At 70.2% G+C, this 81,267-nt stretch carries 69 protein-coding genes and 1 pseudogene; 35 read left to right on the forward strand and 35 right to left on the reverse strand.

What is annotated here, in order from left to right; translation table 11 throughout:
• The 4 genes from AB0I53_RS27845 to AB0I53_RS27860 form a co-directional block, all read right to left on the reverse strand.
• On the reverse strand, positions 1–221 hold a 221-nt coding region (locus AB0I53_RS27845; protein ID WP_358608991.1), incomplete at its 3' end, for a hypothetical protein.
• Positions 222–481: 260 nt separating this feature from the next.
• Positions 482–1,828, reverse strand: coding sequence for an MFS transporter (locus AB0I53_RS27850; protein ID WP_358608994.1), 1,347 nt, complete (start codon positions 1,826–1,828; stop codon positions 482–484).
• A gap of 187 nt (positions 1,829–2,015) precedes the next feature.
• Complete coding sequence (locus tag AB0I53_RS27855) at positions 2,016–2,639, reverse strand: TetR/AcrR family transcriptional regulator C-terminal domain-containing protein (protein WP_358608996.1); 624 nt, start codon at positions 2,637–2,639, stop codon at positions 2,016–2,018.
• Positions 2,636–3,538 carry an alpha/beta hydrolase gene (locus tag AB0I53_RS27860; RefSeq protein WP_358608999.1) on the reverse strand — a complete coding sequence of 301 codons (903 nt, stop codon included), beginning with the start codon at positions 3,536–3,538 and terminating at the stop codon, positions 2,636–2,638. Before AB0I53_RS27860 ends, AB0I53_RS27855 begins: the two co-directional genes overlap by 4 nt.
• A gap of 48 nt (positions 3,539–3,586) precedes the next feature.
• Here AB0I53_RS27860 and AB0I53_RS27865 point away from each other — a divergent pair, with 48 nt between their 5' ends.
• Together AB0I53_RS27865 and AB0I53_RS27870 are read left to right on the forward strand one after the other, a co-directional pair.
• Positions 3,587–3,961 carry a hypothetical protein gene (locus AB0I53_RS27865; RefSeq protein WP_358609001.1) on the forward strand — a complete coding sequence of 125 codons (375 nt, stop codon included), beginning with the start codon at positions 3,587–3,589 and terminating at the stop codon, positions 3,959–3,961.
• Complete coding sequence (locus tag AB0I53_RS27870) at positions 3,958–5,505, forward strand: multicopper oxidase family protein (RefSeq protein ID WP_358609004.1); 1,548 nt, start codon at positions 3,958–3,960, stop codon at positions 5,503–5,505. The genes AB0I53_RS27865 and AB0I53_RS27870 overlap by 4 nt, the downstream gene beginning before the upstream one ends.
• Here the strand turns inward: AB0I53_RS27870 and AB0I53_RS27875 are convergent, their stop codons facing one another.
• Positions 5,506–6,156 carry a TetR/AcrR family transcriptional regulator gene (locus tag AB0I53_RS27875; protein WP_358609007.1) on the reverse strand — a complete coding sequence of 217 codons (651 nt, stop codon included), beginning with the start codon at positions 6,154–6,156 and terminating at the stop codon, positions 5,506–5,508.
• Positions 6,157–6,267: 111 nt separating this feature from the next.
• Between AB0I53_RS27875 and AB0I53_RS27880 the strand changes: the two genes are divergently transcribed.
• Both AB0I53_RS27880 and AB0I53_RS27885 read left to right on the forward strand, forming a co-directional pair.
• Positions 6,268–7,146: a shikimate dehydrogenase gene (locus AB0I53_RS27880; RefSeq protein ID WP_358609010.1), complete on the forward strand. Its 879-nt coding sequence runs from the start codon at positions 6,268–6,270 to the stop codon at positions 7,144–7,146.
• Positions 7,133–8,953 carry a TIM barrel protein gene (locus AB0I53_RS27885; RefSeq protein WP_358609013.1) on the forward strand — a complete coding sequence of 607 codons (1,821 nt, stop codon included), beginning with the start codon at positions 7,133–7,135 and terminating at the stop codon, positions 8,951–8,953. Before AB0I53_RS27880 ends, AB0I53_RS27885 begins: the two co-directional genes overlap by 14 nt.
• Before the next feature lie 84 nt (positions 8,954–9,037).
• Here AB0I53_RS27885 and AB0I53_RS27890 read toward each other — a convergent pair whose 3' ends face one another.
• Positions 9,038–9,265: a DUF397 domain-containing protein gene (locus AB0I53_RS27890; RefSeq protein ID WP_358609016.1), complete on the reverse strand. Its 228-nt coding sequence runs from the start codon at positions 9,263–9,265 to the stop codon at positions 9,038–9,040.
• 22 nt (positions 9,266–9,287) lie between these two features.
• Positions 9,288–10,172 (reverse strand): helix-turn-helix transcriptional regulator, encoded by an 885-nt coding sequence (locus tag AB0I53_RS27895; RefSeq protein WP_358609019.1) that lies wholly within the window; start codon positions 10,170–10,172, stop codon positions 9,288–9,290.
• A 113-nt stretch (positions 10,173–10,285) separates the two neighbouring features.
• Here AB0I53_RS27895 and AB0I53_RS27900 point away from each other — a divergent pair, with 113 nt between their 5' ends.
• The 3 genes from AB0I53_RS27900 (at position 10,286) to lysX (ending at position 16,505) form a co-directional block, all read left to right on the forward strand.
• Positions 10,286–10,612, forward strand: coding sequence for a hypothetical protein (locus tag AB0I53_RS27900; protein ID WP_358609022.1), 327 nt, complete (start codon positions 10,286–10,288; stop codon positions 10,610–10,612).
• Positions 10,613–10,714: 102 nt separating this feature from the next.
• A complete protein-coding gene (locus AB0I53_RS27905) occupies positions 10,715–12,871 on the forward strand; it encodes a glycoside hydrolase family 3 C-terminal domain-containing protein (protein ID WP_358609185.1) in 2,157 nt (718 codons plus the stop codon).
• Between the two features lie 337 nt (positions 12,872–13,208).
• On the forward strand, positions 13,209–16,505 hold the full coding sequence (gene lysX, locus AB0I53_RS27910) for a bifunctional lysylphosphatidylglycerol synthetase/lysine--tRNA ligase LysX (protein WP_358609024.1): 3,297 nt from the start codon (positions 13,209–13,211) through the stop codon (positions 16,503–16,505).
• A gap of 91 nt (positions 16,506–16,596) precedes the next feature.
• On the opposite strand, the gene AB0I53_RS27915 is transcribed toward lysX, so the two are convergent.
• Positions 16,597–17,724 carry an alpha/beta hydrolase-fold protein gene (locus AB0I53_RS27915; RefSeq protein ID WP_358609027.1) on the reverse strand — a complete coding sequence of 376 codons (1,128 nt, stop codon included), beginning with the start codon at positions 17,722–17,724 and terminating at the stop codon, positions 16,597–16,599.
• A gap of 157 nt (positions 17,725–17,881) precedes the next feature.
• Between AB0I53_RS27915 and AB0I53_RS27920 the strand changes: the two genes are divergently transcribed.
• Positions 17,882–18,970, forward strand: a complete 1,089-nt coding sequence (locus AB0I53_RS27920; protein ID WP_358609030.1) for an alpha/beta hydrolase-fold protein — start codon at positions 17,882–17,884, stop codon at positions 18,968–18,970.
• A 285-nt stretch (positions 18,971–19,255) separates the two neighbouring features.
• On the opposite strand, the gene AB0I53_RS27925 is transcribed toward AB0I53_RS27920, so the two are convergent.
• The 6 genes from AB0I53_RS27925 to AB0I53_RS27950 are packed head-to-tail and all read right to left on the reverse strand — an operon-like array spanning position 19,256 to position 26,316.
• Positions 19,256–20,242, reverse strand: a complete 987-nt coding sequence (locus AB0I53_RS27925) for a GTP-binding protein (protein ID WP_358609033.1) — start codon at positions 20,240–20,242, stop codon at positions 19,256–19,258.
• The gene (locus AB0I53_RS27930) at positions 20,239–21,615 is read right to left on the reverse strand and encodes a UbiD family decarboxylase (RefSeq protein WP_358609036.1); all 1,377 of its coding nucleotides are present in this window, start codon (positions 21,613–21,615) and stop codon (positions 20,239–20,241) included. Before AB0I53_RS27930 ends, AB0I53_RS27925 begins: the two co-directional genes overlap by 4 nt.
• Positions 21,612–22,202 (reverse strand): UbiX family flavin prenyltransferase, encoded by a 591-nt coding sequence (locus tag AB0I53_RS27935; RefSeq protein WP_358609039.1) that lies wholly within the window; start codon positions 22,200–22,202, stop codon positions 21,612–21,614. The genes AB0I53_RS27930 and AB0I53_RS27935 overlap by 4 nt, the downstream gene beginning before the upstream one ends.
• Positions 22,195–23,520, reverse strand: a complete 1,326-nt coding sequence (locus AB0I53_RS27940) for a nucleobase:cation symporter-2 family protein (protein ID WP_358609042.1) — start codon at positions 23,518–23,520, stop codon at positions 22,195–22,197. Before AB0I53_RS27940 ends, AB0I53_RS27935 begins: the two co-directional genes overlap by 8 nt.
• Positions 23,521–23,532: 12 nt before the next feature.
• Positions 23,533–24,876: a nucleobase:cation symporter-2 family protein gene (locus AB0I53_RS27945; protein ID WP_358609045.1), complete on the reverse strand. Its 1,344-nt coding sequence runs from the start codon at positions 24,874–24,876 to the stop codon at positions 23,533–23,535.
• Between the two features lie 45 nt (positions 24,877–24,921).
• The gene (locus tag AB0I53_RS27950) at positions 24,922–26,316 is read right to left on the reverse strand and encodes an amidohydrolase (RefSeq protein ID WP_358609048.1); all 1,395 of its coding nucleotides are present in this window, start codon (positions 26,314–26,316) and stop codon (positions 24,922–24,924) included.
• Positions 26,317–26,682: 366 nt separating this feature from the next.
• On the opposite strand from AB0I53_RS27950, the gene AB0I53_RS27955 reads away from it, so the two are divergent.
• Positions 26,683–27,681, forward strand: coding sequence for an amidohydrolase family protein (locus tag AB0I53_RS27955; protein ID WP_358609051.1), 999 nt, complete (start codon positions 26,683–26,685; stop codon positions 27,679–27,681).
• A gap of 166 nt (positions 27,682–27,847) precedes the next feature.
• Here the strand turns inward: AB0I53_RS27955 and AB0I53_RS27960 are convergent, their stop codons facing one another.
• On the reverse strand, positions 27,848–28,555 hold the full coding sequence (locus AB0I53_RS27960; RefSeq protein WP_358609053.1) for a GntR family transcriptional regulator: 708 nt from the start codon (positions 28,553–28,555) through the stop codon (positions 27,848–27,850).
• A gap of 272 nt (positions 28,556–28,827) precedes the next feature.
• Between AB0I53_RS27960 and pucD the strand changes: the two genes are divergently transcribed.
• Positions 28,828–31,179 carry a xanthine dehydrogenase subunit D gene (gene pucD, locus AB0I53_RS27965; RefSeq protein ID WP_358609056.1) on the forward strand — a complete coding sequence of 784 codons (2,352 nt, stop codon included), beginning with the start codon at positions 28,828–28,830 and terminating at the stop codon, positions 31,177–31,179.
• An 89-nt stretch (positions 31,180–31,268) separates the two neighbouring features.
• Here pucD and AB0I53_RS27970 read toward each other — a convergent pair whose 3' ends face one another.
• From AB0I53_RS27970 to AB0I53_RS27985, 4 genes are all read right to left on the reverse strand, one after another.
• A complete protein-coding gene (locus AB0I53_RS27970; protein ID WP_358609059.1) occupies positions 31,269–32,030 on the reverse strand; it encodes a TIGR03084 family metal-binding protein in 762 nt (253 codons plus the stop codon).
• Positions 32,031–32,039: 9 nt separating this feature from the next.
• Positions 32,040–32,411, reverse strand: a complete 372-nt coding sequence (locus AB0I53_RS27975; RefSeq protein ID WP_358609062.1) for an OB-fold domain-containing protein — start codon at positions 32,409–32,411, stop codon at positions 32,040–32,042.
• Positions 32,412–32,443: 32 nt separating this feature from the next.
• Positions 32,444–33,838 (reverse strand): transposase, encoded by a 1,395-nt coding sequence (locus tag AB0I53_RS27980; RefSeq protein WP_358609065.1) that lies wholly within the window; start codon positions 33,836–33,838, stop codon positions 32,444–32,446.
• 268 nt (positions 33,839–34,106) lie between these two features.
• Positions 34,107–35,282 carry a thiolase family protein gene (locus AB0I53_RS27985; protein WP_358609068.1) on the reverse strand — a complete coding sequence of 392 codons (1,176 nt, stop codon included), beginning with the start codon at positions 35,280–35,282 and terminating at the stop codon, positions 34,107–34,109.
• Positions 35,283–35,468: 186 nt separating this feature from the next.
• Here AB0I53_RS27985 and AB0I53_RS27990 point away from each other — a divergent pair, with 186 nt between their 5' ends.
• The gene (locus AB0I53_RS27990) at positions 35,469–38,282 is read left to right on the forward strand and encodes a hypothetical protein (protein ID WP_358609071.1); all 2,814 of its coding nucleotides are present in this window, start codon (positions 35,469–35,471) and stop codon (positions 38,280–38,282) included.
• A gap of 13 nt (positions 38,283–38,295) precedes the next feature.
• Here AB0I53_RS27990 and AB0I53_RS27995 read toward each other — a convergent pair whose 3' ends face one another.
• The 3 genes from AB0I53_RS27995 to AB0I53_RS28005 form a co-directional block, all read right to left on the reverse strand.
• On the reverse strand, positions 38,296–39,438 hold the full coding sequence (locus AB0I53_RS27995) for an LLM class flavin-dependent oxidoreductase (RefSeq protein WP_358609074.1): 1,143 nt from the start codon (positions 39,436–39,438) through the stop codon (positions 38,296–38,298).
• A gap of 245 nt (positions 39,439–39,683) precedes the next feature.
• Positions 39,684–40,694 (reverse strand): ABC transporter substrate-binding protein, encoded by a 1,011-nt coding sequence (locus AB0I53_RS28000; RefSeq protein ID WP_358609077.1) that lies wholly within the window; start codon positions 40,692–40,694, stop codon positions 39,684–39,686.
• Positions 40,695–40,952: 258 nt separating this feature from the next.
• Entirely contained in the window at positions 40,953–41,219 is a 267-nt protein-coding gene (locus tag AB0I53_RS28005) for a DUF3040 domain-containing protein (RefSeq protein ID WP_358609080.1), read from the reverse strand.
• 136 nt (positions 41,220–41,355) lie between these two features.
• Here AB0I53_RS28005 and AB0I53_RS28010 point away from each other — a divergent pair, with 136 nt between their 5' ends.
• Complete coding sequence (locus AB0I53_RS28010; RefSeq protein WP_358609082.1) at positions 41,356–41,721, forward strand: arsenate reductase family protein; 366 nt, start codon at positions 41,356–41,358, stop codon at positions 41,719–41,721.
• Positions 41,722–41,817: 96 nt separating this feature from the next.
• On the opposite strand, the gene AB0I53_RS28015 is transcribed toward AB0I53_RS28010, so the two are convergent.
• On the reverse strand, positions 41,818–44,304 hold the full coding sequence (locus AB0I53_RS28015) for an ATP-dependent Clp protease ATP-binding subunit (protein WP_358609085.1): 2,487 nt from the start codon (positions 44,302–44,304) through the stop codon (positions 41,818–41,820).
• Between the two features lie 199 nt (positions 44,305–44,503).
• Between AB0I53_RS28015 and AB0I53_RS28020 the strand changes: the two genes are divergently transcribed.
• Entirely contained in the window at positions 44,504–44,950 is a 447-nt protein-coding gene (locus AB0I53_RS28020; RefSeq protein WP_358609088.1) for an SRPBCC domain-containing protein, read from the forward strand.
• On the opposite strand, the gene AB0I53_RS28025 is transcribed toward AB0I53_RS28020, so the two are convergent.
• Positions 44,947–45,390 carry a MerR family transcriptional regulator gene (locus AB0I53_RS28025; RefSeq protein ID WP_358609091.1) on the reverse strand — a complete coding sequence of 148 codons (444 nt, stop codon included), beginning with the start codon at positions 45,388–45,390 and terminating at the stop codon, positions 44,947–44,949. The genes AB0I53_RS28020 and AB0I53_RS28025 overlap by 4 nt on opposite strands.
• Positions 45,391–45,476: 86 nt before the next feature.
• Between AB0I53_RS28025 and AB0I53_RS28030 the strand changes: the two genes are divergently transcribed.
• A complete protein-coding gene (locus AB0I53_RS28030; protein ID WP_358609094.1) occupies positions 45,477–46,928 on the forward strand; it encodes a DHA2 family efflux MFS transporter permease subunit in 1,452 nt (483 codons plus the stop codon).
• On the opposite strand, the gene AB0I53_RS28035 is transcribed toward AB0I53_RS28030, so the two are convergent.
• A complete protein-coding gene (locus tag AB0I53_RS28035) occupies positions 46,925–47,566 on the reverse strand; it encodes a GntR family transcriptional regulator (protein ID WP_358609097.1) in 642 nt (213 codons plus the stop codon). The genes AB0I53_RS28030 and AB0I53_RS28035 overlap by 4 nt on opposite strands.
• A gap of 127 nt (positions 47,567–47,693) precedes the next feature.
• On the opposite strand from AB0I53_RS28035, the gene AB0I53_RS28040 reads away from it, so the two are divergent.
• The 8 genes and pseudogenes from AB0I53_RS28040 to AB0I53_RS28075 all read left to right on the forward strand — a co-directional run.
• Positions 47,694–48,881: a CoA transferase gene (locus AB0I53_RS28040; RefSeq protein ID WP_358609100.1), complete on the forward strand. Its 1,188-nt coding sequence runs from the start codon at positions 47,694–47,696 to the stop codon at positions 48,879–48,881.
• Positions 48,878–49,708 (forward strand): CoA ester lyase, encoded by an 831-nt coding sequence (locus AB0I53_RS28045; protein ID WP_358609103.1) that lies wholly within the window; start codon positions 48,878–48,880, stop codon positions 49,706–49,708. Before AB0I53_RS28040 ends, AB0I53_RS28045 begins: the two co-directional genes overlap by 4 nt.
• A 39-nt stretch (positions 49,709–49,747) precedes the next feature.
• Positions 49,748–51,091, forward strand: a complete 1,344-nt coding sequence (locus AB0I53_RS28050) for a TRAP transporter large permease subunit (RefSeq protein WP_358609106.1) — start codon at positions 49,748–49,750, stop codon at positions 51,089–51,091.
• A gap of 12 nt (positions 51,092–51,103) precedes the next feature.
• Positions 51,104–51,367, forward strand: a complete 264-nt coding sequence (locus AB0I53_RS28055; RefSeq protein WP_358609109.1) for a hypothetical protein — start codon at positions 51,104–51,106, stop codon at positions 51,365–51,367.
• Positions 51,368–51,459: 92 nt separating this feature from the next.
• On the forward strand, positions 51,460–52,077 hold the full coding sequence (locus AB0I53_RS28060) for a class I SAM-dependent methyltransferase (protein ID WP_358609112.1): 618 nt from the start codon (positions 51,460–51,462) through the stop codon (positions 52,075–52,077).
• Between the two features lie 61 nt (positions 52,078–52,138).
• Positions 52,139–52,636, forward strand: a complete 498-nt coding sequence (locus tag AB0I53_RS28065; RefSeq protein WP_358609115.1) for an XdhC family protein — start codon at positions 52,139–52,141, stop codon at positions 52,634–52,636.
• Between the two features lie 136 nt (positions 52,637–52,772).
• Positions 52,773–54,308 (forward strand): acyl--CoA ligase family protein, encoded by a 1,536-nt coding sequence (locus AB0I53_RS28070; protein ID WP_358609118.1) that lies wholly within the window; start codon positions 52,773–52,775, stop codon positions 54,306–54,308.
• 35 nt (positions 54,309–54,343) lie between these two features.
• Positions 54,344–54,499: pseudogene (locus tag AB0I53_RS28075) on the forward strand (DUF445 domain-containing protein); the annotation flags it as partial.
• Here AB0I53_RS28075 and recQ read toward each other — a convergent pair.
• Positions 54,473–56,353, reverse strand: a complete 1,881-nt coding sequence (gene recQ, locus AB0I53_RS28080) for a DNA helicase RecQ (RefSeq protein ID WP_358609121.1) — start codon at positions 56,351–56,353, stop codon at positions 54,473–54,475. The pseudogene AB0I53_RS28075 and the gene recQ sit on opposite strands and share 27 nt — an antisense overlap.
• A 397-nt stretch (positions 56,354–56,750) precedes the next feature.
• Here recQ and AB0I53_RS28085 point away from each other — a divergent pair, with 397 nt between their 5' ends.
• Positions 56,751–57,848, forward strand: coding sequence for an LLM class flavin-dependent oxidoreductase (locus AB0I53_RS28085; protein WP_358609124.1), 1,098 nt, complete (start codon positions 56,751–56,753; stop codon positions 57,846–57,848).
• Entirely contained in the window at positions 57,845–58,456 is a 612-nt protein-coding gene (locus AB0I53_RS28090) for an FMN reductase (RefSeq protein ID WP_358609128.1), read from the forward strand. Before AB0I53_RS28085 ends, AB0I53_RS28090 begins: the two co-directional genes overlap by 4 nt.
• On the opposite strand, the gene AB0I53_RS28095 is transcribed toward AB0I53_RS28090, so the two are convergent.
• Positions 58,457–59,185, reverse strand: coding sequence for a DUF899 family protein (locus AB0I53_RS28095; RefSeq protein ID WP_358609131.1), 729 nt, complete (start codon positions 59,183–59,185; stop codon positions 58,457–58,459). It lies immediately after the preceding gene.
• A gap of 142 nt (positions 59,186–59,327) precedes the next feature.
• On the opposite strand from AB0I53_RS28095, the gene AB0I53_RS28100 reads away from it, so the two are divergent.
• The 7 genes from AB0I53_RS28100 (at position 59,328) to AB0I53_RS28130 (ending at position 68,739) form a co-directional block, all read left to right on the forward strand.
• A complete protein-coding gene (locus AB0I53_RS28100; protein WP_358609134.1) occupies positions 59,328–60,704 on the forward strand; it encodes a glutamine synthetase family protein in 1,377 nt (458 codons plus the stop codon).
• Positions 60,705–60,762: 58 nt separating this feature from the next.
• Positions 60,763–61,617: a methyltransferase domain-containing protein gene (locus AB0I53_RS28105; RefSeq protein WP_358609137.1), complete on the forward strand. Its 855-nt coding sequence runs from the start codon at positions 60,763–60,765 to the stop codon at positions 61,615–61,617.
• Positions 61,618–61,726: 109 nt separating this feature from the next.
• Positions 61,727–62,920: a TetR/AcrR family transcriptional regulator gene (locus tag AB0I53_RS28110; protein ID WP_358609140.1), complete on the forward strand. Its 1,194-nt coding sequence runs from the start codon at positions 61,727–61,729 to the stop codon at positions 62,918–62,920.
• Between the two features lie 300 nt (positions 62,921–63,220).
• A complete protein-coding gene (locus AB0I53_RS28115; RefSeq protein WP_358609143.1) occupies positions 63,221–64,861 on the forward strand; it encodes an acyl-CoA carboxylase subunit beta in 1,641 nt (546 codons plus the stop codon).
• Between the two features lie 28 nt (positions 64,862–64,889).
• Complete coding sequence (locus AB0I53_RS28120; RefSeq protein ID WP_358609146.1) at positions 64,890–65,141, forward strand: acyl-CoA carboxylase subunit epsilon; 252 nt, start codon at positions 64,890–64,892, stop codon at positions 65,139–65,141.
• Positions 65,142–65,211: 70 nt separating this feature from the next.
• Positions 65,212–66,975 (forward strand): acetyl/propionyl/methylcrotonyl-CoA carboxylase subunit alpha, encoded by a 1,764-nt coding sequence (locus AB0I53_RS28125; protein ID WP_358609188.1) that lies wholly within the window; start codon positions 65,212–65,214, stop codon positions 66,973–66,975.
• A gap of 117 nt (positions 66,976–67,092) precedes the next feature.
• A complete protein-coding gene (locus AB0I53_RS28130; RefSeq protein WP_358609149.1) occupies positions 67,093–68,739 on the forward strand; it encodes a DUF885 domain-containing protein in 1,647 nt (548 codons plus the stop codon).
• Between the two features lie 68 nt (positions 68,740–68,807).
• Here the strand turns inward: AB0I53_RS28130 and AB0I53_RS28135 are convergent, their stop codons facing one another.
• Complete coding sequence (locus AB0I53_RS28135) at positions 68,808–70,655, reverse strand: CocE/NonD family hydrolase (RefSeq protein WP_358609152.1); 1,848 nt, start codon at positions 70,653–70,655, stop codon at positions 68,808–68,810.
• A gap of 427 nt (positions 70,656–71,082) precedes the next feature.
• Here AB0I53_RS28135 and AB0I53_RS28140 point away from each other — a divergent pair, with 427 nt between their 5' ends.
• Positions 71,083–71,496, forward strand: a complete 414-nt coding sequence (locus AB0I53_RS28140; protein ID WP_358609155.1) for a hypothetical protein — start codon at positions 71,083–71,085, stop codon at positions 71,494–71,496.
• Here AB0I53_RS28140 and AB0I53_RS28145 read toward each other — a convergent pair.
• The 4 genes from AB0I53_RS28145 to AB0I53_RS28160 all read right to left on the reverse strand — a co-directional run bounded on the left by AB0I53_RS28145 (position 71,482) and on the right by AB0I53_RS28160 (position 74,519).
• Positions 71,482–71,946 (reverse strand): DinB family protein, encoded by a 465-nt coding sequence (locus AB0I53_RS28145; protein ID WP_358609158.1) that lies wholly within the window; start codon positions 71,944–71,946, stop codon positions 71,482–71,484. The genes AB0I53_RS28140 and AB0I53_RS28145 overlap by 15 nt on opposite strands.
• Before the next feature lie 129 nt (positions 71,947–72,075).
• On the reverse strand, positions 72,076–72,333 hold the full coding sequence (locus AB0I53_RS28150; protein WP_358609161.1) for a hypothetical protein: 258 nt from the start codon (positions 72,331–72,333) through the stop codon (positions 72,076–72,078).
• Between the two features lie 504 nt (positions 72,334–72,837).
• Positions 72,838–73,677 (reverse strand): methyltransferase domain-containing protein, encoded by an 840-nt coding sequence (locus AB0I53_RS28155; protein ID WP_358609164.1) that lies wholly within the window; start codon positions 73,675–73,677, stop codon positions 72,838–72,840.
• Between the two features lie 14 nt (positions 73,678–73,691).
• Positions 73,692–74,519 (reverse strand): class I SAM-dependent methyltransferase, encoded by an 828-nt coding sequence (locus AB0I53_RS28160; protein ID WP_358609167.1) that lies wholly within the window; start codon positions 74,517–74,519, stop codon positions 73,692–73,694.
• A 67-nt stretch (positions 74,520–74,586) separates the two neighbouring features.
• Here AB0I53_RS28160 and AB0I53_RS28165 point away from each other — a divergent pair, with 67 nt between their 5' ends.
• Positions 74,587–75,222: a helix-turn-helix domain-containing protein gene (locus AB0I53_RS28165; protein WP_358609170.1), complete on the forward strand. Its 636-nt coding sequence runs from the start codon at positions 74,587–74,589 to the stop codon at positions 75,220–75,222.
• A gap of 186 nt (positions 75,223–75,408) precedes the next feature.
• On the opposite strand, the gene AB0I53_RS28170 is transcribed toward AB0I53_RS28165, so the two are convergent.
• Positions 75,409–76,665 (reverse strand): amidohydrolase, encoded by a 1,257-nt coding sequence (locus tag AB0I53_RS28170; RefSeq protein WP_358609173.1) that lies wholly within the window; start codon positions 76,663–76,665, stop codon positions 75,409–75,411.
• 17 nt (positions 76,666–76,682) lie between these two features.
• Positions 76,683–78,206, reverse strand: coding sequence for an AbgT family transporter (locus AB0I53_RS28175; RefSeq protein ID WP_358609175.1), 1,524 nt, complete (start codon positions 78,204–78,206; stop codon positions 76,683–76,685).
• Between the two features lie 117 nt (positions 78,207–78,323).
• Between AB0I53_RS28175 and AB0I53_RS28180 the strand changes: the two genes are divergently transcribed.
• A complete protein-coding gene (locus AB0I53_RS28180) occupies positions 78,324–79,376 on the forward strand; it encodes an Lrp/AsnC family transcriptional regulator (RefSeq protein WP_358609178.1) in 1,053 nt (350 codons plus the stop codon).
• Positions 79,377–79,399: 23 nt separating this feature from the next.
• Here AB0I53_RS28180 and AB0I53_RS28185 read toward each other — a convergent pair whose 3' ends face one another.
• Positions 79,400–80,098: a FadR/GntR family transcriptional regulator gene (locus AB0I53_RS28185; RefSeq protein WP_358609181.1), complete on the reverse strand. Its 699-nt coding sequence runs from the start codon at positions 80,096–80,098 to the stop codon at positions 79,400–79,402.
• 157 nt (positions 80,099–80,255) lie between these two features.
• On the opposite strand from AB0I53_RS28185, the gene AB0I53_RS28190 reads away from it, so the two are divergent.
• A complete protein-coding gene (locus AB0I53_RS28190; RefSeq protein ID WP_358609183.1) occupies positions 80,256–81,107 on the forward strand; it encodes a MurR/RpiR family transcriptional regulator in 852 nt (283 codons plus the stop codon).
• Positions 81,108–81,267: the final 160 nt, after the last annotated feature.

Consider the following 81,267-nt stretch of genomic DNA (forward strand, 5'->3'; position numbering starts at 1 on the left):
CCCACCACCACCAACAACAACACCTCCCCATTCACTCTTATTCTTCTTTTATTTTTCGGTTTTTGTTTTTTTTTTCTTTTTTCTTGTTTCAAAAAAAAAAAAAAAAAAAAAACCCCCCCCCCCCCCCACCCCGGGCCCGACGCGATCACCGCTAGCCGAAGTGCCCCGATGAATGGCTGCCCCACGACGACTCCGGCAACCTGCCGCAGAAAGCCGACCACGAACCTGACCCTGCGACGGATCAACCCGAAACCGAACCCCATCAGTCCCAGCGAAGCCGGAAACCGCCGCCCCGCAACGCAAGACGCCGATGTGCCAGCCCCCACCCTCCACCCATCGCGGGGATGGCCCACCCGAGACGGAACCTCCAAAGGTCCCAACCCTGAGCAAAACCCAAACCAAACAACGAAAACCCAACCACGAAAAAAGCCAAAAAAGACAGGCCCCCGGGTAAGAACCCGAGAGCCTGTCCAACCGAACGTCAAGCGGCCCCAACCCCAACGGCAGGCCGCCCACCGTTCGAAGCCGGTAACCCGAGATCCTCGGTAGGAACCCGATAGGTCTCCCTCCCGGTCGCCACGGCAACGGCGTTCAGCACGCAAAGCGCGGCGGTGAACAACGCGACGTTCACCCACCCATCCCGGCCGCCACCAATGGCTTCAGCAATGCTCGGAGAGAACCCGGCCAACGCGAACCCGATCTGAGTGCCGATCGCCATGCCGGACAACCGCACCCGAGCCGGGAACATCTCGCCGTAAAAAGCGGGCCAAATCCCGTTGGTGGCGCTGTAAACCACGCCGAACATCAGGATCCCGGTGGCGAAGATCAGCCCGTAGTTGCCGAGCGACAGCGACCACAGGTACGCCGCCATCAGCACGGCGCATCCAAGGGAGCCACCGATGAACACCGGCTTGCGCCCGACCCGGTCCGCCAGCTTCGCCCACAGCGGGATGGCGAACAGCGCCGCGATGTTGGCCAGCACTCCGACCCACAGGATCGGCGTTTTCGCCAGGCCGACGGTGTTAACCGCGTAGCTGAGCGCGTAGACGGTGAAGATGGTGCTGACCGCCGCGATCACCGAGGCGATCACGACGCGCAGCACGCTGGCCCAGTGATCGCGGAACAGCGGGACGAGCGGTGTCTTGGCCCGCTTCGTCTCGCCCACGGCCACTTCTTGTTCGAAGACCGGTGTTTCGTCGAGCTTCCGGCGGATCAGCAGGCCGGCGACCACCACCACCGCGCTGAGCCAGAACGGCACTCGCCAGCCCCAGGTCAGCAGGTGTTCTTCGGGCAGCGCGGCCACGGGCAGGAAGACCGCGGTCGCCAGGATCTGCCCGGCTTGGGTGCCGCTGAGCGTGAAGCTGGTGTAGTACGCGCGCCGGTCCGGCGGCGCGTGCTCCAGCGACATCGAGTTCGCGCCGGCCTGTTCGCCGGCCGCCGAGAAGCCCTGCATCAGGCGCAGCGTCACCAGCAGGGCCGGCGCGGCCACGCCGATCTGGTGGTACGTCGGCAGGCAGCCGACCAGCACGGTCGACACGCCCATCAGCAGCACCGTGTAGACCAGCACCCGCTTGCGGCCGAAGACGTCGCCGATGTGGCCCAGGACGAAGGCGCCCACCGGCCTGGCGAGGTAGCCGACGCCGAAGGTGGCGAGCGCGAGCAGCGTGCCGGTCGCGGGGGAGGAGGCCGGGAAGAAGATCTTGTTGAAGACCAGCGCGGCGGCGGTGCCGTAGATGAAGAAGTCGTAGTACTCCAGGGCGCTGCCGATCCACGCGGCGACGGCGGCCTTGCGCGGTTTGCCCTGCGTGGCGGTGGAGTGGTCCGTCACTTGTAGCTCCAAGGAGTCCGTGCACCGTTGCTCAGACCGGCGACTTATGAACCATCTAGTTAGTCCCAAAGGGTGAGGGTGTGGCGAGTCACCTGTCAAGGGTGTGTTTCGGGCGGATGTCCTCACGGGCCTGCGGCGACATCCCAGTCAGGGTATCTGACCAGCGAAAATAACGTCCCCGGCGGCGTCAGCGGCGGGCGAAGCCGTCGAGCAGCGCGGCCACGCCGAGGTCGAAGTGCGCGTCGATCCGCGCGCCGTCCGCGCTGCTGGCGAGGAGGTTGTAATCCGGCGAATCGGGTGCCGGTTTGCGGCTGCGCCGGGCTCCGCCGAGCTTGACCACGGCGATGCTGAGCGCGTGGCCCACGGTGAATTCGCGCAGGCAGCGCATCAGCTGCAGGGCGAGCTCGGGCGCGAAACCCGCGTCGCGCAGGGTGGTGATCATCCGCTCGCCGGTGTCGATCGAGGCCGGGGAGCGGACCGGGCGGGTGGCGAAGATCGAAACGGCATGCGGGTGCTCCAGCAGCACGTCCCGCATGCGCCGCGAGAACCGCTCGCACAGCTCGCGCCACGGGCCCTGCCACGGCAGCGCATCCGTGTCGAACTCGGCGAACAGCGCCTCGGCGATGCCGTCGAAGAGCTCTTCCTGGTCGGCGAAGTACCGGTAGACCGCCATCGGGTCCACGTCGAGCTCGGCGCCGAGCTTGCGCATCGAGAACTTGTCCAGCCCGTTGCGGTCGATCAGCGCCAGTGCCACGTCGGCGATGTATTCCCGGCTCAGGGTCGGCCTCGTCGGCCGGGCGCTCTTGCTCACCTGCGGCGTCCTCCTCGTGCTGCGAACCCGTCCAGGATTGCAGTCAGCCGCGCGCTGAACTCGGTCGGCTCCTGCTGGTACGAGGCGTGACCGCCCGGGAATTCCGCGCACGCGATCCCGAGTTCCGCGCCGAGCAGGCGAGCCGGGCGTTCGTAGAACTCGCCGGCGCTGCCGGTGCCGACCGCGAAGCACCACGGTGCGCTCGTGGCGCGCAACGCGTCGACATCGGGCCGGTAGTCGACCAGCACCGGCATCTCGTGCTTCAGCAGCCACTCGGCGTTGCCGATGATCCGTTGCATGCCGCCCGGCTCGCGGCCGCGAACGCGCTGAGCCGCGGAGGCGAGGCGCAGCAGGGCCGCTCCGGCTGCTCGGCCGAATCGTGAGGTGAACAGCCGGGCCCCGGTCCCGGGCATGATCATCGAGGCGAAGCGCAGCCAGCCCGGCAATGCGCCCTCCTCATCGGTGATCCGGCCGACCTCCCGGATGCTCGCGGCCTGCTCGGCCCGGTCGGGGAGCACTCGGATGATCGGCGGCTCGTGCACAACGGCACCGAGCAGTCGATCGTCGTGGTGTGCAAGGAGTTCCAGCGCGATGATGCCGCTGGCGCTGGTGCCGAAGACGTAGGCGCGGTCGATGCCGTGGTGGTCGAGCACGGTGATCACGTCGGCCGCCTGCTGCGCGAGCGAGAAGAGCGTCTCGGACTTGCTGCGCGAGTTGCCGCGCCGGTCGAGCGTGATCACGGTGTACCGGTCGGCGAGCAGCGGGACGACCGCCTCGAACATCTCGGCGTCTCCGCCGCCGCCGGGGACGAGCACCACCGCGGGACCGTGTCCGCTGCGCTCGGTGTGCAGCACGGCATCGGCTGCGGGAACCGGGATGATTTGCGGCTTTTGCGTCATTCCAGAGCCTGTCTGTCTACGTTGTAGATTATGTCTACACTGTAGAACATGCTGAACAGAACGCGGCGCTGGTGGGGCTTCCGGGGCCTGATCACCGCGGCGAGCGGGGCTTACCTGTTGCAGGCGGTGCTGGCGGGCCAGTTCCTCTCCGGCACTTACGCATCGCTGGGCTGGCACCAGATCACCGCGACGTGCACCGACGTACTGCTGGTCTGCGCGATCGCGGTGGCGGCGTCCCTTCGCTGGCCGGACAGCGGGAGGTGGTGGCCGCTGCTGACTTCCGCCGGGTTGTTCCTGGCCTCGCAGGTGCAGACGGCATCCGGCGCGGCGCGACTGCTGGCGGTGCACGTCCCGCTGGCGGTGCTGATCACCATCGCGGCCGTCGTCCTGACGGTGCTCGCCTGGCGGGAGCCGGTCGCGTGAGCGGGCGCATCTCCAGGCGGTCGGTGCTGCTGGGAGCCGGGGCCGCTGCGCTCGCCGGCGGCATCGGGGTGTCGTGGGGCCTGGGCATCGGCGGTTCGTCCTCGACCGGGTCGCTGCTGCGCAGTGCGCTTCCGCTCCCGCGGCCGTTCCAGCTTCCACTTGCCGTTCCGCCGGTGCTGCAACCGGTCCGCTCGACGGCGGGTGAGGACTTCTACGAGATCACGCAGCGCGTCGCGGACGTCGAGATCCTCCCGGGCGTTCGCACGCAGATCTGGGGCTACGAAGGGATTTTCCCCGGTCCCACCATCGTCTCCCGGTGTGGCCGGCGGACGATCGTGCGGCATCGCAACGAACTGCCGGTGCCGACCGTGGCTCACCTCCACGGCGGGCGGACCTCGCCCGAGCACGACGGGTACCCGACCGACCTGGTGCTGCCGCGAGGCTGGCACCACGGCGGTCACCACAGCGGTCACCACGGCGGCGACCTGTCGATCGGCGAGCGCACCTACGAGTACGACATGGACCAGCGCGCGGCGACGCTGTGGTACCACGACCACCGCATGGACTTCACCGGCCCGAGCGTCTGGCGCGGCCTGGTCGGGCTGCACCTGGTGACCGATGACGAGGAGCGTGCCCTGGAACTCCCCGACGGCGACCGCGACCTGCCGCTGGTGATCTGCGACCGGTCCTTCGCCGCGGACGGCTCGTTCGCGTATCCCAGCGTGGACCCGGCCCTGGTCGCGACTCCCGGAGTGCACTCGCCGTATGAGGCAGGCGTGCTCGGCGACGTGCTATTGGTGAACGGAATCCCTTGGCCCACAACGGAAGTCGACGCCACCCGTTACCGCCTTCGGCTGCTGAACGCGTCCAACGCCCGGCGCTACCGGCTCCGCCTGGACCCGCCCGCGCCGCTGGTGCAGATCGGTTCCGACGGCGGGCTGCTCGAACGGCCCATGACGCACCGGCACCTCGACGTGGCTCCGGCCGAGCGCTTCGAGGTGGTCGTGGACTTCGGCACCCATCCGGTCGGTCAGCGGGTGCGGCTGCTCAACGACTTCGGTCACGGGAGCACCGCCCAGGTCATGGAGTTCCGGGTCGCGCGCACCGCGCCCGACCACAGCCGGGTGCCGGAGCGGCTCAGCGAGATCCCGCCGCTGGATCCGGCGGCCGCCGCTACCGTGCGCGACGTGGTGTTCCAGTCGAAGGCGATCGGGCAGGTGCACGGCTGGACCATCAACGGCGAACCGTTCGCCCCGGACCGGAACCACGCCGAGCCGCGGTTCGGGGACGTGGAGATCTGGAACCTCCACGGCGACTTCCACCATCCCGTGCACCTGCACCTGGTCCACTTCCAGGTGCTGGGGCGCGGGAACGGGGGGCCCGGGCCGTGCGACGGCGGCTGGAAGGACACCCTCGACCTGCGGCCGGCCGAAGCGGCCCGGATCATCACCAGGTTCGACGGCTACCGCGGTCGGTACGTCTTCCACTGCCACAACCTGGAGCACGAGGACATGATGATGATGGGGAACTTCGCGGTGTGGTGATCAGGTCGCGGTGAGGTAGTCGAGCACCAGGTCGCCGAGCATCTTGCGGTAGTGGTCGCGGCGGGCCGGGTCGAGCATGTCGCGCTTGAAGATCGCCTGGAACGTGTAGCGGTTCGCGGTGCGGAAGACGCAGAACGAGCTGATCACCATGTGCACGTCCAGGGCGTCGGCGTCGGTGCGGAACTGCCCGGCCGCCCGGCCGCGCTCCAGGATGCGGCCGAGCACGTCCAGCGCCGGGGTGGCCAGGCCGGGCAGCAGCTCGGATTTGGCCAGGTGTTCGGCGCGGTGGATGTTCTCGATGCTGACCAGGCGGAGGAAGTCCGGGTGCGACTCGTGGTGGTCGAAGGTCAGCTCGGCGAGCCGCCGGATCGCCTCGACGGGATCCAGGTCGTCGACGTCGACCTCGCGCTCGATGCCGCGGATCACCGAGTACGCGTTCTCCAGCGCGGCGAGGTAGAGCTGCTCCTTGCCGCCGAAGTAGTAGTAGATCATCCGCTTGGTGGTGCTGGTGCGGGCGGCGATCTCGTCCACGCGGGCGCCGGCGTAGCCCTTGTCGGCGAATTCCTCGGTGGCCACCTCGAGGATCTCCGCGCGCGTCCGCTCGGCATCGCGGTGCCGGACTTCCCTGGTGTCGGACGTCGGTGCTGCCACGGCGCTCCCTCGAGGTTTGGGCTCGGGCCCACTGTAGTGCAGCGGCCCTTCCCGGATCGGAGCTTCCGGCCTACTATTAACTAGCTGGTTCGTTAATTAGAAGGAGCTCAGGTGCGCAACCAGGACGGCTACCTCGTCGGGCTCATCGGTTCGGGCATCGGCCCGTCGCTGAGCCCGCCGCTGCACGAGCGCGAGGCCGACGAGCTCGGGCTCCGGTACCTCTACCGCCGGTGGGATCTGGACGTGCTGGGCAAGCCGGCGTCGGCGATAGGTGAGCTGCTGGCCGCCGCCCGAACCGCCGACTACGACGGGCTCAATATCACGCATCCGTGCAAGCAGGCGGTCATCGAGCACCTCGACGAGCTCTCGCCGGACGCCGTCGAGCTGGGTGCCGTCAACACGGTCGTCTTCGCCGACGGCCGCGCCATCGGCCACAACACCGACTGCTCCGGTTTCGCCCGCAGCTTCAGCCGCGGCCTGCCGGACGCCCCGGTGGATCGGGTCGTGCTCCTCGGCGCGGGCGGTGCCGGTGCCGCGGTGGCGCACGCGATGCTGACCTTGGGCACCGGAGTGCTCCGCGTGCTCGACGTCGACCCGCGCCGCAGCGAGGCGCTGGCCGAGTCGCTACGCACGCGCTTTGGCGCCGACCGCGCCGAAGCCGCCCGGCTGGATTCCGCGGCGGAGGCGCTGGCCTGGGCGGACGGCTTCGTGCACGCCACGCCGACCGGGATGGCCGCGCACCCCGGCCTGCCGGTGCCCGCCGAGCTGCTGCGCCCCGAGCTGTGGGTGGCCGATGTCGTCTACCGGCCGCTGGAGACCGAACTCGTCGCCACCGCGCGGGCGAACGGCTGCCGGGTTCTCGACGGCGGCGGCATGGCGGTGTTCCAGGCCGTCGACTCGTTCCGGTTGTTCACCGGCGTCGAGCCGGACGCCGGGCGGATGCTCCGCCACTTCGCCGAGCTCGCCGGAGGTGTGCATGTCCACGGCTGACGCCCGAAGAGTGATCGCCACCGTCTGCCTGTCCGGCACCTTGGAGGACAAGCTGGCCGCCGCCGCGGCGGCCGGGTTCGACGGCGTCGAGATCTTCGAGAACGACCTGATCGCCTCCGCCGCAACGCCGGCCGAGATCCGGCGGCGCTGCGCCGATCTCGGGCTGACCATCGATCTCTACCAGCCGTTCCGGAACTTCGAGGCGGTCCCGCCGGACGTGCTGCGGGCCAACCTCCGGCGGGCCGAGCGCAAGTTCGACGTGATGGAGCAGCTCGGCGCCGATCTGGTGCTGGTGTGCTCGACGGTCTCGCCGGACGCGGTGGACGACGACGAGCTGGCCGCCGAGCAGCTGCGCCTGCTCGCCGAGCGCGCCGCCGCGCGCGGCATGCGCATCGCCTACGAGGCGCTGGCGTGGGGCCGGTTCGTCAACACCTACGACCACTCCTGGCGGATCGTGCGCCGCGCCGACCATCCGGCGCTCGGGCTGTGCCTGGACAGCTTCCACGTGCTGTCGCGGGGCAGCGATCCGACGCTGATCCGCACCATCCCCGGCGAGAAGCTGTTCTTCCTGCAGCTGGCCGACGCGCCGCGGCTGGACATGGACGTGCTGCAGTGGAGCCGGCACCACCGGCTGTTCCCTGGGCAGGGCTCGTTCGACCTGCCGACCTTCGTCGGCAACGTGCTGTCCACCGGCTACCCCGGGCCGCTGTCGCTGGAGGTGTTCAACGACGTCTTCCGGCAGGCCGACCCGAAACCGGCGGCGGTGGACGCGATGCGGTCGCTGCGGCTGCTGGAGGAGCAGCTCGGGATGCCGGTCGCCGCACCGGCACCGGAGCTCGCCGGCTGCGCCTTCGCGGAACTGGCCGTCGACGAGATCGCCTCGGCCCGGCTCGCCGACGCGCTCACGGCGCTCGGCTTCTCGCTCACCGGAAAGCACCGGAGCAAGCCGGTGCAGCTGTGGGAGCAGGGCGGCGCGCGGGTGCTGCTGAACGCCTCGTCATCCACATCGGACTCCGCGGCGATCGGTGCGCTGGCGGTGGAAAGCGCCGACCCGGGACGATCTGCGCAGCGGGCGGATGCGATGGAGGCGCCGATCCTGCCGCGCTCGCGCGGGCCGGAGGAAGCCAACCTGGCGTCTGTGGCGGCGCCGGACGGCACGGAGGTGTTCTTCTGCGACGCCGAGAGCTGGCTCTCGGACTTCCCCAGCGCGGAGGCCTCGGCGGAACGAGGGCTGGGCATCACTGGCATCGACCACGTCGCGCTGACACAGCCGTTCGACCACTTCGATGAGGCGACGCTGTTCTACCGCTCGGTCCTCGGGCTGGAGCCGGAGCCGATCGTGGAGTACGCGGCGCCGTTCGGAATGGTGCGCAGCCGGGCGGTGCTCAACTCGTCCGGCACGGTGCGAATCGCGTTGAACGGCACCCTGGTGCGCCGTGGCGAATGGGCGCCGGCGGTCCGCGACCCGCAGCACATCGCGTTCACCTGCGAAGACGTGCTGGCCGCGGCGCGCACCCTGCGCGAGCGAGGAGCACCGGTGCTGCGGATCCCGGACAACTACTACGACGACCTCGACGCACAGCTGAACCTGGACGCGGATCTCCTGGCCGAGCTGCGGGCGAATTCGGTGCTCTACGACCGGGACGAGCACGGCGAGTACCTGCATCTGTTCACGGAACTGTTCGGCGCGCGGATCTTCTTCGAGCTCGTCCAGCGCATCGGCGCCTACGCCGGATATGGCGTGGCGAACGCGTCGGTCCGGATGGCCGCCCACCGCAGGCAGCGCCTGGCCGGCGCCGAGGGCTGACACCGGCAGGGCGGAGGTGGAGTGAACGGCCCGTTCGCCTCGCTAGACGAGGCGAACAGGCCGTTCACTCCAACACGATCGGGATCAGGTGAGGTCGTCGAACTCGCCGGCCTTGACGCCCTTGATCCAGGCGGAGATTTCCGCGCGGGTGAAGAGGATGGTGCCTGCGTCGGGTGCGTTGCTGTTGCGGATCGCGACACGTCCGTCGGGTAGTGCAGCGGCTTCGACGCAGTTCCCGCTTCCGTTGCCGCCGGTTCCTGAGAAGCTGCTCTTGCGCCATTCGACCTGGTGTAAGAGTCGGTCTGTAGCCACCGGGGCCTCCTAGCGACGGCGCTCAACTGTACTTTCGGGCAGCCTGTGCAAGTCGTTCGGCTGATTTCGCAGGCGAAAGAGCTCGCTCCGTGAGAATACCGAAGCGAAGCGTGTACTCCCTTACTGCATCTCGATCCTCGATGTAGACCATGCGTCCTGGTGCTTCAGCTAGTCCGAAGTCTGGAACCGGGTCGGGTAGCGACAGGATGGCGAACGGTCCGTCGATGGCTGGGCTTGCTCCTGCGGTCATGGGCAGGACTTGGATGGTGATGTGCTCCTTTTCGCCCTCTTCGAGGAGTCTTTCGAGCTGGCGGCGCATGACCGGGTTCGTGCCGATGGGGCGTTCGAGGACCGCCTCTTCGATGATGGCGTGCAGCTTCATCGGGTTCTGCTTGGTGAGGACCTGTTGGCGGGCCATTCGGGCGAGCACTCGTCGCTCGATGACGTCGGCCGCGACACCTGGGCTTCCGCCGGTCATGACGGCTCGGGCCCACTCCTGGGTTTGCAGCAGGCCGGGTACGACCATCGTCTCGAACTGCCGTTGCGCGACGAGTTCGGCTTCGACGTTGAGCACGGCGTGGAAGTCCTGCGGCAGTTCCCGTTGAAAGGCGAGCCAGTAGCCGCGCTCGCTCGCGGTTGACGCCAGCCCCAGCAGCCAGTTCCGCAGATCTTCGTCGGCAACCCGGTAGAGGTCGAGGAGTTGTTCGACCTCACGGGCTTTCACGCCCTGGTCACGTGTTTCGATGCGTTGGAGCTTGGAGCGCGACCATTTTCCCGGTTGGCCCTTGAGCTCCTCGGCGGCCTCGGTCATCGTCAGGCCCGCCTGCTCGCGGAGCTGGCGCAGGCTTTCGGTCAGCTGCCAGCGCCGAACCGTAGCGCTGGCGACTTCACCCGTGTCCTGGCTCATGCCTCTCCTTCGTGGACTCGATCAGGCGAAATCCGTGGGTACCCACTTGAAAAAGTGGGTACCCAGATCGATTCTAACTACTGTCAGTGCACGATCAAGTGCGGGAGGTAGCGATGGTAGTCGGCGCTGGTCAGGGGTCTTCGTTCGAGTCCGGGCTGGTGGGCTCGTTGCCGGAGGCGGAGTTCGCCGCGTTGGTGCAGGAAGAGGCCGACGGCTCGCCGCCTCGGGTGTTCGCGTTGGTGGAGGAGCACGGGGAGCGCGTGGACTGCGAGATCTTCGCCTGGGGCTTGGAGTTCGAGCAGCGCGCTTCGGTCTTCGACCTCGACGGCATGCTCTGGGCGAGGTGCGCTTCGGCCGATGGCGCGCATGCGCTGTTCTCCCGGATCCGCAACGTGCGGCTCGCTTGGCCTTCCGAGACGGTGCCGCGCCCGCGGGGTTGATCCGGCGGCCGGTCGGTTGCCTGCGGTTGGGCGATGATTGCCGGGCTTCTCTCGCGCAGACTGGGACGAATCCCGCAATGGCGCGAGAGGAGCCCGGCTTTGGTGTCTCGCGATATCTCCCGTCGGACCTTCTTAACAGCATCCGTGCTGGCTGTGGGCGTGGGCGCGGCTTCACCTGCCGGTGCCTCGCCGGGCCGCTGCGGGGACCATCCCTGGTGCGCGCCGGGACTCTCGCCCGACGAGCGTGCGAACCTGCTGCTGCGCGAGCTGACCCTGCCGGAGAAGATCTCCCTGCTCGGCGGCGACGAGCTGGGCGGCGGGGCTGGTTTTCCTGGCACCCACACCGGGACCGGGCACGGCGTCGAGCGGGTTGGGATGCCCACCGTGCGCTACGGCGACGGGCCGATCGGGGCCCGGCAGGGCAACGGTACCGCCATGCCCGCCACCATCGCGCTGGCCGCCACCTTCGATCCCGACGCCGCATTCCACTATGGAGCGACCGTCGCCAACGAGATCAAGTGCAAGGGCAACGACGTCGTCTTCGGGCCAACCGTGGACATCGTGCGCACGCCGTTGGCCGGGCGCATGTTCGAAGGTTTCGGTGAAGATCCATACCTGACGAGCCGGTTGGGCGTCGCGTGGATCAACGGCGCGCACGGCGAGGGCTTGATCGTCTGCGTCAAGCACTTCGCCGCGTACAACCAGGAAGGCGTGCTCGGTGTCGTCGGTTCGCGGATGACCTACAACGCCGTCGTCGACCAGCGCACCCTTCGCGAGATCCACCTGCCGCCGTTCGAAGCCGCGGTCCGCGAGGCCGGTGCCGGGGCCGTGATGGGTTCCTACAACCGGCTCAACGGGCAGTACGCCTGCGAGAACCAGTGGCTGCTCAACGATCTGCTGAAGCACGAGTGGGGGTTCCCCGGCTACACGATCGCCGACTACGCCGCCACCCGGAACACCGCGAACTCGCTGACCAACGGCCTGGACTTCGAGCCGTGGCCGGCGTTGGTGTACTCACCTCCGGCGATCTCCGCCGCGTTGGCGACGAGCCAGGCGAGTACCGCGGACGTCGATGACCACGTGCGGCGCATCCTGCGGACGATGTTCGCCCACGGCCTCTTCGGCCGGCCGCCGTTCCCGGACGACGACGCGCTGATCGACCAGGACGGGCATCTGGCGACGGCCACGCGCATCGCGGAGCAGGGGATAACGCTGCTGGCCAACGACGGGCTACTGCCGTTGGACGCGAATTCGTTGCAGGGAAAGAAGATCGCGTTGATCGGTGACGCGGCCGACCGGTTCGTGCAGGGCGGTGGATCGTCATCGGTCACGCCGTTCACCTTCGTCACGCCCCGGCACGGCATCGAGCAGCGCGCAGGCTCGGAGATCACCGTCGCCTACCATCCCGGCCGGGTGCCGGAGGCCGCGGCAGCCGCAGTGCGCGACGCCGACATCGCCGTCGTGTTCGCGGCCGATCTTCAGTCGGAGTTCGTGGACAAGACCGGGCTCGACATCGACGCCGGGTTGCTGTCGTTCCCGCCGCCGGGCACGGGGAATCCGTTCGTCGACCAGGACGCGGTGATCGCGGCGGTGCTGGCCGCGAATCCGAACACCGTGGTGGTGCTGGAAACCGGGGGACCGGTGCTGACGCCGTGGCGGCATCGCGCCCGCGCATTGGTGCAGGCGTGGTATCCAGGCGCGGGTGGCGGCGCGGCGCTGGCTCGGGTGCTGTTCGGCGACGTCGATCCGGGTGGGCGGCTGCCGGTGACCTTCCCGGAGCGGGAAGCCGACCTGCCGACCGCCGGAGACCCGGAGATGTATCCGGGAGTCGGCGAGGACGTGCACTACAAGGAAGGCGTGTTCGTCGGCTACCGGCATTACGACGCGGCTGGGATCGAGCCCGCATTCCCGTTCGGGCACGGCCTGTCCTACACCACGTTCGACTATCGCGACCTGCGCGTGGACGGCATGTCGGTGAGCTTCAGCGTGACCAACACCGGCCGTCGGCGGGGCTTCGCCGTCCCGCAGCTGTACCTCGGCCTGCTGTCGCCCGGTCCCGGCGTCCGCCAGCCGCCGAAGCAGCTCAAGGGCTTCCGCAAGATCTCCTTGGCGGCGGGCGAAACGACGCGGGTGACCTTCGCTCTGACCGAGCGAGATCTGTCGTATTGGGACGAAACCAGGGGTACCTGGCGGATCTCGCCCGGCCGCTACACCGTCATGGTCGGCGATTCCTCCCGGGACATCCGCCTGAGCACCTGAGTCACGCCGGTTCTCCGCTTTGCGGGCATTGCCGGATGACGCTGCCGGGGTTCGGCGCCGCCGCGCGGAAGTTGCCCGTGGTGCTGCTGAGCAATGGTGCGCCGGATGAGGTCCGGGGCTACCTGGACCGGCCGAAGCCGGGAATTGACCGGCGGATCCGAATCGGCCGTTTGGTCCTCTGTGGGCGGACATCGCCAAAATGGGTAGCAAGATCGCCGAAATTCCACCGACGTGCGGTCGGGGCGGCGGCGCGCGGCGCACGTCCGGTCGTAGATTGGATGTCGGCGAGCGGACCCCGACGGGTCGCACCGCCGATCCACGGCCGGGGAGGAACACGGTGGTCCAGCAGGAGGAGACCGCGCGCCGGTGGCGCAGCAGAATGCCGAGCATCACCGCCGGCACAGTGCTCGTAGTGGCGCTGCTGTGCGTGGGCTCGGCGGTCGGCCTGGCGCTTTTCGGGAATGTGCAACCGGTGCGCAGGTTCGTCGACAACGTGCTGTTCCCGGCGCCGCCGAACATCGCGTACGCCGCGTTCCTGGCGGTGCTGGCGGCCGCGCTGAAGCGCCGCAAGCGGCTCGCGCTGTGGATCCTGGTGGGCATCCTGGCGCTGCAGGTGATCGGCGACATCGTGGTGCTCGTGGTGCTGGGCGATCACATCGAGGCGCTGTGGATGGACGAGCTGGGCGCCCGCTACCACGTGCCGATCGACCACGTGTGGATCTTCAGCACCAACATCGTCGTCTCGGCGCTGGCGTTCGTGCCGCTGTGGCTGGCGCGCGGCGAGTTCTACGGCCGCGCCAAACGCGGCAGCGGCTACCAGGCGGCGGTGGTGTTCGCGCTGCTCATCGCCACGTTCGTGGGCCTCGGCTACGCCCTGGTCTCGCTGTTCCCGGGTTCGCTGCGGGGCGCGCAGGCGCGGCTGACGTGGACCGTCGAGCGGGTGCTCGGCGGCGCGATCGACTTCACCGTCACCGGCGTCGGGCACGCGCCCGGCTGGGTCAACTTCGTCCTCGGCCTGTTCGGCACGGCCGCCCTGTTCACCGCCCTGTTCCTGCTGCTGCGCGCGCAGCGGCTGGCCGCCGCCCTGCGCCCGGACGAGGAGCAGCAGGTCCGGCGGCTGCTCGCCGAGCACGGCGAACGCGACTCGCTGGGCTACTTCGCCACCCGCCGCGACAAGGCGGTGCTGTTCTCCGACAGCGGCAAGGCCGCGATCACCTACCGGGTCGTCGCCGGGGCCTGCCTGGCCAGCGGCGACCCGCTGGGCGACGCGGAGGCCTGGCGGCCGGCGATCGACAAGTGGCTGGCGATGTGCCGGGAGTACACCTGGACGCCGGCGGTGATGGGCGTCAGCGAACCCGGCGCCACGGCGTACGCCCGCGCCGGGATGAAGGTGCTGCAGCTCGGCGACGAAGCCGTGGTGCACGTCGCGGAGTTCGGCCTGGACGGCCGGGACATGCGGCCGGTGCGGCAGGCGGTGAACCGGGTCGAGAGGGCCGGGCACACCGCCCGCATCCGGCGGCACCGGGAGGTGCCGGAGGCGGAAATGGCCGAGATCGCGCGGCTGGCGGAGGCTTGGCGCGACACCGAGAGCGAACGCGGCTTCTCGATGGCGCTCGGGCGGCTCGGCGATCCGCAGGACGGTGACTGCGTGCTGGTCGAGGCGGTGAGCGATCGCGGCGAGCCGGTGGCGCTGCTGTCGCTGGTGCCGTGGGGCCGCAACGGGCTGTCGCTGGACGTCATGCGCCGCGACCGCGACGCGGACAACGGCGTCGTCGAGTTCATGGTCAGCTCGCTGGCGCAGGCGGCGCCGCGGCTCGGAGTGGAGCGGATCTCGCTGAACTTCGCGATGTTCCGCGCCGCGTTCGAGGAGGGCGCGCGCATCGGCGCCGGGCCGGTGCTGCGGGCCTGGCGAGGGCTGCTGCTGTTCTTCTCCCGGTGGTGGCAGCTGGAGTCGCTGTACCGGTCGAACGTCAAGTACCGGCCGCACTGGTTCCCGCGCTACGTGGCGTTCGCCGAACGGCGCGACCTCGCGCGGGTCGGCATCGCCTCGGCGATCGCGGAAGGTTTCCTGCCCGCGTCGCGACATAAGTCCACATCGGACGAATCGGTGGAAGTTCCGGTGCCGCAGCCGAAAGGTGCGGAGCAGCAGCGCGCCGGAACGCAACAGCAGCAGGTTCGGCGGGACAAGCTGGACGCCCTGCACGCCGCCGGTGTCGAGCCCTACCCGGTGGCGGTGCCGCGCACCGAGCACTGCCGGGCAGTCACCACCCGCCATCGGGATCTCCTGCCGGATGCCAGGACCGACGAGCGCGTCTCGGTGGCCGGGCGCGTGGTGCTGCTGCGCGATCACGGCGGCGTGTGCTTCGCGACGCTGCGGGACTTCTCCGGCGACCTGCAGGTCATGCTCACCACCAAGGACTCCGGGGCCGAGCTGCAGCAGGCGTGGCGGCAGCAGGTGGACATCGGCGACCAGGTGTCGGTGACCGGTGAAGTCGTTGCGTCGCGGCGCGGCGAGGTGTCGGTACTGGCGGCCGACTGGCGGCTGGCGGCGAAGTGCCTGCACCCGCTGCCGGACAAGCACCGCGGCCTGGTCGATCCCGAGGCCCGGGTCCGGCAGCGCCACGTGGACCTGATCATGCGCCCGGGTGCCCGCGACGCCCTGCGCGCCCGCGGCGCCGCGGTGCACGCGTTGCGGGAAACGCTGGTGCGATCGGATTTCCTCGAGGTCGAGACGCCGATGCTGCAGCCGGTGCACGGCGGCGCCAACGCGCGGCCGTTTACCACCCACAGCAACGCCTACGACATGCGCCTGTACCTGCGGATCGCGCCCGAGCTGTACCTGAAGCGGCTGTGCGTGGGCGGCGTGGAGCGGCTGTTCGAGATCGGCCGCAACTTCCGCAACGAAGGCGTGTCGCACAAGCACAACCCCGAGTTCACGATGCTGGAGGCGTACCAGGCCTTCGGCGACTACACGACGATGCGGGAGCTGTGCCGGAACCTGGTGCTGGCCGCCGCCACCGCCGCGCGCGGCGCGCCCACGGCGATCGGCCCGGACGGCGAGTTCGGGCTCGACGGCGACTGGCCGGTAGTGCCGGTCAACGACGCGGTCTCGGCGGCGCTCGGCGAGGAGATCACCGCCGACACCGAGCTGCCGCGCCTGCGGAAGCTGTGCGACGCCGCGTCCGTGCCGTACGAGGCGCACTGGGAGCGCGGCGCGGTGCTGCTGGAGATGTACGAGCGGCTGGTGGAGTCCAGCACCGCCGAACCCACCTTCTACACCGACTTCCCGGCCGACGTGTCGCCGCTGACCCGGCCGCACCGGGCCGATCCGCGGCTGGCGGAGCGCTGGGACCTGGTCGCGTTCGGCACCGAGCTGGGCACCGGCTACTCCGAGCTGGTCGACCCGATCGAGCAGCGCCGCCGGCTCACGGAGCAGTCCCTGCACGCCGCCGGCGGCGACCCGGAGGCGATGGAACTCGACGAGGACTTCCTCGCCGCCCTCGAATACGCGATGCCGCCCACCGGCGGCCTGGGGCTGGGCGTGGACCGGCTGATCATGCTGCTCACCGGCGGGTCGATCCGGGAAACCCTGGCCTTCCCGCTGGTCAGGACGGATCTCGCCGGTCGGCGATGAGCCGCTTTCGTTTCTGCTGCTCAGGACCCGTGCGCGTTTTTGGTTGCTATGGCGACACAAAACGCGCACGGGCTTTGACCTGCGGGTCCTGTCAGGGGCGCGCCGGTGGTTGGCCCGAGGTGAAGTTCTCGGCGGCGAAGGCCAGCAGGTAGGGCAGGCCGATGCGGGCCGTGCGCCAGGTGTGCCATTCGCCCGGTTCGGCGCGTACCGCGACCGTCGCGCCGCGCGCGGCGAGCTGGTCGCCGAGCCGGTTGGCGAGGTCGACGTCGGAGTGCGCGACGACGCCGGCGTGCAGCATCACCGCGAGCGGCCGCGTCACCGGCAGCGTCGGCAGGTACTCGCGCGGCGTGTTCGCCCGCAGCAGGTCGGGATGGCCGTCGAGCAGCGTCGTGCCGGGATCGTCGTAGGGTTCCGTCGCGAGGATCACCGAGTAGGTGTTCTGGTTGCGCAGTCCCAGGTTCAGCGCGCAGAACGCGCCGCCGCTCATGCCGCCGATCGCCCGGTCGCCCCGGTCCGGCAGGGTGCGGAACCTGGCGTCGATCTCCCGCGGCACGGTCGTCGTGAGGTAGGACTCCAGCTGCGGGCCGCCCGGCACGTTCAGGCATTCCCAGTCGGTGCCGGTGCCCGCGGTGGCGTCCACCGCCACGACGATCATGGGCCGCGCGGCGTGCGCGTCGGCCAGCGCCTGCATGGTCTGCGCCGCGCCACCCGGGCCCAGCCAGTCGTCCGGGCCGCCGCTGGGATAGCCGTGCACGAGGTACACCACCGGATACCGCTCGGCGGAGCGAGCCGGATCGTCGTAGCCCGGCGGCAGCAGCACCCGGGTTCGGCCGGTCGGGACGCCGAGCCGAGGATCGGGCAGCGAGACGTCGGTCACCCGCACGCCGCCCGGCACCGGATCCGGCTCCGCAGCGGCCGGTTCGGCGTCGCCGTTGCCGCCGCTGGCGAGCATCAGCAACCGGCCGAAGTCGTCGAACGACCGGACGTAACCGACATAGCTGTTGACGCCCGCCGCGCACGTCAGCACCGCGAGCAGAACCGGGACGACTACGGAGATCCGGCGCATTCGCCGCCGTTTCACGACCACGATCGCGCCGACGGTCAGCAGCGCGAGCACCGCCACCAGCACCACGGATTCCAGCGGGCTTCGCCCGCCCGCCTGTTCGGTGACCGAAGCGGGCAGCTGCGGTCCCGGGCCTATGCCACTCGTCAATGCCACGCGCACGAGTTCGATTATCACCCACCGGGCGAAATCGCCGTGCTGATAGGTGTTTTCGACGGTATGGTCCGGTTTTTGCGTTTCGTGCTGGGAAAATCCCGGTACGCTGTCGAGCGTCCACTTCGGTCGGTGTCGGAATTCTGGGAGGTTGCCGGAAATGCGGTGGATCGCCGATTTCTGCGCGGATCTCTCACTCGTCGACTGGTGCCCGCTGCGCGCGCTGTTGCTCGCCGTGGCGCTGCTGTCGCTCGTGGTCCTGGTGTGGCGGTTCCGGGACCGGGCGATGCGCGTGGTGCTCATCCCGCTCGTGGTGGCGTTGTTCGCGGTGAACGCCCTGGTTGGGGTGAACGCGTATTTCGGGTATTACCTCACGCTCTCCCAAGCGCTCGGAGTGGCCGGGGAGAGTAGGGGCTCGCTGGCGATGCTCAACGCCCAGGTGACACCGCCGGAGTCCGGCATGGTGGTCACCGTCGACATCCCCGGGCGCGCCTCGGGATTCCAGGCGCGCCCGGCGAACGTGTACCTGCCGCCGGCGTGGTTCGCCAAGCCCCGCCCGAAGCTGCCGGTGATCGTCCTGCTGCACGGCACTCCCGGCGGCCCGCCGGACTGGCTGGACGGCGGCGAAGCGCAGCAGACCGCCGACCGGTGGGCGGAGCAGCATGGCGGTGTGGTGCCGATCGTGGTGATACCGGACGTCAACGGCGGCGTCTTCGACGACACCGAATGCGTCGACGGCGTCCGCGGCAACGCCGAGACCTACCTGACCACCGATGTGCCCCGCTTCGTGCGCAACCGGTTCCTCGCCCGGGATCCCGGCCCGGACTGGGCGGTGGCCGGGCTCAGCGAAGGCGGCAGCTGCGCGATCATGCTCGCGTTGCGCCATCCCCGGCTGTTCGGGACGTTCGCGGACTTCGGCGGGCTGCTCGGCCCGCGCGATGGCGACACCAACGACCCGGCCGGGACCGCGGCCGCGCTGTTCGGCGGCTCGCAGCCGGAATTCGACGCCCACGAACCGTCCTGGCTGCTGACCCACGGCAGGTTCCCCGGACTGCACGGCTTCTTCGCGGTCGGCGCCAACGATCCGGAACCGCGAGCGGCCGTGCAGAGGCTCGCCGAGCTGTCCCGCCTGGCCGGGATCGACACCGAACTGGTGGTGATTCCCGGCGGCGAGCACACCTTCGACGTCTGGCGCACGGCCTTCGCCGACGCCCTGCCCTGGATCTCCGGTCGCCTGGCCCCAGGATGAACCGCTCATGAGCACTTTGGACCGCTATAGCGGCTGTTTGGGATGTGGTGACGTGCGGATGTGGTAACGCGGGGTTTTGTCTTTGAAGCGGCGCAGCCGCTTAGCCCACCTACCAACCGGCACCGCCGCGGGTTCTCAGAGGTCTTCTCGCGAGGACAACCCCGACGTGGTGAATTGGCATTCATGATGTCGGGGATCCCACAGCGAGAAGGCCTCTGAGGTTCCGCCACCCGCACCGCTATGCAGGACGAGTTTGGAAACAGCCTCTATAACAATCCAAAACGCTCACGAGAGTTGCGCGGCCGGAACGGAGCGAGTGCAGGCTCGGAGCCCATCGGTGAGCAGCTCGCGGTCGAGGTTTCGGCCGATGAACACGACCTTGCTGCCTCGCGCGTCCCGGCCCCAGGGATCGGCCGGGCGGAGCTCGAAGATCCGGTGGATGCCTTGCAGGACGTGGCGCCGCGCGTCGCCGCGGACCGCGACGACGCCCTTGAGCCGGTACAGGTCGTCGCCGTGCTCGGCCGTCAGCTCGGACAGCCAGGAGCGCAGGGCGGCCTCGTCGAAGTCGTCCGCCAGCTCGACGCCGACGGAGGTCACCGCCGGGTCGTGGAAGTGCTCCTGCTCGTCCAGCCAGGCCGGGTGCACGATGCGGTTGAACGCGCCGACGCCGAGGATGTCGGCCAGGTCGACCTGCGAGTAGCTGGACGTGATGATCTCGGCGGTCGCGTTGATGCCACGCAGCCGCTGGCGCACCGCCGCCACGCCGGCGTCGTCGACGAGGTCGACCTTGTTGAGCACCAGCCGGTCGGCGAAGGCGATCTGGTCGACCGCCTGGTGGCCGACGCCGTCCGGCCCGGCCTCGTCGAGGTGCTGATCGATGTGCTTGGCGTCGACGAGCGTCACGATGGCGTCCAGCGCGAAGTGCTCGGTGACCTCGTCGTCGACGTAGAAGGTCTGCGCCACCGGGTTCGGGTCGGCCAGGCCGGTCGTCTCGATCAGCACCCGGTCGATCTTGTCTTTGCGTTCCACCAGTTTCCGCAGCGTGTCGACGAGATCGGTGCGGGCCGTGCAGCAGATGCAGCAGCCGTTGCTGAGCTCGAAGAACTGCTCGTCGGAGCGCAGCACCAGCGCGTCGTCGATCGGGATCTCGCCGAACTCGTTCTCGATGACCGCGATGCGGTGCCCGTGCTCGGCGGTGAGGATGTGGTTGACCAGCGTCGTCTTCCCGGCGCCGAGGAAGCCGGTCAGCACGGTCACGGGAATCTTGCTCATTGTTCTCCTCCTGTGGTGCCCAGCAGTCGGCGGGCGTTGGTGCGGGCGGATTCGGAGACCACGATGCGGTCGCCGGCGAAGTCGGGGCCGCGGGTCGCGTCCAGCCCCATCCGGGAGGTGGTGCCGCCGGGATCCGACGAGGGATCCAGCGGCGATCCCGGAAGTCCGTCCACCACGAACAGGTCGCGGTGCGGTTGGAAGTGCGTGGCCAGCGCCCAGAGCACCTCGGCGTCGGAGGTGACGTCCACGTCGGTGTCCACGGCGACGGCCGTCTTCACGTACGGGTCCCAGCCGAGCAGGCCGAGCAGCACCTGCCGGGCCTGGCCGGGGCGCGATGGGCGCAGGGCGACGTAGCAGTGGAAGTGCGTGCCCGAAGTGGGGTAGTGCACGGCGGTGACGTCTGGGAAGCGGTCCTTGAGCTTCTCGGCGAGTTCGGATTCGCGCGGGACGCGCGCCAGGTTCAGGTGATCCGCGGTGTTCCCGCCCTCGACGTCGATGAGCATCGCGTCGCGGCGGCGCAGCACGGTCTCCACGCGCAGCACGTTGTTGGTGGAGCGGTGCGACGAGTAGCCGGAGAACTCGCCGAACGGGCCTTCTTCGGCGTGCAGTTTCGGATCGATGGTGCCTTCCAGCACGAAATCCGCCCACGCCGGGACGCCGATGCCGTGCCGAGGCGTGCGCACCACCTCCAGCGGCTCGCCGAACAGCCCGCCCGCCACGGCTCGTTCATCCACATCGGACGGAACGCGGGCCGAGGCGGCGAGCATGAACAGCGGGTGCCCGCCGATGACCATCGCGACCGGCATCGGCCTGCCGAGCTCGGCGTACTTGGCCAGCAGCCGCCACAGGTCGCCGCGGGAGTGCAAGCTGGTGGCGAGCTCGGTGGGGGAGTGCACCATCGACCGGTGGTAGCTCATGTTCCCCACCCCGGTGTCCGGATCCTCGGCGATCACGATCCCGCTGGTGATGTAGGGCGCGCGGTCGGAGGCGAAGTGCCGGAGCATCGGCACCGCCGAGAGGTCCACATCGGACGATGCGATCTCGGTGACCGGCCCGGCGTCCACGACGCGCGGCGCCAGCGGCCGGGAGGCGCGCGACTGGTACGCCTCGTGCAGCCCCGAAGGCTCGACGCCGAGGATGCGGGATATCCGCCGCCGCGAGGCGAAGACGTTGCTCACCACCGGCGTCTCCACGCCATCGACCTTGTTGCACACCAGCATCTCGTCGCGGCCGCGCGCGATGAGCTCGTAGATCAGCCCGGTGACGCCTTCCTCGGCGGGCACCGGCTCGTCGATCACGAGGACGTCGTCGGGATGCTCGCGGCGGTAGTCCGTGAGGAAGGCGTGCGCATCCTGGCGCGGGGAGAGGTTCACCGGAGGGCTCCTAGCTCTTGACGGGGTCCTTGCCAACGCGGGAACAGGTCGTGGTCGATGCCGAACTGGTCGAGGATCTTGCCGCTGATGTGCGCCAGCAGGTCGTCGACCGAGTCGGGCCGGTGGTAGAACGCGGGCATCGGCGGCAGCACCACCGCGCCGGCTTCGGTGACCGCGACCATGTTGCGCAGGTGCACCAGGCTCAGCGGGGTCTCGCGGGTGACCAGCACCAGCCGGCGGCGCTCCTTCAGGCACACGTCCGCGGCGCGGGTCAGCAGGTCGTCGCTGTAGCCGTGCGCGATGCCGGCCAGCGTCTTCATCGAACACGGCACCACGACCATGCCCATGGTGGGGAAGGAGCCGGAGGCGATGCTGTCGGCGATGTCGCCGCGCTGGTGGCACACGTCGGCCAGCGCGGCGACATCGGCGGGCCGCAGCCCGGTTTCCAGCTCGATGGTGCGGTGCGCGGCGCGCGAGACGACCAGGTGCGTCTCGACCGCGCCGAGCTGCCGCAGGCTGGTCAGCAGGTGGATCGCCAGCTGCGGCGCGCTGGCGCCGGTCACGCCCACGACGAGTCGGTCACGCATGCTTGCCTTCCCGGAGGTGGAACAGGGCGTTGAGCACCACCGCGAGCACCGTTCCGGTGGCCACGCCGCTGTGCAGGAAGACCTGCGCGACGAACGGCAGCTGGTGGTAGAACTCCGGCGCGCCGGAGGGCACGAGGCCGATGCCCAGCGACACCATCACGATGATCAGGTTGCCCGACGCTTTGAAGTCCACTTTGGACAGGAGTTCGATGCCGGACACGGTGAGGGCGGCGAAGGTGACCACCGCGACGGCGCCGATCACCGGCTGCGGGATCGCCGCTACCAGCCGGCCGATCGGCTGGATCACGCCCAGCAGCACCAGGATCACGCCGCCGACGGCGACCGGGTACCGGCTGCGCACCTTCGTGAGGGCGATCAGGCCGATGTTCTGGCCGAAGGTGGTGTAGGCGAAGCCGCTGAAGACGCCGCTGAGCGCGGTCAGCAGCCCGTCCACCCGCAGCAGCCTGCTGATCTCGGCGGGCCCGACCTCGCGGCCGACCACCTGGCCGACGGCCAGCCCCTGCCCGGACGCCTCCACGGTCAGCACCAGCACGACGATGAAGAACAGCAGGATCGACGGGATGTCGAACTGCAGCGGGCCGTAGTGGAACGGCTGCGGCACGCCGATCACCGGCCCGGCGCCGACCTCGGACAGGTTCCCGGCGCCGAACAGCCAGCCGACGGCCGCGGCCACGATCAGCGCCAGCAGCAGCGAGATCTGCCCCAGCAAACCCTTCAGGAACCGGGAGAACAGCACCACCAGCAGCACGGTGAACCCGGCGAGCAGGAGGTTGCCCGGCGCGCCGTAGCCGGGCGCGTCGGGATCCTTGCCGGCGATCAGCCGCAGCCCGACCGGGATCAGCGTCAGGCCGATCAAGGTGATGACGGTGCCGGTGACCACGGCGGGGAACAGCCGCAGCAGGCTGCCGAAGAACGGCGCCAGCAGCACCCACAGGATCCCGGCCACCAGCAGCGAACCGTAGACCGTCGGCAGGCCCTTGGTCTGGCCGATCAGGATCATCGGCACGATGCCGTTGGAGGCGGCGCCGACCACCAGCGGCATCCGGATGCCGAACTTCCACAGGCCCAGCGACTGCAGGATGGTGCCGATCCCGGCCAGCACCAGGTCGATGCACACCAGCGTGGCGATCTCGTCCTGGTCGAGGCCGAGCGCGGCGCCGACGACCATCGGCACCACGACCACCCCGGCGTACATCACCAGCACGTGCTGCAGGCCCAGCAGGATCGTGTGCCCCCACGGCGGCCGGTCGTCGACTCCCATGTCCGATGTGGACTGCTCCGGTTCGTTGCGCACCATGTCCGACCGTCCTCACCGCGGCCCGGCGGTGGCGGCCGCCGGTGCGTTCCGATTCAGCACCAGGTTGAGCAGGAACGCGGCGATGCCACCGGCCGCGATGCCGCTGGAGAGCACCGGCTGCAACACGCCGGGCAGGTTCGCGTAGAACTCGGGCGCGCCCACCGGCAGCAGCCCGAAGCCGAAGGAGACGGCGACGATCAGGATGTTGCGCGCCTGGCCGAGATCGGCCTGCGCCATGATCTTCACCCCGATCGCGCCGACGGTGCCGAACATGACGACCCCGACGCCGCCGAGCACCGGGCCGGGCAGCGACGCCACGGCGGCGCCGAGCTTCGGCAGCAGGCCGATCAGCACCAGCAGCGCGCCCGCGGTGGCGACCACGAACCGGCTGAGCACGCGGGTCATGCTGACCAGCCCGACGTTCTCGCCGAAGGTGACGATTGTGAAGGAGTTGAAGAATCCGGCGAACGCGGTGCCCACGCCGTCGGCGCGCAGCGCGCGGGCCAGCTCGTCGCGCCCGATGTCGCGGCCGGCGATCTGCCCGATGGCGATGGTGTCCCCGGTGGACTCGACCATGTTGACCAGCTGGATGATGATCATCGGCAGGATCGCCGCGATGGTGAACTCGGGCAGCCCGAACGCGAACGGCTGCACCGCGCCGAACCAGGACGCCTCGCCCACCGCGGAGAAGTCAGCCAGGCCCAGCGGCAGCGCCACCAGCGTGCCGGCGACCAGGGCGACCAGGATCGCGAACCGGGCCACGGCCGCCGGCGCGAACGCCTCGACCAGCACCACCAGGGCGATCGTGCCCAGGGCCATCAGCAGCCGCGTCGACGAGGCGAAGTCGGCGGCGGCCGGGTCGGTGCCCGCGATCAGCTTCGAGGTGGCGGGCAGCAGCGAGAAGCCGATGATCGCGATGATCGTGCCGGTCACGATCGGCGGGAAGAACCGCATCAGGCGGCTGAACCAGGGCGCGACCAGCCAGGTCAGCAGCCCGGCGAGGATGGTCGCGCCGAACACCGCGGGCAGCCCGCCGTCCTTGCCGACCAGGATCGCCGGTGTGATCCCGGTGAACGTCGAGCCCATCACGATCGGCAGGCGCACGCCGATGTTGAACACGCCGAGCGCCTGCAGCAGCGTGGCGAGGCCGCTGACCAGCACGTTGGCGGACACCAGTACGGCGATCTGCTCGGTGGACATGCCGATGCCGAGCCCGATCAGCAGCGGGACGGTGGCCATCCCGGAGTAAGCGACCAGCACGTGCTGCAGGCCCAGCGGCAGCAGTTGGCGCAGCGGGGGAACGGTGTCGACGGCATCGGGCGGGGCGGTGGCGCGAGGTCTGGGGCGGAAGCGCATCGTTCCTCCGTGTTCCTTCAGCGCGTTTCGTGGGGGCGCGGGAGCTCAGCGCAGCAAGCCGGTCATCCCGGCGCGGTGCAGCAGGCGTTCGGCCCGTTCCTGGGCCTGCCGGATGGCGGACTGCTCGTCGACGCGCAGGCAATGCCCGTGCCGCTGGACGATTTCGCCGTCGACGACGGTGGCCACGACGTCGGTGCCGCGGGCCGCGTAGACCAGCGAGCTCACCACGTCGTGCAGCGGTTGCAGGTGCGGCCGGTCGAGATCGACCACGATCAGATCGGCCAGGCGGCCGGGTTCGAGCACTCCGGCGTCGATCCCGGCGTAGCGGGCGCCGTCGCGGGTCGCCAGGTCGAGCGCGTCCTGCGCGCGCATCGCGGCCGGATCGAGCGTGGCCAGCCGCTGGGCGAAGATGGACTGCTTCATGCCCTCGAACAGGTCTTGCCGGTGCCCGCAGCTCGGCCCGTCGGTGCCCAGCGCGACTGCGACCCCGCGGGCCCGCAGTTCGTTCAGCGGCAGGGTGCCGGACGCCAGGTAGGCGTTGGAGGTGGGATTGTGCGCGATGCGCGCTCCGGCGGTGGCGATCGCGTCGATTTCGGCTTCGTCGAGCCAGATCGCGTGCGCCATCGTGGCGCGCTCGTCGAGCAGCCCGGCCTTCGCCAGCCACTGCACCGGGCGCGCCTGGTAGGCGTTCAGGTAGCTCTGCGGATCGGTTCTGCCTTCGCAGCAGTGCGTGTGCCAGCTGGTGCCGAGCTCGCCGGCGAGCTCGACGCTGCGCCGGACGAGGTCCTGGTCGACGTAGGTGAGGTTGAGCGGCGCGGGCCAGATCTCGACCCGCGATCCCGCCGGCCGGTGCTGCATCGCCTCGCGGGTGATGGCTATTTCGTCCGCCGCTGAGTACCGGAACAGGGCCGCGGGCTGGCCGCGCCGCGCGGCGATCTCGGTGCGGGGCCCGACGATTCCGCGCGCCACCGCGCCGCGCAGCCCGGCCTGCTCGATGACGTCGGCGATGGCGAGGGTGGTCGGCAGGTCGGTGGGCGCGTAGTGGTTGTCCACCACCGTCGTCGTGCCGTGCCGCAGTGCTTCGGCCGCCGCGAGGCGGGCCGCGGTCACCGCGTCGTCGCCGTCGACCGCGATCGAGTACGGCCACATGAAGTCGCACAGCCACGGCACGATCGACATGCCCTCGCCCAAACTCCTTGCCAGCGCTTGGTAAAGGTGGTTGTGCCCGTCGACGAGGCCGGGCAGCACGGCCTGACCGGTGCAGTCGAGCACCGTTTCGGCCCGCCAGGACACCATTTCGGACTGCGGCCCGACCGCCGCGATCCGGTTGCCGGTCACGGCGACGGCGCCGGGGCGGTGGATGGTGCGGTGGTCGTCGACGGTGAGCACCGTTGCCCCGGTGAGCAGCAGGTCGCAGTGCTTCTCGTTGGTCGGAGGCATGCCGCCTCACTTCCTGGGCGGTGCGCGACCGCCCCCATCCTGAGGAGGGATTCGCCGAACGGTTGGCCCACGATGGGAGGTCACCGGCGCTGGAGCGAACGGCGGTGCCGTCAGGCGGGAGGCCCGTTCGCGGATAACATGTAAAACAAGGTGCATGTGTCGTGTCAACCCCGTCGAGCGACCTTGTTGGTTAGCCTAGTTGGCCTTTACCTGCTCGAAACTCGGATTTCGGGGAAATTACATGCAACTTGTTGACATCGTGCCGAGGCCGGTGTTGCACTCGAACGCGCCGCTGTCGAAGTGCGGCGACCCGTAGGTGCGGTGAATCGCGGCCGGGGTGCGACCGATCATTACAGGAGAGATCCGTTGATCATCGACACGCACGTGCACCCGACGAACCTGGTAGACGAGGCCTGGCGGCACACCGGTGAGCCGTTCACCGGCGAGCGGACCCTGAAGATGATGGACGGTCCGATGTGGATCAACGGCAAGCCGCGCCGGGTCGACATCAGCTGCATCATGCCGCCGCCGGGCAACACCTCCTGGCGGGAGGGCAACCGCGGCGGCCGCGACGGCATCCGGGACTACCAGGCCTATGTGACCGAGCTGGTGCAGCGCTATCCGGACCGGTTCATCGGCAACTTCATCTACAACCCTCGGTTCGGCCCGGAGAACGGCGCGAAGGAGCTGGAGTTCCACGTCAAGGAGCACGGCTACCGGATGCTCAAACTGCACGCCAACATGCACGCCTACCGGCCGGACCGGGCGCTGGACTGGCTGCGGCCGGTGATGCGGGTCTGCGACCGGCTCGGCATCATCGTGCTGATCCACACCGGCGACGGCCCGTACTCCATCCCGACGCAGTTCTACCCGATCATCCGGGAGTTCCCGGGCGTCACCTTCATCCTCGGCCACTTCGGCATCCAGACCGGCGGCGTGTACTGCTTCGAGGCGTTCTGGATGATCCAGGACTCGCACAACGTCATCGGCGAGTCCGGCTGGCTGCTGCAGTCGCGGATCGTGGAGTTCGCCAAGGAGATGAAGAAGACCAAGATGGTCTACGGCACCGACTCGCCGCCGAACGAGCCCGGCATGTGGGCGCGCGAGCTGGAGGTGCTGTGCCACGAGCCGCCGCAGGGCCTGAACCTCTCCGAGGACGACCTGGAGGGCTACCTCGGCAACAACATGGCGAAGCTGCTCGGCCTGCAGCCGACGCCGCCGCCGAAGGACAAGGCGCAGGCCGAGGCGTACCTGGGAGGCGAGGTGACGCAGGCGTCGGCGACGAACTCCCACGCCGAGACCTACGCGGGCTACACCCCGGATTCCTGGCTCGAAGAGGATGAACTCGACCCGGCTGCCAGCTGATCACGGGCGCCGGAGCGGTGTCGCGAAGCGAACGGCCTGCTCGCCTCTTCTAGCGAGGTGAACGGTCCGTTCGCTGCGTTGCTCGGAGCGGGCACCGGTGTCGGTGGGTTGGAGTGAACGGCCCGTTCGTCTCGTCTAGCGAGGTGGACAGGCCGTTCACTTCAGCTCACGAGCTGGGGCGGAGGCGTCGCGGGGCGGCGTCGCGGGCCGTGGCCTGGCCGAGTCGGATCCGCAGCCGGGAGATGTGGCGGCGGGCGGCGGCCTCGGCCATCTCCGGGTCGCCGGTGGCCATCGCGTCCACCACCGCGCGGTGCTCGTCCAGTGCGAGCCGCGGGGCTTCCGCGCCGCGCCACAGCGAGTGCAGCGCGAAGTGCGAGCGGCCGGCGATCGGCTCCAGCGCCGCCAGCAGGTGCGGGTTCTCGGCGAGTTCCCGCACCGCCCGGTGGAAGCGCATGTCCAGCTCGATCTGCGCGGCGTTGTCGGCGTCGGCGGCCAGCGCCTCCTCGTGCTCGGCGAGGATCCCGCGGAGCTGCGCCAGCCCGTCGCCGTCGAGGTGTTCCGTGGCCAGCCGCGCGGCGAGGCCTTCCAGCTGCTCGCGCACCACGTAGAGCTGGCGCAGGTCGTCGATGTCCACCCGGCTGACCTCGGCGCCCCGGTGCGGGGCGTGGGTGGCCAGGCCGTCGTGGATCAGCCGCTGCACGGCCTCGCGGACCGGGCTGCGGCTCACGTCGAGCTGGCGGGCCAGCTCCGGGACGCTCAGCCCGGTGCCGGGCGGCAGCGTGTTGTCCAGGATGGCTTTCTTCAGCGCGGCGTACGTGCGGTCGGCCAGCAGGCCTTCGCCGGTCAGCGGCGCGAGACGGGGTGCCGAGGGCATCGCGGGAACCTCACTCGATAAGCGGTACGACCTAGATATTACATGCAATCTTCCGGACTGCTCGCACCGGACACCCGGTCGCGGTGGCGCGGCGGGCCGGACGGGCCGCTCTTGACAGCGTGCGATCCGCTGGGTTCACTCTGTGCGGCCAAGGGTTTTCGGCCGCGCGAGCCCGAAAACCCTTGCGGAACAAGGCCGGGTACGAGTCCCGACATGCCGTGGCGGCACACGAGCTGTGCGATGCCGGTGTCACCTGAGCCCCTGGAGGCGGCATGCGCGACAAGTCACTTCACCGCCCGGACATCCGAGCCGCGGCCGGCGACGTGCGAACCCCGCACCCCAGCGCCGAGACGGAGCGCGCCGCCGGGGTCGGCCGGAGCACGCCACGCCCGGACGGCGCGCTGAAGGTGACCGGCCAGTTCGCCTACTCCTCGGACCTGTGGGTTTCGGGCATGGTGTGGGCGACGACGCTGCGCAGTCCGCACGCCTCGGCCCGCATCCGGTCCATCGACGCGCGGAAGGCCCTGGCGCTGGACGGGGTGCACGCGGTGCTCACCCACGAGGACGTGCCTGGCGCGAAGACCTACGGGATGAAGGTGGCCGACCAGCCGGTGCTGGCCATCGACGAGGTCCGCTACCAGGGCGAGCCGGTCGCGTTGATCGCCGCCGACGATCCGGAGACGGCGCGGCGGGCGGCGAAGCTGGTGCAGGTCGACTACGAACTCCTGGAGCCGGTGACCGATCCGGAGCGCGCGCTGGACGGCTCCGCGCGCCGCGTGCACCCGGACGGCAACCTGGTCAGGCACGTCAAGATCCGCCACGGCGACCTCGCGGCCGCGCGCGAGCGGGCCGACATCGTGGTGACCGGCGAGTACGAGGTCGGGATGCAGGACCAGGCGTTCCTCGGCCCGGAGTCCGGCCTGGCGCTGCCCGCCGAGGACGGCGGCGTCGAGCTGTACGTGTCGTCGCAGTGGCTGCACAAGGACCTGGAGCAGATCGCGCCGTGCCTGGGGCTGCCCACCGACAAGGTCCGCCTCACGCTGGCCGGGGTCGGTGGCGCGTTCGGCGGCCGCGAGGATCTGTCCGTTCATGTGCACGCCTGCATGCTCGCGCTGCGGTTGGGCAGGCCGGTGAAGATGGTCTACAACCGCGAGGAGTCGTTCTTCGGCCACGTGCACCGCCATCCGGCGAAGATGCACTACGAGCACGGAGCCACGCGGGACGGGAAACTGGTCTACGTCAAGGCGAAGCTCGTCATGGACGGCGGCGCGTACACCTCCACCTCGCCGGTCGTGATCGCCAACGCCTGCTACTTCGTCACCGGCGCCTACGAAGTCCCGCACGCCGAGATCGACGGCTTCGCGGTGTTCAGCAACAACCCGCCGTGCGGCGCGATGCGCGGTTTCGGCGCGGTCCAGTCCGCCTACGGCTGCGAGTCCAACATGGACAAGCTCGCCCGCGAGCTCGGCATGGATCCGCTGGAACTCCGGCTGCGCAACGCGATGACGACCGGAACCGTGCTGCCGACCGGGCAGGCCGTGGACGGCCCGGCGCCCGTCGCCGAACTGCTCGCGGACCTGCGGAACCGGCCGCTACCGCCCGCCGGAGCGGACCTGCTGCCGGGCGGGCTGTCCAACACGACCCGCGGCGAGGGCATCCGCCGGGGCGTCGGCTACGCGATCGGCGTCAAGGCGATCGGCTATTCCGGCGGCGTGGACGACATCTCGACGGCGCGGGTGACGGTGTCGGTCACGGCGGGCCGGCCCGCGGTGTCGGTGCACACCGCGGCGGCCGAATGCGGGCAGGGCATCACCACGGTGCAGTCCCAGATCGCCGCGACCGAGCTGGGCGTCTCGCGCGTGGTGGTGCTGCCCGCGGACACCATGATCGGCGATGCGGGTTCGGCCTCGGCATCCCGGTTGACGTGGATGTCCAGCGGCGCCGTGCAGGGCGCGTGCCGTGAGCTCGCGCGGGAGCTGCTGCGCCGAGCGGCCGACCGCACCGGCAGGCAGGCGGAATCCTTGGCGCTGCAGGACGACCACGTGGTGGACTCCGGCGGATCTCCGCTCGTGTCCATTTCGGACATCGTCGGGGACGACGTGCTGGAGCGGGTTTTCGAGTACCACCACCGCAAGACCGAGACCATCGACCCCGAGACCGGCCAGGGCGACGCCCACATCGCCTTCGCGTTCGCCGCGCACCGCGCCGTGGTGGACGTCGACGTCGACCTCGGCCTGGTCAAGGTGGTGGAGCTGGCCACCGCGCAGGACGTCGGCAAGGCGATGAACCCGCTGTCGGTCGAGGGGCAGATCGAGGGCGGCAGCGCGCAGGGCCTCGGCCTGGCGCTGATGGAGGAGATCCTGCTCGACGAGCACGGCCGGGTGCGCAACCCGTCGTTCACCGACTACCTGATCCCGACCATCCTGGACGTGCCGCCGATGCCGATCTCGGTGTTCGAGTTCCCGCACCCGGATTCGCCGTACGGCCTCAACGGGGTCGGCGAGCCGCCCACCCTGTCGTCCACCCCGGCGATCGTCAACGCCCTGCGCGACGCGACCGGCCTGGCCCTAGGCCGGGTGCCGGTGCGCCCGGACGACATCGCGCTGGCGTCCCAACCCTCGTGAGCGATGGTTCCGGTTCTTACCGGAACGAGCACTCACGAGGCAACCCACGGGTCGTGAGTGATGATGCCGGTTCTTACCGGAGTCAGCACTCACGAAGCGGTCGGGGCCCGGCCGGTGCCAGGAGTGCCCGCGAAGGCCTGCGCGATTGTGAGCCACCGGCGCGCGTCTTCGCCGACGGCGGTGATCGCCAGGTCGTCGCGGTGCCTGCGCTGCGTGACCAGCAGGCAGAAGTCGAGCGCCGGGCCGCTGACCCGGTCGGCCGCGGTTTCCGGTCCCCAGGTCCATTCGTCGCCGTCCGGGGCGCGGAGCTCGACGCGCAGCGCAACGTCCGGGACGGGCAGATCGTTGAGGGCGAAGGAGAAACCGAAGGTGCGCACGCCGAGGTGCGCGATGTGGCGCAGCCGGGCAGTGGGTTCGCGCTCGACGCCGAGGGCGTCGGCCACGTCCTGCCCGTGCGCCCAGGTCTCCATGATCCGCGCCGTCGCCATCGACGCGGGCTTCATCGGCGGCCCGTACCAGACCAGCCGGCCTTCGGCCGGCGCCGCGGTCAGCGCGGCCTGCAGCCGCTCGCGCCCCGCGCGCCAGCGCGCGAGCAGCTCGCCGGGCTCGGCGCGCGCGCCTTCGGCGGCTCCGGCGTCCACGCCGCCGTCGACGGTCCGGCGGAACTCGTCGGGATCGTCGATGGCCAGGTTGGATCGGTCGTCGGTCCAGGCCAGGTGCGCGATCTGGTGGGCGATGGTCCAGCCCGGCGCGGGGGTGGGCGTCGCCCAACCGGCCGGGTCCAGGCCCGCGACCAGCGAATCCAGGTCGGCGCTCTCGGCCCGCAGATCGGCCAGCAGTTCGGTGAGCATGTTCGTCCTTCAGGCGTGGAACACCGGCACGGCTTCGCCGTCGTCGTGCCGCTCGAAGCCGACTTCCAGGGCGATGCTTTCGGCGAGGTCCTCGGGCGCGACACCGAGGATCCGCGCGTGCAGCCATGGGCCCTCGGCGAGTTCGACGATACCGGCGACGACGTGGCCGCCACCGGGCAAGGGGACCACGGTCCAGGTCACCAGCGTCGCGCGGCCGCTCGCGGGCTCCCAGGTGAGTTCGGTGCAGCCGCAGGCCGGGCACTGAGGCACGTTCGGCGCGATGACCGGCGAACACCGCGGGCAGCGCCGGACGAGCAGTTCGCCGCGGGCGGTGCCGTCGAAGAACTCGGCGGACGCCTCGTTGCGGGCAACGGAGATCATGGTTTCTGCTTCCTTTTTTTGATCAAGGTTGATCAGGAGTTGGATGTTTCGCTCTCCGCCCACAAGGTGAGCTGGAGTCCGGGATCGGCAGTCTGATCCGCTCGGCGATCGGCCCGTTGCTGCACGATGCTTCTCACCCGCTGGTATGGGGTGTGCGGGGTGATGTCGGGGTCACCCACTCTGTGCAGGACGTTGATCGCTGCCGCGTGGTCTGCCTGCCACACCACCCCGCACCGTGTGCAGTGAAGCCGGTCCCCGCTACGACGCCCGAGGGCATCGCAGCAGGGAACGACTTGTGAGGTGTAGGCCGCGTTGACCAGCGTGAGCGCAGAACCTCTGCGCTCCGACACGCTCGCGAGCGCCTCAGCGGTGACCCCCTTGGTCCACGCCGCCAAGCGCCGGTTGACGTTCCGACCGCGTTTGTTCCGCGCGGTGAACGTTTTGGTGAGGTCTTCAGCCGCGATCAACGCGGCTTTGTCGACAACAGCATGCACCGCGCGAAACGTCGTGGTGCGCACTGTCTGCTGCCAGCGGGACGAACGCCGATACCGCTTAACCGTCCCGAGATTGTTGCTGACGATCCGGTTGGCTTTGGCGTGATCACCGGCTTCGCGGGCTTTCTCCGCCACCGACCGGATCTTCGCCCGACGAGCGTTCTTCACCTTCCGATAGTCCGACTCGCAGGTCAGCAGCTCACCCAGTTCGGTGCCGTGGTGCTGCCCATCGGAATCAGTGAGGACTTCGGTGTAGCCCTTGTCCACGCCGATCTCACGATCACCGGCAGGATTCGCCGAGGACGGCATCGCGGAAGCGTCGATCTGGTAATGCACTTCCACCTGGCCGCCACGCAGGATCAGCCGTAGCGTCCCGGACGGTGCCACCGTCGTGGTCAGTGGAATTCGCACCAACTGGCGACGCTGCAAACCCGGCACAGCAAGCCAAACGTCACCGTCTTCGCCCAGAGTGAACGTGCGGTACTGATCGGATCGAACCACGATCTGGTTGTGAGTGCGGTTGCGGCCACGCTTCCAGTGCTTGCGCATCTGCCGCGCTAGGAACGGGTCCTCAGTCCACGTGTCGCGTTTGAGCGCGGTGTACATCCGCTTCTGTTCTGCCTGGTCCGAGGTTCGCCGGTGGATCGCTTTGCGGACGGCTGCTTTCGCAGCGGCCCGGTTCGCGGTGATGTCGGCGACCGCGTCCCGAACCGTTTCCTTCCACGCATTCGCCAGCACACCGAACATCTCGGCCGTACCGTCAGCCATCCACTGGTCACGGACCTTGCGGTCGGACAGTCCTGCGCCGTTGACCGAGCCATAGCGCTGCCAGACCTCACTGCGGACAAGGCCCAACCGAAGAGCCTGCTCCGCCAGCTGCGTGTACTTACCAATGTTGAGATTCTGTGAGTACGCGATCCTGGTGACCTTCACGAGGTCACCCAGCCGCAAACAATGCTCTTTCGTTCCACAGCACCGAAACCTATTTGCAGAAATTTCCGCACACCGGCTTCGGTGAAATACCTGTGCCCGGCTGGACCGCGCCGGATGATGGTACGTCCATTTCCTTCCTCCCGGTGCACAGCACCGGTCGAACAATCCGCCTTCTGCGCGAACCCGCCGATACGGCACATCCCGGCCATCACAGCCAACAGTAGCCAACAACGAAGAACAACCGCGCACCAGATCGCACCTCCCGGAGTCAGTTGGGGGAGTTGGGGCTGAGCACGGTCGTGGAGTGGTGCGCCAGGATGCCGCCGTTGCCGCTCACCAGGACCACGTCGTTGCGCGGCGCCTGCCGCTCGCCGCCGTGGCCGCGGGCCTGGATCACCGCCTCGGACAGCGGCGTCATGCCCCACATGTAGTAGGAGGACAGCTGGCCGCCGCCGGTGTTGACCGGCAGCGTCCCGCCGGGCGCCAGCGCGCCGGAGGCGACGAACTCGCCGCCCTCGCCCTTGGCGCAGAAACCGTAGTCCTCCAACGTGATCAGCACGGTGAAGGTGTAGCAGTCGTACAGCTGGACGACGTCGACGTCGGCGATGGACACGCCCGCCATCTTCAGCGCGGCCGGACCGGCCTGCGCCGCGCCGCTGCGCAGGCCGAACTCGCTGCCGCGCGCGGCCGGGTAGTTGGGGTGCGACTGCGCGAAACCGAGCACGTGCACGGGCGGCTGCCGCAGGTCGGCGGCGCGGTCGGCGGAGGTAACGAGGACCGCGATACCGCCGTTGCTGACCAGGCAGCAGTCCAGCAGCCGCAGCGGATCGGCGATCATCCGCGATTCCTGGTGGTCGGCGAGCGTGATCGGCTCCCGCAGCTGCGCCAGCGGGTTCCGCGCGGCCCACGCCCGGTGCGCCACGGCGATCGCGCCGAGCTGCTCGGAAGTGGTGCCGTAGGCGTTCATGTGTCGCCGGGTCGCCTGCGCGTACATGGCGTTCACGCTGGTCAGTCCGCTGGCGCCGAGCAGGCCCTCGAAGCCGGTGGGTTTGCGCCGCCCGGTGTAGGCCGCCGCGCTGCCCTTGTCGGGCTGGCGGGGCGCGTCGGCGAACACGCACACCACGTTGTCGGCCATGCCGGACTGCACGGCCATCGAGGCGTAGGCGAGCATCGACCCGGCCGAGGAGCCGAACGCCTGCATCTCGGTCAGCAGCCGCAGGTCCCGGATCTGGAGTTCCTGCTGCATCGTCCAGATGTCGACGCCGCCGGATACTCCGGAGTTGGTGAGGATCCCGTCCACATCGGACAGTTCGAGGCCGGCGTCGGCGACCGCGAGGCGCACGGCGTCGGCGGCGAATTGCCCCGCGGTGCGGCCGTAGACCTTCCCCAGTTCGGTCATGCCCAGGCCGGCGATCACCGGCCGGCGTCCTGCGGAGCCCGTCAACGCTGCCTCCTCTGCGCGGCGCCCGGATCATTTCGGACCGGTTCGGTCCAAAATTACCCGGCCATGATTACCCGCCCGGCCCCGGCCGCGCAAGGCACCGGCGGCCGGTGAGCGGCAATGCGTCGTTCGGCGGTGCTGGTCGCGGCGCCGCGACCCTACGATCTCTCCGGCTGGGGCGGGGGGAACATGGCCGAAGAACCGCAGTACGACGCGTTCCTGTCCTACAGCCACGCGCTGAACCAGCGGCTGGCGCCTGCGGTGCAGAACGAGCTGCAGAGCTTCGCCAAGCCCTGGTACCGGCGGCGCTCACTGCGGATCTTCCGCGACCGGACGTCCCTGTCGGCGGATCCGGGCCTGTGGTCGACCATCGAGCGGGGCCTGCGCGCCAGCCGCTGGTTCATCCTGCTCGCCTCGCCCGAGGCGGCGCGGTCGCAGTGGGTGGCCAAGGAAGTCGACTTCTGGCTGCGCGAGAAGTCCGCCGACACGATGCTGATCGTGCTCGCCGGCGGCGAACTGGCGTGGCGCGGCGACGATATCGACTGGTCGCGCACCGACGCGCTCCCCGAGGTGCTGCGCAGCGCGTTCCGCGAGGAGCCGCACTGGGTGGATCTGAGCTGGCTCAGCGACGCCGAACAGGTCGACCGGGCCAATCCCAGGTTTCGCGAGTGCATCGCCGATCTCGCCGCCCCGCTGCGCGGCATGTCCAAGGACGAGCTCGTCGGCGAGCACATCCAGCACCACCGCCGGAACCTCCGCACGGCCTGGGGCGCGGTGTCGGCGCTGGCGGTGCTGCTGGTCGTCGCGCTGGTCGCCACCGCAGTCGCCGTGCACCAGGGAAACGTCGCCGCGCAGCAAGCGGATCTCGCGCAGGAGCGCGCCAACATCGCGACGGCCCGGTTGCTGGCCTCCGCGTCGAGCCAGCGCATCGACACGCAGCTCGACCTCAGCCAGCTGCTGGCGGTGGAAGCCCACCGGATGCGGCCCGGAACCGATTCGAGCGCCGCGTTGTTGCAGGCGGTGACGGCGAATCCGCAGCTGGTCGGCTACCTGCCGGCGGGCGGCCGGGCCACGGATCTGGCGACCCGCGGTGGATTCCTGGCCGCCAGCACGGAAGACGGGCGAATCCGGCGCTGGACCGTCGCGAACGTGCGCGAGAGCCGACCGGCCGAAGTCGCCACCGAACTGCGAAATCCCGTGCAGTTCGCGATCAGCGAAGACGGCGAACGGGCCGCGGTGACCGACGGCAACGCCGTGGTGGTCGCCGATTTCGGCACCAAGAAGACCGTGCGCCTCGGTTCGGGGCAGGCCGTCCACCGGATCGCTTTGTCGCCGGACGGCCGTTTGCTGGCCGTGCACGAAGCCGGCCCGCTGGACGCCTCCGGTGGTTTCACCGGGGAGCTGGTGCTCCACGACGCGGTGACCGGGGCCGAGCTGAAGCGCGTCCGGAGCCCCCTGTCGGCCGCGAGCATGCTGGAGATTCCTGACGCGGCAACCGTTCTGGTGGGACTGGACACCGGTCAAAGCGCGGCCCTGTCACTGCCCGATCTCGCGGTCGGCTCGACGGTCGAGGGGTACGCGCCGTTCAACAACTACACGGCCACTTTCTCGCCGGGCGGCAAATACTACGGATTCGTGAAGTTCAGCAGCTGGAACCTCTTCGCGGCAGGGCCGTGGACCGAGCGGGAGCCGGTGACCTTGCCCGAGCCGTCGGTGCCGACGCGCATGGCGCCGGCGGCGCTGGCCGTCGCGGCTGATGGGCAGCGGGCGGCGGTCGCCTCCTCGGGGCGGGTGTACGTCACCCAAGACGGGGCCGCCGCGAGGCTGGAACTGCCGGGCAACAGCCAGGTCGACGTGCTGGAGTTCGCCGAGGACGATCGATGGCTCGCGGCGGTCGTCGGCGACTCGGTCGTGGTCTGGGACCTCGATCAGACCGACCGGTTCGCCCACCACACCGGCGTGGTCCTCGAAGACCTCTCGCTCTTCCCCAGCCGACCGGGCCTGGACGTCGCCTCCGGTCGGCTGGTGACCGGGTTGCCCGAAGACGGCCCGCTGTCCGTCGTGGATCTGCGGGACGACAACTTCGCGCAGCTCCCCAACGGCTGGGAAACGGGATTCAGCGCGGTGCGCCCGATTTGGCTGCGGGACGAGCTGCTGCTGGTCGATGATCTCGGCGCCGCGCGGCTGGTGTCCGGTGCGGAGCCGTTCACGACGCGCGCGGAGTGGGCCGCGCCGGCCAGCGGGATGACGGGTTCGCCGAGCCCCGCGCTGACCGTCGCCGAGATCCCCGGCGACCGGGTGGTCATGGTCGACCGGGAAGGCCGGATCGTCGTGCGTGCGGTGCGAGACGGCGCGGTCCTCCAGGACATCGGCCGCCAGGGCTGGCCGCAGTGGCCCGCGGACGACGCGCGCCAGGCCACCGCCGCGGTGCGCCCGGACGGCGCTTCCGTCGCGCTGGCCGACGAAAATGCCGGGGTGCTGATCGTCGACCTCGCCACCGAGCGAGCCACCGCGCTGCCCGGCGCCGGCGCCGAGGACGTGGAATTCGCCCCGGACGGCCGGCTGATCGTGCAGCGGACCACCGGCCCGGTCGAGGTGTGGGATGCGGGCCGGTTGCAGCTCGAACGCATCCTGGCGGCATCCGACCTCGCCGGGGACGACCTGGCGGTCTCGCCGGACGGCCGGTACGTGGCGGGGATTCGCTCCGACGGCGGCGTCGTCGTGCTGGAACTCGCCTCGGGTCAGCGATTCGGCGTCCTGCCGCTGCCCGCACCGGGGTTCTCTTGGAGCGGCGAGATCGGCGACACCAGCGGAATCGCCTTCGGCGCGGACTCCAGGGAGCTGTTCAGCGTCACGGCCGGTGGCGAACTCCTGCGGTGGCCGCTGGACCCGCAGGAGTGGATCCGCCGCGCCTGCGCGACGGCCGGCCGCGACCTGACGCCGCAGGAGTGGCGCCAGGTCGTGGGCACCGAGCCGCCCGCCGATCTCCGCTGCATGCGCTGACCGGCGCGGCCGCTCACCGGCCTGCGGCCACCAGCTCGGGCGCCGGGGCCTCGACAGGTGCGAGCAGGCCGCGGCGGGCCAGCTCCGGGTGCACGCCCTCACCGAACCAGTAGGCCTCTTCCAGGTGCGGGTAGCCGGAGAGCACGAACTCCTCGATGCCCACCGCGTGGTACTCCTCGATCAGGTCCGCGACCTCGGTGTGGCTGCCGACGAACGCGGTGCCCGCGCCGCCGCGCAGCAGCCCCACGCCGGCCCACAGCCCCGGGTGGATCTCCAGGTCCCGCGCGTCGCTGCGCAGCACGCCGCCGTGCAGGGCGGCCATGTTGCGCTGGCCGGTGGATTCGGTGGCCGCGAACTTCGCCTGGGAGGCGGCCACGTCGGCGGGATCCATCTGGTCGACGAACTTCTGCGCGGTTGCCCAGGCCTCGGCGCTGGTGTCCCGGGTGATGATGTGCGCGCGGATGCCGAACCGCAGGGTGCGGCCCTCCTCGGCGGCGAGTTCGCGCAACCGCTGCACCTTCTGCGCCACCGTGCCCGGCGGCTCGCCCCAGGTCAAGTGCACGTCCGCGCGGCGCGCGGCCACCGGCAGGGCGGCGTCGGAGGAGCCGCCGAAGTACAGCGGCGGCTGCGGGTCCGGCGCCTCGAACGCGGTCGCGCCGCGGATCTGGTAGTGCTCGCCGTCGAAGTCGAACGGCTCGCCGGCGAAGATGCCGCGCAGCACGGCGAGGAACTCGTCGGTGCGCGCGTAGCGCTGGTCGTGGTCCAGCCAGTCGCCGAAGCGCTGCTGCTCGACGGATTCGCCACCGGTGACGATGTTCAGCAGCAGCCGCCCACCCGAGACTCGCTGGTAGGTGGCGGCGAGCTGGGCGGCCAGGGTCGGGGTCAGCGAACCGGGCCGGAACGCCACCAGGAACTTGATGCGCCGGGTGCGGGCCAGCAGCGCCGCGGTGGTGACCCAGGCGTCCTGGCACCAGCTGCCGGTTGGGGTGAGCATCCCGGTGAAGCCGAGGTGCTCGGCGGCCTGCGCGACCTGCGCCAGGTAGTCGATGTCCGGGCGGCGCGGCGTGTCGGCGCCGGACGGCGTGACGTGCGGACGGTCCACGATGGACCGGCCGTCGCCGTGGGCGGGCAGGAACCAGTGCGTGGTGACACTCATGCGTTGTTCTCCCGGGGGTTTCTTCTTTGTTCTTGAAGCGGCGCAGCCGCTTAGCTCACCTACGCCGCTTGCACCGCTGCGGGTTCTCAGACAGTGCCCACCCCGCCGGGGTTCTTGGCGAGGACAGTCCCGATGCCGCGTATTGGACATACGTAAGTCGGGGCTCCCACAGTCCAGGCGGCGGCCGTAACTCCCGCAGGGGGGCCGCCACCCGCACCGCCACGCAAGATGAGTTCGGAGACAGGTCAGGCGGTGGCGAGTTGGGCGGCGAACCTGGTGTCGACGAACTCGGCGAACTCGAACCGGCGCGGGATCTCCTTTGCCGCCACGAACGCGTCCGCGAGTTCCTGCTCCGAGCGGATCACCGCGTCGTCCAGCGCGACCGGCAGGTCCGGCCCCAGCCCGGTGGCGCGCCGGGTCACCTCGATCGGCAGCCCGGTGTCATCGGACCAGGCCTGCGCGCGCCGTTCGCGGTTTCCGTCGGCGAAGCGCTGCGCCTTGGCCAGCCGCACCAGGTAGTCGGCGATGGCGGTGTTGCGGCCCGCATCGGCCAGCGCGGCCGTTCCCGCGACCTGGAAGCTCAGGCCGTTGGCGGTGCCCTGCCCGTCGGCGATCGCCCTGGCGCCCGATTCCAGCTGGATCTGCGAGAAGTACGGGTCCCAGATCGCCCACGCGTCCACGGAGCCCTGCTTGAACGCGCCGAGCGCGTCGGAGGGCTGCAGGAACACCAGCTCGACGTCGTCGGGCGTGAGCCCGGCGGTGCGCAGCGTCAGGAGGATCTGGCCGTGCGCCGAACTTCCCTTGGCGACCGCGATCTTGCGGCCCCGGAGCTGATCGCGGCCGCGCAGCGGCGAGTCCGGCAGCACCACCAGCGCGTCGCTGGCGACGTTGCCCTTGGACGCGGCGATGATCTTGAGCTTCGCCCCGGCCGCGGCGGCGAACAGCGGCGGCGTGTTGCCGACGGCGCCGAGGTCGATCGCGTCCGCCGACGCGGCTTCCAGCAGCGGCGGGCCGGACGGGAAGGTCGCCCACTGCACCGTGTACGGGAAGTCGTCCAAGCCGGCCGACCGCAGCAGGGAACGCGAATTTCCCTTCTGGTCGCCGACGCGCAGGGTCACCCGCGACAGCTGCGCGGCGTCGACCGGCGCGGGCACCGGCGCCTGAGCCGGGTCGCCGCGGCCGCTCGCGCAGGCGCTGAGCAGCCCGGCAGAGGTGGCGGAAAGAGCAAGGGCAGCAAGGAATTCACGACGACGCACGGTCGATTGCTCCATCGTTGCGGGGAAAGTGGCACGCCATCGGCGGGCAGCACGAAGCGGCCCGGGAAGGGCGAGGATCAGCGCGAAGTGGTCAGCAGGAACGACATGCGGAACTGGCCTGCCGTCGCAGATCGACGTGCAGGCGCCAGGTCAACGCGATGCGTCCGGGCATGGGCACGATGCTTTCAGCCGCCCGGCGGAGCGTCAACGACGAGCGGGAGGCTCCCACAGATCGAGAACGCCCGGCCTGATCCGCGGTCAGTCGAGGCGGATCTCCCAGTTGCGGGAGATGAACACGATCGCGGCGAGTGCGCCGGCGGACAGCACGCCACCGCCCTCGCCGAGGAAGAGGCACAGCACCGCGACAACGGCGGCGAAGAACGCCAGCGCCGTCTGCGGCGACGTGACCGCCCAGATCCGCCGCCACGTGCTGGTTTCGGTCAACCGGCGGGCCAACTTGGGGTCCTCGCCGCTGAGCTGTTGCTCGATCTCCCTCAGGCGGCGCCGTTCATCCCTCGGCAGCATGGCCACCTCCAACGGTTCATCCGCCTCGTTGAACAAGTATTGCAACGATGTCTCCCGCTGTGAAGGGTCCATCGGCACGTGTGCTCGGCCGTGCGGTTAGCCTGTGTCCGCAGTCGTCGCGGCAGGGAGTTTTCCGATGGAGATCTGGGTCAATCCGGCGTGTTCGAAATGCCGTTCGGCGGTGTCGCTGCTGGACGAGGCGGGCGCGGATTACACCGTGCGCCGCTACCTGGAGGACCCGCCGACGGCCGCGGAACTGGCCGAGGTGCTGGATCGGCTCGGGCTGGAGCCGTGGGACATCGCCAGGACGGCCGAGCCGGTGGCGAAGGAGCTCGGCCTGAAGACCTGGGACCGGGAGCCGTCGACCCGGGATCGGTGGATCGAAGCGCTGGTGGCGAACCCGAAGCTCATCCAGCGCCCGATCATCACGGCCGACGACGGCACCACGGTCGTCGCCCGGACGCCGGAAGCCGTGCGGTCGGTGCTGCCGGAAACTGACTGACCGGCGAGGAAAACGGTCGGTTCTTCCCGCCGGATGCGTTCAGCGCGCACGAGAACGGGGGCGGACGCTCATCGCGCCCGCCCCCGTTTCGGTTGATCAGGCCGCCGCCGCGGCCGGCTCGCCGATCTGGAAGGCCAGCTCGCCGTCGGCCGCGGACACCCGCAGCCGGGCTCCCTCGGCCAGTTCGCCGTCCAGGATCAGGTCGCTGATCCGGTCGTCGACCTCCCGCTCGATCGCCCGCCGCAACGGCCGGGCCCCGAACTCGGGCCGGTAGCCGCGCTCGGCGATCCAGGACACCGCCGCCGCGTCGAACTCGACGCCGATGCCCATCGCCCGCAGCCGGCGCACGGTCTGCTCCAGCAGCATCCGGGTGATCGTGTGCAGCTGCTCGCCGTCGAGCCGCTTGAAGACCACGATCTCGTTGATGCGGTTGAGGAATTCCGGTCGGAACGCCTCGCGCAGCCGCGGCATGATCCGCTCGTCCAGCGCCGGGTCGGCGTCCGAGGCGGTGAAGCCGATCTTGCCGCCCGCGCTGGAGACGACCTCCGAGCCGAGGTTGCTCGTCATGATCAACACCGTGTTGGTGAAGTCGACGGTGCGGCCCTGACCATCGGTCAACCGGCCGTCGTCGAGCACCTGCAGCAGCGTGTTGAACACGTCCGGGTGCGCCTTCTCGACCTCGTCCAGCAGGATCACCGAGTACGGGTGCCGCCGCACCGCCTCGGTCAGCTCACCGGCCTCGCCGTGCCCGACATAGCCGGGCGGTGCGCCGACGAGCCGGCTGGCGGTGTGCCGCTCCTGGAACTCGCTCATGTCCAGCCGCACCATCCGCTGCTCGTCGCCGAACAGCGACTCGGCCAGCGCCTTGGCCAGCTCGGTCTTGCCGACGCCGGTCGGGCCGAGGAACAGGAAGCTGCCGACCGGCCGGTCGGGGTCGCCCAGCCCGCTGCGCGACCGCCGCACCGCGCGGGCCAGCGCCCGCACCGCGTCGTCCTGGCCGACCACGCGCTGGTGCAGCTCCTGCTCCAGCCCTTGCAGCCGGACCTTCTCGGCGGCGGTCAGGCGGCTGACCGGCACACCGGTCGCCCGCGCGACGACCTCGGCGATGTCCTCGGCCGTGACCTCCAGGACACCGGTTTCGCCGGCGTCGCCGAGCTCGCCCTGCGCCTTGCCGATCTCGTCGCGCAACGCCGACGCCCGCTCGTAGTCCTCCGCGGCGACCGCCGCGTCCTTCTCCTGCTCCAGCCGCTCGATGCGGCTGCGCAGCTCGGCGCCGTCCGGCGCCGCCGACAGCCGCTTGCGCGCGCCGGCCTGGTCGATCAGGTCGATCGCCTTGTCCGGCAGGAACCGGTCGTTGATGTACTGGTCGGACAGCCGGGCCGCGGCCTCCACCGCGTCTTCGGTGTAGCGGACCTGGTGGTGCGCCTCGTAGTGCTCGCGCAGGCCCTGCAGGATCGAGACGGTGTCCGGCACGCTCGGTTCCGGCACCTGGACCGGCTGGAAGCGGCGTTCCAGGGCCGGGTCCTTCTCGATGTGCTTGCGGTACTCGTCCAGCGTCGTCGCGCCGACCACGTGCAGTTCGCCGCGGGCCAGTCGGGGCTTGAGCATGTTGCCGGCGTCCATCGCGCCCTCGGCACCACCGGCGCCGACAACGGTGTGCAGCTCGTCGATGAACACGATCAGCTCGCCGCGGTGCTGCGAGATCTCGTCGATGACCTTGGTCATCCGCTCCTCGAAGTCGCCGCGGTACCGGGTGCCGGCCAGCATCCCGGACAGGTCCAGCTGGATCACCCGCTTGCCGGTCAGCACCCGCGGCACGTTCCCGGCGGCGATGCGCTGGGCCAGGCCCTCGACGATCGCGGTCTTGCCGACGCCCGCCTCGCCGATGAGCACCGGGTTGTTCTTGGTGCGCCGGGACAGGATCTCGACGGTCTGCTCGATCTCGTCGGCGCGGCCGATCACCGGGTCCAGCTCGCCGTCGCGGGCGCGGGCGGTGAGGTCCCGGCCGTACTGGTCGAGCGTGGGCGTGTCGCTGTCCTTGCGCGGCGCCTCCTGCTCGGCGCGGGGGCGCTGGCTCGCGGCGCGCAACTCCTCGGGCCCGGCGCCGGCGGAGCCGAGCAGCCGCCCGGTTTCCGAATCCGGGCTCGCCGACATGGCGAGCAGGACGTGGTGCGGGCCGATGTAGGTGGAGCCGAGCGCGCGGGCCACCCGGTGCGCGTCGGCGAGCACCGTCCGGGCCGCCAGCGTCAGCGTCACCGGCCGGTCGCCGGTGGCCTCACCGGCAGCCGGGAGGTGCTCCTCGATCTGCGCGGCGAGGGCGTCGGCGTCCACGCCGACCTGCGTCAACTGTTCGCGCGTCGGGGTCTCGTGCGCGGCCGACCACAGCAGGTGCAGCGCGTCCAGGTCGGTCTGCCCGCGGTCGCGGGCGAAGCGCGCGGCCCCGCCCAGCAGCTGTTGCGCCTGCTCGGTCATCAGCTCGGTGATGTCGATCCGGCGCGAGCCGGGCGCGGCGTCGTCGGCACCGAAGAAGCGCGCGAAGTACTCGTCGAACGGGCCGCCTGACGGTCCGAAGAACGTCGCCATTCCTAACCTCCTCGCGACGGTGTTGCTGGCTTCCGCCGCCATCTACTTGAGTCCGTTGCTATCAACCAACGTCAGTCTGGTCCGGGTAATTCCAACCAGTCCCACAAGTGGCGCGCGTCACCACTTGCCGCAGCGGTCCGCGGCCAATATGGTTCGATGGGAATATTTATCCGACGGAATATGCACTGATGGGGGACGGATGAACGACGAATTGCGGCAGCTCGACGACGGCCGGTACGAGCTGCGCTTCGAGCGCCGGCTCGCGCATCCGCGGGAGAAGGTGTGGCGGGCGATCACTGATCCGGCGCAGCTGCGGGCATGGTTCGTGGAGATCCTCGACTACGACCGGAGCCGCTTGGACTTCGCCGCCGGCACGGCGCTGGCCTTCGTGCCGAAGGAGGAGCACGACCTGCCGGAGGGGAAGGGGCGGACCACCCGGTTCGATCCGCCGAACCTGCTGGAGCACACCTGGGATGCGGAGGTCCTGCGCTGGGAGCTGGCGGCGGACGGCCCGGACGGCTGCCGGTTGATCTTCACCAACATCGTCGCCGACCGCGACTTCGCCACCGCGGTCGAACCGGGCTGGCGAGCGGGCCTGGACCAGTTGATCGCATTCCTCGCCGGGACGAGCGGGAACTCCGCCTAGGCGATATCGGTCCACAGTGGATCGGACGTCCAGGCGCCCTCGTCGAGCTGCCGGTCGATCTCGTCGCGCAGGCACGGGCATTCCTCGGCCGGATGATCCCGGGTGCAGGTCAGGAACGGCCCCAGGCACCGTTCGGCCTTGGCCAGCCGCTCCTGCTCGGCGCGGATCGCGGCCATCCGCTGCTCCACGACCTCCTGCCAGCGCCGTTCGGGCGCATTGCCGTGCAGGATCACCGCGATCTCGTCGAGCCGGAGCATGCAGGTGTCCCGCAGGATCCGGACCAGCGCGATGCGGCGCAGCTGGCCCGCGTCGTAGCAGCGGTGCCCGGAACCGTTGCGCACCGAACGGATCAGGCCGCGTTCCTCCCAATAGCGCAGTGCCGACACCGCCAGCCCGCACCGCTCGGCGGCCACTCCGATGGGAGTCAGGTCCTCGCTCACCCGACCATTTGACCTCAAGCCGACTTGAGCACGCATCGTGATCTTCCCGGCGGGCGCACGCCCGCCGATCAACGGGAGGTTCCAGGTTGCTCACGTCGGTTTTTCTCGCGACGTTCATGGCATTGCTCGACATGAGCATCGTCAACGTCGCGCTGCCCGCGATCCAGGCGGGACTGGGTGCGACGGCGACCGGCGCCCAGTGGGTCGTCGACGGCTACACGTTGTGCCTGTCGGCGTTCATGCTCACCGGCGGCGCGCTGGGGGACAGGTTCGGCCGCAAGAAGGTCTTCCTCGTCGGCTTGGGCATCTTCACCGCCGGGTCGGCCTGGTGCGCGTTCGCCCCGACGATCGAACTGCTGATCGTGGGCAGGTTGGTGCAGGGCGCGGGAGCGTCCGTGCTGACACCGGGTGCGCTGTCGCTGCTGACCCACGCCTACCCGGACCCGGCCGCTCGGGCGCGCATGATCGGGATCTGGGGCGGTTTCAGCGGTTTGGCGTCGGTGCTGGGCCCGCTGGTGGGCGGGCTGCTCACCGACCGCTTCGGCTGGCCCGCGCTGTTCCTGATCAACCTGCCGCTGGCCGTGGTCGCGCTGGTGCTGGGGTTGCGCGGCATCCGGGAATCGGCCAGCCCCGAGCACGCGGCCACCGACCCGCTCGGCCAGGTGCTGGCCGTGTTCGGCCTCGCGGGCCTGACCTACGCGGTGATCGAGAGCGCGCAGGCGTCCTGGGCTTCCGCCGAAGTCCTGCTGCCGCTGCTGCTGGGGCTCGGCTGCCTCGCGGCGTTCATCGTCGTGGAGGTCCGCGGCCCGAATCCGATGCTGCCGGTCGGGCTGTTCCGGCAGCGGCAGTTCGCCGTCACCGCCGCGGCCTCGTTCGTCCTGGGCTTCGGGTCCTACGGCTGCTTCTACCTCTTCTCCCTCTTCCTGCAGCAGGTGCAGGGCGCCGACGCCACCGCGGCCGGGTTGCAGTTCGTGCCGTACTCGCTGGCGATCGCGCTGGGCACGGTCGTGTCCGGCAGGTGGGTGGGCCGCCGCGGGCACCGGGTTCCCATGGTCGTCGGCTACACCGTCATCGGTGCCGCGCTGCTGGCCATGCTCGTCTTCCGCCCGGACACGTCGTACCTGGTCATCGGCGTGCTGTTCGCGGTGTTGGGCAGTGGGATGGGGCTGGCGATCGCCGCCACCAACGCGGCCGCCATGTCGGCCGTCGCCCGGCACCGCTCGGGCATCGCGGCAGCGGTGGTCAACGCGCTGCGCCAGGCGGGCGCCGCCCTGGGCATCGCTGTCCTCGGCATGCTCGTCACCGCCCGAGGCGTCGCGGTGCTGGCCGATGACATCGGCGTGCCGACCGCGCAGCGGGCCATGGCCAGCGGTGGCGCCGACGGCCTGTTCGGCGCCGGTTTCACCGCCGGCCTGCATCTGAGCCTGGTGGTCGCGGGCGTGGCGACGCTGCTGGTCGCGGCGCTCGTCGCGGCCCCGCCGGGCACGAAGTCACCGGAGACCGCGCCGGAGACCACGGTCCCGGCGGGGCGGGACTAGTGCTCGGCGTTGCGCTGGCCGACGCGGTAGGTGCCGGCGGATCGGACGTGGTCGATCATGATCCGCTCCGCCGTCGCGCCGTCTCCGGCTTCCAGGGCGTCGAGGAGCTCGGCGTGGGCGTTCAGGTGGCGTTGGGTGTGCTCCGCGTCGAGCCAGAGCGACGCGTCGGTCGGCACCGGATAGCTGTTGCGGACCGCGCGGGCGTGCTTGCCGAGGAAGGCAGGCCCGCCGATGTCGGCGATCGCCAGGTGCAGTTCCTGGCTCCGCTCGCCGAGCCGGTCCCGGTCGCCCTCGGCCGCATCGCGGACCATCGCCTCGTGCCGTTCCCGGAGCCGGGCGAGCTGTTCCGGGGTGATCCGGTCGGCGGCCAGCCGGGCGCCAAGACCCTCGACCACGGCCCGGACGTTGTAGTACTCGAACAGGGCGTCGTCGCTGAGGTCGATCACGGTCGCGCCGTGGTGGCTCTGGTAGCTGACCAGGCGATCGTTCTCCAGGCGCCGCAGGGCCTCCCGGACCGGGGTGATCGACACGCCCAGCCGCTGGGCGAGCGGAGCGGCCTTCAGCTGGGTGCCGCCGGGGATCTGCGCGCTGCGGATCTCTTGCAGCAGCACGCTGTAGACGTAGTCCGCCTTGCTCATAGGCGGCCGGTTCGGCCCTGACATCCCCAGTCCTTCGGCTAGTCGATCTGCGTCGAGTATCCCGCATCGCCAACGCGGCCGAAGATCGCTATTGACTTACAAGTTACATCTTATAAGTTATCTCGCCATGACCAGTCTTACCGGGCTTCGGGTGATCGACGCCGCCACGCTCTTCGCCGGACCGTCCGCGGCGATGCTGCTCGGCGACTTCGGCGCCGACGTGATCAAGATCGAGCACCCGCGGCGGGGCGACCCCTCGCGCGGTCACGGAGCGTCGAAGGACGGCGTCGGGCTGTGGTGGAAGACGCTCTCGCGGAACAAGCGCGCCGCCGCCCTCGACCTGTCCCAGGCCGAGGGGCAAGACGTGCTGCGGCGGCTGGTGGCGTCCTCGGACGTGCTGATCGAGAACTTCCGCCCCGGCACGCTGGAGCGCTGGAACCTGGCGCCTGCCGACCTGCTGGAGATCAACCCGCGGCTGATCGTGGCCCGGATGACGGGCTTCGGGCAGTTCGGCCCGATGGCCGCGCAGCCCGGCTTCGGCACCCTCGCCGAGGCGATGAGCGGGTTCGCCGCCAGCACCGGCGAACCCGACGGCCCGCCGGTGCTGCCGCCGTTGGCGCTGGCCGACGGCATCGCCGGGCTGGCGATGGCGTACGCGATCATGGTCGCCGTCCGGGCCCGGGAGGACAGCGGGCGCGGTCAGGTCATCGACATGGCGATCATCGAGCCCATCCTGGGGCTGCTCGGCCCGCAGATGACCGCCTACCGGGCGCTCGGCGTGATCCCGCAGCGCACCGGGAACCGTTCGAACAGCAACGCCCCGCGCAACACCTACCGCACCCGGGACGGCCGCTGGCTCGCGATCTCCACCAGCGCCCAGTCGATCGCGGAACGGGTCATGACGCTGGTGGGGCGGCCCGAACTGGCCGCCGAACCGTGGTTCGCCACCGGCGCCGGGCGGGTGGCGCACGTCGACGAACTGGACGAGGCGGTCGCGAGCTGGATCGCCGAGCGCGACGCCGACGAGGTGATGGCGGCCTTCGCCGAGGCGCAGGCCGCGATCGCGCCGATCTACGACGTGGCCGACATCGCGAAGGACCCGCAGTACGCCGCGCTGGGCACCTTCGTCGACGTGCCGGACGAGGAACTCGGCAGCGTGACCGTGCAGAACGTGCTGTTCCGGCTCTCCGATACGCCGGGCGAGGTGCGCTGGCCCGGCCCGCCGATGGGCCGGCACACCGACGAGGTGCTCACCGAATTCGGTTGCACCGCGGAAGAGATCGATGAGCTGCGCCGGGCGGGAGTCGTCGCATGACCGTCCCGATCAGCTGGCTGTACGTGCCAGGAGACCGCCCCGACCGCTTCGACAAGGCCGCGACCAGCGGCGCGGACGTGGTGATCATCGACCTCGAAGACGCCGTCGACGCCAGCCGGAAGGACCGCGCGCGGGCCGACGCCGCGGCCTACCTGTCCGAGGCCCGCGGCGGCCCGGCGGTGCACGTGCGGATCAACGACCTCGCGACCCGGCGCGGCCAGGACGACCTGGCGGCGTTCGCAGAGGCGCCGGGGCTGGCCGCGGTGCGGCTGCCGAAGATGGAGTCGCCGGCCGATCTCGACGCGCTCGACGAGGTCTTCGCCGACCGGCCGATGCCCGCGTTCGCGCTGCTGGAATCGGCGCGCGGCATGGCGAACGTGCACGCCATCGCCGCGCATCCGCGCGCCGCCGGGATCGCGCTGGGGGAGCAGGACCTCGCCGCCGAGCTGTCCGTCGGCGAGGCCGCCCTGGACCACCTGCGGCTGCAAGCGGTGGTCGCCGCGGCCGCGGCGGGCATCGGGCCGGTGCCGATGTCGGTGTTCGCCAACGTCCGCGACGAGGCGGGGCTGCTCGACTCGTGCCGGCGCGGGCGGAACCTCGGCATGTTCGGCCGAACGGCCATCCACCCGCGGCAGATCCCGTTGATCCGCGAGGCTTTCCGGCCCACCGAGGCGGAGGTGTCCCGGGCCCGTGCGGTGGTCGAGGCCGCCGACCGGGCCGAACTCGACGGCGTCGGCGCGCTCGTCCTGCCGGACGGCCGCTTCGTCGACGCGCCGATCGTCGCCAAGGCCCGCCGAGTCCTCGCGCTGGCCGCGGAAATCGCATAACACAAACCGAAACGCTCCACGATCAAAGGAGATCTCGTTGTGGGCGTAGCAATTTGGGCACTCGTCTGCTACATCGGCGTGATCGTCGTCTGGAACGCCGTGCTGAAGCGCAACATCGGCGAGGCGATGCTCATCGGATTCGCGGTGGTCTGCCTCTTCGGCGGCGGTGACGCGCTGGAGCTGGCCCGGGCCGGGCTCGACGAGGCGATGTCCGAGGAAGTGGTCTTCGCCGCGCTCGCGTTCGTCCTGATGGGCTACCTGATGACGCGGCTCGGCCTCATCGACCGCCAGGTCGCCCTGCTGAACTCGGTGTTCGGCAGGCTGCGCGGCGGCTCGGCGTACGTGTCGACCTCGACCGCCGCGCTGCTCGGCGGCCCGGCCGGGTCGGGTTCCGGCATCGCCGCCTCGGTCGGCTCGGTCACCATTCCCTGGATGATCCGCTCCAACTGGCGACCGGACCTGGCCGCCTCCCTGGTCGCCGGGAATGCGGGGCTGGGCATCTCGATCCCGCCGAGCTCGTCGATGTTCCTGCTGCTGGGCTCGGCCGCCGTGGCGCCGGTCCTCACCGCCGACCAGCTGATCGTGGCGGCCTTCGTCGGCGGCTTGTGGACGGTGCTGCACCGCTTCGTCGTGGTGTTCATCTGGGTGCGCCGCTACCAGGTTCAGGCCATGGACGCGGCGGACATCGCGCCGTTCCGCGTCGCGCTGCGCCAGGGCGCCGGGTCGCTGCTGGTCTACCTCGGCATCGCGATCCCGGTGCTGATGACGCTGGACATCGGCGCGAAGTTCCTGGAGGCGCGGCTCGGCGAGGCGGCCGACGACATCAGCATCGTGGTCTGGATCCCGGTGCTGACCATCGTCGCGACGCTGCTGGTCGGCTGGAAGCGGCTGCCGCGCACGGCGCGCGGCTGGAACGAGGTGCTCGGCGACATGGCGCCGCGCTACGCGGTCATCGGCGCGACGCTGTTCTTCGCCTTCGCCGCCGCGGGCAGCCTCGGCGAGCTCGGCCTGGTGGACCAGCTCACCGCGATCATGAACGGCATCGACGCGCCGGTGTGGGTGATCGCTTCGCTGGTCGGCGTGCTGATCGTGATCATCGCCGCGCCGCTGACCGGCAGCGCCACGATCGCCGCGATCGGCGGCGTCGCGTTCAGCGCGCTGACCAACGCCGGCGTCGCGCCTGCCGTGGCGGCGACGGTGATCCTGATCTTCGCCTCGACCGAGGGCGCCTCGCCGCCCGGCGCGGCCCCGATCTACATCGCCAGCGGCATCGCCGGCGTCGACCCGGCGCGCACGTTCGTCCGGCTGATCCTCTGGTTCGTGATCCCGACGTTGGTCATCGGCGTCCTCATCGCCACCGGCGTGCTGCCGCTGTTCGTCTAGAAAGGTGCCTCCATGCCCTCCGACACCTCGTCCGCCGGGAATCTGATCCGCCGGATCGCCATGACGCTGTTCAAGCTCGGCCTCGCGGTCTTCCTGCTGCTCGGCATCATCGTCGTCGGTGCGCAGGCCATCGGCGTGGTCACCGCGAACGCCGGACTCGTCTCCGGCGTCGTGGACGGCCTCGGAAAGGCGATGACCGTCGCCGCCGGAGTCACCGGCCTGCTCGGCTTCGCCATGTCCTACCTCTTCGAGTGGCAGAGCGCGGGGGAGGACTGAACGGGCGAGGGGATTGACTTCCAGCGTGGTCGAAGTTCGAAGCTGTGGTCGGCAGATCGACGGCTTTGGAGGGGTGTGGCATGGAGGCTTCGGTGGATCGTTCGGTGTTCGACTCCGCTTACGAGGAGAACAGCGCTCCGTGGGTGATCGGCGAGCCGCAGCCGGCCATCGTCGAGCTGGAGGCGGCCGGTGGCATCCGCGGCGCGGTGCTCGATCCCGGCTGCGGCGCGGGTGAGCACACGATCCTGCTCGCCAAGCTGGGCTACGACGTCCGCGGCGTGGACTTCTCGCGTCCGGCGATCGAGCAGGCCCGGGCCAACGCCGCCGCGCAGCACGTCACCGCCCGCTTCGACGTCGCCGATGCGCTGCAGCTGACCGGCGGACCGTACGACACCGTCGTGGACAGCGCGCTGTTCCACGTGTTCGGGCCGGAGGACCGGGCGAAGTACGTGCGCAGCCTGCACGGCGTGTGCCGGCCGGGTGCGACCGTGCATGTCCTGGCGCTGGCCGACGTCGAACCCGGCTTCGGCCCGCGCATCCCCGAGTCCGTGATCCGCGAGGCCTTCGCCGGCGAGGGCTGGCGGTTGGCGGAGGTCCGGCTGACCCGCTACCGGGGCGTCGCGCGGGACGAGCGGGCCGAGGCGCTCGGCGTCGAGGAAGGCGCGCACGTCGACGTGCCGGCCTGGCTGGCCACCGCCACCCGGCTCTGAACTCCACAGTGGACTAACTGGGGGTGTGGTCCCGGCCGGGCGCGGCTGGCACACTGGGTGGATGACCGAGGATGCTGCGTGCGCGGTGGCGCACGGCGAAGTCTCGTCGGAGTCGTCCGGTGGCCGCGTGCTGGTGGCGGTTTTCGCCTCGCCGGTGGCGGAATTCCTGCTGCGCTACGGCCGGGACCTCGGTTTCCGGACGATCCTGGTCGAACCGGACACCGAGCGGGCCGGGGCGGATGCGCTCCCGGCGGTGCCGGAGCTGGGGCCCGAGGCGGACGTCGTGGTGACCGACCACCACCGCCCGGAACTCGGCCCGCTGCTGCGGGACGTGCTGAAGCACGAAGCCCGCTGGGTGGGCATCATGGGCAACCCGCGCCACGCGGGGCCGCACGTGGCCGCACTCCGGGAGCTCGGCGTCCCGGATGCCGAGATCGAGCGCGTGCACCGGCCGATCGGCCTGAACATCGGCTCCCGCACACCGCCGGAGATCGCCATCGCGACCCTCGCGGGCCTGCTGGCCGACCGCAACGGCAAGCCCGGCGGCTTCGCCTTCTGAGCCCGCCGGGCGCCTCCGGTCGGGTGCGGTGCACGGACTCTCGCTTTTGCCGGGCCGATGTGGTTATGCTCCGATCACCCAGCGCCGGTTCATGGCCCGGCGTCGAGTGTTCCGGAGGTGGCCGGGAGGGGGCGTGGTGAGCGGTATCGCGTTTCGGGAACTGTCGCCGGTGTCCTTTTTGGAGCGTGCGGCGGCGGTGTTCGCGGATCGACCGGCGGTCGTCGACGGAACGCAGACCTACACCTACGCGCAGTTCTGGGAACGTGCCCAGCGGCTCGCGGGAATGCTTGCCGCGCAAGGTGTTCGGCCCGGCGACCGAGTCGCCGTACTGTCGCCCAACACGCACGTGCTGCTGGAGGCGCACTACGGGGTGCCGCTGGCCGGTGCGGTGCTGGTCGCGCTGAACACCCGCCTGGCAGCGCCCGAGATCGGCTACATCCTGGAGCACAGCGGCGCGCGGCTGGCCATTGTGGACTCCGAGTACCGGCGAGTGCTCGACGAATCCGGCGCGGACCTCGTGGTGATCGACTCCGACCGGTACGACGAGCTCCGCGACGCGGCGGAACCGCGCCGGGTCGAGGTCGCCGACGAGCGGTCGCTGCTGTCGATCAACTACACCAGCGGGACCACCGGCCGCCCGAAGGGCGTGATGTACCACCACCGCGGCGCCTACCTGCAGGCCTTGGCGATGGCCTACCACGCGCAGCTCGACACGGCCTCGCGCTACCTGTGGACGCTGCCGATGTTCCACACCAACGGCTGGTGCTTCCCGTGGGCGGTGACGGCGGCCGGCGCGGTGCACCACTGCCTGCGCAAGGTCGATGCCGCCGAGATCTGGCGCGCGATCCGCGCCGACGGCGTCACGCACTTCTGCGCCGCGCCGACCGTGCTGGCGATGCTGGCCGAACATCCCGAGGCCGCGCGCCCGGCGCCCCGGCCGGTGCGGGTGTTCGCCGGCGGCGCGCCGCCGTGGCCCGCGCTGCTGGAGCGGATGGCCGAGCTCGGCATCGACATCCGGCACCTCTACGGCCTGACCGAGACCTTCGGCCCGGCGGTGGTGTGCGAGTGGCAGCCGGAGTGGGACGAGCTGGCCGGCGACGAGCGGGCCAGGCTGGTCGCGCGGCAGGGCATCGCGAACGTGATCGCCGAGCCGCTGCGGGTGGTCGACCCGGAGGGCCGCGACGTGCCCGCCGACGGTCGGACGACCGGCGAGATCCTGCTGCGCGGCAACGATGTCATGCTCGGCTACTACCGCGACGAGGCGGCGACCGCCGCGGCCACCCTGGACGGCTGGTTCCGCAGCGGCGACCTCGGCGTCCGGCATCCGGACGGCTACGTCGAGCTGCGCGACCGGATCAAGGACGTGATCATCTCCGGCGGCGAGAACATCACGTCGATCGAGGTGGAGAACGCGCTCACCGCGCATCCGGACGTCTTCGAGGCGGCCGTCGTCGGCGCCCCGGATCCGAAGTGGGGCGAGGTTCCCGTCGCCTACGTGACGCTGCGCGAAGCGGCGACCGCCGCCGAGGCCGACCTGATCGACTTCGTCCGCGCCCGCATCGCGCACTTCAAGGCGCCGAAGCGGATCATCTTCGGCGACCTCCCCAAGACGTCCACCGGCAAGCTGCAGAAGAACGTCCTCCGCGATCGGGCCAGGACGGGGCGGCCGTGACGCGGCATCGGCCCGGCCCTGGGGTGACCACGCGGATCGCCAAGATGAAGGAGCTCGACGCCGAGGGGTTCGAGGAACTGCTGCGCCCCGCCTTCCGCGAGGAGGAGTGGATCCTCATCGCCACCGGAGCAGCCCTGGGCTTCGTAGTCGGCGAAGCCCAGGTCCTAGTCCTGGAACAGCTCGCCTCCTGAGGATGGCTCGCCGGCCAGGGCCTCCAGGACGGCCTGGCCGTACTTGGCGAGCTTCTGCTCGCCGACTCCGCTGATCCCCGCCAGTTCGTCCAGAGTGGACGGTTGGGCCGCCGCGATCTGGCGGAGCGTCGAGTCGTGGAAGATGATGAACGGCGCCTTGTTCTCCTCGCGGGCGGTGGCCGCGCGCCAGGCCCGGAGCTGCTGGAAGACCGGCTCCGCCTCCGGTGGCATGTCCTGCGCGGCCTGCTTGGACGTCTTGGACTTGGCGGTCGACGCGGCGGCGCGCTTGGGTTCGGTGCGAAGCAGCACCTGCCGCGGGTCTTCGCGGCGCAGGACCTCGCTGCTGGACTCGGTGAGCACCAGCGTGCCGTAGTCGCCTTCCACGGAGAGCAGGCGCTGGGCCAGCAGCTGGCGGATCACGCCGCGCCACTCGTTGTCGCTCAGGTCGACGCCGATGCCGAACACGCTCAGCGAGTCGTGCCGGAACTGCTCGACCTTCGTGGTCTTCTTGCCGCGCAGGATGTCGATGATCTGGCCCGCGCCGAACTTCTGGTTGCGCTCGCGATCCAACCGCACCACGGTCGACAGCAACTTCTGCGCGGCGACCGTGCCGTCCCACGATTCCGGCGGCGCCAGGCAGGTGTCGCAGTTCTGGCAGGCGTTCGGGGCGTCCTGGCCGAAGTAGGCGAGCAGCTGCGTGCGGCGGCACTCGACGGTCTCGCACAGCGCCAGCATCGCGTCCAGGTGCCGGGACAGCGTGCGGCGGTGCGCGTCGTCGCCCTCGGAGAGCTCGATCAGCTTGCGCTGCTGCACCACGTCCTGCAGGCCGTAGGCCATCCAGGCCGTGGACGGCTGCCCGTCGCGGCCCGCGCGGCCGGTCTCCTGGTAGTAGCCCTCGACCGACTTGGGCAGGTCGAGGTGCGCGACGAAGCGCACGTCGGGCTTGTCGATGCCCATGCCGAAGGCGATGGTGGCGACCATGACCAGGCCGTCCTCGCGCAGGAACCGGGCCTGGTGCGTGGCGCGGACGTCCTTGTCCAGGCCGGCGTGGTAGGGCAGCGCGTCGATCCCGTTGGCCACCAGGAACTCCGCGGTCCGCTCCACCTCGGCGCGGGAGAGCCGGTAGACGATGCCCGCCTCGCCGGCGTGCTCGGTGCGCAGCAGCTGCAGCAGCTGCTTCTTCGGATCGTTCTTCGGCGCGATCCGGTACTGGATGTTCGGGCGGTCGAAGTCGGCGACGAAGTGCCGGGCCGCGGTCAGCTCCAGGCGGGTGGCGATCTCGCGGCGGGTCGCCTGGGTGGCGGTGGCGGTCAGCGCGATGCGCGGCACCGCGGGCCAGCGCTCGTGCAGCACCGAAAGCGCCAGGTAGTCGGGGCGGAAGTCGTGGCCCCACTGCGCCACGCAGTGCGCCTCGTCGATGGCGAACACCGAGACGTCGCCGCGGTCGAGCAGGTCCAGCGTCGAATCCAGCCGCAGCCGCTCCGGAGCCAGGTAGAGCAGGTCGAGCTCGCCGGAGGCGAACGCGGCCTCGGTCTGGCGACGCTGCTCGTAGTTCTGCGTCGAGTTGAGGAAGCCCGCCCGCACGCCGAGCTCGTTGAGCGCGTCCACCTGGTCCTGCATCAGGGCGATCAGCGGCGAGACGACGACGCCCACACCGGGCCGCACCAGCGACGGGATCTGATAGCACAGCGACTTGCCACCACCGGTGGGCATCAGCACGAGCGCATCGCCACCGCCGATCACGTGGTCGACGATCTCCTGCTGAGAGCCGCGGAAGGAGTCGTAGCCGAACACGCGCTGCAGAACTTGCTGGGCGTCGGACACCTCAAGACCGGGGGAAGCCACGGCGCGCATCTTAGATCCTGTCTCCGACTCGTTTTGCGTGGCGGTGCGGGTGGCGGAATCTCAGGCGTCTTCTCGCTGTGGGATCCCCGACATCATGAATGCCAATTCACCACGTCGGGGCTGTCCTCGCGAGAAGCCCCCTGAGAACCCGCGGCGGTGCCGGTTGCGGGGGTGGGCTAAGCGGCTGCGCCGCTTCAAAGACAAAGCCGAGCCAGTTCTAGCAGCACCCACGACCGAGCCCGGGCCCCTGCGTTCCGACATGCGGCGGTGTGTCGGCCTGGCTGTGATGTGCGTCCCGTCGGGTCGGCCGGGCCTTCGGCGGGAACAACTCGCAGGGCAGAATCGTTCGTGGAAATAGTTGAATCTCGTACTAAATGATCGGGATCTGGCCAGCGAGGGAGTTCACATGCAGTTCGGGATCTTCACGGTCGGTGACGTCACCACCGACCCGACCAACGGCCGCACGCCCTCCGAGGCCGAGCGGATCAAGGCCATGGTGCGGATCGCGCTCAAGGCGGAGGAGATCGGACTCGACGTCTTCGCCACCGGCGAGCACCACAACCCGCCGTTCGTGCCGTCCTCGCCGACGACCATGCTCGGCTACGTCGCGGCCCGGACCGAGCGGCTGATCCTGTCCACCTCGACCACGCTGATCACCACGAACGACCCGGTGAAGATCGCCGAGGACTTCGCGATGCTGCAGCACCTGGCCGACGGCCGCGTCGACCTGATGATGGGCCGCGGCAACACCGGGCCGGTGTACCCGTGGTTCGGCCAGGACATCCGCCAGGGCATCCCGCTGGCCATCGAGAACTACCACCTGCTGCACCGGCTGTGGCGGGAGGACGTGGTCGACTGGGAGGGCAAGTTCCGCACGCCGCTGCAGTCGTTCACCTCGACCCCGCGACCGCTGGACGACGTGCCGCCGTTCGTCTGGCACGGCTCCATCCGCAGCCCGGAGATCGCCGAGCAGGCCGCCTACTACGGCGACGGCTTCTTCCACAACCACATCTTCTGGCCCAAGGAGCACACCCAGCGGATGGTCGACCTGTACCGGCGGCGGTTCGAGCACTACGGGCACGGCGCGGCGGACCAGGCGATCGTCGGCCTCGGCGGCCAGGTGTTCATGCGCAAGAACTCCCAGGACGCGGTCCGCGAGTTCCGGCCGTACTTCGACCACGCGCCGGTGTACGGCGGCGGCCCGTCGCTGGAGGAGTTCACCGAGCAGACGCCGCTGACGGTCGGCAGCCCGCAGGAGGTCATCGACCGGACGCTGGGCTTCCGCGAGTACATCGGCGACTACCAGCGCCAGCTGTTCCTGATGGACCACGCCGGGCTGCCGCTGAAGACCGTCCTGGAGCAGCTCGACCTGCTCGGCGAGGAGGTCGTCCCGGTGCTGCGCAAGGAATTCGAGCGGAAGCGGCCGGCGCACGTGCCGGACGCCCCGACGCACGCGTCGCTGCTGGCGGCGAAGGAAGCGAAGAAGGCGGAGGTGGCGAAGTGAGCGAGCGGAACCTGGTCGTGATCTCGGCGGGCCTGAGCCAGCCGTCGTCCACCCGGCTGCTGGCCGACCAGCTCGCCGCGGCGACCGGCCGCGCGTTGGCGGAGTCGCCGAGCGTCGAGGTCGTCGAGCTGCGCGACCACGCCAAGGACGTGGCGAACAACCTGGTGACCGGCTTTCCCGGCGCGGAGCTGCGGAAGGTGCTCGACCGGGTGGCCGCGGCCGACGGCCTGATCGCGGTGACGCCGATCTTCCAGGCGTCTTACAGCGGGCTGTTCAAGTCGTTCTTCGACGTGGTGGAAACCGATTCGCTGGCCGGCAAGCCGGTGCTGATCGGTGCCACCGGCGGATCGCCGCGCCACTCGCTGGCGCTGGAACACGCGATCCGCCCGATGTTCAGCTACTTGCGGGCGGTGGTGGTGCCGACCGCGGTGTACGCGGCGTCGGAGGATTGGGGTTCGGCGGGCGACGGAGCGGCGCTGGCCGACCGCGTCGACCGCGCGGCGGGCGAGTTCGCGGCCCTCGTCGACCACCGCCCGGCACCCGCCCGCGCCGACGCGTTCGAAGAACCGGTCCCCTTCGAACAACTCCTGTCCCAGAACCGGAACTGATCAGCCGGAGAGGTCGTCGGACCGGCCCGCGGCGAGCCGGGACCACTGCGCCGTGGGCCGACCGTCGGTCCGGAACTGCTCGCCGGCGGTGGCGTAGGGCTGCGGCCAGCCCTCCGGCGAGTCCTCCCAGGTCTCCTGCCTGCCGTAGGTGGTGAGATCGAGCAGGTGGTAGCTGGTGGCACCGGCTTCGACGCCGCGGCTGGTCGTCCAGTAAGTCTCGAACACCCGGTCACCGTCGCGCAGGTAGCAGAGATAGCCGCCGAAATCGCGCCCGGAGAGCAACGCGTCTCCCGAGTCCCGCGCCGAGTACCAGGGCATCTCCCAGCCCATGAAGTCCCGGTACCGGGCGCTTTCGGCGTACGGGCCCTGGCAGAACGTCGCGTAGGTGACGTCGCGGCTGTGCAGGTAGGACAGTTCTCGTGCGTGCCCGGTGAAGAACGTGCAGCCCTCGCACTGCTCGGCGGCGGGCTTGCCGTCGTGCCACATGTGCAGGTAGGCGATCAGTTGCCGGCGTCCCTCGAACACGTCGATCAGGGGCACCGTGCCCTGCGCCCCGACCAGCGGGACCTGCGCGTCAACCTCGACCATCGGCAGCCGCCGCCGGGCGGCCGCGATCGCGTCACCCTCGCGGGTGTGCGCCTTCTCCCGCACCACCAGCCGGTCGATCTCAGCCTGCCAGGTGGCCCGGTCGACGATCTGGGGCAACGGGTGCGTGCTGTTGGCTTCCATTGGTTCACCATCCCTCTGCGGGCGCATCGGCGCCTTCGCAAGGTATGACCGGCCGGACGGCCGAAACTCATCGCGCAACGATGGGGGCGAGATGGCCGTCGACGGTGCGTTTCCGCTTGCGCCGCCGGATAGCGTGGCGGGTATGAGCGAGCGGATTCCGCGGGACGATCCGGCCGGGCTGGCCGATGCCATCGCGCGGCTGCGCGGCGGGGGCGTCGAGCTGGTCGAGATGTCCTTTGTGGACAATGCCGGGATCGTGCGGGTGAAATCGGTTCCGCTGGACCGGTTGTCCGCCGCTGCGCGGTTCGGCGTCGGGGCCTCGCCGTGCTTCGAGACGTTCACCTTCGACGATGTGATGGTGCCGGGTCGCTACCTCGGCGGGCCGGACGGCGACCTGCGGCTGGTGCCCGACCTGGACCGGTTGGTGCGCCTGGCGGCGTTGCCGGGCTGGGCGTGGGCGCCCGCCGACAAGTTCGGCCAGGACGGGCAGCGATTCGTCGCCTGCCAGCGGGCGTTCGCCGCTCGCCAGGCTCAGGCCGCGGCCGACGCGGGGCTGACCGTTCTCACCGCCTTCGAACACGAATGGGCATTGAGCGAGCCCGGTGCCGACGAGTTCGTCCCGGCTTTCACCGGCCCGGCCTACGGCCAGGTGCGCCTGGAGGCGACGGCGGATTACGCGCTCGAACTCGTCGCCGCGCTGCGCGAGCAGGGGCTCGAAGTACAGCAGTTCCATCCCGAATACGCGCTCGGGCAGGTCGAATTGTCGGTGGCCGCGAAGGATCCGCTCGGCGCGGCCGACGACGCACTGCTGGTGCGGCACACCGTGCGCGCGGTCTCGCGCCGCCACGGCTGGCGCGCCAGCTTCGCGCCCTGCCTGGTGCCCGGTGGTGCGGGCTCCGGCGGGCACCTGCACCTGTCCGTGCACGGCTCGGACGGCAACCTGTTCGCGGACGGCCCGGGCCGGTACGGGCTGCGGCCTCCCGGCGAGGCGTTCCTGGCCGGAGTGCTGCGGGAACTTCCCGCGCTGCAAGCGATCGGCGGCGGCAACCCGGCGAGCTTCCTGCGGCTGGAGCCGTCCCGCTGGGCCGGGGTGTGGCAGGTGTGGGGCCGGGAGGCGCGGGAGGCCGCGATGCGGCTGATCACCGGCACGACCGGCACCGAGCAGTGGGCCGCCAACGCCGAGGTGAAGTGCTTCGACGCCACCGCGAACCCGTACCTGGCGGTCGGCGCGGTGCTGGCGGCGGGCCTCGCGGGCGTGCGCGAGGAGCTGCGGCTGCCCGCGGAGATCACCGGCGACCCGGCGGCGCTGACCGACGACGAGCGCGCGGCGGCGGGAATCCGCCGACTGCCCACGAACGCGGCCGAGGCGGCTGATGCTCTGGAGACGTCTGAAGTGCTGGCCGACGCCCTGGGCAAGGAACTGCACGACGCGATGCTCACGGTTCGCCGAGCCGAAGCGCAGCGATGCGCCGACACCACGCCCGAGCAGCTCGCCGCCCGCACCCGCTGGTGCTGGTGACGAGCGCTGTGTGCGTTCTGTGTGAGAGCTGCGAGCGCGCCGCGGCAGCCTCGGCTGCATGAAGATCGTCAACTCTCATCAGGCAGAAGCCTGGAACGGCTACGAAGGCACTCACTGGGCGGAGAACCAGGAGCGGTACGAAGCGATGGTCGGCGGGCGCGGCGGCCGCAACGACGTCGAGTTGTTCGATGCGGCGGGCATCGCGAGCGATCACCGCGTGCTCGACATCGGGTGCGGCAACGGGCAGACGACCAGAACCGCCGCGCGCAAGGCGGCCGACGGGAACGTCCTCGGCGTCGACCTGTCCGGGCCGATGCTCGAACGCGCCCGGCGCACCGCCGCCGACGAAGGCATCGGCAACGTGACCTTCGAACAGGGCGATGCGCAGGTTCACGACTTTCCCGCCGCCCGGTTCGACGTGGCCATCAGCCGCGGCGGGATCATGTACTTCGCCGATCCGGTGGCCGCGTTCGCCAACATCGGCGCGGCGCTGAAGCCCGCCGGGCGGCTCGCCTTCGGGTGCGGCCGGGACGCCTCCGACACCGACTTCGACGCGGTGTGGGCGGCGATCGCCACGCACGTCGCCCTGCCCGATCCGGCCGAGGACACCGCGCCGGGACCGGCCACGTTCACCGATCCCGCGCGCATCCGCGAGGTCCTGACCGAAGCCGGTTTCGCGGACGTCGCCCTGCGGCAGGTCGAGTCCGAGATGGTGCTGGGCGAGGACGCGGCCGACGCCGCCGAGTTCGTCTTCGGCTGGGGCCCGATGCGGTTCTGGCTCGCCGACGCCGACGACGAAGCCATCGGCCGGGCGCGCGAGGAGGCCACGGCCGCGCTGCGGACGCTGGAGCGCTCCGGCTCCGTGGTGGCGACGACGCATGGTTGGTTGGTCACGGCCACCTGGCGCGGGTAGCACCTGGCCAGTGGTGTCGCCGGCGATCTCATGTGGAGGGTCCTCGGCCACGTCGCCCGGTGCGGCGCGCAAGTATGCTCGCTGTGCCGGGCGAGCAGGGGAGGCGGCGATGGCTGAGGTGACCAATCCACCTGCCCGCAACACGCGTCCCCGCAACCGCCGGGCGCTGATCACCGCCGCCGCCGCGGACCTGTTCTACCGGCTCGGCTACGCGCGGGTGGGCATGAGCGACATCGCCGAGGCGGTCGGTGTCGGGTCGTCGGCGCTGTACCGGCACTTCGCGGGCAAGCAGCAACTGCTGACCAGGGTCGTGCTCGACGAGCTCCACCCGTTCAACGCGATCGCCGCGCAGGTGGCCGACCGGGACCTGGACGACGTGGTCGCGCAGCTCGCCGCAGCAGCGCTGGAGCACCGCCAGCTCGGCGTGCTCTGGCAGCGCGAAGCCCGGCACCTGCCGGCGGAGCAGCGCGACGTGCTGCGCGAGGAGCTGCGCGGTGTCGCCAGCGGGCTCGCCGAGGTGGCGCGCGCCTTCCGGCCCGAGCTGACCGGCGAGGACGCCCGGTTCCGCGCCTGGTGCATGTTCAGCGTCCTGACCAGCCCGTCCTACCACCAGGTGGATCTGTCGCGGCGCCATTTCGAGCAGCTGCTGCGGGCCATGGTGGTCGTCATCGGGACCCAGCCGCCGCAGCGGTTCGCCGACCGCCACGAGCCCGACGCCGACCAGCGGTCCGCGCTGTTCGCCGGGCGCGCCTCCCGGCGGCGGCTGCTGCTGGCCGCGGCGATGCGGCTGTTCTCCGACGCCGGCTACACCGAGGTGACCACCGAGGACGTCGGCGCGGCGGCCGGCATCGCCGGGCCCAGCCTGTACAACTACTTCGCCAGCAAGCAGGAACTGCTCGGCGCCGTGATCACCCGCGGCAACGCGTGGCTGGAGGTCGAGCTCGAACGGACCCTGGCCAGCACGCCGGCCGCCGATGACGCGCTGCGCGAGCTGCTGCGCTCCTACATCGGCTTCGCCGTCGACCACGGCCGGTTCATCGACATCCTGGTCAGCGAGGTCAACCACCTGCCGGATGCGGAACGGCACCGGGCGCGGCAGACCCAGCACGCCTACGTGGCCGAGTGGGTCGGGCTGCTGTGCGAGGCGCGGCCGGGGCTCGACCCGGTGCGCGCCCGGATCCTGGTGCAGGCGGCGTTGACGGTCGCAAACGACATGGCGCGCACCGGCGCGGTGCGCGACGTCGACGTGCTGTTGCGGATCGGGTCGGCGCTGATGCTGGACACGCCGGTCGAGGCCGTGTGATCGGCCACAAGCAGATCGCGACTGACTACTACTAGATATTCACTTAAGCGTCATCCCCGCAGGAGAATGGTCGAATGCCTGGCCTGGGGGAACTAGGGGCAGCTCACTTCGAAATTGACTTCGATCGCCGCGCCGCATTAGGCTCCGTGATGACCAGGTCTGCCAGCACGCGCGCCGCGCCCGGCATTAGAGTGACGAACCGGCTCCACGCGCCGAGGCGCTCACCAGCTCCGGGCCTGGAACGCCGCGGGTGCGCGGCAGACACTGGAGCCGAGCAGGTAACGAGGACAGGTTGGTTGCATGAGCAGCGCGACGGAGCCGGTCGGTCAGCCGCCGGTGGACGTGCCGGACATCCACACGACCGCCGGCAAGCTGGCGGATCTGTACCGGCGGAATGACGAGGCGGTGCACGCCGGCTCGGCGCGCGCGGTGGCCAAGCAGCACGCGAAGGGCAAGAACACCGCCCGCGAGCGCATCGACATGCTGCTGGACCCGGGTTCGTTCGTGGAGCTCGACGAGCACGCGCGGCACCGCTCCACGAACTTCGGCATGGACGCGAACCGCCCCTACGGCGACGGCGTGGTGACCGGCTACGGCACCGTCGACGGCCGCAAGGTGTGCGTGTTCTCCCAGGACTTCACCGTCTTCGGCGGGTCGCTGGGCGAGGTGTTCGGCGAGAAGATCGTCAAGGTCATGGACCTGGCGCTGAAGACCGGCTGCCCGCTGATCGGCATCAACGACTCCGGCGGCGCGCGCATCCAGGAAGGCGTCGCGGCGCTGGGCCTGTACGCCGAGATCTTCAAGCGCAACACCCACGCCTCCGGCGTGATCCCGCAGATCTCGCTGATCATGGGCCCGTGCGCGGGCGGCGCGGTGTACTCGCCGGCGATCACCGACTTCACCGTGATGGTCGACCAGACCTCGCACATGTTCATCACCGGCCCGGACGTCATCAAGACGGTCACCGGCGAGGACGTGACCTTCGAGGAGCTCGGCGGCGCGCGCACCCACAACTCGCGCTCCGGCAACGCGCACTACCTGGCCACCGACGAGGCGGACGCCATCGCCTACGTCAAGGAGCTGCTGTCGTTCCTGCCCAGCAACAACCTGGCCGAGGCGCCGGTCTTCGACGGTCCCGACACCGGCGCCGGCTCGATCGCCGAGGCGATCACCGACGCCGACCGCGAGCTGGACACGCTGGTCCCGGACTCGCCGAACCAGCCCTACGACATGCTCGAGGTCATCTCCCGCGTCGTCGACGACGAGGAGTTCCTGGAGGTCGGGGCGCTGTTCGCGCCGAACATCATCACCGGCTACGGTCGCATCGAGGGCCACCCGGTGGGCGTGGTCGCAAACCAGCCCACCCAGTTCGCCGGCACCCTGGACATCGACGCCAGCGAGAAGGCCGCGCGGTTCGTTCGAACCTGCGACGCCTTCAACATCCCGGTGCTGACCTTCGTCGACGTGCCGGGCTTCCTGCCGGGCACCGACCAGGAGTGGAACGGCATCATCCGGCGCGGCGCGAAGCTGCTGTACGCCTACGCCGAGGCCACCGTCCCGCTGGTCACCGTGATCACCCGCAAGGCCTACGGCGGCGCCTACGACGTGATGGGCTCCAAGCACCTGGGCGCGGATGTCAACCTGGCGTGGCCGACCGCGCAGATCGCGGTCATGGGCGCGCAGGGCGCGGTGAACATCCTCTACCGGCGGCAGCTCGCCGAAGCGACCGAGAACGGCGAAGACGTCGAGGCCACGCGGGCGCAGCTGCAGCAGGAGTACGAGGACACCCTCTGCAACCCGTACGCGGCCGCCGAACGCGGCTACGTCGACTCGGTGATCCCGCCGTCCTACACCCGCGGGTACGTGGCGCGGTCGCTGCGGATGCTGCGCGACAAGCGCGCCAGCCTGCCCGCGAAGAAGCACGGCAACATCCCGCTGTGACGTCGTCCCACCCGCGAGGAGGTGCCCGATGAGCCAGGACGCGACGCCGGAGGAGCGTCCGGTGCTGCGCATCGTGCGCGGCAATCCCGACGACGCCGAGATCGCCGCCCTGACCGCGGCGCTCAGCGGCGTGGCCGCCGCGAACGCCGCGGCCGCCGCGCCGCAGCAGCGACCGATGTCGTTGTGGGGCGACCCGGCCGCCGCGCTTCGCCACCCGGCGGGCCGCCGGCCGCTGCGCCCCGGCCCGCACGCCTGGCGCGCGTCGGCCCTCCCGGGCTGATGTCGTTGCCCGCCAACAAGATTTTCGCCAGCCGTCCGGCGTCGCGCCGGGAAATGAGGAGTTGACCACTGTGGACGTGACGCCGATCAGCAAGGTCCTGATCGCCAACCGCGGTGAGATCGCGGTGCGGGTGATCCGCGCCTGCAAGGACGAGGGCATCGCCTCCGTCGCCGTTTACGCCGAGCCCGACGCCGACGCGGTGTTCGTGCGGCTGGCCGACGAGGCCTTCGCGCTGGGCGGTTCGACGCCCGGCGAGTCGTACCTGAACATCGACAAGATCATCGACGTCGCCAAGCGCGCCGAGGCCGACGCGGTGCACCCCGGTTACGGCTTCCTGTCCGAGAACGCCGAGTTCGCCCAGGCGGTGCTCGACGCGGGCCTGATCTGGATCGGGCCGTCGCCGCAGGCGATCCGGGACCTCGGCGACAAGGTCACCGCCCGGCACATCGCGACCCGCGCGGGCGCGCCGCTGGTGCCGGGGACGAAGGACCCGGTCAACGGTGCCGACGAGGTCGTCGCCTTCGCCGAGGAGCACGGGCTGCCGGTGGCCATCAAGGCCGCGTTCGGCGGCGGCGGCCGGGGCCTGAAGGTCGCCCGGACGATGGAGGAGATCCCCGAGCTGTACGCCTCGGCGGTGCGCGAGGCCGAGACGGCGTTCGGCCGCGGCGAGTGCTTCGTGGAGCGCTACCTGGACCGGCCGCGGCATGTCGAGGCGCAGGTCCTCGCCGACCAGCACCGCAACGTGGTGGTCGTGGGCACCCGCGACTGCTCGCTGCAGCGGCGGCACCAGAAGCTCGTCGAGGAGGCCCCGGCGCCGTTCCTCAGCGACGACCAGCACCGCACCATCCACGAGGCGGCGCGCGCCATCTGCGCCGAGGCCGGCTACTACGGCGCGGGCACGGTGGAGTTCCTGGTGGGCCTGGACGGGACGATCTCGTTCCTGGAGGTCAACACCCGCCTGCAGGTGGAGCACCCGGTGTCGGAGGAGACCACGGGCCTGGACCTGGTGCGCGAGCAGTTCCGCATCGCCGCCGGTGAGAAGCTGCGGATCACGGCCGACCCCGAGCCGCGCGGCCACTCGATCGAGTTCCGGATCAACGGCGAGGACGCGGGCCGCAACTTCCTGCCCGCGCCGGGCACCGTGACCCGCTTCGTCGCGCCGCACGGCCCTGGTGTCCGGGTGGACGCCGGCGTCGAGACGGGCAGCGTGATCGGCGGCCAGTTCGACTCGCTGCTGGCGAAGGTGATCGTCACCGGCGCGGACCGGCAGCAGGCGCTGGAGCGCTCGCGGCGGGTGCTGGACGAGATGGTCGTGGAGGGCATGGCCACGGTGCTGCCGTTCCACCGCGAGATCGTCCGCGACCCGGCGTTCGTCGGAGCCGACGGATTCACGGTGCACACCCGGTGGATCGAGACGGAGTTCGACAACAACATCGAGCCGTTCACCGGCGGCGTCGAGGCGGAGGAGCCGGAACCGCGGCAGACGATCACCGTCGAGGTCGGCGGCCGCCGCCTGGAGGTCTCGCTGCCTGCGGAGCTGGCGGTCTCGTCGGCGGCCCCGGCGGCGAAGGCGAAGCCGCGCAAGCGCTCCACGGGCAAGGCGGGGGCGGCGGTGTCCGGCGACGCGGTGACCGCGCCGATGCAGGGCACGATCGTGAAGATCGCGGTGGCCGACGGCCAGGAGGTCGCGGCGGGCGACCTGATCGCGGTGCTGGAAGCGATGAAGATGGAGAACCCGGTGACGGCCCACAAGGCGGGCACGGTGACGGGCCTGTCGGCGCAGCCGGGCGACTCGGTGTCCCAGGGCACCACGCTCTGCGAACTGAAGGACTGATCCAGCTTTCCGGGTGAGGGGCACCCGTGACCGAGTTGCTTCGGTCACGGGTGCCCCTCACTTGTTTGCGGGGAAAACTCCATGACGACCAGCCCGCTGATCGAGTATCAATTTCGCATGACGACCGTGACCCAGCTCGCCGACGAGATGCTCGCCCTGCTGCACCAGGAGAATCCCTTGGTGGCTACGTCGCTCGGCATCCGCGGGCATGACCACGAGTTGCCCGATCTCAGCGAGCGGGCCGATCTCGCGCGCAAGGCCAGCGCCGAGCACATCGCCCAGCGTGCGGCCGACCTCGATGGACTCGGGGAGCAGGAGAACGTGACGCGGGCTGTTGTGGTGCAGCAGGCGATGGCGCTGGTGGCAAGAGTGGACGCCAAGCTGATCGAGCACACGCTCGCGTTCCAGCTGACCGCGCCCGCCGGAGCGCTGCTGCACGGGCTTCCGCAGCTGCGGCCCGCGGGAGACGATGGGGAACGCGCCTATCTGACCAGGTTGGCCGCGATTCCCAGCTATCTCGCGGACGCCGCGGAGCGTCACCGCGCTGGTATGGCGGCTGGTCGGCTTCCGCTGGCGTACTTGGGTCGCGCCGCCGTCGCGAGTCTCGACCGGTACCTCGCCGACCCGGAGCACGATCCTCTTCGCGGACCGGCGCTGAGCGGCTCCCGCGTCGCCGAGCGCGACAGCCTCCTGGAAGGCGTGGTCCATCCGGCGTTCGCGCGCTATCGCGACATGATCGGCACCGAGGTCGTGCCACGCGGAAGGCCGGAGGAGAAGCCGGGCCTGTGCTGGTTGCCGGATGGCGCGGAGGTGTACGCGGCGCTGTCCCGGGTGCACACGACCACCGAACGCACGCCGGACGACCTGCACCAGACAGGCTTGGACCTCATCGAGGAGCTCGCTGAGGAGTACGTCGAGATCGGTTCGCGGGTCTTCGGCGCCGCAACCGCCGGCGAGGTGCAGGACAGGCTCCGCACGGGCCCGGCGTTGCGGTGGCGGAGCCCGGAGGAGTTGCTGACCGTCGCTCGGGAGACGGTTGAGCGCGCCGAACGGGCGGCACAGGGCTGGTTCCGGCGGGTTCCGGCTGGGCGTTGCGCTGTGGAGCCCGTTCCTGACAACGAGGCACCCAACGTGTCGGCCTACTACAACCGGCCCGCGCTGGACGGTTCCCGTCCGGGGACGTACTTCGCCAACACCTACCGGGCCGAGGAACGTGAGCGGTTCACCGCGGAGGCGGTGGCGTTCCACGAGGCGGTGCCGGGGCACCACTTCCAGTTGGCGCTCGCGCAGGAGATCGACGGGCTGCCGATGCTGCGGAGCCTCGCGGATATCAACGTCTACGTCGAGGGGTGGGCGCTGTACGCCGAGCGGCTGGCCGACGAGATGGGGCTGTACTCCGGCGACCTCGCGAGGTTGGGCATGCTCGCGGAGGATTCCATGCGGGCTGCCAGACTGGTCGTCGACACGGGGTTGCACGCACGAGGCTGGAGCCGTCAGAAGGCGATCGACTTCCTGCTCTCGCACACCCTTCTGTCCGAAGTGGACGTCCAAGTCGAGATCGATCGCTACGTCGAGTTGCCCGGCCAAGCGCTGTCGTACATGGTGGGACGTCTGGAGATCCAGCGCCTGCGAGCCGCGGCCGAGTGCGAACTCGGCGCCGGTTTCGACCTCAAAGCATTCCACGACCTCGTCCTCACCAATGGCCCGTTGCCGATGACCGTGCTGGCCGATGTCGTCGAGAACTGGATCAACGCCGCGCGCTGACCAACGGCCGGGAGGCCGCGGCGGCCACGAAGCACCGGCCGCGGCCTCAAACCGTTATCGTCAGCAGATCACCTCTCCGCGGGGATCGTCGGCAGCGTGATCTGCGACGGGTGCTGTGCGGAGTTGTGGATGGTCAGCGGCGACAGCGCCGCTGGTAGGTCGCGCAGCGTCGGCAAGAGGTGCGGGACGTCGAAGGCCTGCACGGCGATCCGCAGCCGGTGGCCGGGCGGGATCACCGCACCCGTGGGGAAGACCTCCACGTCGATCGGCGCGATTTCCCCAGGCTGCAACAGGTTCTGCGTTTCCTTGGTGAACGGGTGGTACGGCTGGATCAGCTGCCCGTCGAGGTAGCGCGAGCGCGATTCGTCCAGCGCCCGGTGCGACAGCACCTGCCAGCCGCCGGTGAGCCGGTTGACCTCGCCGGTCGGCGACACCGACGACACCGATACCGACAGCATGCCGTTGCCGGTCGGCGTCGAGGTGTGCAGCCGCGCGTTGATCGGGCCACGCATCCGCAGCGGTTCCGCCACCGGCTCGGTCTCGAAAACCGCGCCGGACAAGTCGTTCCACCGGTTGTCCTCGCAAAGCCGCGCGATCCCAGCGGTGTTGGGCAGCCCGGCCGTCCACTGGTTGGTCGAGCGGGTGCACAACCCGGAGACCGGGATCGGGGCGACGGTGCTCTGCCCCTGTTCGGCGCCGTCGGCGACCAGTTTCCCCGGCACGCCGGGGAAAGAGCTGCCGGAAAGCTGGAATGTGGTGGCGCGCTGCTCGTCGATCCAGCCCTGCGCGTGGTGCCACTCGCCGGAGTTGATCTCGTGCCAGGTCAGCGGCGGGATGTCGGAATCCAGCGCCGGGTCGGGCAGGCCTCGCACCTGGTGGTCGAACCAGCGCAGTTGGAGTTCCTGCAGCGTGCCGTAGCCGGCTTCGTCGATCCCGGCGCCGGTGCTGCCCTGCAGGTGGTCCCACGGCCCGAAGATCATCTTCACCGGGACGCCGCGTTCGCGGAGCCGGTCGAACACCATCGGCGTGCCGCGCTGGAAAAGGTCGTACTCGCCGCCGACGAGGAAGGTGGGCACGTCGATGCGGTCGAGCACGTTGATCGGCGAACGTTCGGCGTAGAACGGCCCGTCGAAGGCCGAGTCCAGCCCCAGCGTCGCGGAAAGCAGCATCGGCGCGGTGAACCCGGTGACGCCCTGCACCCGCGAGAGGTACATCTGCAGCGCGTTGTCCGGTTCGCCCGCGCCGTAGGCGGGTGGGATCAGCCCGGTTCCGGTGACCAGGCCTAGCCACAGCGGGATGAACCCGACGTCGAGCGCACCACCGGAGGCGACGACATCCCGGTAGGTGTCGGCGGCGGGGACCTGCGGGAAGATCGCCTTGAGCCCGGCGGGCCGGTTGGCGGCGGCGAAGAGCTGGCTGATGCCCATGTAGGAAGCGCCGTGCATGCCCACCGAACCGTTGCTCCACGGCCGGTCGGGAGAGGCGGCCCAGTCGACGATCTCGCCGGCGTCGGTGTTCTCCCGAGCGCTGAACGCGGCCCAGGAACCGCCGGAGCCGCCGGTGCCGCGCGCGTCGACGGTGACCTGCACGTACCCGCGTTGGACGAAGTAGCCCGCATTGCCGAGTTCGGCGGACGCAGGCCCGTCGAGCACGGTCTTGTTGTAGGCGGTGATGGTCAGCAGCACGGGGAATCGGCCGTCGACCGGCTGGCCGTAGGAGTCGGCCGGGCGCTGGATGTCGGCGCGCAGGATTACGCCGTCGGACATCGGGATCGCGACATCGGTTTCGGTGGCTGTGGCGGGATATTCCTCGCCACGAGCCACCCAACCTGCCTGAGCGGAACTGGTTTCGGCGGTGGTCAACCCGGCGAGAACGGTCGCCAGGGCGAGAAGCAGGGCCAGCGAACAGCGGCGCATGATGACCTCCCGGGGAGTTCGGGAGATCAACGATCAGACCACCGCCGGGTTACGCGAGCTGGTGGCATCGAGCTACTTCGTTTCGTGGCTTGCGCGGACGGTGATGCAGGTTCGGTCGTGCTTGCGCCAGTCTCGTGGTGGTCGTTTTCCTGATCGTCTTCGAAGGGGATGCGTGGGATCGCCGGACGGGGCGCGCAATAGCGCGCAGGCCGGGTTCGTCGAGGTCGCCCGGTAGCTGCGCGAGCCTCACGAAGACGAGCGGCAGTTCCAGCAGGCCCAACTGCTGGTTCGCAAGCCCCAGGAGCCCTGAACGCCCGCTAGGCCGTCATCGGCGAGTGTCCTCTCAAGCTTCGACGAGGCACTCACGCACCCACTCCCGCAACCGACTTGGCCACAATGGACGGTGAGTTGGTTCGGAGAAGCAGGCGTGCTCGTGGGTGCAGCCGGTGCCGTAGGGGCGACCGCAGGAGCCGAGTTCGACGCGGCGTTCGTCGAAGTGTTCCTGAAACTCCTGCCATTCCTCGGCGTTGATGATGCGGTATTCGTCCTCCGGGCGTTGTTCCCTGCGGCGGTCGAGAAACTGCTGGTAGTGGGTGATGACGTTGTCGTCTGGATGTTGAGGTGGCCGAGAAGTGCGGTGCCGATGTGGATCGGCAGGCCGTTGTTGATCAGCTCGGTCGCGAACAAGCGTCTTGTGTCCGCAGTCGCCGTGTTCAGATGGGTGCGTGTGGCGATTGAGCTGCCTCGATGTGCGCCGCACGGATATGCGACGCGAAGGAGTGCGCGTGTTGTTGTCCGCCTCGATGACGTGGCATGGATAACTCGATCATGGCTGTTCTGAAACGTCGGTGGTGGATGCGGCGGGCTGCTTGATCTGCTCGCGGAGGATGTCGCCGTGGCCGGCGTGACGCGCGAAGTCCTCCATGATGAGCAGGTAGATGAACCGCAGGTTGACGTCGCCGAGGTCGGGGTGTGTTGTGGTGTCGTCGAGGTCGAAGTCGGCGGCGATCACGCGCGAGCGCTCGCTGGCGCGCTCGAATTCGGCGATCACGTCGGCCAGGGTCTCGTTGTCGTCGACGATGAAACTGGCGTCGCGCGGCGTCGTGCCGCCATCACATTCGCTCTTGGGCAGGCCCGCCAGGACGTGCTGGAACCAGATCCGTTCGGCGACTGCGGCGTGCTTGAGCAATCCGATCGGGGTGGTCGGCGACGCAACGAGGCGGCGGCGGGCCTCTGCTTCGGACAGACCGCGCACCGTGTTGATCAACTCGGCCCGGTTGCGGTCGAGCATGCTCTCGAGCAAACGGCGTTCAGCGCCGGTGGTGATTCGCGGTATCGACCATGTCATTGTCGGCTCGATTCTGTTCGTGGGGATGGATCTGCCTGTTGTACTTGTGGTTTCGGTTGTCGGCGCCCCGTTTCAGCAGGGGCCGATGGCCGCGTTGCGCCGTGGGAGGCGTGTGATCGACGTTCTGGCGTCCTCGTCAGCCGCCTGACGTAGGCGGGTGATTTCCTCGTGCTGGGCGGCCAGGCGCGCGATGGCTTGTGCGCGGAAGTCGGTGAGTTCGTCGATCGTGCCGGTGGCCTCGGCGAGCCGCTCGCTGTGTGCGCGATTGTCGGCTTTGAGTCGCAAGATCTGCGCGTCGCGGGGATCCGGGATGTTGCCGGTCTGTTGCACCGCGCGCAGGCGTTGCTCGAATTCTATCCCAAGGTGGGCGTAGGGTCGAGCGCCGTGGAAGGCGGTGCGATCGACACCGGCTTCGGCGGCAAGGGCCTTGACATCGCAGCGCCCGCCGGATCGGATCTCGCCCGCGCAAGAGTCGGTCGATGGCGGCGCGGATCCGATTCTCGTTCTGGAGACGTTGGGCGGCAGTGATTCTCACGTGTCGGCCTCGTTGTCTGTCTTGGTCTGTGCGGCGTGCTCGGCCCAGACGGGCCGGTGGCAGGGATGCTGGGTGGCTTGCGGGCAGCGCGCGGAGTCACACATCCCGAGTTGGGCGAGGCGGACAGCCTCACCAAGCTCGGTGAAGCCCTGAACGCAGGTGGCGTCCGGGAGGAGCCCGCAAAGCCTGGCAGTCCGCACTCGCCGTACTCGAGCGGCTCGGCCACACGGACGCCGACATCGTCCACGATCACCTCAACGCGCTCGACACCACAGATCCGGACTGGGCACCGCAGCGACTCAGGTCGGTCGGGTGGCGGTGACTTGCCATGCTGCGCCTCGCAGGCGGACTGCGTCGGGCTCGGCGAACCGCTGCATCGCTTCGGTTAGTGCCGCTCTTGCTCTTCTCGTGTCGTCTGGGGATGTGTTGGATCGCAGGTGGCGGACCGGGGCCCAGTCGAAGAGGAAGTCGGCCGCGTCCGTGGCATTCCGGCCCCACACCTGCGGGGCTTCCGCGGCGGTGATCTTCAGGTTCGCGAAACCTGCTTCGGTCAGCACTTCTCGGATGCGTTCGGGGTCGGCGAGCGAGGTCGGTCCTGGCACGTCCGGGGCTTCGGCGGGCGGTTCGGGGATCCGGCTCAGCATTGCGGCCAGCACTGTGCCCAGGTCTCCCTCGGTCCGGTTCCGCAGGCACACGAACGCCAGTCGCCCGCCCGGCCGCAGGCTGCGGCGGATGTTGGCGAAGGCCCTGACGGGATCGGCGAAGAACATCACCCCGAACCGGCTCATCGCAACGTCGAATCCGCCGTCCGGGAACGGGTGGGTCTGCGCATCACCCGGCTCGAACACCACGTTGGTGATGCCCTCCCGCGCCGCGGCCTCCCGGGCTCGTCGCAGCATCGGTGCCGAGAGGTCGATGCCGACCGCGTGTGCTGCTCGGGCTGCGGCCAGGCGGGTCGTTTGCCCGTTGCCGCAACCGATGTCGAGCACGCGGTCCCGCTCGCCGATGTTCGCGGCGTTCAGCAGGGGCTCGTTGAATCCGCTGTTCACCGCGTCGTAGCGGTCTTGGTGCTCGGCCCAGTGCTCGCCTTCGTAGCCGTTCCACGCGTCGGCCTGGCTGGTGTTCACGATGGATTCCACGGTGTTCTCCCGGATCAACTGGTGGCCCGGACGAGCCAGACGGTGCCGCGGACCTGGACTCCCTGCGGGGTTTCGTACGGCTCGAAACCGGCGCGCACCTCGTCCCGGATTCGGTCCACAGTGGATTTCGGGACGTCCTGGAGGTTGAACCGGACCGGTCCCAGCGAGCAGACGAACTCGGCGGCATCGGCCGCATCCGCTCCCAGCGCCTCGGTGGCTTCGGTCCGGTCGATGGTTATGTCGCCGAATCTGGCTCCGGTGAGCACCTCGCGGATTCGGTCCGGGGCGGTCAGGGACATCATGCCGCGGGCCGCCGGCGACGGTCCGCGGAGGAATTCGGCCAGGGGCGCGGTGGCGCGGGCGTAGTCGCCGTCGGGGTTCGGGGCGGTCGGGCCGATGAACGCCAGCCGTCCGCCGGGGCGGAGGCTGCGGCGGATGTTGGCGAATCCGGCGACGAGGTCGGCGAAGAACATCACGCCGCCACGGCTGATGGCCACGTCGAATCCGCCGTCCGGGAACGGGTGGACCTGGGCGTCGCCCTGCACGAACTCGACGTTCGGTATGTCCGCCGCGTCGGCGCGGGCGCGGGCCAGCATGGGGGCGGAGATGTCGACGCCGACGGCTCGGCCTCGTGCCGCGAGTCCGGCGGCCAGCCGCGTGGTGCGCCCGGTTCCGCATCCGACGTCGAGGACCCGGTGGGCCTCGTCGATCTCGGCGGCGGCGAACAGTGGGGCGTTGAAATCGTCGAGCATCCCGTTGTAGCGGTCCGGGTTCTCGGCCCAGAGCTCGCCTTCCCAGCCGTTCCACGCTTCCGCCTGCTGGGTGTTGACCACGGATCGCATCGGTGACTCCCTCGGATTTTGACTAGAGTTGCTCTCTAGAGTTCGACTCTAGTTATAGACTCCGGTCATGAGTTCGGTCAACAAGGGCGGCAAGCGGGCCGAGAAGGCCAGGCAGACGCGGCTGCGGATGCTGCAGGCGGCCGGGGAGCTGTTCGTGGAGCGCGGTTACGGCGCGACGCCACTGCAGGACGTCGCCGACCGGGCCGGCGTCGCGGTGCAGACCATCTACTTCACGTTCCGCAACAAGCGGAACCTGCTGAAGGAGGTCGTGGACACCGCCATCGCGGGCGACGACGAGCCGATCGCGACGATGGACCGGCCGTGGTTCCGCGAGGCCCTCGAAGCGGAGACCGCCGAGGCCCAGCTGCGCGCGCATGTCGCGGGCACGCGGCAGATCATGGAGCGGGTCGCGGCGATCACCGAGGTGCTGCGCATCGCCGCGGCGACCGACCCCGAGGTCACCGAGCTCTGGCCGCAGGGACCCGACCCTCGCTACACCGTCCAGGCCGCCGCTGCCGCCGCCCTCGTCGCCAAGCCGGGAGCACGCGCCGACGTGTCCGCGGAGCACGCCGCCGACGTGCTGTTCGGCCTGCTCGGCCCCGAGCTCTACCTGCTCGTGGTGCGCGATCGCGGCTGGAAGCCGGAACAGTGGGAGCAGTGGGTTTTCGAGCTCCTGCGCGCGCAGCTCGCTGTTCGCCGGTAGCGATGGGAGTCGCGTTGTGCTGTGACACGCGATGGTGCGCAGGCCGACGTGGAGCGAACGGACCGTTTGCCTCGATAGGTGAGGTGAACGGTCCGTTCGCTTCAGTAGCTGCCGGGGTGGTGGCTCCGCCGCTTGCGCAGGCGCGAATCTCCCTGCCGCGAACCGGAAGAACCACGGCCTGCGGGGTCAGCGGCGGATGAGGCGTTCCAGGACTTCGAGGGCGACCGGCATCGCCGACTCGTCGATGTCGAACAGCGGGTTGTGGTGCGGCGCCGTGTTCCCGCCGCCGACCGTCATGTAGGTCGCGATGCCGCCTGCGCGCTGGACTTCGCGGGCGAACAGGCTGGCGTCGTCGCTGCCGCCCATCTGCTTGAACCCGTCGGTGGTTCCGGCGTCGGAGAGCTCCGCCGCGATCCGGTCGATGGTGTCCACCAGCTCGGCATCGCAGTCCATAGTGGCCGATCCGCCGGTCTCCACCACGTCCACGCCGACCCCGTGCATCGCGCCCGAGCCGCGCAGTGTGGACTTGATGCGCTCCGTCAGGTCAGAGCTGACGTCGGAGTCCGTGGACCGGGCTTCCAGCGTCATCTCCGCCCAGGACGGCACGATGTTGACGTTGTCGCCGCCGTGCAGCGTGCCCACGTTGATCCGGGTGTCCGCAGTGGAGTACCGCGGCAGCGCCATCACGTTGAGCAGCGCGCTCGCCGCCGTGACCAGCGCGTTCGCGCCCTGCTCCGGAGCTCCGGCGGCGTGCGCGGCCGTGCCGGTGAACCTGGCCCGCATCTTGGTGGTGGCGAGCAGGCCCTGGATTCCGCCGCTGACCTTCCCTGCCGGTTCGTCGAGCCCGAGGTGCACCGCGACGAACCGGTCGATGCCTTCCGCCGCCCCGGCGGCGATCATCGACGCCGCCCCGCGGCCGCCTTCCTCGGCGGGCTGGAACAGGAACCGGACCGTGCCCGCGAAGTCGTTGTTCGCCGCCAGGCGGCTGGCCAGGCCGAGGCCGATGGCCGTGTGGGTGTCGTGGGCGCAGGCGTGCATCGCGCCGTAGTCACAGCGGAATCCCTGTGCCGCCGGGGCGTGTTCCGCGCTCTCGGACTCCGCCAGCGGCAGGGCGTCCATGTCGAACCGCAGGCCCCAGACCGGGCCCGGCCGGTTGCCCTTGATCTCGGCGATCACCGCCGTGCCGAACTCGGCGGCGTGCTCGACGCTCGCGGCGTCGGCGCCGGTGTTCACGGCCCGCTCCGCGAACAGCTCGCGCCGCTCGGCGGTCGGGTAGTCGACCACGGTGTCCGCCCGCATCGCGGCCTGGCCGGTCAGCGGCTCCAGGCCCAGCGCCCGCAGCCGCGACGCGACGATGCTGGACGTGCGGATCTCCAGGAACGCGGGCTCGGCGTACCGGTGGAAGTCGCGCCGCAGCGCCACGAGCTCGTCGAACTGCATCATCTATCCTTTGTAGACGGTCACAGCCGGATGCCGGCGCCAGGGCCCACCGGCAGGTCGAAGAAGTAGAACACCGCGAGGATCAGCAGCCACATCGCGAAGAACGGCAGCACGAAGACGCTCAACCGGGCCAGCAGGGTGCCCAGCTGCGTCTCCGGCTGGTACTTCCGGTTCACGCTCAGCAGGATGTAGACGTAGGCGTTGAGCGGGCTGACCGCCTGCGTGGTCGAGTCGCCGATCCGGTACGCCGCCTGGATGAACGCCGGGTCGTAGCCGAGGATGGTGAACGCCGGGATCATCACCGGCGCCAGCAGCGACCACAGCGCCGAACCCGAGGTGACGAACAGGTTCGCCACCGTCGCCAGCAGCACCATCACGATGATCGCCGGGAAGCCCGTCAGGTTCGCGGCCCGCAGCCCGTCTGCGGCGCCGACGGCGATCAGCGTGCCCAGGTTCGACCAGGTGAACAGGGCGATGAACTGGGCGGCGACGAAGATGAACACGATGTAGCCGGCCATGTCCTTGACCGTCTCGGTCATCATCCGCGGCACGTCCGCGCGCTCGGCGACGGTGCCCGCGGTGCGCCCGTAGACCAGCCCGGCCAGCAGGAAGGCGATGATGATCAGCGGGACGATGCTCTCCAGGAACGGCGAGGGCACCAGCGCGCCGCCGTCGCCGCGCAGGAAGCTGCCGGGCAGCAGCCAGGTGCCGAACGCCAGCACGACGTAACCGGCGAGCACCGCGAACGCCCGCCACACGCCCTTGCGCTGCCGCGCGGTCAGCTCCGTCACCTGCTCGCCGTCGGGATCGGTCCACGGCCCGAGCCGCGGCTCCAGCACCCGGTCGATCAGGAATCCGCCGACCAGCGGGAGCAGCAGGCCGGCGGTCGCGGCGAAGAAGTAGTTCATCGCGATGTGGGTGTGCACCTCGGTGGCCAGCGGCGCGATCTGCAGCGCCTTGCGGGTGATGCCCTCAAGCAGCCCGTCCAGCGAACCGACCAGGATGCCGCCCGCGTAACCCGTTGCGCCGCAAGCGAAAGCGCCGATGAGCCCGGCCACCGGGTGCCGCCCGGCGGCCTTGAACATCAGCGCCGCCAGCGGCGGGATGACGATCAGCGACGGATCGGACATCACGTGCGCCTGGCACGCCACGAACGCCACCACGTAGGGCAGCAGCCAGCGCGGCGCGCGACCGAAGACGAGGGTGACCGCGGCGGTCAGGAACCCGGTCCGCTCGGCGAACCCGACGACGAGCATCATCGCCAGCACCGTGCCCAGCGGCGGGAAGCCGATGAAGTTGTCCACGAAGTTCGTCAGGAACCACACCAGGCCCTCGGTGCTGAGCACCGCGCGCACCGCGATCGGCTCGGGCTTGCCCGGCACCTCGACGGTGACGCCGAACGCCGCCACCGCGGTGGAGATCACCGCCAGCGCGGTCAGCAGGTAGACGAACAGGAAGAACGGCTCGGGAATCCTGCTGCCGAGCCGTTCGATCCCGGCGAAGACCCGATCCAGTCGGGTGGGCCGGGTACGCGCTGTGTCCATGTGATCTCCGGGCGCAGTCGAACTCGCCGCGGGCTCGAACCCGCAGTGGGGCAAGGGTGGACAAGCCGTCAGCCGCGCTGCTTGGATTGCCGGAAACGGTCACATGAAGGTTCGTGCATGCAAGATTTGTCCAACCTCGACGAGCTGGACCTGGCCCTGGTCAACGCCGTGCAGATCGCCCCGCGCGGCTCCTGGCAGGTGCTCGGCGCGGTGCTCGGCGTCGATCCGAGCACGGTGGCGCGCCGTTGGCAGCGGATCACCGAGCAAGGCCTGGTGTGGATGACCGCGTACGCGCGGCTGACCGCGCCGTCGGCGCACGTGCTCGGCTGCGTGGAGATCGACTGCCTGCCGGCCGAACGGGACGGGCTGGCGATGCTGCTCGCGCGGCTGCCGCAGGTCGTTTCGGTGCACCACGTCGGCAGCGGGCGGGACCTGTTCGTGATCATCAACGCGCGGAGCCTGCCCGCGCTGTCCCGGTTCGTGCTGGACGAACTCAGCCACCATCCCGGCGTCCGGCGCACCAGCGTGCACACGGCCACCACGGTCTACGGCGAGGGCGCGCACTGGCGGCTCAACGCGCTCACTCCCGCGCAGCGCGCGGAGCTCGCGGAGCACGCGCCGCCGCGCGCCCGTCAGGGCGTGCTGACCGAGCAGGACCGCGACCTGCTCGTCGCGCTGAGCATCGACGGCCGTCGTTCCGTGGCGGAGCTCGCCGCGCTCACCGGCACCAGCGTGTCCACCGCGCGGCGGCGGATGGTGCGGCTCGTGGACCACGGCCTGGTGTCGATCCGCTGCGAGGTCGCGCAGAGCCTCACCGGCTGGCCGATCTCGGCGATCTTCTGGGCGAACGTGCCGCCCGACGAGCTCTCCGCGGTGGGCCGGACCTTGGCGACGCTGCCGGAGATCCGGTTCTGCGCCGCGGTGACGGGGGAGCACAACCTGGTGATGATCGTCTGGCTGCGTTCGCCGGAGGACAGCCAGCACCTGGAGGAGCGCCTGGCGGCCCGCCTGCCGTCGCTGTCCCTCGCGGAACGCGCGATCACCCTGCACCAGCTGAAGCGCCAGTCCCGTCTGCTGGACGACCTCGGCCGAAGCACCGAGGTGGTCCCCACCGATCCCTGGGCCGACCTCCACCTGGGCTCCCGCGAGCGGCCGTCCAATTTCGCCTAAAATTGGCGGCTCTGCGGGGACGGTCAGGAGTGCTTGTCGATCACGTGGGTGCGCAGGTCTTCGGACGTTTGCGCGAGGTGATCCGTCATCGCCTGCCTGGCCTTCGCCGGATCTCCCGACTCCAGCGCGCGCAGGATCTTGGTGTGGTGCTCGATCGCGTTGGCGCGGATCTCGCGGACGGCCGAGGTCTCCCGCCGGCCCTCCACCAGCAGCCGGCCGAACGGCTCGAACATCAGCGGGATGAACGCGTTTCCCGTGGACTGCATCACGGTGTTGTGGAAGGCGATGTCGGCGGCGACGAACAGCTCCACGTCGTCGGTGTCGGCGGCGGCCTGCATGTCCTGCAGCTGTTCCCGCAGCTGCGCCAGGTCCTCCTCGGTCCGCTTGACGGCGGCGAGCTCGGCGGCCCCGACCTCCAGCAGCCGGCGGGCGTCGATCAGGCTCTCCGACACCACCCGGCTCGACCGGGGCGCCGTGGCGGCCCGGATCATCGGATCTAGCGCGGTCCACTGCGCGGGCGGGTTCACGTATGTTCCGCGACCCCGTTGGATGCGCACGACGTTCTGCACCCGGAGCGCCTTGACGGCCTCGCGGACGGTCAGCCTGCTCACCGAGAACTGCTCGGCGAGCTCGCTCTCGGACGGCAGCGCGACCCCGGGCGGATGGGTGCCGTCGATGATCGCCCCGAGCAGCCGCTCGGCGAGCTCTTCCGGCAGTGACACCCGGACCTCCTCGCGCGACATCAGATGCCCAGAACCCAGCGACCCTAAACGCCCCGTCCTCGCCCGGTCAAGCCTGCGGTCCACTGAGGACCGCCCGCGGCCGCCGGATGGGTATAGTCCGATGTGGTGGGGTTCCGCGGACTTGGTGGGGTTCTTCATGAGTGGTCGAACTCCCGTGGTGGAGTTGCTCCGGCAGCAGCAGGGCACCGCCACCGCCGGGGAGCGGAAGGTCTGCCGGTTGTTGCTGGCCGACTACCCGCTCGCCGGGCTGGAGCCCGTGGCCCGGCTCGCCGCCCGGGCCGGGGTGAGCGCCCCGACCGTGCTCCGGCTGGTCGGCAAGCTGGGATTCGTCGGGTACCCGGAGTTCCAGCAGGCGCTCAAGGACGAGCTGGGCGAGCGGCTGTCCTCGCCGCTGGACATGTACGCCAAGACCGCCGGCCGGGCCGGTGATCACGCCCTCGACCGGTCGGTGGAGGCCTTCACGCAGGGCATCCGATCCAGCCTGGGGGCGGTGCCCGCCGACGAGGTGGACGCGGCGGTGGCCCTGCTCGCCGACGCGCGCCGTCCGGTGACGACCATCGGCGGCCGCTTCAGCGGGATCCTGGCGCAGTACCTCGCCGGGCACCTCCGCGAGCTGCGGCCGCGCACCTCGCACGTGCCCGACGGCGGCGGTGACCGCGCAGCGGTGCTGCTCGACATGGGGCGCCGCGACGTGGTGGTGGCGTTCGACTACCGGCGGTACGAGAAGGCGACCATCCGGTTCGGCGACCTCGCCAAGAAGCAGGGCGCGGCGCTGATCCTGTTCACCGACCCGTGGCTGTCGCCGCTGGCCAGCTCGGCCGACATCGTGCTGCCCGCCAGCGTGCAGGCGCCGTCCCCGTTCGACTCCCTGGTTCCGGCCCTCGCCCTGGTCGAAGCCGTGGTGGCGGCGCTGGTCGACGAGCTCGGCGATGAACCGCGCAAGCGCCTGGCCCGCTACGACGACCTGGCCGAAGACGTCGCGGAGTAACGGCCCGACGCACGGAGGCCAGCGCGTCGGTGACGGTGTTTCCGCTGGTAACGGGGCCGTGAGTGTTTTGGGCTGCTATAGAGGCTGTTTTGGATGTGGTGACGTGCGGATGTGGTAACGCGGGCGTTTTGTCTTTGAAGCGGCGCAGCCGCTTAGCCCA

It is taken from the genome of Saccharopolyspora sp. NPDC050389 (assembly GCF_040655595.1).
Lineage (GTDB): Bacteria > Actinomycetota > Actinomycetes > Mycobacteriales > Pseudonocardiaceae > Saccharopolyspora.

What these genes read in the sequence shown, in the direction of transcription:
- AB0I53_RS27860 (WP_358608999.1), bottom strand. Translation starts at nt 3,538, where the DNA reads ATGACGCAAAAGCCGCAAATCATCCCGGTTCCCGCAGCCGATGCCGTG.
- AB0I53_RS27865 (WP_358609001.1), top strand. Translation starts at nt 3,587, where the DNA reads ATGCTGAACAGAACGCGGCGCTGGTGGGGCTTCCGGGGCCTGATCACC.
- AB0I53_RS27885 (WP_358609013.1), top strand. Translation starts at nt 7,133, where the DNA reads ATGTCCACGGCTGACGCCCGAAGAGTGATCGCCACCGTCTGCCTGTCC.
- AB0I53_RS27895 (WP_358609019.1), bottom strand. Translation starts at nt 10,172, where the DNA reads ATGAGCCAGGACACGGGTGAAGTCGCCAGCGCTACGGTTCGGCGCTGG.
- AB0I53_RS27900 (WP_358609022.1), top strand. Translation starts at nt 10,286, where the DNA reads ATGGTAGTCGGCGCTGGTCAGGGGTCTTCGTTCGAGTCCGGGCTGGTG.
- AB0I53_RS27920 (WP_358609030.1), top strand. Translation starts at nt 17,882, where the DNA reads ATGCGGTGGATCGCCGATTTCTGCGCGGATCTCTCACTCGTCGACTGG.
- AB0I53_RS27925 (WP_358609033.1), bottom strand. Translation starts at nt 20,242, where the DNA reads ATGAGCAAGATTCCCGTGACCGTGCTGACCGGCTTCCTCGGCGCCGGG.
- AB0I53_RS27935 (WP_358609039.1), bottom strand. Translation starts at nt 22,202, where the DNA reads ATGCGTGACCGACTCGTCGTGGGCGTGACCGGCGCCAGCGCGCCGCAG.
- AB0I53_RS27940 (WP_358609042.1), bottom strand. Translation starts at nt 23,520, where the DNA reads ATGGTGCGCAACGAACCGGAGCAGTCCACATCGGACATGGGAGTCGAC.
- AB0I53_RS27945 (WP_358609045.1), bottom strand. Translation starts at nt 24,876, where the DNA reads ATGCGCTTCCGCCCCAGACCTCGCGCCACCGCCCCGCCCGATGCCGTC.
- AB0I53_RS27950 (WP_358609048.1), bottom strand. Translation starts at nt 26,316, where the DNA reads ATGCCTCCGACCAACGAGAAGCACTGCGACCTGCTGCTCACCGGGGCA.
- AB0I53_RS27960 (WP_358609053.1), bottom strand. Translation starts at nt 28,555, where the DNA reads ATGCCCTCGGCACCCCGTCTCGCGCCGCTGACCGGCGAAGGCCTGCTG.
- pucD (WP_358609056.1), top strand. Translation starts at nt 28,828, where the DNA reads ATGCGCGACAAGTCACTTCACCGCCCGGACATCCGAGCCGCGGCCGGC.
- AB0I53_RS27970 (WP_358609059.1), bottom strand. Translation starts at nt 32,030, where the DNA reads ATGCTCACCGAACTGCTGGCCGATCTGCGGGCCGAGAGCGCCGACCTG.
- AB0I53_RS27975 (WP_358609062.1), bottom strand. Translation starts at nt 32,411, where the DNA reads ATGATCTCCGTTGCCCGCAACGAGGCGTCCGCCGAGTTCTTCGACGGC.
- AB0I53_RS27990 (WP_358609071.1), top strand. Translation starts at nt 35,469, where the DNA reads ATGGCCGAAGAACCGCAGTACGACGCGTTCCTGTCCTACAGCCACGCG.
- AB0I53_RS27995 (WP_358609074.1), bottom strand. Translation starts at nt 39,438, where the DNA reads ATGAGTGTCACCACGCACTGGTTCCTGCCCGCCCACGGCGACGGCCGG.
- AB0I53_RS28005 (WP_358609080.1), bottom strand. Translation starts at nt 41,219, where the DNA reads ATGCTGCCGAGGGATGAACGGCGCCGCCTGAGGGAGATCGAGCAACAG.
- AB0I53_RS28010 (WP_358609082.1), top strand. Translation starts at nt 41,356, where the DNA reads ATGGAGATCTGGGTCAATCCGGCGTGTTCGAAATGCCGTTCGGCGGTG.
- AB0I53_RS28015 (WP_358609085.1), bottom strand. Translation starts at nt 44,304, where the DNA reads ATGGCGACGTTCTTCGGACCGTCAGGCGGCCCGTTCGACGAGTACTTC.
- AB0I53_RS28020 (WP_358609088.1), top strand. Translation starts at nt 44,504, where the DNA reads ATGAACGACGAATTGCGGCAGCTCGACGACGGCCGGTACGAGCTGCGC.
- AB0I53_RS28035 (WP_358609097.1), bottom strand. Translation starts at nt 47,566, where the DNA reads ATGAGCAAGGCGGACTACGTCTACAGCGTGCTGCTGCAAGAGATCCGC.
- AB0I53_RS28040 (WP_358609100.1), top strand. Translation starts at nt 47,694, where the DNA reads ATGACCAGTCTTACCGGGCTTCGGGTGATCGACGCCGCCACGCTCTTC.
- AB0I53_RS28045 (WP_358609103.1), top strand. Translation starts at nt 48,878, where the DNA reads ATGACCGTCCCGATCAGCTGGCTGTACGTGCCAGGAGACCGCCCCGAC.
- AB0I53_RS28055 (WP_358609109.1), top strand. Translation starts at nt 51,104, where the DNA reads ATGCCCTCCGACACCTCGTCCGCCGGGAATCTGATCCGCCGGATCGCC.
- AB0I53_RS28065 (WP_358609115.1), top strand. Translation starts at nt 52,139, where the DNA reads ATGACCGAGGATGCTGCGTGCGCGGTGGCGCACGGCGAAGTCTCGTCG.
- recQ (WP_358609121.1), bottom strand. Translation starts at nt 56,353, where the DNA reads ATGCGCGCCGTGGCTTCCCCCGGTCTTGAGGTGTCCGACGCCCAGCAA.
- AB0I53_RS28085 (WP_358609124.1), top strand. Translation starts at nt 56,751, where the DNA reads ATGCAGTTCGGGATCTTCACGGTCGGTGACGTCACCACCGACCCGACC.
- AB0I53_RS28095 (WP_358609131.1), bottom strand. Translation starts at nt 59,185, where the DNA reads ATGGAAGCCAACAGCACGCACCCGTTGCCCCAGATCGTCGACCGGGCC.
- AB0I53_RS28100 (WP_358609134.1), top strand. Translation starts at nt 59,328, where the DNA reads ATGAGCGAGCGGATTCCGCGGGACGATCCGGCCGGGCTGGCCGATGCC.
- AB0I53_RS28105 (WP_358609137.1), top strand. Translation starts at nt 60,763, where the DNA reads ATGAAGATCGTCAACTCTCATCAGGCAGAAGCCTGGAACGGCTACGAA.
- AB0I53_RS28110 (WP_358609140.1), top strand. Translation starts at nt 61,727, where the DNA reads ATGGCTGAGGTGACCAATCCACCTGCCCGCAACACGCGTCCCCGCAAC.
- AB0I53_RS28115 (WP_358609143.1), top strand. Translation starts at nt 63,221, where the DNA reads ATGAGCAGCGCGACGGAGCCGGTCGGTCAGCCGCCGGTGGACGTGCCG.
- AB0I53_RS28120 (WP_358609146.1), top strand. Translation starts at nt 64,890, where the DNA reads ATGAGCCAGGACGCGACGCCGGAGGAGCGTCCGGTGCTGCGCATCGTG.
- AB0I53_RS28130 (WP_358609149.1), top strand. Translation starts at nt 67,093, where the DNA reads ATGACGACCGTGACCCAGCTCGCCGACGAGATGCTCGCCCTGCTGCAC.
- AB0I53_RS28135 (WP_358609152.1), bottom strand. Translation starts at nt 70,655, where the DNA reads ATGCGCCGCTGTTCGCTGGCCCTGCTTCTCGCCCTGGCGACCGTTCTC.
- AB0I53_RS28145 (WP_358609158.1), bottom strand. Translation starts at nt 71,946, where the DNA reads ATGCTCGACCGCAACCGGGCCGAGTTGATCAACACGGTGCGCGGTCTG.
- AB0I53_RS28160 (WP_358609167.1), bottom strand. Translation starts at nt 74,519, where the DNA reads ATGCGATCCGTGGTCAACACCCAGCAGGCGGAAGCGTGGAACGGCTGG.
- AB0I53_RS28165 (WP_358609170.1), top strand. Translation starts at nt 74,587, where the DNA reads ATGAGTTCGGTCAACAAGGGCGGCAAGCGGGCCGAGAAGGCCAGGCAG.
- AB0I53_RS28170 (WP_358609173.1), bottom strand. Translation starts at nt 76,665, where the DNA reads ATGATGCAGTTCGACGAGCTCGTGGCGCTGCGGCGCGACTTCCACCGG.
- AB0I53_RS28175 (WP_358609175.1), bottom strand. Translation starts at nt 78,206, where the DNA reads ATGGACACAGCGCGTACCCGGCCCACCCGACTGGATCGGGTCTTCGCC.
- AB0I53_RS28180 (WP_358609178.1), top strand. Translation starts at nt 78,324, where the DNA reads ATGCAAGATTTGTCCAACCTCGACGAGCTGGACCTGGCCCTGGTCAAC.
- AB0I53_RS28190 (WP_358609183.1), top strand. Translation starts at nt 80,256, where the DNA reads ATGAGTGGTCGAACTCCCGTGGTGGAGTTGCTCCGGCAGCAGCAGGGC.